Genomic DNA, 112,891 nt, shown 5'->3' on the forward strand with positions numbered 1-112,891 from the left:
CTTTTATCCCGAGCCGATCTCCTTCGCATTTCCGCTGGCCTTCATGAAGGAAGCACGTCTGCGCATCGCAGCGGAGTGGACACCTGATGACCTGGCTGCCACGCGAAATTTGATTGAGGGCGGTCTGCTGAGTCTTTCCGGCCTGATTACGCATCGCCGTCCGGCTCATGCGGCGAAAGAAGGTTACGAAACAGCATTTTACGATTCTTCGTGCCTCAAAATGATCCTCGACTGGGAAGGCGACGCATGACCTTAGACGTTCCAAATCTGCGCGACGATGCCATGGAAACGCACCACGACCGCCTTCGCGCGGAAGCGGCGGAGCCGACGCTGGAAGTGCCTCAGGCAGAGCCGACGTCGAAGACCCAGATCATCGCGATCTACGGCAAAGGTGGCATCGGTAAGTCTTTCACGCTCGCCAATCTTAGCCACATGATGGCCGAGCAGGGAAAGCGCGTGCTTCTGATTGGATGTGACCCGAAGTCGGACACGACCTCGCTGCTCTTCGGGGGGAAGGCGTGCCCGACGATCATCGAGACATCGACCCGCAAGAAGCTTGCCGGTGAAGAGGTCCAGATCGGCGACGTTTGTTTCAAGCGCGGCGGCGTCTATGCGATGGAGCTGGGTGGCCCTGAAGTGGGTCGCGGCTGTGGCGGGCGCGGGATCATTCACGGGTTCGAGCTGCTGGAAAAACTCGGCTTCCACGACTGGGATTTCGACTACGTCCTGCTCGATTTTCTGGGCGACGTGGTCTGCGGTGGCTTCGGCCTGCCAATCGCGCGGGACATGGCGCAGAAGGTGATCCTCGTCGCGTCAAACGATCTTCAGTCGCTCTACGTGGCCAACAATGTCTGCTCTGCCGTGGAGTATTTCCGCAAGATGGGTGGCAATGTGGGCGTCGCGGGCCTCGTCATCAACAAAGATGATGGTACGGGCGAGGCTGCAGCTTTTGCCGAAGCGGTCGATATTCCGATCCTTGCAGCCATTCCGCAGGATGACGATCTGCGCAAGAAATCAGCGAACTACCAGATCGTCGGCTCTATGGAGAGCCAGTGGGGCCCGCTCTTCGCCGAGTTGGGTGTGCAGGTCGCCGATGCGCCGCCGATGCGCCCGGAGCCGCTCGATCAGGACGGCCTGCTGGGCCTCTTCGACAGTAAGGATACCGGCGGCGATGTCGTGTTGGTGCCGGCCACCGATGAAGACATGCGCGGTAAGAACGCCGCACCAAAGCAGAGCCTTGAGGTCGTTTATGACAACGTCTGACGGGCATACGGATCGGGGGCGCGAAACCCCGGATCAGGTACAGACCACTTCGGCAGTGGATGCCGAAGGGATGGGCTGTGCGTCCACATCAGAGATGGAACGCGCAGCGCGGGAGGCCGGGCAGTCCGAGCTTCTCGACCAATATGCCGCCGACTATCCGACGGGCCCCCATGATAAACCGCAGAGCATGTGCCCGGCCTTTGGCAGCCTGCGCGTGGGCTTGCGGATGCGCCGTGTTGCGACCGTGCTGAGCGGGTCGGCGTGCTGCGTTTATGGCCTGACCTTCGTGAGCCATTTCTACGGGGCGCGCCGCTCGGTCGGCTATGTGCCGTTCAACTCTGAGACGCTTGTGACCGGCAAGCTGTTCGAGGATATCCGCGATGCGGTGCACGCGCAGGCGGATCCGGAGAAATACGACGCTATCGTTGTGACCAACCTGTGCGTGCCCACAGCCAGCGGGGTGCCGCTGCGCCTGTTGCCCGATGAGATCAACGGTGTGCGCATCGTCGGCATCGACGTGCCGGGCTTTGGCATTCCGACCCATGCGGAAGCCAAGGACGTGCTTGCGGGTGCCATGCTCAATTATGCACGGCAGGAGATTGAGGCTGGACCCGTCGCTGCTCCCGAAGCGGGGATGAGTGACCGTCCCACAGTCAGTTTGTTGGGTGAGATGTTCCCGGCTGATCCGGTGATGATCGGCGCGATGTTGGCCCCGATGGGTCTTGCTGCGGGGCCGGTCGTTCCGTGCCGTGAATGGCGCGAACTCTATTCCGCGCTCGATTGTGGCGCGGTAGCGGCCATCCATCCTTTCTATACTGCGGCAGTGCGAGAGTTTCAGGCCGCCGGACGACCCGTTATCGGTTCGGCGCCTGTCGGTCTGGACGGCACGGCAGACTGGCTTGCGGCGATCGGTGACGCGTTTGCATCGTCTGCGGATGCCGTTGCCGCCTCACAAAACGCCTTTCTGCCAGCGATCAAGGGCGCGCTGGCAGGTGCGCGGATTGAGGGGACGATCACGTTGTCGGGTTATGAGGGATCGGAGCTTCTCGTGGCACGCTTGCTCATCGAGAGTGGTGCGCAGGTCCCTTATGTCGGTACGGCCTGTGCCGCGTCACCCTGGTCCGCTGCCGATCGGGAGTGGCTTGAGGCGCGTGGCGTGAAGGTGAAATTCCGTGCGTCGCTGGAGGATGATCTCGCGGCGATGGAAGGCGTGAAGCCGGACCTGGCCATCGGCACAACACCGGTTGTGCAAAAGGCCAAGGAGTTGGGTGTTCCCTCGCTCTATTTTACCAACCTCATCTCCGCACGGCCATTGATGGGGCCGGCTGGTGCAGGCTCCCTTCAACAGGTCGTCAATGCGGCGATGGGCAATCGGGACCGCATGGCGTCGATGAAGGCTTTCTTCGAGGGCGTGGGCACCGGGGATACTGCGGGCGTCTGGGAAGGCGCTCCAAACCTGCGCCCCGATTTCCGTGCGGCGCATCAAAAGAAACTCGACAAACAGGCGAGGGCGGCAAAGGCCGCCGAGATGATATGAACATCGCAGGATCTCATATCTCGCCGCTTGGCGGAAAAGCGACTGGCGCAAGCCATATGCGGACGCCTGGTCGGGCATGTTCACGACCGGGGGCTTCGCGCCCCCAGACCCCCGCGAGGTATTTTCCGAGCAAAGTGGCGGGGGTGTGTCCATGCTGATCCAGGATCACGATCGCGCAGGCGGATATTGGGGCGCGGTCTACGCGTTCTGCGCAGCGAAGGGCCTGCAGGTTGTTGTCGATGGTCCGGTCGGCTGTGAGAACCTGCCTGTCACGTCCGTTCTGCATTACACTGATGGCCTTCCACCCCATGAGCTGCCCATCGTTGTCACCGGATTGGGTGAGGAAGAGTTGGGGCGCGACGGGACCGAAGGTGCGATGAAGCGCGCCTGGGATACACTTGATCCGGCGTTGCCTGCCGTTGTCGTCACCGGTTCGATTGCAGAAATGATCGGCGGCGGCGTCACGCCGATGGGTACGAACATCCAGCGCTTCCTGCCCCGGACAATCGACGAGGATCAGTGGGAAGCCGCTGACCGTGCGATGACCTGGATCTTCACCGAATTCGGAATGACCAAGGGCCGGATGCCGCGTGAGAAGAAGCGCGAAGAGGGGGCAAAGCCCCGGGTCAACATCCTCGGGCCCATGTATGGCACGTTCAACATGCCCTCCGATCTTGCAGAGATCCGTCGATTGGTCGAGGGGATCGGCGCCGAGATCAACATGGTCATGCCGCTGGGCGCCCATGTTGCGGAAATGCGCGACCTGGTGAATGCCGATGTGAATGTCGTGATGTATCGCGAGTTCGGACGTGGTCTGTGCGAGGTGCTGAACAAGCCCTATCTGCAAGCGCCCATCGGCGTGGACAGCACTACGCGGTTCCTGCGCACTTTGGGGTCGCTGCTCGACCTTGATCCTGAGCCCTTCATTGAGCGCGAAAAGCATTCGACGCTGAAGCCCGTCTGGGATCTTTGGCGATCGGTCACGCAGGACTTCTTTGCGACGGCGTCTTTCGCGGTGGTTGCGAACGAGACCTATACGCGGGGCATTCGCGCCTATCTCGAAGATGAACTGGGCCTGCCCTGTGCGATCGCCACACCACGTGTCGCCGGTCGGAAGACCGACAATGATGCCGTGCGGTCCTTGATTCACGCAAAGCGGCCGCTGGTCGTGCTCGGGTCGATAAACGAAAAGATGTATCTGGCCGAGATGGGCGGCGGCCACGGCCCCCAGCCCACCTACATCCCCGCAAGCTTCCCCGGGGCTGCGATCCGGCGCGCCACGGGCACGCCCTTCATGGGGTATGCGGGGGCGACCTATCTGCTTCAGGAAGTGTGTAACGGCCTGTTCGACGCTCTGTTCCACATTCTGCCGCTTGCATCCGAAATGGACAGCGCTGCGGCGACCCCCACCACATTGCGCCGCGACCTACCCTGGGACGCTGACGCACAGGCGCTGCTCGACCGGATCGTGGCTGAGCACCCCGTCCTTACCCGAATTTCTGCGGCGAAGAGCCTGCGTGACGCTGCCGAGCGTGCCGCACTCGAAGCCGGAGAGGCGCGCGTTGATCGCGCGACCGTCGCCGCCCTGCGCCCTGCCGGGGCCGTTTCAACCGAAGGAGAAACCCCATGACCATCGAGAGCACTGGTTCCCCGCAGGACTTTGCCCGCCGCCGCCGAGCGCGCGGTCTGGAATACTCCATCTACTTTTCGCTGATCCTGGCACTTGCCCTGCCGGTGGCGCTTTTGCAGTGGGCATCGGCCCTCGTAAGGCCAGCACCGCTGGTCGCAGAGCGGGGCGTTCTGCGCCACGCCTGGTGCACCGCGGCAGAGATCACGCCCAGAATTTTCTCTGCATGAGCAGGGAACCCGTCATTCGCACTGTCTTCGGACAGTCGGATACCCGATGCGGGGGTTCAGCCCGCATTCGGTACCGCCGTGGGTCGCACGGCAACAGTCTAACTGTCCGGAGGAAAGTTTATGGCTGATTCAACTGACCTGTCCTTCACGGGTCTCACCGACGAGCAGGCGCAAGAACTGCACGACGTGTACATGAGCGGCTTGATCCTGTTTTCAGGCATCGCAGTCGTCGCTCATCTCGCCGTGTTTATCTGGCGTCCGTGGTTCTGAGGAGGATTGAAGCATGAGCAAGTTCTACAAGATCTGGCTGATCTTTGATCCGCGTCGCGTTTTCGTGGCGCAGGGGGTCTTCCTCTTCCTGCTGGCAGCGATGATTCACCTCGTCCTGCTCAGCACCGACCACTACAACTGGTTCGAACTCGCCGCGATGGCCGAGTGATCGCGCCCGGTCTTCGGGCCGGACCACGATCTCCTACCAGTTTCAAAGAACCGCTGCGGGCGGGCGACAGGAACAGTCCTGCCGCCCGCGGCAATCCAACAAGACGATGACGGCGAGCCTCGCGTCGCCGCGCGCGCCGTCAAACGTGGAGAAAACGCTATGGCCATGCTCAGTTTCGAAAAGAAATATCGCGTCCGGGGCGGGACGCTGATTGGCGGCGACCTGTTCGATTTCTGGGTCGGTCCGTTTTATGTAGGCTTTTTCGGAGTAACGACGGCATTCTTTGCCGCGCTCGGAACGATCCTCATTTTCTGGGGCGCTGCCCTGCAGGGAACGTTCAATCCCTGGCTCATCAATATTGCGCCACCCGATATTTCATACGGGCTGGGTCTCGCGCCGCTGGCCGAAGGTGGGTTGTGGCAGATCATTACGATCTGTGCACTCGGCGCCTTCATCAGCTGGGCGCTGCGCGAGGTTGAGATCAGCCGCAAGCTCGGCATCGGATATCATGTCCCTGTCGCCTTCAGCTTTGCGATCTTCGCCTATGCGACGCTTGTTGTGTTCCGTCCGATGCTGCTGGGGGCTTGGGGGCACGCGTTCCCATACGGGATCTTCAGTCACCTCGATTGGGTGTCGAACACGGGGTATGCCTATCTGCACTTCCACTACAATCCCGCACATATGCTCGCTGTGACGTTCTTCTTCACGACGACCTTCGCGCTGGCTTTGCATGGAGCGCTGATCCTGTCTGCTGCCAACCCTGAGAAGGGTGAGGAAGCCAAGACGCCGGATCATGAAGATACATTCTTCCGGGATTACATCGGCTACTCCGTCGGCACCTTGGGCATTCACCGCGTGGGGCTGCTGCTCGCGCTCAATGCCGGGTTCTGGTCGGCAATCTGCATCATCATCTCAGGCCCTGTGTGGACCAAGGGCTGGCCCGAGTGGTGGAACTGGTGGCTTGAGCTGCCGATCTGGCCCGGTCAGGGAGGACTTTGAGCCATGGCTGAGTATCAAAATATCTTCAATCAGATCCAGGTTCAGGGTCCAGTCGAATGGGGCATGGACAATGACGAAGGACTCGCCAGCGAGCGTGGAGGGCCGACCGGTTTCTCCCGGCTGCTGGGGGCCATTGGCAACGCACAGCTCGGTCCAATCCATTTGGGCTGGTTCGGGATCATCTCGCTGATCACCGGAACGCTTGCCATCAACATTATCGGGTTTTCGATGCTGGCGCAGGTCGGTTGGTCGATCCCGGAATTCCTGCGGCAAGGCTTCTGGCTGGCGCTTGAGCCTCCGGGACCTGAATATGGGCTGACCGTGATGCCGCCGCTCAATGAAGGGGGCGCCTATCTGATCTGTTCGTTCCTGTTGCTCGTCTCTGTCATGGCTTTCTGGGCCCGGGCGTGGGAACTGGCGGCGAAACAAAAGATGGGCAAGCACGTCTTCTGGGCTTTTGGTGCGGCGATCTGGCTGTTTCTTGTGCTGGGCCTGTTCCGCCCCATCCTGATGGGCTCCTGGGCGGAGGCTGTGCCCTATGGCATCTTCCCGCACCTCGATTGGACCACTGCGTTCTCCATTCGATACGGTAATCTCTACTACAACCCGTTCCACGCGCTTTCGATCGTGTTCCTTTATGGATCGGTTCTGCTGTTTGCCATGCACGGCGCGACGATCCTCGCCGTCACGCGCCTCGGCGGTGATCGCGAGCTGGAGCAGATCTACGATCGCGGCACGGCGACCGAGCGTGCGGCACTCTTCTGGCGCTGGACCATGGGCTTCAACGCCACGATGGAGGGCATTCACCGCTGGGCGTGGTGGTTTGCGGTGCTCACCCCGATCACGGGCGGCATTGGCATCCTTCTGACAGGAACCGTCGTCGACAACTGGTATCTGTGGGCCATCGAGCACCATTTCGCTCCGGCCTATGACGGTGCCTATGGCTACGAAGCCTACCAGGCGGGAGGGAACTGAGATGTTCAACTTCAAATGGTATAACAAGTGGGTCGAAGATAATCCGACCAACGTGTTTGGACCTGCGATTGTGATCGGTGTGGTTGGGGCAGGGGTCTTTGCGGCCGCCCTGATCGTAACCTGGGGCAATCCGATCCCGACCGAAACCCAGCAAACCGGGCCGCGTGGCACGGGGATGGGCGTGGTCGAATTTGTCTCTGACATCGAAGCTGGAGAGGCGACGCCTGAAATGGTCGCCTACTTCTCGGAAGAACCCTATGAGGTATTCGAGGATGAGCCGCTGGCTGGCGATATCTATGAGAATGTCCAGGTGCTCGGCAACGTGCCGGACGGCAACTTCAACCGTCTGATGGCAGCAATGACCGAGTGGGTCAGCCCAGAGCAAGGCTGCGCCTACTGCCACGGAGAGGAAGGCAACTTCGCCTCTGACGAGTACTATCCCAAGGTCGTTGCCCGTCGCATGATCCAGATGACCCAGTCTATTAACGAGAACTGGAACATCCATGTCGGGGAAGAGGTGGGCGTCAACTGCTACACCTGCCACCGTGGACAGAATGTGCCTGAGGGGATCTGGTTCGACCTCACCCCTATCAATGAGGTTGTCGAAGGCTGGGCTGCTGTCCAGAACCGCGCAACGTCGTTGAGTGGTTCGACCTCTCTGCCCTCAGACGCTTTGAGCGTGTTCCTCGCAGACTATGGCGTAATCGCCGTGCATGATCTGGAGCCGCGCGTGTCCGGCACGCCTGGGGTCGAGGTCGCGTCCATTCAGGATACGGAGCGGACCTATAGCCTGATGAACTATTTCTCGAATTCGTTGGGTGTGAACTGCACGTTCTGTCACAACACCAATGCGTTCTATGACTACGATCAGGTGACGCCGCAGCATGGCACGGCGCAGCTGGGGATAGCGATGGTTCAGGAGTTGAACCTCGACTATCTCATCCCGTTGGCGGACGTGTATCCGGCTGAACGGCTCGGACCGGTTCACGCCGATGCGCCGAAGGCGGCATGTCGGACATGCCACCTTGGTCAACAGCAACCACTTGGTGGGATGGACATGGTCTCCGACTGGCCAGAGCTCGCGTCAAGCGAGGCCCCTGTCTACGAATAAGGGATCGGGCCGGGGCGGAAACGCTCCGGCCCTTTTTCGTCCAGTCCTGTAGCGTGCGGGACTGGTAGGTCTGTCGGTCTTTTCTACTCCCCTTTTCCACCGACAGATCGTTGCGCCGGGTTCCGCTGCCGCGGGCCCGGCGCTTTTTGTCGCCTCCGGCCGGAGTGCGTTCCTTCGCATCACTTTGGCGGCAACGCTGGTTGAGAGGGGGGAAGGCGAAGAAGTGCCAGCACTAAGCAACGCAAGTGCCCCGTGCGCTCTGTTGGATTGCGCAGCGACAGCCTTTACCGCATTGCAAAGGGGGATCAGACCGGGCCAAAGATCCCGGCGACATGCTCTTCGAGGTAAATGCGAAGCCATGGTGTGTAGCTCATCGGAGACGCCGTAATATCGGCCCGCAGCTCGTCCAGCGTCATCCAGCGCACCTCTGCAACTTCGTCTGGATTCAAATCCATCGGAAGCGAGGCGTCGGTCTCGGCCACGAAAATGTCCACGACTTCATGTTCCGTCAGACCGCCGCCGACATCTGCGCGGTATTCGACAGTCTTACGATAGTCCGGCGTCAGCCCCCGGATGCCCAATTCGTCATCGAGCCGTCGGATCGCGCAGGTCAGCGGATCCTCTTCCCAATGTGGATGGGTACAACAGGTGTTCGCCCACTGTCCGGGCGTGTGATATTTGTGCAGGGCGCGCCGTTGCATAAGAATGCGTCCGTCCGCGACCACGAAGACGGAGACCGCCGGGTGGCGCAGGCCGCGTTGGTGCACGTCGAGCTTTCCCCGGGCGACCAGCGTGCCATTCTCCCAAGCGGGTATCCGAATTTCCGTGTTCATGATGTCGCCCTGAGGATGCCAGTCAGATGCCCGATATTCTTGAGCATGATCTTCAGATGCGCCATGGGACGGGCACGAACAAGCTTCTTGTTCATATAGGCCTCGAAGGTGAGGCGCTGAACGTCCAGGTCATGACACAGAGACACGAAGCGTTCGCGCCGTTCGTCTGACTTGTAATAGGCGTCCTGCATTGCGCCGAGCACTTTGAACACTGTCTTGTGCTCTCGCATGAACAGTTTGCGGGCGATGGCGAGTTTCGCGGGATTTTCGCTTGCCAAACAGGCCATTGCAGCCTCAGCCGCGCAATCGCCGCCAACCATAGCGTAGTAAATGCCTTCACCAGACGACGGGGCCACGACCCCTGCCGCGTCACCAGCCAGCACCACGTCGCGCCCATTGTCCCATCGGTCGAGGGGTTTGAGCGGGATCGGCGCGCCCTCGCGACGTATTGTCTCACAGCTTTCTAACCCGGCGGCGCGACGCAGATCGGCTGTCGCGGCCTTCAAGTCGACGCCGGGCACCTGAGTGCCCATGCCGACGCTGGCCTGCGGCCCATGGGGAAAAACCCAGCCATAAAAATCGGGTGAGATTTGCCCGTCATAGATCACGTCACATCGGGCCGGATCGTAATCTTCGGATTGAGGGGAGGCGATGATTTCATGATAGGCAATCACGTAGGGGATCGTGTCGCCGCCTGGAACCTCGCTGCGCGCTACGTTTGAGCGGGCGCCATCTGCGCCGATAACGATTTTGCCGCTGATCCGCTTTTCCTGACCGCTGGCCTTTTCACGATAGACAACGCTGGGGCCGGCTGCGTCCCTTTCAATTCGAAGATAGGTGCCGGTCAGACGCTCCGCGCCATGGGTCTCGGCCCGCACTCGCAGGAATTCATCGAAATGCTCGCGGTCCACCATTCCGACATATCCGTTCTCGATCGCGATATCGACCTTGCGCGCCGTGGGTGAAATCATGCGCGCGGTATTGATCCGTGCGACCAGCTGGTGATCGGGGATGTCAAAATCCCGCACGAGCCGCGGTGGAATTGCGCCACCACATGGCTTGATGCGGCCGTCCCGGTCCAAGAGCGCCACGGTGCGTCCCTCGCGTGCCAGCCGGGACGCTGCTGTGGCCCCGGACGGTCCTCCCCCAACGACGATCACATCATATTGCATGCTCACTCTCCCGGTACGAGTTGTGGGGCCGTTGGTCGGCTTGGGGCATCAATGACACGCCAGGCCATGATGGCGGCGGCCAGGAACAAGAAGGCTTCGACAATGAAGACAGTCGCAAAGGCTGTACCCGGTGCGGGCAACAGGGCGCGCATCACGTCGACGGCGAGCGCCCCGGCCAAACCGCCGAACCCTGCCGCAAGGGCTTGCGCAGCACCCCACAGACCCATCCGCGTACCTTCCCGCGCGCTGCGGCCCTCACTGGCGAGTTGCATCATCGTGCCAATCGCTGCCACGGCGAACGCGCCGTTGGCAGCGCCCAAAAGGACCGTCAAGGGAAGGAGAGGTGCGCCGGGCCCCATGGGCGCGATGGCTGCAATCGCGAGAAGGGCAGCAGCGGAGGCGATGCAGCCCCCTGTCACCCATGTGCGCAATGCGCCAATGCGAAGCCCACTTGCGGCAATCCCAACCAGCAACATGCCGACAAAGACACCGCCATTCTGTGCGCCAGAAAGGGTGGTCGATTGGCCGGGTGTGAATGCAAAGACCAACCCGGCATAGGGCTCAAGGATCAGCTCCTGCATGAAATAGGCGGTCATCGACAGAAAAACGAAAAGGGTGAAGCGCCGTGCGCGCGGTTCGGCCCAAATCTCTGCCAGGCCTTGGCGGAACGGGACATCCGCTCTGTCGCTGACAGGCTTTGCCAATCCGCGTTCGATTCCCATGATTGCGAGGACGGTCAGGACAAGCGCAGCACCCGCGACACCTGCGGAGATCACGAAGAGGCGCATTGGCGTATATGGATCGATCAAACTGCCGACCACACCCGCCGTCACAGCGATGCCGGCGATCATCATCAGCCAGGTGACCATTGCGGCAGCGGCCCGCCGTCGTGGTGCCGTGGAACTCGCCAAAAGGGCAAGAACAGACGTTCCCGACGCGCCGACACCCAGCCCGATCATGGCATAGGCGAGAACCGAAATGCCCAGCCCCAGCACAAAGCTGTTTGCGAAAAGTGCTACGGCCGCACTGGCGAGCGCTGCGCCCAGTCCAAGAATGGCGATGCCGCCGATGATCCACGGGGTGCGCCGTCCACCCATGTCCGAGAAAAAGCCCATGGTCGGGCGGCTGATCTGAATGCCGTAATGCAGCGCCACCAGAAAGCCCGGCAAGACGGCGGGTAACGCCAACTCAACGACCATCAACCTATTCAGTGTGGAGGTGGTCAGGACAACGATTGATCCCAGAGCCATCTGGATCAATCCCAGCCGAATGATGGACAGCCAGGTCAGCATCAGAGCGCCTCCATCCCGCGCAGGGCGAACGCTGCGACCATCATGCCGGATACGTAAAGGCTTACACCTGTTGCATTATACCAAGGCGCCAACGCCTTGGGATCGCCCAGCATCCTGCGCATCGCAAGCAGTTGCAAAAGCAGCGCGATCGCGATGGCGACGGCAAAGATCGGTGCGCCCCATGCAAAAAGCAGCACGAGCACGACAGCCTGAGGGACCGCCATGATGCAGCAAGCAACCCTCGCCGCGCGCTCAGGGCCGAGGCGAACGGGCAGAGAATTCACGCCCATCTGGCGGTCCCCTTCCAACGCTTTGAAATCGTTCAGGGTCATGATGCCATGTGCGCCGATGGCGTAGAGTGCTGCGATGATCAGGATCGGTGTCGAGGGCAACGTCGCGCTCAATACCGCTGCCCCTGTGAACCAGGGCAGGCCCTCATAGCACAAACCGACCAATCCTGGGCCAAGCCACCCGGACCGCTTTAGCCGAACCGGCTCCGCCGAATAGGCCCACGCGCACAGAACTGCGACAATCGTCGCGACGAAACCCCATGTGCCAAGGAACCATCCCACGATCAGCGAAAGGGCAGACATGGCAAGCGCGACCCAAAGACCCCAGTGGCCGGGAACGCGTCCTGAGGGGATCGGGCGATCCGGCTCGTTGATCGCATCAACGTGACGATCGCACCAATCATTGGCCGCCTGACTCATCCCGCAGACAATGGGCCCTGCCAGGGCGATCCCCAGCACGAGCTGCGGCCAATGGCCTGAAAAAGCAACGCCGGACGACACCGCACCGCACAAAAATGCCCACATCGGCGGAAACCATGTGATCGGTTTGATCAGGGTCAGCAAAGCCGCGGGATCCGGCCAGCGCCGAACATATCTCTCAGACGTGACACTCATGGTGTCAGTCTAGCCTTACAGGTAGATTGGGAACAAGCTGAAACTCAGCTCTCGTCGGCGCGTTTCAGTAAATCGAACTTACGCAATTTGACATAAAGGCTCTGACGCGAGAGGCCCAGCATCTCTGCCGCTGCGACACGGTTGTCGTTGGTCAGGTCCAGCGCCGTTTCGATGCACAGACGCTCAATCACATCGGTCGTTTCCGCCACGATGTCGCGCAGAGGGGATGACCCGACAAGCTCCATGACACCGCGATCCCCTTCGGGGGAGGGCTGCGCCTCTCGCAGAGTTTCCGTGCGGGCCGTCGGGCGGATCACGAAGCCAAAGCCGCTCGGCGTTCCCCGCTCAAGAGCGACCGCGGCGACATCGACAGGCGTTTCCTTGCCAAACTTACCGCTAAGACGCATCGTATAGACGCGCATCTTGCCTTGTCGTTCGGCGTGTTCAAGCAGCACTTTTTGATCAATGCCACCTCGGGCGAGGTAGTCCGCAATGAATAGCCCTCGCACATCACCGATCTGGGTCTCGTCCACCAAGCTGAGGAAGGCCTCATTCGCCAGGCGAATAACACCGCGCGGATCGGTGAAGATTACGGCGTCGCTACCAAGTGTAAACAATTGCCGCAGCGAGGTGTCGAGCTGTTCGGCCACCCCGGATTCCGGCGCAATCTCACGGATCGAGACTTTCAGCATCCTGTCGGATCCTGCACGGAACATTACGGCGCCCAACAAGACATCTTCTGAACCGCGGCGAATGGTTGCGCGCACCCAATCCGCTGGAGCACTTGCGCCCGACCGGCTTTGCAGCTGACCCAGCAGCGCATTGCGACCCGACGTGTTGAAAACCTGATCGAATGCCGCGTTTTGCAGTGACTTCTTATCCGTGTGCAGCGCGTGCGCCGCCGCCCCATTCAGATCTACGATCCGCCCGGTTTCAAGATTGACGAATATCACCGCCTGTTCAGTCATTTCGAGCAGAACGCGGTAGCGAGTTTCGGTTTGCTGGAACGTCTCGAACTCACGTTCCAACGACATCTGCGCCGTGATCAGCTGTTGTTGCACTTCGGCCAGTGCGCGCAAGTCTCGGCCCAGCAGCAATAGCTCATCATTCACGCCACTATCGGTGATGGCGTAGCGAACCGGGAATTCCCAAGACGCGTTGTCGGCGTGGTTCAGTTCGATAGGGCGATAGCCCTGCCGGTCGCCAGCTTCGATCTGCGGCATCCGACGGTCAAACTTGTCGATACTTTCTGGTGTCAGGAACTCACGCAAATTCCGATCAACCCAATGGTCGAGCAGGCCGAGGGAGCGTGCATGTGGGCCAACCGCGATCCCCGTGATCTTGCCCGCGCGATCCACCGACATGCAGATGTCGCAGGCAGAGGCGACAATGCTCTGCACCGCATTCGGGTCGATGGACGGGCCGCGCCCGTCATTCCAACGCATCTCTTCCGTGACTGTCAAAGATCAGGTCCCCGCTTCACGGCGCTTCTCCAACATCGCGTTCATCGTTCCGTTCCATCTGCGACCGGAACCCGCAGAATTTCATAACTTCCCGCGGATTGGAACTGACCAAGTCCACGCCTGTACTGTCCGCGACATCGAGGTTCTGGCGCGTAATCGCACCCCCAAGTATGACAGGTCCTATGTCCCTATTCCATTCTCGCATCAATTCAACAAGTTTTTGGATGGGATCAACGAGTTTGTGACTTCCTGCGGAAATGCCAATCATGGAATAGCGTTCTTCGTCGATTAGCGCCGAGACTTCCTCTGCCGAATGGGCGATGGACATATGGACCCGAAGGCCATGTTTGCGGAATTGATTGGCTGCAATGAAGGCGCCGAGACTGTGTTGCTCCTCGGCCGGTACGATCATCAGCGCGCGGTGGCCGAGCGGGATCGCGGTGCCGCGATAGTCATAGTCGGTGAGCGCTGCTGAACGAATGATATCGTTTAGACGTGAGGAGCCGACGCTGACTTCGGCAAACCCCAGATAGTCATCCGCCCAATCCGCGCCCAGCATCTCCGCCGCGAAGGGGACGTAAACATCCATAAGTTCCCGCTGTCCAACACCGCTGGCACCGATTTTGGCAAGGATCTGGGTGTAGGCACTTTCGTCAGGCGAGATCAGCGCAGCGCAAAATGCCGATACGTGTTCTGCCTTTGTCGTCCCGATTGAAAGATCATCACGCCGGGCGACTTTGGACAGCGCCTGACGGGCGAGCGCGATCACATCGCGCCGCCTGCCGCCGGGGGAACCCCCGTTGCCGCTAAATCCGGGTCCGTCCAATGCCGTCTCCCAATCTCGGGCGGTTGGTCCGCCCTGCATGTTGATCCTACACCATACCGTCGCGGAGTGTGAGTCCTTTTGACGGCAATGTCAGTTCAGTTTGACAGTAATTTTTGTCCTGAAAGTCTGACAGAAATCTCGGATGTAGGCCAATATTCATTAGGGTCCAGGGCCAATTCCCTGGTCGCGCGCCAGCGTAAATACAATACTGTAAGTCAAGGTTGACACATTTGTCAGGCGACGGGTACGGTTTCAGAACGCTTGAGTGAAAGGACAGTTTATGCGGTCCACGCAGCCGCGCTCGCCTCAGATCGCACCGCTTTATACGCCCGAACAGCGGGCGCGCCGTGATGAAACGGTCTGGACGCTGGTGCAGGGTGTGCTGGCGCCATTGCAGTTTGTAGCCTTCGCCGTGTCACTTGTTTTGGTCTGCCGCTACCTGATGACCGGGGAGGGGTACCAGATCGCGACGGTCTCGATCCTGATCAAGACGGGCTTTCTCTACATCATCATGATCACCGGCGCGATTTGGGAGAAAGTCGTGTTCGGGCAATACCTTCTGGCAGAGCCCTTCTTCTGGGAGGACATGGTCAGCTTTGCCGTGATTGCGCTGCATACGGCCTACATCGTGGCTTTGCTGGGTGGTTTGCTCCCGCCATCTGCTCTGATGTGGTTGGCCGTCGCGGCTTATGCGCTCTACGTGCTCAACGCGGCGCAGTTCGTTTTGAAACTTCGGGCCGCGCGGCTGGGATCGGCGGTGCCAGCGTGAACCGCCCTCTAAGGGAAATCCCAGCGCAATCCTGTCGCGATACACCGATTCTAAAGGAACGCGGTCAGCGTGAGGTTTTTTGTGGCTTAACCTCAATCATCTGGCTGCACCGAAAGATGCAGGATGCATTCTTCCTTGTGGTGGGGTCGCGCACCTGTGCCCATCTGCTGCAATCCGCGGCCGGGGTGATGATCTTTGCCGAGCCGCGCTTTGGCACGGCCGTCCTTGAGGAAAAGGATCTGGCGGGGCTGGCCGACGCGCATGATGAGCTTGATGCACAGGTCGCACAGTTGCTGGAGCGTCGTCCCGACATCCGGCAGCTCTTTCTGGTTGGCTCCTGTCCGTCCGAGGTGATCAAGCTAGATCTCAGCCGGGCGGCGGAACGTTTGACCAAGCGCCACGCGCCGCATGTGCGTGTATTGAACTACTCCGGCTCTGGTATCGAGACGACGTTCACGCAAGGCGAAGACGCGTGCCTTGAGGCAATGGTGCCGGGCATGCCGGCGACCGATGCAGCGGAACTTGTCCTCGTTGGCGCTTTGCCGGATGTCGTTGAGGATCAACTGACAGATCTGATCCGCGCACTCGGGATCGAGACGGTTCATGTGCTGCCGTCACGTCGCGCAGATGAAATGGCGCGCATTGGACCCAATACGCGCTTTGTGCTGGCCCAGCCGTTTCTGGGTGACACGGCTGCCGCTCTCTCGCGACGTGGGGCACAGATGATCGAGGCTCCATTCCCATTTGGGGCGGAAGGCACGACGGCATGGCTGCGTGCCATCGCGGATACCTATGGCGTGTCCGACGAGCTGTTTGAGAGGGTGACGGCTGCTCCGCATGCCCGCGCGGTGAAGGCCGTGGCGGCAGCGCGCGCGACGTTGCAGGACAAGTCGATCTTCTTTTTCCCCGACAGCCAGCTTGAAATTCCGTTGGCCCGGTTCCTGACGCGTGAGTGCGGCATGACCGCGATCGAAATCGGTGCGCCCTTCATTCACAAGGGGGTCGTCGGTGCAGATCTTGATTTGATCCCGGCTGGTCCGATGCTGAGCGAAGGGCAGGACGTCGATAAACAACTCGACCGGTGCCGCGCCGCACGCCCGGATTTGACGGTTTGTGGCCTTGGGCTCGCAAATCCGCTGGAGTCAGAAGGGCTTGCCACGAAATGGGCCATCGAACTCGTCTTCACCCCGGTGCATGGATATGAGCAGGCCGGTGATCTTGCGAGCCTCTTTGCGCGTCCTCTCAGGCGGCGGGAGGCTCTGGTATGAAGCTGACGATCTGGACATATGAAGGTCCACCCCATGTCGGCGCGATGCGTGTCGCCACAGGGATGGAGAACGTTCACTACGTGCTTCATGCGCCACAGGGCGACACCTATGCCGATCTGCTGTTCACCATGATCGAGCGCAGGGGCCAGCGCCCTCCGGTGACCTACACGACGTTCCAGGCCCGGGATTTGGGTGAAGATACGGCCGAGTTGTTCAAGACGGCCTGCCGCGACGCTTATGAGCGGTTCAAGCCGGATGCACTGATCGTCGGGGCCTCCTGCACTGCTGAGCTGATTCAGGACGATCCTGGCGGCCTGTCGGAAAGCATGGGTCTGCCCGTACCTGTCATCCCGTTGGAGTTGCCGAGCTATCAGCGCAAGGAAAATTTCGGCACGTCCGAAACGTTCTTCCAGATTGCCCGCGCGTTGGTGCGAAAGGTTGATCGGACGCCAGAGATTTCGTGCAACATCCTTGGCCCCACTGGCCTTGGTTTTCGCCATCGTGACGACGTCGCAGAGCTTGAAAAGATGCTGGCAGAGATCGGGATCAGCGTGAACGCGGTGGCCCCGATGGGCTCCTCCCCTGCGGACATCGCGCGGCTGGGCGCTGCACATTTCAACGTCTTGCTCTACCCCGAATGTGGTGAGGAAGCTGCGCGTTGGCTTGAGCGTGAGCATGGCCAGCCCTACACGAAAACGGTGCCGATCGGCGTTGGCGCCACCCGCGATTTTCTGTCTGAGCTGGCTGAGATCACTGGCCTTGCCTGCGCACCTGATGAAAGCAATTTGCGCGCACCTTGGTATGCGGCCAGTGTCGACAGCACCTATCTGACCGGCAAGCGTGTCTTCATCTTTGGGGATGCAACCCATGCCGCCGCCGCTGCGCGCGTTGCGCGCGATGAAATGGGCTTCGAGGTTGTCGGGTTGGGGTGTTTCAATCGCGAATTCGCCCGTCCGATCCGCGCCCTTGCTCGCGACTATGGCGTCGAGGCGTTGATCACAGATGACTATCTTGAGGTCGAAAAAGCCATTGAGGCCGCGCAACCCGAGATGATTCTCGGCACCCAGATGGAGCGCCATATCGGCAAGCGATTGGGCATCCCCTGTGCCGTCATCTCAGCCCCTGTTCACGTCCAGGATTTCCCCGCGCGCTATTCCCCGCAAGTTGGGTGGGAGGGGGCCAATGTCCTGTTCGACACGTGGGTGCACCCGCTCGTCATGGGGCTGGAAGAACACCTGCTGCATATGTTCCGCGATGATTTCGAGTTCAATGACGCAGCAGGGCCGAGCCACCATGCAGGGCATGCGGCACAAAAGGAGGTCGCTCAAAGCTCGGGCGACAACGTGATTTGGCTGGACGATGCCGAACGCGAATTGCGCAAAGTACCTTTCTTTGTCCGGGGCAAAGCCCGGCGCAACACAGAGAAATTTGCGGCCGAGCAGGGGATCGCCTCGATCTCGGTCGATACGCTTTATGAAGCGAAAGCACATTTTGCGCGATGATACCGGCATAAATGCGGGGTACCGCGTGGTGATCATCACCCTCGACGCGCATGCGGCGGGCCCAGCTGCGCGGGCGCAGGACGCGCTGGCGCGGGATTTTCCGGGCGTCTCGGTTTCTGTCCACGCGGCTGCGGAATGGGGTGAAAGCGGTGGCGCGCTTGACCGGGCGCGTGAGGCGGTCGCCACAGCTGATATCGTGATTGCAAATCTGCTCTTCCTCGAAGAGCACGTGAAGGCGATTGCCCCGGCGATCGCTGCGCGACGCGAAGATGCAGATGCCGTCGTTGGGTGCATCGCCGCGGGCGAGATTGTGAATCTGACCAAGCTGGGTGGGCTCGACATGAGCCAACCGGCAAGTGGTGTGATGGCACTGCTCAAGCGGTTGCGCGGCTCAAAGAAGCCATCCGGGGCCAGCGGCGAAAAGCAGATGGCGATGTTGCGCCGCCTGCCGCGTATCCTGAAGTTCATTCCGGGAAAGGCGCAGGACCTTCGCGCCTATTTCCTGGCCATGCAGTACTGGCTTGGCGGGTCGGACGACAATGTCGAAGCCTTGGTTCGCTTTCTGATCTCACGCTATGCGACGCCGGACGACTGGCGGGGCGGTACGGTACCTGCGCCTGTCGAATATCCCGATACCGGTCTCTACCATCCTGCGTTGTCAGAGCGCATTGTGACCGATGCGGCTGCGTTGCCACGCACGGGCACCAAGGGGACCGTCGGCCTTCTGTTGATGCGGTCCTATGTGCTGGCCGGTGACACCGCGCACTATGATGCGGTGATCGAGGCCCTTGAGGCACGGGGGCTGAACGTCATTCCGGCCTTCGCTGCCGGGCTGGACGGGCGGCCTGCGATCAGTGCCTATCATCAGGACAAGGTGGACACTCTCGTTTCGCTGACCGGGTTCAGTCTGGTCGGCGGGCCAGCCTATAATGACAGTGCGGCGGCGCAGGACACGCTGGCCACGCTGGATGTTCCCTACATTGCGGCGCATCCGCTTGAGTTTCAAACGCTGCGCCAGTGGTCCGAAAGCGCCTCCGGCCTCGGTCCGGTTGAGACGACGATGCTGATTGCGCTGCCTGAGATTGACGGGGCGACGAACCCGATTGTGTTCGGTGGTCGTCACGGGCAATTGGGCTGCGATGGGTGTGCCCATCGCTGCACAGCCCGCGGCCTGCTGAAAGAAATGGCCCCGTGTCACGAGCGGATCGACCTGCTGGCGCGCAAGGTTGAAAAGCAGGTTCATCGGCGTCGGGCGGAACTGGCGACGCGCAAGGTCGGCATCGTGCTTTACGGGTTCCCGCCGAATGCCGGTGCGATCGGAACGGCGGCTTATCTGGGCGTGTTTGAGAGCCTTCACAACGTGCTGCTCGCCATGAAGGCGGATGGCTACACACTGAATGTGCCAGACACTGTCGACGATTTGCGCGCGGCGGTCCTTGCTGGCAATTCGGCCCAATACGGGCAGGAGGCCAATGTCGCAGCATGCGTGCCAGCCTCCGACATCGTAAGCGCTGAGCCACACTTGGCTGAGATTGAGGCGCAGTGGGGCCCGGCACCTGGCAAGATTCAAAGCAATGGGCGCGAGGTTTTCGTGCTGGGCGTGGATCTCGGCAATGTCTTTGTCGGGGTGCAGCCTGCGTTTGGATATGAGGGCGATCCGATGCGGTTGCTCTTTGAAAGCGGGTTCGCACCCACCCACGCGTTTTCCACTTTTTATCGCTGGCTGCGCGACAGCTATCGTGCCGACACCTTGCTGCATTTCGGGATGCACGGCGCGTTGGAATTCATGCCGGGCAAACAGGCCGGTACGGGCGCGGCCTGCTGGCCGGACCGTCTGATCGGCGACATGCCGAATGTATATCTCTATGCCGCCAACAACCCCTCCGAGGCGACATTGGCCAAGCGGCGGTCAGGGGCTGTCATTGTCAGCCACCTGACCCCGCCGCTTGCGAAGGCAGGCCTTTACAAGGGACTGCTCGAATTACGGGAGAGCCTGGACCGGTGGCGCGGGCTGGAGCCCGGGGCGGCAGAGGCAGTTGAACTTGAAGAGCTGATCGCAACTCAGGCCGAGGCCGTTGATATGAGCGGCGCGCCAGAAACCCTGTGGCTTCAATTGCTTGAAGTCGAAGACGCACTGATGACCGATGGTCTGCATGTCGTCGGACGACCGATGACCACGGATCAACGCGCAGCACATCTGGACGTTGTGGCCGACCAGGATGACGACACGCTGGCGCGGATCGATCTCGAACTACAGCACGACAGCGAGACGCCTGCGTTGCTGCGCGCGTTGCGGGGACAGTTCATTCGACCTGTCGCCGGTGGTGACTTGATCCGAAATCCCGACATTCTGCCTACAGGGCGAAACATGCATGCGTTTGATCCATTCCGCATGCCAACGGCCTTTGCGATGGCCGATGGCGCCCGGCAAATGGAAAAGCTGCTGGCCACGCATCCGGTCTTGCCTCGGTCCATCGCCCTCGTGCTTTGGGGGTCGGACAACATCAAATCAGACGGTGGTCCGATTGCGCAGGCGCTCGCGCTGATGGGGGCGCAACCGCGCTTTGACAGTTTCGGACGACTGGCTGGAGCGGATTTGATCCCGCTCGCTGAACTGGGCCGCCCGCGCATCGATGTGGTCATGACCCTCTCGGGCATTTTTCGTGACCTGCTTCCATTGCAGACGAAGCTGCTGGCGGAAGCCGCATGGCTCGCTGCAAGTGCCGATGAACCACTCGAGATGAATTTCATTCGGGCGCATGCGCTGGCCTACGCTGAGAAGATGGACGTCGATCTAAAGACAGCGGCCCTTCGCGTGTTTTCGAATGCGGAAGGGGCTTATGGCTCGAACGTGAACCAGTTGGTCGATGCCGGTGCGTGGGAGGCAGAGGATGAGCTTGCCGACGCCTATGAGGCGCGGAAGTGCTTTGCTTACGGAACAGATGGGAAACCAGCACGGCAATCTGAATTGCTCAAAACGGCGCTGACGGATGTGGACGTTGCCTATCAGAACCTCGAAAGCGTCGAACTGGGCGTCACGTCCGTTGATCACTACTTCGACACGCTCGGCGGTATTTCGCGTGCGGTTAAGCGCGCGAAGGGGGCCGAAGCGGAGGTCTATATCGGCGACCAGACGCGCGGCGACGGCAAGGTGCGCAAGTTGTCCGACCAGATTGCTCTGGAAAGCCGCGCCCGCACGTTGAACCCGAAATTCTACGAAGGCCTGCTGAAACATGGGCATGAAGGCGTTCGCCAGATTGAGGCGCATGTGACCAACACGCTGGGTTGGTCTGCGACGACAGGACAGGTCGATCCGAGCATCTATGCGCGGTTGAGCGAAACATTTGTCTTGGATGAGGAGATGCGCCGCCGATTGGCTGATCTCAATCCGGCCGCCTCTGCACGGATGGCAAATCGTCTGCTCGAAGCACATGAGCGGGAGTACTGGCAGCCCGATGCTGAGACGCTGGAAGCTTTGCAGCAAGGGGCTGACGAGCTTGAGGATCACCTCGAAGGCATAGGAGTGGCAGCGCAATGAGTATGCGTGAATTTGAAGAAGCCTGGCATCGAAATGCGCAACTTGCAGCGCGTGTGAAGGCGCAACGCGTCCATGCCATGCGATTACGCGAAAACGCGAAAATGCTGCGCGAACGCGCGCGCTTGATCGAGCTTCGCATTCAGAAAGGAAAGACCCATGAGCCCGCTTGATAAAGGTATTCCGAACCTGCGCGGTCAGGATGGTGAGGGGTCGGTGCAGGTCCATCAGGATCCTTCGACCAAGATTGAGGGCGCAAAGGTGTTCGCCGTTTACGGCAAGGGCGGGATCGGTAAATCCACCACATCTTCGAACCTCTCCGTCGCCTTCTCAAAGCTTGGCCACCGCGTTCTGCAAATTGGGTGCGACCCAAAGCATGACAGCACGTTCACGCTGACAGGCAGGCTCGTCCCGACGGTCATCGACATTCTGAAAGACGTGGATTTCCACCCTGAAGAATTGCGGCCCGAGGACTACGTTTACGAGGGGTTCAACGGCGTGCGCTGTGTAGAGGCGGGTGGCCCGCCTGCCGGAACCGGGTGCGGTGGCTACGTGGTCGGCCAGACGGTGAAGCTGCTGAAACAGCACCATCTGCTCGATGACACCGACGTGGTGATCTTCGATGTGTTGGGCGATGTCGTTTGCGGCGGATTTGCGGCCCCGCTTCAACACGCGGACCGTGCTGTCATCGTCACCGCGAATGACTTCGACAGCATTTACGCAATGAACCGTATCATCGCGGCGGTTCAGGCAAAGGCGAAGAACTACAACGTGCGTCTTGCAGGATGCATCGCAAATCGCTCGCGCGAGACTGATGAGGTGGACCGCTACTGCGAAACGGTCGGCTTCAACCGGCTCGCACACCTTCCTGATCTCGATGCGATCCGTCGGTCGCGGCTGAAAAAGAAGACGCTGTTCGAGATGGATCTCGACGACGATATCGCCGCTGTCCAAGCGGAATATGTCCGGCTGGCCAAGCTGCTTTGGGATGGGACGGAGCCAATGGCGCCGTCTCCGCTGCCCGACCGTGATATCTTTGAATTGCTGGGATTTGATTGATGTCTGACCAATCGTCCCACAACTATCTGGACACGCGCGCGCGGCTTGAGACGTATTTCGACAAGACCGCAAGTCAGACCTGGGCTGCGCTGACCTCCGATGCGCCGGTTAGCAAGATTCGTGCAACGGTGCGCGCCGGGCGTGATGAAATGCGCGCGATGCTGCTCGATGCATTGCCCGCCGATCTGAGCGGTGCGCGGGTGCTCGATGCTGGCGCAGGGGCAGGGCAGATGAGTTTTGAGCTGGCCGCACGGGGTGCGGAGGTTGTGGCCGTCGATATCTCCCCATCGCTGCTTGAGGTTGCGCGCAAGCGGATGCCTGCCGAGTTTGCGGACAAGATCAGTTTTCATGCGGGCGACATGTTGGATCCCGTGCATGGCCGCTTTGACTATGCGATCGCGATGGACAGTGTGATCCACTACCGCGCACCCGACATGGCGCGGATGCTGGGGGAGCTGGCCCCACGCGTCTGGCAGAAAATCGCATTCACGATTGCACCGCAGACACCGATGCTCAGCGCGATGCATGTGGCGGGCAAGGCGTTCCCCCGGTCCGACAGGTCGCCCGCGATCATCCCGATATCTGAAAACCGGCTGCGCCTGGAGCTCGCCAAAATCACAGAGCGCGAGTTGCGTAAGATCGGCCGTGTGCACACGGGCTTCTACATCTCTCAGGCGATGGAGGTGTGTGCGTGAGCAAAGAGCGTCATCCGTTGACCCAATTCGGAATGAACCTGCTTCCCTTCGCGGATGCGGCATCCGAAGGGTTGCCGATGACGCGTCTTCTGCGCCTGTCTCTGTTTCAGGTGAGCGTCGGCATGGCGAGTGTCATGCTGCTTGGCACATTGAACCGGGTGATGATCGTGGAGCTTGGCGTCATGGCGTGGCTCGTCGCGATCATGGTGGCGCTGCCAGTGCTTGTGGCACCGTTCCGCGCGTTGCTCGGGTTCCGCTCCGATACCCACCGCTCCGCAATCGGTTGGCGGCGCGTGCCCTTTATCTGGTTTGGCACGCTCTGGCAGTTTGGCGGACTTGCGATCATGCCCTTTGCATTGATTGTACTTTCCGGAGACCAGACACTTGGCCCGGCCTGGGCGGGCGAGGCATTGGCCGCGCTTTGTTTCTTGATGACCGGGCTTGGCTTGCACATGACACAAACCGCCGGATTGGCGCTGGCGGCCGATCAGGCGGATGATGCCACGCGCGCACGCGTCGTTTCACTGCTCTATGTGATGTTCCTTGTCGGGATGGGTGTCTCGGCCCTGATCGTTGGTGGCCTGCTCGCTGACTTTTCGAAACTGCGGCTCATCCAGGTTGTGCAGGGCACTGCGGTTGTCACCATTGTTCTCAACCTTCTGGCCCTTTGGAAGCAGGAGCGGATGCGCCCGACAACTGCGGCAGAGCGGGCACAGCCGCGGCCCGGATTTGCGGACGCGTGGCGTGACTATGCCGCGGGTGGTCAGGCGGGTCGGCTTCTCGCGGTCGTGGCCTTGGGAACACTCGCCTTTTCAATGCAGGACGTGCTGCTGGAGCCTTATGGCGGAGAAATCCTGGGCCTAAGCGTTGCCGCGACAACAGTTTTGACTGCGATGTGGGCCTTTGGCGCGCTGATCGGCTTTGGCCTTGCCGCACGGTGGCTCACCGCAGGTTTGCCGCCCGAACGGATGGCAGCCCGCGGGGTCATGATTGGGATTGCGGCGTTCTCTTTGGTTATCTTTGCTGAGCCGATGCAGATCGCGGCGCTCTATTTTGCCGGTGCTGCGGGCATCGGTTTGGGTGCGGGCCTGTTTGCAGTTGCCACGCTCACCGCTGCTATGAACATGCCGGTCCAGGGCCTGGCCGGTCGCGGCTTGGCACTTGGCGCCTGGGGTGCGGCACAGGCAACGGCTGCGGGCCTTGGCATCGCGCTGGGTGGTGGCTTACGCGACATTGTTGATCAGGCGGCGAGGGCCGGCGCTCTGGGCGATGTACTCAACACGCCCGCGACTGGGTACTCCTTTGTTTATCATGCGGAAATCGGACTTCTGTTCATAACGCTTATCGCTATCGGGCCGCTGGTTGCGCGTCCGACTCTTTCAACCACCACAGGGGAGCGTGGCCGCATCGGCCTCGCGGAATTCCCCAGCTAACCCTTCATGGGAGGACTGACCAATGACTGATACAATCGTTGGAAACATAGATTTCGCGCAGGTTGCTCTCTACCTGTTCTGGATCTTCTTCGCCGGTCTCGTGATCTATCTTCAGCGCGAAAATCAGCGCGAAGGCTATCCGCTGGTCAATGATGATGAGCAAGAAAGCGCGGCTGTCGCGTTGCTTCCGCCACTGCCAGAGAAGACTTTCAAGCTGCCCCATGGGCGTGGTGAATCCATCCCCGAGCGTCAGCCCGAGCGGGATGATATGGACAAGGTTCTGGCCCGCACCGGTCACGCTGAGGGCATGCCCTTCGAGCCGACAGGCGATCCGATGGCTGATGGTGTTGGTCCGGCAAGCTGGGCTCCGCGCCGCGATGTGCCGGAGCTGGATGGCAAAGGTCACCCCAAGATCATTCCCATGCGCTTGGCCGAGGCGTTTTCGATCTCCTTTGGCCGCGATCCGCGTGGTTTGCCTGTGCAGGCCGCAGATGGTGCTGTCGTCGGCACCGTGACCGATATGTGGATTGATGAGCCTGAGCAGCTGGTCCGGTATCTGGAAGCAGAGCTTGAGACCGGTGGCAAAGTGCTGGTGCCAATGCCGTTGGCACGCATTCGATCCAACCGGGTCAGCATCCATTCGCTCTACGGTGCTCAGTTCGCAGGTATCCCGCGCACGGCAGCGGATGCTCAGGTCACCATGCTCGAGGAAGAGAAGATCTGTGCCTACTACTGTGGCGGCAAGCTCTACGCTGATCCGGCACGCCAGGCCCCGCAACTCTGACCGAAAGGCGCGCCCATGCCCCATGATGATTTCGAGATCGAGCCGGTAAACGGCCTGCCCGAAACGCCCCCAGAGGGGGAGCGCATCCTGTGGCAGGGCGCACCGAATGCGTGGGCGTTGGCCCGTGATGCGCTCAACCTCTACTGGGTTATGGGGTATTTTGTGGTCCTGTGCCTTTGGCGCGCCGTGGTGGTCGCGCCAGAGCTGGGATGGGGCGGGGCGCTTGCCTCTGGTTCATCCTTTCTCATTCTCGGTGCAATCGCCTGCGCCATTTTGCTGGTCATCGCCATCGTTCAGGCGCGGGCCACGGTCTATACGATCACGAATAAGCGTGTCGCGATGCGGATCGGGGCGGCGCTGAACGTAACGCTGAACCTGCCATACCGCTGGATCGGTTCGGCGGATCTGTCGCAAAAGCGTGACGGCACCGGGACAATCGCGTTGAGCACGATGGGGCAAACGCGGTTGAGCTATCTGGTGTGCTGGCCCCATGTGCGGCCTTGGCGGTTCGCGCCAACACAGCCAGCGCTGAGATCTATTCCAAACGCTCAAATGGTTGCGGAATTGCTGGCTGATGCGGCTCAGACACAGCTGATTCAGCAGACGCAGCCGCAGGGCGACAATGCCCTCGTCGCGGCGGAGTGAAGACGATGGCAATGACATCTCAACAGATGCGCGAAGACCGGGAAATGGTGCCCCGCATTTTGATCCGGGCGGTCGGCCTGCTGCTCGCGGCCTGTCTTGGCATCGCAGTTTACGCGCGGGTCACCGATCAGCCGCTCGTGTCTCAATGGCCCGAAATCGAAGTGGTTGAGGAACAGACCGTGCGCATCTTCGCAGAGATGAGTGGCGCGGCGCGGGTCTTCAACACGAACGGCGAATTGGTGGCCGACCTCAGCGCGGAGGAGGGCGGCTTCATTGCCGGTGTGACCCGTGCGATGGCCCGCGAGCGTTTGAAATTCGACGTCGCCTCGGATGCGCCGGTGCGCATCGTCCGCTTTGCGGATGGGCGTCTTGGGCTGCGCGATGACCTCTCTGGGTGGCGCGTGGAACTGTTGGGCTTCGGTGTGGACAACACTGCAGCTTTCGACCGGTTGCTGCGTGCGGCAACGGCATTGGAACAAGGCTAGGGAAGGAGACTGAAAATGGGAGTTTTCACCAGACGTAGGGAAGACGCGCCCTGCACCGTCGTGGTGTCGCACCGCTTTGAGGAACTGTCGGCACATGTTCGGTTCAACAACGGTGCAGTCGTCTATCCGGGCGATGAGGTTCAGGTGCTCGGCCCAGAGATCATGGCGCCCTATGGCGAGGTTGTAAGCGAGGATCGGACTGCGGTCATAATCCGTGCCAGTGCAATCGAACGCCTCTGGACGCGCCTGACAGGCGATTTCGAGTTCATGGAGCTGTGCGAGTTCAGCTTCTCTGACGAGGTGCTGACATGAACATCCAGACGACACATTCCGCCGATGCCAGCACGGTTGAGGAAGCGCTGGCCGCCGACAATCAGGGCGCCGTGGTCGACAGCGAGGGCGCAACCGCGCTCGCGATGCAGAACACGTTGCTGACGCCGCGCTTTTACACCACCGATTTTGACGAGATGGATGCCATCGACGTGTCCCCCGTCCGGGAGGATTGGGACAAGCTGATCGGTCAGATGAAGGCGGATCCGAACAAGGGCCACTTCAAAAAGAACGAAGACTGGGACCACGTGGATTGGGAGGGTATGGAGCCCGCGCTGAAACGCGAGTTCATCGACTTCCTGGTTTCCTCCTGCACGGCTGAATTTTCGGGCTGTGTGCTTTACAAGGAGATGAAGCGGCGCGGTTCAAATGATGACATCGTGACGCTGTTCCAGCTGATGGCGCGGGACGAGGCACGGCATGCGGGCTTCATCAACGATGCGCTGCGCGAGGCCGGGGTTTCGGTCAATTTGGGCTTTCTGACCCAGAAGAAGAAGTACACTTATTTCCGGCCGAAATTCATCTACTACGCCACCTATCTATCGGAAAAGATTGGATATGCACGCTATATAACCATCTTCCGTCATCTGGAGGAAAATCCGCAGCACCGCTTCCACCCGATTTTCAAATGGTTCCGGGAATGGTGCAATGACGAGTTTTCTCATGGTGAGGCCTTTGCGCTGTTGATGAAGACCGATCCAAAGCTGACATCGGGTCGGAATGTGTGGTGGATCAAGTTTTTCCTCACCGCGGTCTACGGCACGATGTATGTGCGTGATCATCAGCGTCCCGAATTCCACAAAGCGCTTGGCGTCGATCCCGATTGGTACGCCTATGAGGTGTTCAAGAAGACCTCCGATATCTCAAAGCAGGTCTTCCCGATCACGCTCGACATTGATCATCCCCGGTGGCAGCCAACGTTGGAGCGTCTGCAACGGGCCAATGTTGACCTTGCCGCAGCAGAGAAAAAGACCGGTTTGGCGCGTATCTGGGGCAAGGCGGGCGGCTCGGCCCGCGCGGCACTGGCGTTCATCGGACTGTTCACCATCCCTGTCAAAAGACACACGGTTCCCGTGCAAACCCGGCTGGAGCCTGCCTATTGATGCTGGGCCCTGTCGGCATAGCCGCCCTTGTGGCCATTTTCGCGTGGTGGTTTTCCACCGGCGCGATTTTGGTGCTCGTGCGGCTGGCCGACCGTCTGGGCGGGCGCGCGCATTTGCGGGCGACGTTGTTGTGCTTGCCTTTTCTGGCCGGTGGGTGGTGGGCGCTGATCGCGGGTTCAGGTGGAACCAGCGTTGCGCACGTCTATGCCGGGTTCCTTGGCGCGTTGGCGGTTTGGGGATGGTTTGAACTCGCTTTTTTAACCGGGATTATCACCGGACCACATATGCGGCCGTGCCCTCCAAACGTACCAGAATGGGAGCGTTTTATCCGAGCATGGGGCACGATCGCTTATTCGGAGATTGCTCTGCTCGGCTCTCTCCTGCTGCTGGGCGTTCTGGTTTGGAATGAACCGAACAGTTTTGGGCTTTGGACGTTTGCGGTGCTGTTTTTCGCCCGGATCAGCGCAAAGCTGAACGTCTATCTGGGAGTCCCCAACATCAACTTCGAATTTTTGCCCGCGCCAATGCGGCACCTTGGAAGCCATTTCCGCGTGGCTCCGATGAACGCACTCTTCCCCGTCGCGATCACAGTTATGACGCTGGCGACAGGATGTTTCATTGAGCGCGTGATAGCGCTCGAGGGTGCTCATGAGATAGGGTTCACGCTTTTGGCAGCGCTCACCGCGCTGGCTGCTCTCGAACACTGGGCGATGGTTCTGCCGCTGCAGGACGCAAAACTTTGGCGCTGGATGCTGGCGCTGATGGAAACAACCGGGCGTCAGGACGCCCCCACGACAAGAACACGACCAAGCGAGGACCGACATGGATTTTGAAGCGCTTTTCCAAGACCAGCTCGATGCGTTGAAGCAAGAGGGCAACTATCGCGTCTTCGCCGACCTCGAACGCCATTGCGGCAGTTTCCCCAGGGCGACCAACCGAAATGAGGGAGAGACGAGGGACGTCACTGTCTGGTGCTCGAACGATTATCTTGGCATGGGGCAGAATGATAAGGTCCTATCAGCGATGGAGCAGACCTTGCGCGAGTGTGGCGCAGGGGCAGGTGGAACCCGCAACATCTCCGGCACAAATCACCATCATCTGTTGCTGGAGCAGGAGCTTGCTGACTTGCACGGCAAGGATGATGCGTTGCTTTTCACCTCTGGCTACGTTTCCAACTGGGCAGCCCTTTCAACACTGGGTGCGCGCCTGCCAGGCGCGGTGATCCTCTCAGATGCGCTGAACCACGCCTCCATGATCGAAGGCATGCGGCATTCGCGGGCTAACAAGAAGATCTGGACCCACAATGATCCCGAAGATCTGCGACGGAAGTTGGCGGAATGTGATCCGGATGCACCCAAGATTGTCGCCTTTGAGAGCGTCTATTCCATGGATGGCGATATCGCACCGATTGCGGAGATTTGCGACGTCGCGGATGAGTTCGGGGCGATGACTTATCTCGATGAGGTCCATGCGGTTGGGCTCTACGGTCCGCGTGGCGGCGGTGTGGCGGAGCAGGAGGGGTTGATGGACCGTATCACCCTGATCGAAGGCACATTGGGCAAGGCGTTTGGCGTGATGGGCGGCTATATCACGGGCTCGACCGCGCTCTGCGATTTCATTCGGTCTTTTGCGTCGGGCTTTATCTTCACAACAGCCCTGCCGCCTGCGGTCGCGGCCGGTGCCACAGCGTCGATCCGCCATCTGAAGGTCAGCCGGTTCGAGCGGGCGCAACAGGCCCGTCGCGTGGCGCAACTGCGGGCGCAACTGGATGCGGTTGGCATTCCCCACCTGCCCAACCCCTCGCACATCATCCCGGTGATGGTGAAGGACCCGGTGAAGTGCAAGATGATCTCGGACATGCTGATGGATGAATGGGGCATCTATGTGCAGCCCATAAACTATCCCACAGTGCCCAAAGGGACGGAGCGTTTGCGTATCACACCATCCCCATTGCACACCGACGCCGATCTGGAACATTTGGTACGCGCATTGACGGATTTGTGGTCACATTGTGCGCTGTCGCGCGCGGTCGCCTGAGGTCGGTAGGGTTCAGGCATGGGGGTCGATCAAAGTGATCTCCCCATCCTGCGCCAGCTTTTGAATCGCGGCGATGACGATGGCCTGCGCCTGTTCGCCGGCCTTTTGAGGCACCTCCTCCAACTGTTCGATCTGTTCTGCAAACCGTTCTGCCAGCCGCTTCGAAATATTGCCCAGGATGAACGGTGTCGTGGCAAGTCGCATGTCGTCGGATGTTTTCAGTGCGGTTAGCAACGTGTCCTCATCCACACTGCGCACAATCTGGCTGACGTCACGCTCTGCCACGCGTTTGGCGATATCGGCGAAGGTAAACATGACCTTTTGAACTTCCGCGGACAGATCCGGAGTCTCATCGGACAGGCGTTCCAGCATCAAGGCGCGGACATTGCTCGAGAGATTGTTCATCATCCCCGCAATCATATCTGCCGGTTTGGCCACGGATAGCTTGTCTCGCATGTCAGCGAGCAGGTTTTCCTCAAGCGTTTTCGATAATATTGCCGACACGTCGGGTGAGAGGCGTGGTGGACGCGACAGCCGCAATACAGCGCGCTGACCGATTTCAGGTTCGATATATTCGAGCACGGCAGCTGCTTCCGACGCGCGCAATTCGCTCAGAATAACTGCAATCGTCTGAGGGTGTTCGACCTGCAAAATCCGGGCCAGATTGGGCGGTGGCATAGCGCCGAGTTGGTCCCAGACCATTCGCTCGGTCGGCGCGCTCAGACGATCGAGCAGACGCGACACCTCCGCGTCATCCATTACCTGCCCCAGAAGCTGCCGCGCAATCTCTGTACCGGTGGTGAGGTCGCGTTTGCCGGCCAGTTCCTCCAGAAACTCGGTGATTACATCTTCGAGAACGGCGTTGGGCACCTGTCGCAGACCGGTGATGGCCAAGGCAAACCGCTGCAGTTGCGCTGCCGTCAGTTCCTTCAGAATGGGTGCTGCGGCATCCGGGCCCAGAACGGCCAGTACAATTGATGCTTTTTGCGTGCGCGAAAGCTCAGCCTGCACTGCAGGCGGTCGTGCTCCCAACCGGGTTTCCTGAGGGGGCGGGGCAATTTGGCGGTCAGTTTGCATAACCACCGACCAAAGCACCCGCCAATAAAGCCCAGCCATCCGCCAGGACAAAGAAGGCGAGTTTGAAAGGCATGGAGACGATTGCAGGGGGGACCATCATCATGCCCATCGACATCAGGATCGCGGCAATCACCAGATCAATCACCAGAAACGGGATGAAGATCAGAAACCCAATCTCGAACCCTCGCTGCACCTCGCCCAACAGGAATGATGGAACCAGCAGATCGAGCGGCGGATTTGCCAGGTCAGCTATCCCGGCCTCTCCCCTAGCGTCGGCTAAAATACTTAGTGTTCCGGGGTCTACGCGCCCGGACATGAAAACACGGAACGGATCCAGCGTTGCGGTGAACGCCTCATCAATCTCGATCTGACCTTCGCTGAAGGGTTGCAGGCCGTTTGCCCAAGCTTTGGCAAAGACAGGTTCCATGACAAACCACGTAAGGAACAACGCCAAGCTGACCAGCAACATATTTGGAGGGGCCTGCTGGACCCCAATTGCTTGCCGAAGCATAGACAATACTATGATCATAAAGGGAAAACATGTGAGCATGATTGCAAGACCCGGCGCCAGGCTGAGCACTGTCACGATCAGGAAAAGCTGGATCGTCCGCATGCTGACGGAACCGCCTTCTCCCAGATCGAGTGAAAGGCTCTGCGCGTGAGCAGGCGCGGCCATCGAAATTGCCATCAGGCATACGCAAACTGTAAGGACCCGCCGCAGGTCAACCGCCATCGCGCATCTCCGCCACTTCAGTAAGGCGCACTGCCAGTCGGCCGGTGCCGTCCTCGCTCTCTTGCAATTCGCCGCGTGCGATGAGCCTGTCCCCGATATAGAGCTCGACGGGATCGTTCAGACCAGCATCTAGTGCGAGTACCGCGTCCCGGCGCAGCTTTACGAGATCTGAGATCATCGGTCGTGCCTTGCCGACACTGACGATGACTTCGATTGGCACACCCTGAAAGGCGCGGGGTGTCCTGTTGGGGGTCGATGCCGTCACATGATCGGATGTATCGTCAAGCGCTGTCATATATGTGCCGCCATTCTGTCATTTGTTGCTGCGGGCGCGAGAACGGCGCTGCGCAATTCGGTCATCAGTTCATCCGTATTGATCTGGAAACAACGCTTGTCCGCCGTGATGCGTACCTCCGCCGGACCAAGTGTATTGTCGGGTGTTGCCGCAATCCCTTCAGGCAGATGCGCGGCGAGACCTTTGAGCTGCTTTGCGTTTGCATGGACGGTGATGGAATCGTTGTGGCAGCGCGTCAAAATTTGCTGCGTGGTGGCGCCGATCACTTCCCCATAGTGACGGGCCAGCAAAGGAGGAAATAACGTGTCCAGCATCGCTTCGAGCAGTTCGAGCATCTGGTTTATATTTTCGGTGCGCTGCGCTGCCAGCAGCAGCGCGTGATCCTGTAAAGCCTCGCTCACACCGGCCAGGATCTGCTGGGATTGCTGATTTGCGCCCTCGGTTGCGCGGGCGACGCCGTCGCGAAAACCCTCCTCATAGGATTTTTCGGCCACAGTCGTCTTGTTCGGACTGGGTTCGGGCCTTTGCGCGTCATCAGTGGCTTCAAAGTCGACGAGATGCAGAGTGCGCAAGTTCATGTCTTCAACTCCGCAATCATGTCAGAGTCGATCCATGACTTGACCAGCGCGGTTGCGTCACCGCCCCGTTCCGCAACTTGTTTTTTCAGGGTATCTGTTGGCTGCTCGACCTGTTGATCTTCGGTGGAGAGCGATGCTGGCGCCGGTTCCGGTGTCGGAAGTACGTTCGGGCCGAGGGTTTCGAGAACATTCACGTCGGCATTGCGCGGCGTAAGGAGGGGGCGCAGAACAAAGACCCCTAATGCGATGGCCACCAGACCCAGCACGCCAAGCTGTGCGAGAAGCGCGACCGGTAGGGTCGACAAGTAGTCAGGGCTGGTGATTTCAGTCCCAACATCAGGCGGTTCGGGGAACTGCAGGCTTTGAAGGGTGATGACATCGCCCCGCTCCTCGCTAAAGCCGATTGCAGATTTCACAAGATCTGCCAGCACTTGAAGCTCTTGCGGGCTTCTGGCCTCCCATACGGAATTGCCGTCGGCCCCAATGCCGCGCACGCCATCGACGAGGACCGCAACTGTCAGCCTGCGGATATCCCCCGGTGGTCGGACGCGCTCGCGCAGCACCTCGGACACGTCGTAACTCGTCCGTTCGCGGGTACGGGTGAGCTCTCGCCTGTTCTCGCCAGTCTGCCCGGCTGCGTCTCCATCGGGAAGGTTGCTTGCGACGGTGACCGCCCCCGCGGCACCGCCAGCGCTGTTTTCGAGATCCTCTTCAATATCTGACGAAATCGCAACGCGGCTATCGGGATCAATCACACGCTCTGTGATTGTTTCGGCTTCGGTGATGGCCTCTAGTGAAACCTCAACAATTGCGCGTCCCTGGCCAACGCGCGCCTCAAGAAGGCGCTCGACATTTTGGCGCATCGCGGATGCACGATGATCCACCATAAAGGTGTCGACCTCGGCATCCCGGGCGACAAGTTGCCCGGCCTCTGCATCGATGACAGCCACGTTTTCCGGTTCCACACCCGCGATCGCGGAGGCAATCAAATGCCGCACTGCATCCGCATAGCTTCCAGTAACCCTTCCACTTGCCATGGTGAGTGTAACGGAGGCGCTAGATGTCGCCGCCCGATCAAACGGTCCCTCGGCAAGCTGCGAAATATGCACCCTTGCCGCCCGCACGTCGGGTGATGACGCGATGGTCCGGGCCAGCTCGCCTTCTTGCGCACGCGCATAAGCTGCATTGAACATTTGCGATGTCGTCCCGAATCCCGAGAGCGAATCGAGCAGCTCATAGCCAGCGTTTCCCGATGCTGGCAGGCCTTGCCCCGCCAGATTCATGCGCACACGATCCCGTGCTGATGCTGGAACATAGATTGCGCTGCCACGGACCTCTAACGGTACGCCCTCGACCTCTAGCGCAGTGACGACGCCAGATGCAGCCATTGGGTCAAGGCCCGCATACAAAAGCTCCATCTGCGGTGAGGATGCGACGCGAAGCATCGTCAAAATCAGTGCAAAAATTGCGACAGCAGCCAGACCACTGGCGATCTGACGATTCCGGTTCAAAGAGGCAAATGAGTTGATAAGGCTTTGCACCGGGATTCTCCTAAGCGTAACTGCGCGACATTTTTCTGCGCTGAGGCGAGAGATAGATCGTCCGACTTAACAATTGGTTAGTCTGCAGTCGGTTAGCTGATCGGTATGAGCGATACTGATTCTGAGAATGGCCAAGGTGTCAAAAAGCGTCCAATGCGGGCGATGGTCCCATTGCTGTTTGGGCTCATCGGTGGCGTGGGCATAGGGTTCGCGGCAGTCTTCTTCGACCCGTTGGAGTTGTTGGCTGACCCGCCAGAATCGCCGGTGGAAACCGATGTCGAAAGTACCGAAGCGGATACTTCCGCTCCGATGACGACTGCAGCATTTCTTCCGATTCCGCCGGTTGTCGTGTCACTGGGGCCAGATGCGCCAAAACCCCATCTAAGGTTCGCAGCAACGCTCGACATACATCCAGATCGGCTTGCGGAGGCGGAGTATTTGCTGCCGCGCATCAGTGACGTGCTGATCACCTATCTGCGCGCGGTGCGGCCGACCGACCTTGAAGATCCATCCGCAATGTTCCGCTTACGCGCGCAGATGATGCGCCGGGTTGAGCTGATCTTGGGGCCCGAAAGCGTACGCGACCTGCTGATAACCGAATTCATCCTCGCATAGTGGAGTACAGATTGATGGAGCTTATATTGAATGGTGCAACCGTTCTCGCAGCAACGATTGCTGCAATCTATTGCTGTGTCTTGTCCCGAAAATTGTCACGCTTGCAGCGATTGGATGACGGCATGGGCGCATCAATCGCGACCCTGGCCAAACAATGCGGTGCGCTGCAGGACACAGTGCGCCAAGCAAAAACCTCTGGCGCGCAGATGCAGGAGGAGCTTGTGGCGCAAACCGCAAGAGCGGAACGTGCGGCAGGCCGCTTGGAACTGCTTCTGGCCACTGTGCATGACAGCAAATCGGGTGAAAGCCGCCCGGTTGCGGCCAGGCCGCAGGCAGGATCGGACTTGCGAGACATCTATAAGGCGATGCGGTGATGGCACAGTCTCGTGCACTCTTGCTCATCGCACTTGTTCTTGCGGTACCTGCCGGCGCCCGTCTCCCCGATCTTGCGAACAGCCTGTTGCCATTGGCACGCGACTGGGTGGCACCTGCGCAGGCCAATGTCAGTGTGGTGGAGGATGGTGAAGAGAGCTCGGCCTTGCTCGAAGCGATCCGCGTGCGCCAGACGGAGCTGTCGGGTTGGCAGGAGGCTCTCTCCGAGCGGGAGCAGGCGGTTGAATCGGCGCAGGCCCAACTCGAAGCCCGACTGTCAGAACTCGCGGCAGCTGAGGAGCGGCTTGCGCAGACATTGGCCCGTGTTGACGTCGGCGCTGAGGACGATATTGCCCGGCTGACAGCCGTTTTTGAGAACATGAAGGCGGACACCAGTGCGGCGCTGTTCGAACAAATGGAGCCACGGTTCGCAGCTGGTTTCTTAGGACGGATGCAACCAGAGGCGGCTGCAGATATTTTGTCAGCCTTGCCGACGGAGAGCGCGTACGCGATCTCGGTTGTCTTGGCGGGCCGCAATGCAGGAGCAGGCCAATGACAGGCGTCATCGGCATTGTCGTCGTGCTTGTCATGGTATTCGGTGGATACCTGTGGAGCGGGGGCAAATTCGGCGTAATTCTAGGGTCGCTTCACTACGAATTGATGATCATCGGTGGGTCCGCGGTTGGCGCGTTCATCATTGCCAATAGCAGCCAGCTCATCAAGCAGACACTCAGTGATCTTGGGCGCGTTTTCCGTGGCAGTCGCTGGCGGGAGGAGGACTATGCCGACCTGCTCATCTTGCTCTTTGCTCTTTTGCGGGTGGCCAAGAAAAACCCGGCCGAGCTAGAGGAGCATATCGAGCAACCGCAGGAGAGTTCGATTTTCAACGCCTATCCCCGCCTGCTGGCAGATGGCGAATTGGTCGAAATTATTTGCGACACGCTCCGCGCCCAGACTCTGAACTACGATGATCCGCATCAGGTGGAAGAAGTTCTGGAAAAGCGGCTTGAGGCGCGGCTCCATCACTCCTTGGAAAGTGCGCATGCCCTTCAGGTCATGGCGGACGGGCTTCCCGCCCTCGGAATCGTCGCGGCTGTCTTGGGCGTGATCAAAACGATGTCGTCCATTGATCAACCGCCTGAGGTCCTTGGGAAAATGATCGGTGGAGCGCTTGTCGGGACATTTCTGGGAGTCTTCCTGTCCTACGCATTTGTCGGTCCGTTTGCGGCAAAGGTGCGAGCAGTGAAGGAGCAGGAAAATTCCCTCTACCTTCTCGTGAAGGAGGTGCTTGTTGCAGCGCTTCACGGTCACGCACCCAACATCTGCGTGGAAATCGGCCGGCAGAACACCCCGCGAGATCTGCGTCCGTTGTTCGATGAACTCGATGAAGCACTTCGCAATGCGCCTGGCAAAGCGGCATGAAATTCCTATGGATCTTCATGCTGCTATGTGGTTTCGCGTCTGATGCCGCCGCGCAAATCACGCTGGAGGCAGGTGAACATGACAGCTTCACTCGGTTGGTCGCAACCGGTCAGACTGCGGGAACGCTTCAAATCGAAAGACGCAATGACGTCGTTTCGATCAGCCCGGTTAATCTGACGCAAGCTGACATCGCGAACCTTGTGCGCCGTCTCAATGGTGGACGGGTGGCGGAAATCCGCAGTGTTGGGCGGGAAATAACTTTCCAGGTTGCTTGCGACTGTTCGATCTGGACGTCGGATCTAACGAATGCCGTCGTGATCGATATCCTTGACGTTGGAACATCCCCTCCGAGGGTTGCTCTGGCTGTTCCACCATCTCAGCTTTCTGAGGCTGTTGGGGCATTGGCAGACCCCGGCAACGCCAATGATGGGATGACATTGCAGGAGAGAACGGATCTCTCAAATGCATTGCTCAGTGAACTCTCAATTGCGGATCGTGCTGGGCGGATAACCCTCCGTGAGCCCGCCACCGCAAGCACAGATGTGACGTTTGACGATGCGCCGCTACGCGTCTTGCCGCGAACGGATCTGCATTTGCATCAGGAATGTGCCGATCCTGTAGCGATCCCTGAAGAGGTATCCCCCGATCTCCGACTTCTAGATGCTCGTGCCGGGCTCGCGCAGATCGTTAGGGAATTTGATCGCGTTGATACATCGCGTTTGGTGATGCTTGGGTACGACCTGCTCTACCTCGGCCTGACGGACGAAGTTCGCTTGCTGCTGGCTAGCTTCGGAGAGCGAGCGGAACAGTTATTGTATCTCGCTGATGTGCTTGATGGCACGACAGTCCGTGGCGACATTGAGGTCAATATTTGCGGCGACGGCGCACTCCTCTGGCGCCTCGCGGCTGGAGATATGCTGTCCGATACAGAGGTTGATCTGGCAATTGGGTCACTTGGCCAAACGGATCCCTACTTCAGACGTCTCATTGGCCCAAGGGTGCTTGAGACGTTGCTTGAGCGACGTGAATTTGAGCGATTTGACCGCGTTGCCGCTCAGCTGCAGCGATCAGGCGTGCAGCAAGCGCCGCTTGCGAAATTGCTAGTTGCTGAGGGGCTTATCCAGCGCGGGGCGGTCGATCAGGCGCTCCCGCTCTTGCATGATCTTGCTGCCGGCCGATCCGCTGTGATGCCCGATGCACTTGCCCGTTTGCTGGAAGTCATTTTGCAGATAGGCGCGGTTACTGAGGATCGACTGCTGATCGATGCCCAGGCGGCGATGCGGCTTTTGGCAGGATCAGCTGCTGGGAACCGATTGCTGAGACTGGTCATTCATTCCCTCGCGAAGAGCGGCAGAATTGCGCTGGCCTTTGAAACCATGGAAGACGCGTTCGAGCAGGGTCATCTGGTCGAAGCCGACCGAGGGGAGATCATCGCGGCCACCCTCACAACCGGCATTGTGAGCGATCCCGACTACGTTCCGATTGCGCTGAGCTACGCAGCCGAACTCGGCCGGGATGCCAGTGGGGCCGATGCCAGGCTCCATGTTGCGGAAATCCTGTTGCAGGCCGGCCTTCCAACACCGGCTATCGTGTTGGTTGAGCCGCTGGCAGATAATCCGCGAAGGGCCGCATTCCTTCAGAGCGCAGCGTCCTTCGGCTTAATTCGTGATCAAACGAACGACTTCGATCTGGTGGAGGCGTCCACTCTGCCTGAACCAGAACCAGCACGGGCCACTGTTGCGCCCACCACGCAGAACTCCTCCGGTGCAGCCGTGGAGCGGGACCTGCTTGCCGCGACCGAAGCGCTGCGCCAGCAGTTGCAGGGGCTAATCTCTGATCAGCGGGAGGTGTCGAGGTCGTTGCGGACAGCTCAATAGGGAGCGTCCACATCACCCATCTCGACATATATCGCCTTCTCCTGAGTGTAGAACTGGACCGCAGCGGCGCTGTTTTCACGACCGATACCAGACTGACGCACACCTCCAAACGGCATCTCAACCGGTGTTAGGTTGTAATTGTTGATCCACAATGTGCCAGCCTTCAATGCGGCAGCGACGCGGTGCCCTCGGGCAAGATCTTTGGTGAAGACACCAGCGGCCAAGCCGAATTGGGTGTCGTTTGCTCTTGCCACGACCTCGTCCTCTGTCTCGAAAGTTAGAACAGACATCACCGGGCCAAAGATCTCTTCACGCGCGATGCGCATGTCGTCGGTCACTCCGCTGAACACTGTTGGGGCCACGAACATGCCGTGTTTAAAACCAGCCACAATTGTGCGCGCACCGCCGGTGATGCAATGCGCACCTTCGGCCCGCGCGATGTCCAGATAGTCCAACACTTTTTCTGCGTGAGCCGTTGAGACGAGGGGGCCCATCTGCGTGTTTTCGTCGAGTGGGTCGCCCAGCTTGATAGCCTCTGTCCGCTCTTTGAGGCGCTTGAGGAACTGATCCTGAATGGAAGAGTGCACAAAGACCCGCGTGCCATTTGAGCAGATCTGACCAGACGAATAGAAGTTACCAACCATCGCAGCCCCGATCGCATTCTCGATGTCGGCGTCTTCAAAGACGATGAGCGGCGACTTTCCGCCAAGCTCGAGCGTGACATGCTTGATCGTCTCGGCTGCCGTCGCCATCACGCGCTTGCCTGTAGGAACCGAGCCGGTGAGCGAAACTTTGTCGACATCATCATGGTTCGTTAAGGCGGCGCCAGTCTCCCCGAACCCTTGCACCACGTTGAAAACGCCGTCCGGCAATCCTGCTTCCTGCAGAATTTCCGCAAATTTCAGTGCTGTCAGGGGGGTCGTTTCCGAGGGTTTGAACACCATCGTATTGCCTGTCGCGAGGGCAGGCGCTGCTTTCCAGCAGGCAATTTGAATCGGGTAGTTCCATGCCCCGATCCCCGCGCAAACGCCCAGCGGTTCGCGACGCGTGTAAGCAAACGAACCGCCCAATTCGATCATTTGCCCTGTCACAGCGGCAGCCAAACCACCGAAATACTCAAGGCTATCCGCGCCGGACGCGGCATCCGCAACCAGTGTTTCCTGAAGAGGTTTGCCGGTGTCGAGGGTCTCCAGTTCGCTGAGTTCCCTGTTTCGTTCTCGGATCAGTGCAGCGGCCCGCTGCAGAATTCGTCCCCGTTCCACCGGCAACAGTGCAGCCCAAGCGGGCTGTGCGGCCTTTGCTGCTTGCACAGCGAGGTCCACGGTTTTTACTGTCGCACCCGTCAAAGAGGCGATTGCCTCTCCCGTCGCCGGATAAACGCTCTCAAAGCGATTTCCGGCGTCGTCCTCCACAAAGTTTCCGTTGATGAAGTGAGAGCCTCTGGGTTGCGCGCGCATGATATGAACCTCTTGAAATCTATTGTTCATTTGCACATCCGGTTGGCTGAAGGTCAATCGGGAATACGTCGTCTAGACTTCGTTTTGAATTGGTTTCAGCTTCCGAAAAATAAATTCACACGCTGGATTTAATGGCGCGCGATTCGCCTAAAATATACGCATCAGAGCGAGATAAGGCGCGCCGACAGCTATATTCAAACCGATTTGGGTGCAATCAGAGTCATTTTAATTTTGACTCGCAAACTTATTGATGTCTTACATTGCGAGCCGCTCCGATCCGTTCGAAGAGCGGATCAAAGGGAGATCGTCGTGTCAGCAAAACTTGTCTTCGGAGTTACAACCGCCCTCTGTCTCGCCCTTCCCGCCGCAGCGGAGGAGCTCATCGTGGGGGTGAGCTGGTCGAATTTCCAAGAGGAGCGCTGGCGCACGGACGAGGCGGCCATCATCGAAGGATTGATGGCCGCCGGTGCTCAATACATCTCGGCAGATGCCCAATCGTCAGCGTCAAAGCAGCTTTCCGATGTGGAATCCCTGATCGCTCAAGGTGCTGATGCGCTGATCATTCTTGCACAAGATGCATCCTCGATTGGACCTGCCGTTCAACTGGCCGTTGATGAGGGGATACCTGTCGTCGCATATGACCGTTTGATCGAAGATCCACGCGCTTTCTATTTAACGTTCGACAATATCGAGGTCGGGCGCATGCAGGCCCGCGCGATACTGGAAGCCCAGCCTGAGGGCAATTACGTCATGATCAAAGGATCTCCGACAGATCCGAACGCTGACTTCTTGCGGACCGGTCAGCAAGAAGTTCTTCAGGAGGCGATCAGTTCAGGCGACGTTAACATAATCGCAGAGGCCTATACTGATGGTTGGCTTCCCGCGAATGCGCAGCGCAACATGGAGCAGATCCTAACAGCAGAGGACAATGCGGTGGATGCCGTCGTCGCCTCAAATGACGGTACCGCTGGTGGCGTTGTGGCCGCCCTTGCGGCGCAGGGATTGGACGGCTTGCCGGTCTCTGGTCAGGATGGGGACCATGCTGCACTAAACCGCGTTGCCCTGGGCACGCAGACGGTGTCCGTGTGGAAGGACAGCCGGGATCTGGGCGATGCGGCAGCCAAGATCGCGGTGATCCTGGCGGATGGGGTCTCCTTGGAAAATATCATCTATGCCGATGACTGGACGTCCCCGTCCGGCACGGTGATGAGTGCGATGTTCCTTGAGCCTGTGCCGATCACGCGCGACAACCTCGATCGGGTCGTGCGCGCAGGCTGGATCACGCAAGAGGCGCTCTGCCAAAATGTCCCCGCCAACGAGGTGGAGATCTGCGGTTAGTCCGTGTGCACCTCTTGATGCACTTCGACGACGTTGCCTTCGGGGTCTTGAAAGAACACTTGATGCCAGTTCTTGGCAAAGGCCGTTCCATAGTCTGAATATGGGATCGAGTGGGCGTCCAGCAGCGCGAGGAAGGCCTGAATGTCATCCGTGCGAAAAGCGATATGCCCACGATCCACTGGATTGATGACCTGACCATTGTCGAATGCGACGGTCAGGTTGCGCTCTGCAAGATGCATTTGCATTCCACCGTCTGTTGCAAAGCGGATCTTGCCCTCATATCCCGAATTGCCGCTCTTCTCCGTTCTGGGAAACTCGCTCATGGGGATGTCTTCGAGGCCCAGCACCCCTGTATAGAAGGTGTGCAACCGCTCCACATCCTCGGAAACGAAATTGATGTGGTGAAATTCAAGTTTCATTCGCAGCCTCCTCGATTGGCGCAACCTCGCACGCTCACCCGACGGGGATCAATGGCGTGGTTGAGGTGCCGACATATGTGAACGTTCGATGCGCTTTCGTCTTTTGCCTCGTGGAAAAACATGAGGGTTGTTCAGAATCCGCTGGGCACCGGACCCATCTTCGGGTCAGGTGGGCAAAGGGATGGACATCAGGACCGCACGCAGATGCAGGCCAGAATTGCTATTGTCGATGATCACGCGCTGTTCTTGGACGGTGTCGTCGGGCTGTTGCAGGATGTGCCCGAATTGGGCGAGGTCGTCCCCTTCCTCTCGGGACTGGATCTGCTCACCGCACTTTCACAAGGCGCGCCATTTGACTTGATTGTCACAGATCTGACGATGAAGGACCTGAACGGCTTGGCTTTGATTTCTGCACTGCGATCAAAGGCGCCTGGTGTGCCTGTGCTGGTCTTATCGGCCTCGGCGGATACCGCAATGCGTGCGAATGCAGAAAGCGTGGGCGCCGTAGGGTTCCTTCATAAGTCAGTTGGCAAGGCTGAGCTGGTCGAAGCTTTGCAATTGCATCTGACTGAAGGGCAGGCCGACAAGAAATCGCGCCCCGATGATGCGGTGCTGGCTCAGCCCCAATTGGGTCCAAGACAGCTATCTGTTTTGGCCTTGCTCGCAGAAGGTGCGAGCAATCGTGAGATCGCTGATCGCCTTTTCATCAGTGAGAACACCGTCAAAACCCATTTGAAAGCAATCTTTCGGGAGCTTGACGCCCACACCCGAACCGCGGTCGTCCAGCGGGCGCGCGAGTTGGCGCTGATCTAACGCAAGGCGCGAACAAGCGTCTGTCGGATGGCCTCAGGGTTCAAAGGGGGCAGGAGCCCAGCATCGTCTCCGATTTGCAGGACCTTAAATTTTTGAATGCGAGCGTCGGTCGGCAGGTCTTCGTCCAGAATGACAATGTCCGGCGTGAGGCCCGTTTGTTCCACGAGAGCCAGAGCTTCATCAAGCGACCCGGCGCAAAGAAATTGCCACATCCAGCCCGAAATCAGTTCTGACCAAGACCCGATATCCGGACGATGTACCGGTCCAATGATGAGTATCAGTGGCGTCGTGCCTGGCATGGCAGAAGGGGCGGCGCGCATCGGAAGGCCAATACGAATTGTTACGCCGTCGCCAGGCGTACTGCTCATCTCGATACTACCGTCCATCGCGTCTGCCAGTCGCTGGCTGATGGCGAGGCCAAGACCCAAGCCGGGTTCATCCCCCTTGGACAATCGAACATATTCATCAAAGGCTCGCGCGGTGTCTGCTGCTGCGATTCCAAGACCGGTATCGCTCACCTCGATCTGAAGTTGATCTTCATTCTGAATGGCGCTCAGCCGGATCGCCGCATCTGGTCCAGCGTATTTATTCGCATTGGTGATCAAATTTCGAAGGATGCGATGCAGGAAATGGCGATCCGCGAACAACGAAATATCAGTCGGCTCGAATGTAAGGCTTTGCTGCGCCTGTGCGGTTGGCCTCGCAAACTCCGCGTCCACCTGTTCGAACAGCGCTGATATTTCGAATAGGACCGGGCTGACGGACAGGGATTTTTGCGACAGGTGGCTGAACCCGATCAAGTCTTGCAGCAAACGCTCTTGCGAGCTTTGCACTGTCTCGATCCGTTCCAACAGGATGTGCTGTTCGGGTGCGATCCCCGCGTCGCGCAACTGGCGCAGGAAATGTCGTTGGGCAATGATCGGCTGCGCCATGTCATGAGAGATTGAGGCCATGAATCGGGCGCGCTGTTCGTTCAGCCGGTCAATCTCTGCTGCTTGTTCGATGATCTGTTCGGCGGCGTCTCGGCCCAGGCTTGATACGATTGTCTCCCGCGTGCGGCGGCTAGCTTGCTCATTGGTGATATAGCAGAATGCAATATAGGCCAGCATGAAGCAGCCATAGACTTTTGTGATGACGTCCGGCTGCACCAGCAGCGCAATCGTAAATGGCCCGATGGAGCAGAAGAGCAGCGCCAGATATGCTGGGCGATACACGGTTCCCGCCATCGCGCCACCGGTGGTGAGGCCCGTTAGAAACAAGCCTGCGATAAAGGCGCCCAATAGGCCTTCGGTCATCGCAATGAAAATAGCAAACGAGGACCAGACCAATCCGGTGCATGCCGTCACCAGCGCATGACCATTCAAATACCGGTCTGCACTTTCCTGTGTGATGCCTTCGGGTTGCACGAAACGGGCATAGAGAAGTGTCACGCCGACCATGGCGCTGGTTCCGGAGAGCCATAGGACGGCCAAGCTGAACCGTCCGCTCAACAGCAACAACAGCGCAGCGAGCAGAACAACAACCATCAGCATGCGGGCCGACCCACCGGCCCGCGCCTTCAACAGCCGTGCTTCTTCGGCGCGGATTTCACGCAAACCGACATCATCGAAGGGATTGGCGACGTCGAGCACCTCAACCCGATCCTGTCAGATGCTGTGTGCTGAGCGGTGCCCGCCAAACGACAAATGCGGTCAGCAGTCGGATTGCGACAGGAACACCCGCAAAGAAGATCGTTAGAACGCTCAGCGCCATTGGCGTGTTTTCGCCAGCTTCCTGGAAACCGACCAGATCGAGCAGGGGAAAGGCAATTGCCATTGGGACCACGAAGGTGAGTTTCGAGACTGCGTTTTTGACGGCCAGGGCTGTCGCGCCGGTCCGTGAGCTGCCGTCGGTCTTGCCAATGATGTCAGCCAGCATAGACGTCGGCATGATGGCATCGCATCCAAACACTCCGCCAAGGATCACGCAAAACATCGCAAATCCTGCAATGCCGGTCGCCCCGACAAATGGCACCACCGCCAAAGCGGCGCTACAGACGATGAGGGACGTGATCCATGCGGCGCGCTTCGATTGCCGCCGGGCAATCCACAACCAAACAGGCAGGCATAGGGCCGTGGACGTGAAGATGATCAGGAAGAACGCGCCAATCAGTTCAGGCGCGCCAATCACATGTGTGACATAGAGCACGGTCAGCCCGGCGGTCAGCGCATTCGCCGATTGAACCATGAAGAACGCGCCGATCAGGCTGCGATATTGCGGACGCGTCCAAAGCCATCTCAAACCGCTCCAAAGTGAAAGGCGGGGCTCCGCATTCGGTTCTCGTATCGCCGGGACGAAGCGGAACAGGGTGAATAGTCCGACGGCGAGCAACACGATGACGGTGGCCGCGATGACTTTGAGCGACAGGCCCATTGCTGCTCCCAACACCAGTGGAATAAGCGATGCCGCCAATGCACCGGCAATCTGAAACAGGGATTTAGAGCTGGCCAACAGCGAGCGTTCATGTGGATCGGGCGAGATTTCCAATCCAATCGATGAGTAGGGGACATCGACAATCGTGTAGGTCAAAAAGAACAGACCCGAGACGGCGATGAGGTATATCAATCCCGCGCCTTCGGGTGGTGCAAGGAACAGCCAGACTGCCAGCGCGAATATCGGTGCACCCAGTAAGATCCAGGGTGCGCGAGGGCCGGTGCGTCCGCGGGTCTGGTCGCTAAAATGTCCAATCAATGGATCTGTTATGACGTCAAAGACCCGCCCAAGGGCCAGTACCAACCCCACGGCCGTCAGCCCCAGTCCCATCTCCAGCGCATAGAAATTGGGCAGATAGAAAACCAGAGTGAACCCGGCAAGGGCGAGGGGCGTGGTCAGCACGCCAAAGCTCAGAAGCTGCCAGCGCGTGAAAATGGATGTGGTGTCTTTCGTCGTCATTTCGCCACCCTAGCGATCAATCGGTTCCCTGCGGTAGCAAAGAATTCCCACTCTGCGGTTGCCGGGTCCGTTCTGTTTCTCGGCAGCCAAACGCACAATCACCCGTTCGGGTGATTGCGATAGAAAACCTAAAGATTTACCGATTGTGACAGGTCACCTGCCACACTACCTCAGCCCCCGTTTGGTGGACGACCTCTTGGAGCACGGTTTCGGTCAAGTCCCTGATGACCGCAGAATACCGCGCGTCCAGGCGCACATGTCGGGCCGATATCGCCGAGCAAACATAGGCGCGGTCCCGTCAGGGAAGTTAATGCGCCACTGCGCAAGCCCGGTATCCCTCAATGTCATGTCCCGACACTTGAACGGATACCGGCACGCGTCAGTCACCAGATTGAATGTCGTGAAGTTGGCGATAGAGACCATCGCGCGACAGCAATTCTTCATGCGTGCCACTTTCGCGCCGCTGGCCGCTTTCGATCACGTGGATCAGATCGGCATTTCGGATGGTCGACAATCGATGCGCAATGACAACGACCGTTCTGCCTTGCATCAGGCGGTCAATCGCCTCCATCACCTTTTGCTCCGAGGCGGTGTCGAGCGCGGACGTCGCCTCATCCAACAGCAGGATTGGTGCATCACTGAGCATTGCGCGGGCGATTGCGATGCGCTGGCGTTGACCTCCTGACAGTCGCCCGCCGCCTTCACCCACCCGTGCATCATAGCCGCCGGGCAGGGCCATGATGAAATCGTGAGCGTTGGCGTCACGTGCGGCCTGCTCAATCTCTGCCTGCGTCGCTCCCGCTCGCCCCATTGCGATGTTTTCGCTGACGGTCAGATCGAAGAGAAAGGCATCCTGCCCGACGACCGCGATTTCGGAGCGAAGCTCTGACGCGCTGACCGTGGAAATGTCGGCACCGTCAATTCGAACCGTACCCTCATCGGGGCGATACAGACGGTCGATCATGGCAAGTACGGTCGATTTTCCACCACCGGACGGACCAACCAGGGCCGTAACCCGTTGCGCTGGCATCTCAAGGGTGAGCGTATCCAGGACCCGCGTTTCACCATAGGAGAATGAAACGCTGTCGAATGTGATTGCTCCCTCACCCAATGGCAGCGCGCCATTGCCCCGCTCGCTTTCATCCGGGATCTGGTCGAGCACTTCATACAGCATGGCCACGCCAACCATCTGCCTGCGGTAGTCTACGTTGAACTTGCCCAATCGTTTGCCCGGTTCATAAGCCAGCAGGAAAGCGGTCAGGAAGGAGAAGAGCGAACCGGCATCCAGCGTGCCGTTCGAAATGCGGTAGCCGCCATAGAGGATTACGGCAGCGAAAACGAAGCCACCCAGCATATCCATCACCGGCGAAGTGATATTGGACAAGCGCGCGATCTTGTCGTTGAGCCGCCGGACCGTTCGCACGCTCTCATCGGCCCGGTCCTGAAGGCTGTCCTGCAGATTGAAGGATCGCACGATGCGGGCGCCCAGATAGCTTTCTTTCACCAGGCCCGTGAGGTGCGAGACGCTCTCGAACTCGCTCTGCGCCACGCGGGTCATGCGCTTCATGACAGCCATAATGCCCAAGACAACGGGCGGGGCCACGAAAAGCGCGAAGAACGACATAAGCGGATCTTGCAGAAACATCACCACGACGAGCGCGATGAGTGAGAGAATATCGCGCCCCGCTGCCATGATCAGTAATTGCAGCGCAGTTCGCGCAGACAACACCCCCTGCTGGAAGCGGACCATCAGGTCGCCCATCTCCTGCTTGTCGATCCATGCGAGCGATTGCGCCTGGACCTGCGCAAACATCCGCGTTTGCAAGCTGGCGACGATCCTGTTGCCGATCCGTGCGAGCACGACTTGGGCCGCATAGGTTGTGACGCCACGTACAAAGAAGATGGCCGCAACTGTTGCGGACACGGTGAATACGAGGCCCGGAACCGGATCAACGAAGACTTCGTTGATCACATCTTCCATGACCCAGGCCGACGCGGCCGTCATCGCGGAGGCGATTGTCAGCAACACGAAACCCAGCAGGTAGCCACGCCAATACTCGCGCGCATTCTCGGCAAGCAGGCGGCGCGTCAGCGACGGGGTCTGAGATGGATCCGGTGTGGTCATTGGCGCTCCGCTATCAGCCCAACCGATTTAGTCGGTCAGGCCAGACAATCCAAGCGGCGTCACTCCCACTCAATCGTTCCGGGAGGTTTGGACGTGATGTCATAGGTGACACGGTTGATGCCCGGAACCTCGTTGATGATCCGGGTCGCCGTCTCCCCGAGGAAGTCATGGCTGAACGGGTAGTAGTCGGCCGTCATCCCGTCTACGCTGGTTACCGCGCGCAGCGCGCAGGCGAAATCATAGGTGCGCCCGTCGCCCATGACGCCCACCGTGCGGACCGGCAGGATGGCAACGAAAGCCTGCCAGATCTCATCGTAAAGACCGTGGCGGCGAATCTGGTCGATGTAAACTGCGTCTGCCTTGCGCAGAATGTCGAGCTTTTCGCGGGTAATCTCTCCGGGACAGCGAATGGCGAGGCCGGGTCCGGGGAAGGGGTGACGCCCGATGAAACTGTCGGGCAGGCCCAACTCACGCCCCAGCGCGCGAACCTCGTCCTTGAACAGCTCGCGCAGCGGCTCCACCAGTTTCAGGCCCATCTTCTCAGGCAAGCCGCCGACATTGTGGTGGGACTTGATCGTGACGGACGGGCCGCCGGAGAATGACACACTCTCGATCACGTCAGGGTACAGCGTGCCTTGCGCAAGGAATTTCGCCCCGCCAACCTCGCCCGCATGCTTTTGGAACACGTCAATGAAGAGTTTGCCGATGGTTTTACGCTTCGTTTCGGGGTCACTCTCGCCCTCAAGCGCGCCAAGGAACAATTCCTGCTCATCTGCATGGATCAGCGGCATATTGTAGTGATCGCGGAACATGGTCACGACTTCTTCCGCCTCGCCCTGCCGCAACAGGCCATGGTCGACGAAGACGCAGGTCAGCTGATCGCCGATTGCTTCATGGATCAGAACCGCCGCAACGGAGCTGTCGACACCGCCTGAAAGGCCGCAGATCACCTTGGCATCGCCCACCTGCGCGCGGATCTTGCGGATCGCCTCTTCGCGGTAGGCGCCCATTGTCCAGTCACCGGTGAAGCCCGCCAGCTCAACAAAGTTCTGATACAGCGTCTTGCCATTCGGCGTGTGATGCACCTCCGGATGGAACTGGACCGCAAAAAAGTTCCGGTCGAGATCGGCCGTGATCGCAAATGGTGCGTTGGGCGAGGTTCCATAGACCTCAAAACCCGGCGCGATGGCAGAGACATGGTCGCCATGGCTCATCCAGACCTGCTCACGCTCTTCCAGGAACCAGCCCTTCAGCAGATCGATGCGCTGCTCCTCTGGTGTGACGTAGGCGCGCCCGAACTCTGCTGTGCCGTGGCCACGCTCCACCTTGCCACCCAGCATGTGCATCATGACCTGCTGGCCGTAGCAAATGCCCAGAACGGGAACCCCTAACTCGAACACCTCTGACGGAGGGCGCGGTGACCCTTCATCGATGACGCTGGCCGGGCCGCCCGACAGGATCACGGCTTTCGGAGCAAATTCTTGCAGAAAGGCCGAGGTCACATTCTGAAAGGGATGAATTTCGCAATAGACATCGAGCTCTCGCAGGCGGCGCGCAATCAGCTGAGTGACCTGGCTGCCGAAGTCGATGATGAGGAGGCGGGCATGGAGCGTGTCTGTCATGCGCACGCGATAGGCCAAGCCCCGGATTCGGGCAAGCCCTGCTCAGATGGCAGATGCGTCTTTTACCTGACGGCGATGCACGCGCATCATCAACCAGCCACCGGCGGCCACGCAAAACAACGCGAAGGGCAGACCTATAGCGAGGGGACCGGTCCACAGGACAAAGCTGCCCGCAAAGCAGTAGGAGATCATTGTCAGCAGTGCAGCGAAGTAAGCCATGTTCAGCCCCAAACTGTTTTAGACAGGCGGACAATCTCACGGCTTTGATACTTTTGCAGTGCCCATGGACACATTCCCGCCATTTTTTTTGATTGGCCCGGAAAAAATTGATGTCCGGGCTTCTCTTCAGCGTCGCTGAAACAAACGTTTTAGCAGTGGAATGCGCGCCTCGCGTTGCAATCTTGCAAAGTACTCCCGTTCTTCTTCAATGCCTGTTCGACCCGGCGGCACAATTCCAGTCTTTCTTCGAATATATTCGTCCATGGCTCAACTCCTTGTAATATTGTGGTCTGCTTAGCAATATGAGGGCTGAGCATGAATCTCGCTACAGCCAGAAACGTGAGGCGGTTTGCAAAAATGAAAAGCGATCTTGGTTGGGATGATATCGGTCTGTTTGCCGTGGTCGGACGCCATGCAAGCCTTACTCAAGCGGCGGCTGAGACAGGGATCAGTGTCGCAACCCTCAGCAGGCGACTTCGCGCATTTGAGGCAAAGACGGGTCGCCGATTGTTTCAGCATGGAGCTGCCGGGTACGCATTAACTGCCGAGGGCCGGTCGCTGTTCGCTAAGGCGGCTGATATGGAGCGGGCCGCCGCAGAAATTGAGGCCTGGCGAAAGGCCGGGCAGGGACCAATACCGGTGCGGATTTCCGCTGGTATGTGGACCGGCGCCGATCTGGCCGCGAATCTCAGGCGGTACTGGTCGCCTGATGCAATCTGGCTGCCTGAATTCATCAACACGAACCAAAAGCTCGATATCGCGCGAAGAGAGGTTGATATTGGGGTGCGAAACCGAAGGCCCGAGCAGCCTTGGCTTGCCGCACGAAAAATCGGCACGGTGAACTATGCGATCTTTGCCCGCGATCACGATGTCGAGGGGTGGATCGGCAGTTCTGGGGATGCGGCAGCAACGCGTACTTCGGCCTGGGTTCAGCGACATCATGGCGCAGAAATTGTGACGCGGGCAAATCACACGCAACTCGGCCTCTCTCTCGCGCAGGCCGGCCTTGGTCGCATCGTTTTGCCGCTTTCGGTCGTGCGGGATAAGGAAAATCTGGTTCAGATCGGGCCGGTAATCGATGAATTGCAGACCGAGGAATGGTTGGTCACCCATCATGAAGCCCGACACGAACCCGCAATCAGAGCCGCGTTGGAGGCCCTTGCAGGATATCTGACGGCGCGTGGGGGTTGAGCCGCCCAGATCAACACCTTATCTTTCCACTCAGGTATTGTGAGGAGTAGTCCGATGTTCGCCATCCCCGGCAAACAGGCCGTTACCATGACAGACAGCGCCGCCGCGCAGATTCGCCGCCTGATGGAAAGTGGCGACAAATCTGGTCTGCGCATCGGCGTGAAAAAGGGCGGCTGCGCCGGCATGGAATACACGATGGACTATGTCAGCGAGATCGATCCCCTCGATGAGATCGTCGAACAGGACGGTGCCCGGGTCATGATCGCGCCGATGGCACAGATGTTTCTCTTCGGGACAGAGATTGACTATGTCACATCCCTTCTCGAGTCTGGGTTCGAGTTCCGGAATCCGAATGTGACCGAAGCCTGTGGATGTGGAGAGTCGATCAAGTTCGCGGGAATGTAACGCCCGCTCACGATCTACTGTGCGAACGTTATTCGCGCCATTTCATGGTCTTGCATAGGGTCGGCTCATCTTAGGAATGGAGCCCGACATGACCTCTTTTAAAACCAGTTTGTCCCCTTTGATGCTTGGCCTGATGGTCAGCGTTGCCCTTCCCGCATATGCTCAGGAAAGTACGGACGCGTCGACCGACGCAGCCGCGGATCCAGTCTTTGAAGAAGTTGTCAGCGAAACCGTTGAAGCTGCCGAGGAGGTCGCGGACGTGACCGAAGTGGCCGTTGAGGAGGTTGAGGCGGCGGCGGATGACGCCCCGACCCTCGAAGAAATTGCGGCATCCGACGACAATCTTGAAATGCGTGATGATGAAGAGGGCGAGCCTGACACGATGGTCATGCTCTCGGACGTTCTGTTTGGATTTGGGGATGCGACCTTGCAGCCGGAAGCGATTGCGACCTTGTCCTCCATCGCGCCGAGCCTCGCAGAACTTGGGGCGTTTACGCTGAACGGTCATACGGACAGCGTGGGCGATGAAGCGTTCAATGTCGCATTGGGAGAGCGTCGCGCGGCGGCTGTTCGCGATTGGCTCGTCTCTGAGGGGGGGCTTTCTGCGGACGGGATTACGGTGAATGGTGTTGGCGAAGCCGACCCAATCGTTCCAAACCGCGCGGAAGATGGAACGGACCTGCCGGAAAATCGGGCTCAGAATCGCCGCGTCGAATTCGTCGTTCCCGACGAGGGCTGACGCTTCGGGCGCAAGGGGGTGTGAAATGCACGAGGGTGCGGTATGTGTGCGCAAACACCATACCAGAAGGACTGCTCCATGTCGGATATCCGCCCCCTGATCGCCGGAAACTGGAAGATGAATGGCTCACGCGCCGCGATGGCAGAGGTTTCCGCGCTGGCGGCAGCCCACCCGGCGCCGGGCTGCGACGTGATGCTTTGCCCGCCCGCGCCCTTGCTGCCGATCATGGTTGAAGCTGCGAGTGGCACGAAGATCGCCGTTGGCGCACAGGATTGCCACGCGAATGTGTCCGGGGCGCATACTGGTGATACCTCTGCAACACTGATTGCAGAGCTTGGCGCAACAGCCGTCATCGTTGGCCATAGCGAGCGTCGCGCGGATCACGGGGAAACCGACGCCGCCATCGCAGCAAAAGCGGCAGCAGCCCATCAGGCTGGTCTGATTGCGATCATTTGCATTGGAGAGACTGAGGCGGAACGTGATGCGGGTCGCGCCCTTGAGGTGGCGCGCAGCCAGCTTGCAGGCTCACTTCCGGCGGGGGCGACTGCTGCAAACACGGTGATCGCATATGAACCGGTATGGGCCATCGGGACGGGAAAAGTCGCGTCCGTTGCGGACATCGATGAAGTGCACAGCGCGCTGCGCACGGCGCTTGCCGATTTGATGAGCGCGGAAGACGCTGCCGCGACGCGCCTCCTTTATGGTGGCTCGGTTAAGCCCGGGAATGCCGCCGAAATCTTCGCAGTGACCGACGTGAACGGGGCTCTGGTCGGGGGAGCGTCGCTGAAGGCGGCCGATTTCGGCGGCATCATCGCTGCCGCCGAATAGCCGACAAGTAGGGTCAGGCCAGACCCATCAGAGCCTTGGCCTGACCAACCCAATCGTCGCGCACGGGCCGATCGCGAAACGCGGACAACTGCGCACTCAGCTCATCAATCTGGCGTTCGCCCATCTCGGCAATTTCACGCAGGGTGGTGATGCCCAGTTCGTTGAGCTCATTGGCCATTTTTGGGCCAACGCCCTTAATCTGCGTCAGATCGTCGATCACGTGTTCAGCGATTTCACTGGCGGCTTTGCTGGTTTTTGCAGCGGACATGGCTGCATCTTCCATGGCGTCGCCCATCTTGGCGCTGGCTTCTGCCATCACAGGCGTATGTCCGTCCGTTCCGGACATCAGCGAGGCAAAGCGCCACTCAACGCCGAAAAACGGCGCCATCGGGGAAAAACTCATCCAATAGTCGGTAATCGCCTCGCCAGCGCGAGGACGGATCATCTCTGGCAGGGTCTGAAACATTCTACGCTTCCCATAATGTTGCGGTGCAACAATATCAGGAATTGCGCTGCACCGCAATATCAGCGTCTCGCGCGCAGCGCAGTGACGTCCGCAGACCATTCCAATGTCCCCTGGACGGCGGGCAGATCATTGAAAAGGTAGGTGAAGCGCACGTCGCGCAACTGACCTGGCGGGATGCGTTGCACGGTCGTGCCACGCTCCTGCCCTATGATGACACATCCGGCATCGGTGCAATCTGAAAGCGTAAGCTCCATCTCAAGTTCATAGATGCTTTGATCGTCTGACAGGTTGAATGCACGCCCGGTCAACGTCGTCGTACGGACGCCGGGGGTCAGTTCAAGGTCTGTAATCTCGACCTGGCCGGGCTCAAGTGGTGGCGGCGTGCTGGGATAAAGTAAGTCTCGCCCGGCCAGCGCGATCAACACCACCAGACCGAAGGCTCCGACGATTGCGATGCCAATGCGCACCTCGCGCCGTTTTATCACGAGATAGAGCAGGCCAAGTGCGACAAATGGCAGAAGGTAAAGCATGGGTCCCCTCATTCAGCCTCCAGAATCGGGAGGGCGGTGGTGTTCTTGATCTCCTCCATCGAAAGTGTGGAGGTTACGTTGTAAATCGATACTTCCGAGATCAGTGCGCGGTAGAAATCATCATATGCGCGCGCCGAAGCGACGCGCACCTTCAGGATATAGTCAATGTCTCCCGCAAGGCGATGGGCCTCCATCACTTCGGCACGACTTTTCACCGCATTCAAGAAACGGTCCAGCCATCCTGCATCATGCTCACTGGTGCGAATAAGTACAAAAAAGCAAGCTTCTAGGCCAAGTGCTTCCGGGTCGAGCAAAGTGGTCTGACCTTTGATGATCCCGGCCTCGCGCATTTTGCGGATCCGGTTCCAGACCGGGGTTTTCGACGCGCCGACCCGACGGGCAATTTCATCCAGCGATGTCGATGCATCGGCCTGCAATTCGGCAAGGATGTTCCGGTCAATCGCATCAAGACGGATGTTCATTCCGCTTCTCCTCGTCTTTCGGGAACGATGGCGTTCCAAGCAGCGCTACACAGTCATAACGTTCTTATTTTTGGCCGTCTATTCCCCAAATCTTGGAATAATGTTCTAAACGACCCAAGTGTTTGAGACCCCGCAACGGGGCAGGAGTCAAGCGATGCGCCATTTTCCGATCTTCGTGAACCTCGCCGGTCGGCGTGTTGTGGTTTCGGGTGCGGGCGAGTGTGCGCTGGCCAAACTGCGCCTCATCCTCAAGACGGAGGCGAACATCGCGGTCTACGGTGCGGAGCCACATGAGAAACTGCGCGAGTTGGCTCGCGACGGAAAGATCACGCTGGTCGAGCGCCCTATTGAAGAGGGGGACGCGATTTGTGCCGCTCTGCTTTATGGCGCGAATGAAGATGCCCTCGAAGATGCACGGGCGGCTGCGATCGGGCGTCGTGCAGGGGCAATGACGAATATTGTCGACAATCTTGCGGACAGCCAGTTCATCACACCGGCCATCGTCGACCGTGATCCGGTCACGATCGCCATCGGCACGGAAGGGGCGGCCCCGGTTCTTGCCCGCGACATCAAGCGCCGCGTTGAAGAGATGCTTCCCACGTCTCTGGGCGCCCTTGCTCGGATCGGTCAGGCCTTCCGCCCGGTTGCCGATATTCTTCCCATGGGCCGCATCCGTCGCGCATTCTGGTCGAAATTCTACTTCGAGCGTGGTCCCCGCGCCTTGGCTGAGGGGGAAGACGTGGCGCGCGAAAGCCTCGACACGCTTCTGAACGAAACGTTGAGCGCCGAGGTTGAGGCAGGCCATGTCGCGTTGATCGGCGCAGGGCCGGGGGATCCTGAACTGTTGACCCTCAAGGCACGTCGCCTGCTGCATGAGGCCGATGTTGTCATTACGGACCGTCTGGTCGGGGCAGGGGTGTTGGAGCTTGCCCGTCGTGAGGCTGAGATCATCGAGGTTGGTAAGATAGGTTTCGGCCCATCCTGGAAGCAGGACGACATAAACGCTCTTATTGTGGAGAAGGCGGCTGAGGGACAGAAGGTCGCCCGCCTGAAAGGCGGCGACGTGGCGATCTTCGCGCGCTTGGATGAAGAAATTGAAGTATTGGAGCAGGCTGGAATTTCTTGGGAGATCGTCCCAGGGATCACCACCGCGTCTGCTGCTGCGGCGTCCTTGGGGCAGAGCCTGACCAAGCGGGGTCGCAACAAGTCGTTCCGCATGGTCACGGGCCATGACGTAGACGGTTTTGCCGAGCAGGACTGGCGTGATCTGGCAAAGCCCGGCGCCACAGCCGCAATCTATATGGGTAAGAAGGCGAGCACCTTCCTGCGTGGCCGGCTGATGATGCATGGCGCGCTCGATAACACGCCCGTCACCGCGATCGAGAATGTGAGCCGCGCGGATCAGCGCATCCTGCCAACGACATTGATCGATCTGCCCGACATGCTGGAGCGTGAAGACGTGACCGGCCCCGTGATCCTGATGCTCGGCCTCGCACCACGTGCGGCGGTCGCAGCCCTTCCCGAATTGCAAGCAGCGGAGGCTCTTTAACATGCCCAAGCCGTTCAAATCCCAAATCGTCACTGCCAACGACCTGATGATGGGTGATGTCATCTATCTGACGCCAGAGGGCGGCTGGTCGCGCGACCACGCCGACGCGATTGTGGCCACCTCGCAGGACGAGGCGGATGAGCTTCTGGCCCAGGCGCAGGCCCAGCAACTGAAGATTGTTGGACCCTACCTCGCTGAAGCCGTGCTCGATGATGCGGGCCGTCCCGGTCCCGTTCACTTCCGTGAGGCATTCCGCACGCGCGGCCCCAGCAACTATCACCACGGCAAGCAGGAAACTGCGGCTGTTTAACGCCACTCCCCGGCCTTGAGCCGGGGCCCCGCAGACACAGCGCGCAACGACCGCAGCTAGAGAGATCCCGGCGCAAGGCTGGGAAGAGGACCGAAAAGATGTACGACTACACAGATTTCGACCGAGAGTTCGTTTATGGCCGCGTCGCGGAGTTCCGTGAGCAGGTCAAACGCCGTGTGGACGGCTCCATGACGGAGGACGAGTTCAAGCCACTGCGCCTGATGAACGGCCTCTACCTGCAACTCCACGCCTACATGCTGCGCGTCGCGATCCCCTACGGCACACTCAACAGCCGTCAGATGGACCAGCTCGCCTATATCGCGGACACGTGGGACAAGGGTTATGGCCATTTCACCACGCGCCAGAACATTCAATATAACTGGCCGAAGCTCGCGGATGTGCCCGAGATGCTGGAGGCGCTGGCCGATGTCGGGATGCACGCCATCCAGACCTCCGGCAACACGATCCGCAACGTGACCGCAGACCACTTCGCGGGCGCTGCTGCCGATGAGATCGAGGATCCGCGCCCCACGGCCGAGTTGATCCGCCAGTGGTCCACCGATCACCCGGAATTCCAGTTTCTGCCGCGCAAGTTCAAGGTCGCTGTCACCGGCTCCCCGAATGACCGCGCCGTGACGAAGGCCCACGACATCGGCCTGCGCATGGTCCGCAATGAAGCGGGCGAGCCGGGCTATGAGGTTATAGTCGGTGGCGGTCTGGGCCGCACCCCGATGATCGGCAAGGTGCTCAAGGACTTCCTGCCCAAGGCGGATCTGCTGCCTTATCTCGAAGCCGTCATGCAGGTCTACAACCTGCACGGCCGCCGCGATAACAAGTACAAGGCCCGCATCAAGATCCTCGTCCATGAGGAGAGCCTTGAGACCATGCAAGCGCGTGTCGCCGAGGTGTTCGAGCGCATCCGCGACGATTTCGAGGTGCCGCAGGACCTGATCGATCATATCGAAAGCGGTTTCCAGCAACCTGCCTACAAGTCCGCTGATATTGCTCCGGTTTTCGACGGCGCATTGCGGTCGTTCATCGACACGAATACGCAGCCGCATAAGAATCCCGACTACGCCATTGTCACGATTTCGATCAAAGCGATCGGCCAGACGCCGGGGGATGCGACGTCGGACCAGATGCGCGTAATGGCACAAATTGCGCGCGACTATGGCCATGATGAGTTGCGGATCAGCCATGAGCAGAACGTTATCCTGCCCCATGTCCACCGCGCAGACCTGCCTGCAGTCTTTGCCGCGCTGAAGGATGCGGGTCTGGCAACGGCAAATGTTGGCCTCGTCTCGGACATCATCGCATGCCCGGGGATGGATTACTGCGCGCTCGCCACAGCCCGCTCAATTCCGGTTGCACAGCAGATATCTGAGGCTTTCGCCGATCTCGATGCGCAGCGCGATATCGGCCCGCTCAAGATCAAGATCTCCGGCTGCATCAACGCCTGCGGCCACCACCATGTCGGGCATATCGGCATCCTCGGCCTCGACCGGGCAGGGGTGGAGAACTACCAGATCACCCTTGGCGGCGACGGCACTGAGACGGCGACGGTCGGTGAGCGGGCCGGGCCGGGCTTTGCCTATGATGAGATCGTGCCAGCGGTTCAGCGTCTGATCACCGCCTATCTCGACCTGCGCACCAGTCCGGAGGAAGAGTTCCTGGCGGCCTATCGCCGCGTCGGCATGGCCCCGTTCAAAGCGGCCCTCTATCCCGAACAGGCGGAGAAGGCCAATGCGGCCTGAGGCGACTTTTGCCACAGTGGATGAGCGTGTCGCGGCCCTGAACGGCCGCTACCGCCACCATGCCGCGCGCGCCGTTTTCAAAGAGGCGCTGAATGCGCGGGAGACGGGACGCGTGGCCCTCGTCTCCTCCTTCGGGGCTGAGAGCGTTGTGCTGCTGCATATGGTCTCCGTAGATCGGCCCAGTCTGCCGGTTATCTTTGTGGACACAGAAATGCTGTTCCCTGAAACCCTGCAATATCAGATCGATGTGGCATCCCAATTGGGATTGACCAATGTGCAGGTTGTCAAGGCCAGCCGCACGCAACTCGCACTTCATGACCCGAAAAGCGATTTGCACAAACGTGATACGGATGCGTGCTGCAACCTTCGCAAGACCGAACCTCTGGAAGCAGCGCTGACGCCTTATGATGCCTGGATCACCGGGCGCAAACGGTTCCAGTCGGGGACCCGCGCAAAGCTCGACTTTTTCGAGGCGGAGGGCGACCGGCGCATCAAGATCAATCCGCTGGCCCACTGGGCGCCTGCCGATGTGCAGGATTACATGTGGAACAACAAGCTGCCCCGGCACCCTTTGGTGGCGCAGGGGTATCCCTCTATCGGATGTGCGCCCTGCACAACCAAGGTGGCAGAGGGCGAAGATCCAAGGTCGGGCCGCTGGCGCGATCAGGACAAGGAAGAATGCGGCATTCATTTCGTGGACGGCAAGATCGTGCGCGGCCCGCTGAACAAGGAGGACGCAGCATGAGCGTCATCGTGACCGATGCGGGCTTCGGCCCGGACAGCTTCAACGCAGGTTTTGCGCCTCTTGGTGAGGCGCGGGCCGAGCAGGGGATCGACCTGCCGAACACGGCGGATGTTGTCGCCATCTGGGACAGTGTAAAGGCGGCCCCGGCGATCCGCATCCCGTTCCCGTCGAGTGCGGATGGGCGGGGTTATTCCATTGCCTCGCGTCTGCGGGATCTTGGCTATCAGGGACGCCTGCGCGCCGAAGGCCATGTCATCGCGGATCAGTACCGCAAAGCCCGCGGATCCGGGTTTGACGAGGTCGAAATTTCTGAAGAGCTTGCGGCCCGCCAGCCAGAGCCGCAGTGGGATCCGGTCCAGAAGATCAGCTACCAGTCGAAGTTCCGCCGTTCGGCGTGACGGAAACCCTGGCCTTGAGCCGAGGCGCACTCAACACCCGCCGCTCCCCGGGCTTGACCCGGGGCCTCTCTCTGCAGCGCGAGACCCCGGCTTGAAGCCGGGGCGTACTGCCCGGAATTGACCGAAAGTTCGCAAGATGACCGTTCAACAACCCATCAAAACACCTGTTCTGCCCGACGCGCAGACTGTCACTGAAGTCAAACACTGGACCGACACGCTGTTTTCGTTCCGCGTGACGCGGCCCGCGAGCCTGCGCTTTCGCTCGGGGGAATTCGTGATGATCGGGCTCCTGAAAGATGACGGCAAGCCGCTTCTGCGCGCCTATTCCATCGCGTCGCCCTCTTGGGATGAGACGCTGGAATTCTATTCGATCAAGGTACCGGACGGCCCGCTGACCTCTCGTCTCCAGAAGATCGAAGTGGGGGATCAGGTGATCGTGCGCCCCAAGCCCGTCGGCACGCTGGTGACGGACGCGCTCTTGCCCGGCAAGCGTCTGTGGATGATTGCGACAGGAACCGGCATCGCACCCTTCGCCTCGCTGATGCGCGACCCGGATGTCTATGCGCGCTACGATCAGGTGATCCTGACACATACCTGCCGCACGGTGGATGAGCTGGCTTTCGGTCAGGACCTTGTGGATCACATTCCGGAAGACCCGCTGGTGGGCGAGGAGGCGGCAGAAAAGCTGCACTACTTCCCGACGGTCACGCAGGAAGACTTCGTCAATCGCGGTCGCATCACGGATCTGATGCGCTCGGGCGCGCTTTATGACGCGTTGGGCACCGACCCGCTGGATCCAGCTCATGACCGCGTCATGATCTGTGGATCCATGGGCCTCAACACCGATGTGAAAGCCATTCTGGAGGAGCGCGGCTTCAAGGAAGGCTCGAACAGCGCGCCTGCGGATTTCGTGCTGGAAAAAGCCTTCGTGGGGTGATCCCGAAACTCTTCTTGGCTCAAATATCCCCGCCGGAGGCGCGCTCGCTTTCAAGCACGCGCCTCGGGCGGGGACTGTGTTTGATCAATCGAAATTAGCCTGCGCGCAATCGGCCGATCATTTCACTTGTATCCTTTGAAAGGGTTGGCGCGCTTGCAATCCGCTCCAGCTGAGTTGCGATCAAGGCTTGCCGGTCCTCGGTCACAGTGCGCCAACTGTCAAAGGCCGTACTGGTTCTGGCCGCGACCATCGGATTAAGCGCATCCATGCGCAACAGCCAATCCGCGAGCAATTGATAGCCCGCCCCATCCTTGCGATGGAATTCGGTTGGGTTTCCGAAAGCAAAGCTGGCGATCAGGGCACGGAACCGGTTTGGCGTGCGCCACGTGAACTCCGTGTGATCCAGCAGCGCCTCGATATCCGCAATGCTTCCGAAACGGGCTTGAACCCCGAACCATTTGTCGATGACCAGGCTGACCCCGGACCATCTGTGATGAAAATGCGCAAGAGCATTTTTCCCGGCACCATGCGCGGTTAGGATGGTGAGGGCCGCCAGACTGTCCGTCATATTGTCAGCCCGGTCGAATGCGGCTTGTGCGAGGTTTAGGCCGTCGCTCTGCAAGGCGATCAGCCCGAGCAATCCGTTTGCAAGCGCGCGCTTTCCGGGCGCGCTGCCGTCTGGGGAATAGGGGCCGTCGATCTGCTGGGCGTCCCGCAATGGCGCAAGCCTGTCAGAAAGATGATGGGCGAGGTTCTGGCGCACCTGCTTGCGACGTGCATGGATCACATCCGGGTCGACGACCCGCCCGGCAAGCGCAGTGGCTTGGGCGATCTCGCCTTCGCCGGGCACGGACAGGACCATCGCACGAAAAGCGGGGTCCAGCGCTTCATCTTCCAGCACGCGGCCAACGCCGTCGCACCAGTCCTGTGTATCGCCACCGTCGAGCAGGGCCTCCATCGCAAGGGCGCGCCCGGCATCCCAGCGATTGAACGGGTCGGTGTCGTGGGCCAGCCGATGGGCGCGATCTCCAACCTGTTCGGCCTGCTTAAGGTGAACAGGCGCGGAAAAGCCGCGCAACAATGACATCACCGGGCGAGCGCTGCAGGGAATGTCCAGCGTCGTGACCGCGGCATCGGCAATATGCAGACCGTTCGCAAATTCATGACCCGACGCATCCAATGCACCCCACCGCACCGGGATCGGCATCGGCTGCTTATTGGGCTGCCCCGGGGTCGCGGGCACGTTTTGCCGGAAGGTCAGGCGATGAACCGTCCCGTCAAATTGTTCTTCAACATCGAGCTGCGGCGTACCTGCTTGCCTGTACCACAGTTTGAATTGCGATAGGTCGCGTCCCGTGGCGTCTTCAAAAACTTGTAGCCAATCCTCAATCGTACAAGCCTGTCCGTCGTGGCGCTCGAAATAGAGGTTGAGTGCCGTTTCATACGCTTCGGCGCCCACAATCTCCCGCAACATACGGATGACTTCGGCCCCTTTCTCGTAAACCGTCGCAGTGTAGAAGTTGTTGATCTCGACATATTCTTCAGGCCGGACAGGATGAGCAAGGGGGCCTGCATCCTCGCGAAACTGAGCGGCCCGCAGTCCCTGCACGTCTTGGATGCGTTTCACCGGGGCAGAGCGCATGTCTGCTGTGAAGCACTGATCCCGAAAGACGGTCAGCCCTTCCTTCAGGCTCAACTGGAACCAGTCGCGACAAGTGATGCGGTTACCAGTCCAATTGTGGAAATACTCATGCGCGATGACGCTCTCAATCCCTTCGAAATCGCCATCTGTCGCCGTTTCAGGGGAGGCGAGCACATATTTGGAGTTGAAGATGTTGAGGCCCTTATTCTCCATGGCCCCCGCGTTGAAATCATCGACAGCGACGATCTGGAAGAGATCGAGGTCATATTCTCGGCCATAGACCTCTTCATCCCAGCGCATCGAGCGTTTCAGGCTGTCCATGGCATAGGCACAGCGATCCTGATCCCCATCGCGGACCCATATGGCCAGATCAACCTTGCGCCCCGACCGGGTGGTGAAGCTGTCGGTGACACTCTTCAGATCTCCGGCTACGAGGGCGAACAGATAGGCGGGCTTTGGCCACGGATCATGCCACTCGGCCCAACCGGGACCAGAGCCGATCCTGTTTCCGTTGGACAGCAATACGGGCAGGTCGCTTTCGATCCTGACGGTGTAGATTGCCATCACATCAGGGCGGTCCGGGAAGTAGGTGATGCGCCGGAACCCCTCCGCCTCACATTGCGTGCAATACATGCCCTGACTGAGATAGAGCCCCTCAAGGCTGGTATTGCCCTCAGGATCAATCCGCGTCGTGCAGGTCCATTCGAAGCCATCCTTAGGTAAGTCAGCCGCTGGAACGCTTAGCCCCTGCTTGCCAACTGCCGGTGCAACCGGCTTGCCGTCAATTGCGGCCTCCAACAGGTCGAGCGCTTGGCCGTCGAGCCACAGATCGCCGCCGCGCCCCGGTTTGAAACGGATCCGCGCGCGCACCTCCGTGGCGTCCGGAGAAAGGCGAAACGTCAGATGAACCGTGTCCACCTCCCAGGCCGGGCGTGTGTAGTCAGCTAAGCGAATGGTCGGGTCGGTCATGGCTCGTCCTTTTGGTGTTGCGCCTTACATGGCTCAGCAACACAGCTGCGTCACCCCCATCAACGTCATTCCATAGAGTGGAATCTTATCTCAAAAGTGTTTCGACTGGACGCATTGCCGACTATCTCGGAACCAACAACAGCTTCGGGAGAGCATGAAATGACCACTTATGTTGAGCAAAGCGGCCTGAAGGTTGCGGCAGAACTCCATGATTTCATTTCCGAAAAGGCATTGCCGGGCACCGGTGTGGCCGCCGAAGCATTCTGGTCGGGGCTGGCTGAACTGATTCACGGCAAAGGTCCGCGCAATCGCGAACTGCTGTCCATTCGCGAAGATATCCAAGCCAAAATTGACAGCTGGCATCGCGATCATCGCGGTCAAAGCCATGATGCGGACGCCTATACCGCATTCCTGCGCGAGATCGGTTATCTGGTGCCGGAAGGTGAGCCTTTCGAGATTGAAACGGAAAACGTCGATCCGGAAATCGCATCGACACCCGGCCCCCAACTGGTGGTGCCTGTGATGAATGCGCGCTATGCGCTCAATGCAGTGAACGCGCGCTGGGGCAGTCTTTATGACGCGCTCTATGGCACGGACGCGATGGGCGATCTTCCTGCGGGTAGAGAATATGATGCCGCCCGTGGCGCGCGCGTCATTGACTGGGCGAAGGGTTTCCTTGACGAAGCGGCGCCGCTTTTCTCTGGCTCGCACCGCGATGTCGTTGGGTATCGTATCGTGCAGGGTGGCCTCGAAGCTGAGATCCTGAACGATCAGGACTTCCGCGCAGCAGATGCGACGCGAAAGGCCACGGACGAGGCGCCGTCCGGCGAGGCTCCGATCGCGACCCATTCCATCGCGCTGGCTGATCCGACACAGCTTCTGGGTTGGCAGGGGGATGCAGATGCGCCAACGGCGATCCTTCTGCAGAACAATGGGTTGAAGATCGAACTGCGCATTGATCGCAATCACCAGATCGGCAGCAGCGACAAAGCCGGCGTTGCAGATGTTGTTCTGGAAAGTGCGGTCTCGACGATCATGGATTGCGAGGACAGCGTCGCCGCCGTGGATGCGGAGGATAAGGTGCTCGCTTACTCTAACTGGCTGGGCTTGATGCGCGGCGATCTGGAGGAGAGTGTCACAAAGAACGGCAAGACCTTCACCCGGGCCATGAACCCGGATCGGGTTTACAACGCCCCGCAGGGGGATGTGACGGTCAAGGGTCGCTCGCTGATGTTGGTGCGCAATGTCGGGCATTTGATGACAAACCCGGCCGTGCTTGATCGGGATGGTAATGAAGCGGGTGAAGGCCTGCTCGATGCGATGATCACCACGCTCTGCGCGATGCACGATCTTCAGCGCGAGGGTGGCAACTCGGTCCATGGTTCAGTCTATGTCGTAAAGCCGAAAATGCACGGACCCGATGAGGTCGCCTTTGCCTCGGAAATCTTCGATCACGTCGAGGATGCGCTGGGCCTGCCACGCCACACGGTGAAGCTCGGCATCATGGATGAAGAGCGGCGGACCTCGGCCAATCTGATGGAGTGTATCCGGGCGGCGAAACACCGTGTGGCCTTTATCAATACCGGCTTCCTTGACCGGACCGGTGACGAGATGCACACCTCGATGGAGGCGGGGCCAATGTTGCGCAAGGGCGCGATGAAGTCGACGCTTTGGATCAAGTCCTACGAGGATCGCAACGTCGATATCGGGCTGGCATGTGGTCTGAAGGGGACAGCGCAGATCGGCAAGGGGATGTGGGCCATGCCCGACCTTATGGCCGATATGCTGGACCAGAAGATCGGGCATCTGGAACAGGGTGCAACCTGCGCATGGGTGCCCTCGCCAACAGCGGCAACCTTGCACGCGACGCATTATCACAAACTCAACGTTCTCGACCGACAGGCGGAGTTGGCCGCAGGAGGTGCTCGCGGCAAGTTAGGCGACCTGCTGACGATCCCCGTCCATAACGGGGAGAATTGGTCAGACGCAGAGATCACCGCAGAGCTTGAGAATAACGCCCAGGGCATCCTTGGCTATGTTGTGCGTTGGGTCGATCAGGGCGTTGGATGCTCCAAGGTTCCTGACATCCACGATGTGGGCTTGATGGAAGATCGCGCGACCTGTCGCATCTCCTCCCAGCATATGGCCAACTGGCTGCACCACGGCGTCGTGACCCGTGATCAGGTCGAGCAGGTCTTGCAGCGCATGGCGATCAAAGTGGATGAGCAAAATGCCAACGATCCAGAGTATATCCCGATGGCGCCGGGCTATGACACAATCGCTTATAAGGCCGCGCAGGAACTCGTCTACGAGGGAACCGCCCAGCCGTCAGGCTACACAGAGCCCGTACTGCACAAGCGTCGGCTTGAGCTGAAAGCCGTCAGCTAGGCAATTCGGGGTGGCGCAATCCGCCCCGTTTCACTTCCTGTAAATATCCCCGCCGGAGGCCGCTACGGTCGCAAGGCATGACAACCGATCGGACCCACCACATGGCTGAAATTTCACATCGCAAAGCACGCACTATCATTGCAAAGACCCTCGCAAAGGGGCGGGAGATGGAGCTGAAGCCGCTCTCCGTCGTCGTTCTCGACAGCGGCGGCCACGTTAAGGCGTTCGAGCGTGAAGACGGCGCGGCACCGGGTCGTTTCGACATCGCGCGGGCAAAGGCCTATGGCGCGATCATGCTGGGCATGGGCGGGCAGGCGCAGATGGCGCGGGCCGAGGCGCAGGCTTACTTCATGAATGCAGTCAACGGTGTCTACGATGGGAAGGTCATTCCGGTGCCCGGCGGCATTCTGGTGCAGGACAAGCGCGGCAACACCATCGGTGCGGTTGGCGTGACCGGCGACACATCCGACAATGATGCTGAAGCGGGTATGGCAGGGATCGAGGCGGCAGGGCTTGCAGGTCAGCCATGAGCCGCCAGTTCCACAGCCAGGGGTCTGAGTTCGAAAAGACCATCGGCTATTCCCGCGCTGTGCGGGATGGCCGATGGGTCATGGTCGCGGGCACAACGGGGTTCGACTATGCGACCATGTCGATCAGTGAGGATCCGGCAGATCAGGCAGAGCAGACGATGCGCAATATTGACGAGGCTTTGCGCGCCGTCGGCGCATCCATGCGAGATGTCATTCGAGTGACCTATATTCTGCCGGATGCGGCGGATTTCGAGCCGTGCTGGCCCGCTTTGCGAAAGTGGCTCGGACAGGCAGCCCCCGCCGCGACAATGATGGTGGCCGGTCTCTATGATCCAAGGATGAAGATTGAGATCGAGGTGACGGCCCTGATCCGCGAGGATTGATCGGAGTGACGCGTGCTCGTGCGCGCCATCGTTGACGCAACGATGCGCCTGCACCTCTCGACGCCCAGAGGTGACCGCATTATGCTCTATCCGGCATCCTGTAGTTCGGAGTTCGTGCATGTCTCGCCCCGTGATTGGTATTGTTGGCAACAGCTATCTCATCAACGATGAGTATCCCGCGCAGGCCTGCGGCACCTTCAATCTGGATGCGGTGCGCTACGTCTGTGACGCAATTCCAGTTATTCTTCCCGCCGATCCGGCTCTGATCTCGGTCGCGGAGGCCCTCGAGACCTGTGCCGGATTCATCTTTCCGGGGGCCCGACCGAATGTTCATCCCAGCGAATATGGGCATGATGAGACCGAAGCGCATGGCGCCTTTGATCGTGCTCGTGACGGCTTGGCCCTGCCGCTGATCCGCGAGGCGGTTGCGCGCGGCGTCCCAGTACTGGGGTTGTGCCGAGGTTTTCAGGAACTGGCGGTGGCCTTTGGCTCAACCCTGCATCCAGAAATTCGTGACCTTCCGGGTCGCATGAACCATCGCATGCCGCCGGATGGGACATTGGAAGAGAAATTCGAACTGCGTCACGATGTGACGCTCACGCCGGGCGGGCGATTTGCACAGATTTTTGGCGGTACCACCGTGCGCACCAATACCCTGCACGGACAGGGGATTGATGAGCCGGGCGCACGTGTCGTGATCGAGGGATATGCACCGGACGGCACGCCAGAGGCGATCCATATTGCCGACGCACCCGGTTTCGCCATGGGCGTGCAATGGCATCCAGAGTGGAATGCCGGTGCTGATCCGGTGTCTCGTCCATTGTTCGAGGCGTTCGCCCGCGCGGCCCATGGGCTTGCCCGCGCGGCCTGACCCGACTTCCAGATCTGGAGAACACGATGGCGCGACGCGCTTCCAAGGCGACGCCGCCCTATGGGCTGCTCGCGATCATTGCCGTTGCGGCGATCCTGTTGCCGTTTGCTGGTTTGTGGCAGGAGGCGGTTCCGCTTTCCGTTGACGAGGCGCTGTTATGGGACAGCGCGCGGTCAGAGCTCTATCGCTATTACTGGACCGAACCGCTCGCCACGTTCGCGACCCGCGGTGCGCAGGCCGTCTTTGGTGACACGGTGCTCGCGCTGCGCATCTGCGGCCCAATCGCGACATGCGTGATCCTCGCAGCTATGATCTTCTCCGCGCCGGTAAAGATGCGACGCGCTGCAATCATATCGGGCACTCTCGTGATCGGTTCACCGATTGTGTTGTGGCATCTGCTGCGTGACAGCGCCGATATCGCCGGGATGGCGGCAATGACGGGCGCTTTGCTCATCGGACTGGAGGCTGCAAAGCCACCCAAACGCAAGAAAGATCCTGAACGCTGGTCTTTCTGGGCGCTCTCAGGACTGTTCGGCGCGGTTGCTGTCATGACCTCGATCTGGAGCGCTGGGCCACTGGTTGGGGGGATCGTGGGCTTTCTCTTGAGCGCTGGGCGCAAACGCTGGCGGGCAGGCGCGCTCAGCCTTGGGGTCGCCGGGTTGATAGTCACGCCCTGGGTGCTGTGGCTGGTGGCGACAGGTTTTGTCCCTGTTGCATTGTTTATAGGCGACATGGCGGCACCGGTTGAACTGTTGTGGGTACTGGCCCTCGGCCCGCTGCTGCTGGGTGTCCTGACCGTTGGCAGCGCGGGGACGGCAGGTGCGATGATCGGCGGTGTGCTGGGCGCTGGCATCGCCTACGCGACCGGCGGAGACTTCGCGGCATGCGTGCTGATGCTCGCACCGGTGCTTGCGCTTTCCATTCCGCGTGAACTGTCGACGTCCAAGGCCGCGCCATTGCGCGCGCTGGCATTGATCGGTCCGTGTCTTTTGGCCGGTGTCATGGCGCTCGCCTCAGTTCACGCTCGATATGCGGGCGGTTTACCCGCCTATGCTGATCCTTTCGCACAAGATCGCTTCGAAGCTGCGCGATGCGAAACGGCGCTGATCGCGATGGAGGATTTGGGTGGCAGCGGGTTCGCATCTGCCAGGCTCGAAGACCAGATCCTATGCCGCTGGCTGGGGGTGCTGACCGCTGCGCCGGTGATCCTGACCGAATTGCCTGCGGGCAGTGCCCCACCGTTGCGCCAACGGCTGGGCCCACTCGCGCTTGAGGGGGGGGACGCATTGCTGATCAGCTTTCCTCCGCGAACACCCGAGCAGGTGGCAGGCCCGCTCCTGATGGTGGTAGAACAGGAGAGGGTTGAGCTGCCTTTGCATCTGGACCGCGTCCAAGAGGTTGATCTGAGCCTTGTGAGATCGCTGCGTTAGTGCGGCAGTTGCACCTGCACCTGCCACGCGCCTAACCTGAGCACATGTTCCGCTTGCGCCATCTCAAACGCAATCTTCCCCTGACACTTGGGCTGCTCACCCTTGTCGCAGTGCTCTCAATCGCGACGTTCAAGGCGGCGGAACGCTATTTCTTCGAACGCTTGGCAGAGCGGGCGGAGACATCCATCGCGCTACAACGGGAAAACCTGAACGGCTGGCTGGGCCGGTTCCGTGCGTTGCCATCCGTTTTCGCACGCCATCCCGATCTGTCCCGTGCGTTGCGTTATCCCGACGATTTCGAGTTGCGCGACCGGGTGAGTTTGCTGCTGGAGCGTTGGAGCTTTGCGACGGGTGCGCAAGAGAGCTTTTTGGTCAATCTCGACGGGCAGGTCATCGCGTCGTCGGACTGGTCGGACAGGGATACTCTTCTCAACCGCAATGTCAGTGGTACGCCTCAGCATATGGAGGCGCTACAGGGGCGTCTCGGTCGTCAGTTCGACTATGGCGATGCTGACGGTCAGGGTGAGCGGGCCTACCAGTTCAGTTTCCCCGTACGTATTGGAACCGGCGTTGCAGGCGTCATCGTCGTGCGTGCCGACATTGATCGCCTGGAAGAGGAGATGCGGCTCAGCCCCGATGAGGTCTTCGTCACAGATCGCGACGGGGTGGTCGTGCTGTCCGGGCAGCCCGCCTTGCGCCTGACCAGCCTCGCGGACGATGCACGTTTTCCTGTGACACCGGTGGCGAACCTCTCGGATGGCCCGTTATCCGCGTGGGAGCTGGTGACCGGGCCGGCAGATCGCTCTGACAGCGCGCCACGGGAATTCATGCATGTCGCGGTGCCCATCGCGACCGAAGGGTGGCGGCTGCATCTTTTGGCCCAGACTGGAACCGCCCGCACACAAGCTGTGCTTGCCATGATCGGTGCGGTGCTTGTGATGCTTGTGCTGGGCTTGGTCGTGGCTCTGATCCTGATGCGGCGTCGGACCTTGCTGCAGAGGCTCACCGCGCGGGAGCGTGAAGGCAGGCTGCTCGAACAGAAGGTATCGGCCCGTACGGCGGCGCTGAAAACAGCAAATCAACGGCTGGAACAGGAGGTGCGTGACAGAACCGCAGCGGAGGCGGAACTGCGCCGAACCCAAGCCGAGATGGTTCAGGTCGGCAAGATGGCAGTCTTGGGACAGATGAGCACCGCGCTGAGCCATGAGTTCAACCAGCCCCTCACCGCGATCCGCTCCTACGCAGAAAACGCCGACGCGTTTATCGAGCGGGACCTGCCCGTAAAAGCGCGGGAAAACCTGTCCAGGATCCAGCGACTGACCGCGCGCATGGCGCAGCTTTCGCGCAGCCTTGCAAATTTCGCGCGCAAACCCGGCGAAGGGTTGGAGGATACCAGCGTCGCGAAGGTGGTTGAGGAGGCGCTCGGTCTTCTCGAAGCGCGTCTGGATCGGGCGGGGGTCACGGTCGAGTTGGGGGGCGATTTTGCAAATGCTGTTGCGCGCGCCGGGGACATTCGATTGCAGCACGTGCTGATGAACCTGATCGGAAACGCACTGGACGCGACAGAGGGGCAAGACGGTGCACGGATCTGGCTCGATGTTGAGCAGACCGCCCAATCGGTGATCCTGCGCGTAAGCGACAATGGCCCCGGTGTGCCCGAGCAATTGCGCGCACAGGTCTTTGATCCCTTTTACACCACGAAAGATGTTGGCCGTGGGATTGGGCTGGGCCTTTCGATTACATTCAACATTGTGACGGATTTCGGGGGCACGATCCGCGTCGATGATGGCCCCGAAGGTGGGGCGATGTTTGTCGTCACTCTTGATCGCGCTCGGCCGCTCGCCGATGTTGCCGCGCAGTGAGTGGCGCAGGATGAAGGAGCAGGGCGCATCATGACGGAACGGGTGATTCTGGTCGATGATGAGGCCGAAGTGCGCGAGGCCGTTTCGCAATCGCTGGAGCTTGCCGGTTTCAGCGTAGAGCCGGTGGCCGGTGCGGCACGTGCTCTGGAACTTGTTGGTCCCGATTTTGCAGGTGTGATTGTCAGTGACATCCGCATGCCGCGCATGGACGGGATGGAGTTTCTGTCCCGCTTGCAAGAGCGTGATCCCGATTTGCCGGTGATCCTGATCACGGGTCACGGGGACGTCCCGCTTGCGGTTGAGGCGATGCGGGCAGGGGCGCTCGATTTCGTTGAGAAACCCTTTGAGACTGCGCGACTTGTCGAGGCCGTGGAGCGGGGCCTTCACCACCGGCGTCTGGTGCTGGAAAACCGCGAAATGCGCAGGACACTCGAAAATCGTGACCGGCTCGAAAGCCTGATGGTGGGACGCGCACCCTCGATTGTCAGTTTGCGCCAGCAGATCAGGACGATTGCGGGCAGCCCCGCAGATGTGCTGATCACCGGGCAGACCGGGACAGGGAAAGAGATCGCGGCGCGCGGCCTGCATATGCTGTCAGAACGCGGGGATCGCCCGCTTGTTGCCATCAACATGGCAGCACTTCCCGCGTCTCTGATTGAAAGCGAGCTTTTTGGACATGAGGCGGGTGCGTTTCCCGGTGCGCTCAAGCAACGCTTTGGCAAGTTTGAACATGCGCGTGGCGGCACGGTATTCCTCGATGAGATCGACGCGCTGCCCCTCGATCTGCAAGCGAAGCTGTTGCGCGTGATTGAGGAGCGTTCGGTTGTGCGCGTCGGTTCGAATGATCCGATCCGCCTTGACGTCCGGTTTATCGCGGCGTCGAAAGCTGATCTTGCCGCACGGGTGGCCGAGGGCACGTTCCGCGCGGATCTCTACTACCGACTGGCCGTGGTGTCCCTGACCATCCCGCCCTTGGCGGAGCGCATTGAAGATGTGCCGCGCCTGTTTCAGCATCTCGTCAATCAGGCGGCGCTGCGGCACCGGCGACCCGTTGCGGAGGTTCCGACGGCTCTGTTCGCTGAGCTTGCGGGGCGGGATTGGCCGGGCAATGTCCGCGAATTGCGAAATGCCGCGGATCGTTTCGTCCTGGGTCTTGCCCCATCGGATCCTGCGACAGAACAACCAGCGACAGAGCTGCCCCGCCGCGTGGAACGGTTCGAGCGTGCTGCGATCGCGGCTGAGCTGGCCGGGCAGGGCGGCAATGTAAAGGCGACCTACGAGGCGTTGGGGATCAGCCGCAAGACGCTCTATGAAAAGATGGTGAAATACGAACTGGACCGCGCGCGTTTCGCGCGGGATGGATAGGAGTTGTGATCGGATGACTGGGTTTCGCTACGCACTGGTGCTTGTACCCACCGTCCTGTTCGCATCGTCTGCCTTGGCCGACTGTGATCCGGGTGAGATGGTCATCAAGTTCAGCCATGTCACAAATGCGGACAATCACCCCAAGGGCATCGCGGCCGATCTGCTGATGCAGCGCGTCAATGACGAGATGGACGGGCAGGCCTGTATGGAGGTCTATCCGGCCAGCGCGCTTTACACCGACGATCAGGTGTTTGAGGCGATGTTGCAGGGCGATGTCCAGCTCGCGGCCCCGTCGCTATCGAAATTCGAGCCATTCACCCGGGTGTTTCGCATCTTCGATCTGCCGTTTCTGTTCGAGGATATAGCCGCCGTAGACGCTTTTCAGATGTCAGAGACTGGTCAGGCCATGATGACCTCAATGACTGGCCGCGGTCTGCGCGGGCTGGCGTTCTGGCACAATGGGATGAAGCAGATGTCTGCCAATGTCCCTCTGATCACGCCGGCGGATGCTGAAGGTTTGAAATTTCGCATTCAGGCCTCCGACGTGTTGACCGCGCAGATCGATGCGATGGGCGCGACGTCCCAGCCGACCGCGTTTTCAGAAGTCTATGGCGCGCTGCAGACCGGCATCGTGGACGGGCAGGAAAACACATGGTCCAATATATACGGGCAGGACATTCTGCAGTTTCAGGATGGCGTCACCGAAACCAATCACGGCATCATCGACTATCTCGTGGTCACGTCAGAGGAGTGGTGGCAGGGCCTTGATCCTGAGATGCGCACGCAGTTGGCGACGATCATCCAAGAGGTAACGGAAACGCGCAACGCGGAGGCATTCGCCGTCAATGAGGAGGCCCGGCAGGCGATCCTCGCGTCAGGCGAGACGATCCGTCAACTCACTCCGGCTCAGCGTCAAGCTTGGGTCGATACAATGCTGCCGGTCTGGGATCAGTTCGTGGATGACATCGGGCAAGAGAACATCGACGCGGCACAAGCGATCAATGCGGGGCGATAGCGTCGCTGGAGCCATTACTCCGCAACTCCAAGCGTCGCGATGTCGTCGTCACTGATTTCGTCGAGCGCCGCGCGCACATTGGCCTGAATATCCTCTGCCCCCTCCGCAATCCGGGCAAGGCTCTGCCTGAGCCGCGTGGCGAGATCTGCCGGAATATCGTCCCGCAACACTGCCCAAACGGGATAGGGAAAGACGGGTGCATCCGGGACAAGATGCAAGTCGCCCGCTGCAACACGCCGCTCGACACTGCGCGCGGGAAGATAAGCCGCCAGTCCCCGTCCAAGAATGTAGTCCGCCGCAAGCGCGCCGAGGGACAAAACGATACCTGAACCCGAAAGCCGCGGCAGATGCAGTGCATGGGCGTGCACGAACTCGGCCCCCCAATCGACCAATACGTAGTTCGTAACCTCCCCCATATCGACGACCGGGAGGTCCGAGACCATGACCAGATCTTCCTCTATCACCTTTTCGACTGAAAGACCTGGCCGCAGTTGTGGAGTGTACATCAGGGCCGCTTGCACCGTTCCCTCAATCAGAAACCGCGTCAGCCTGTCCGGCATGCCGAGTTCCGCCCGGATCATAAGGTCGCTGCGATCAGAGCGAAGCGCGTCCATCCAGGCAAATCCCAGTCGTGGCCAGAGCGAGTATTGAGCGCCCAGCGTCACGGATTGTGTGAAGCTTTCGGGAATGCCGATTTGTTGCTGCGCTTCCGCCCAGATCTTTGTCAACGACAGCGCGTAGGTTTCAAAGCGTAGACCGGCCGGCGTCAACTCCGCCCCAGCCCGAGAGCGGATGAACAAAGGCTGGCCAAGGCTTGCCTCGAGGCGTTGCACACGCAGGCTTACAGCCGATTGTGTCACAAACAGACGATCTGCCGCGGCAATGAAGGAACCTGTTGCAGCAACCTCCAGAAAGGTGCGGATCAGTGCATTATCCATGAGAAAAACTCGCTTTAAACATATTTCTTATTTGTTTTTCTTGACTAAAGGAAGCGGCTATCTGTCTCCACATCGAAAGGCGGATCGGTTCCGCCTCCGCCGCTGAGGCGGTTCAAAGTGAAGGACTGCTAGGATGATCAAATTTGCCTCTATGAAGGGTGCCGCACTCGCACTTGTCTTGGCTCTGGGCGCTTGCAGCGCAGAACAGGTCGTGGACAACACGGTCGATGGTACGCTTTTCGTCGGTGAAACCGCCGTGCGTGGCGCGGTCGGTGTTGGCAAACTGGCAGTGCGTGGAACCGGTGCAGCAATCGGCGCACTGACCGACTAAGAGATCAGACGACGATGGAGGGACAGGACAGCGGCGAAGGGAACTTCGCCGCTGTTTTCGTGTTGTAGCTTCATGTCAGAAATTGCCACCAAAGCCCTGCACTGGACCCGCCATCTCACCGATGAAGGGACCGGTCGGCGCAAGCTGGCGCTGGCCTCGTTCCTCGAAAGCACGATTGTTCCCATCCCGCTGGAAATCTTGGTGGCGCCTTTGATGGTCGCAAACCCAAAGCGGGCATGGTCTATTGCGGTCGTCATCTGGCTGGGATGCCTCGTCGGAGCAACCCTGTTCTACGCACTGGGTGCTCTGCTCTACGAGCCATTCATTGCGCCGCTGCTCACGTGGCTAGGGCTGGCCGAGGCACTTGCAGGTATGGAAGCACGGTTGAGCGAGCGGGGGGCCTTCGTGGCGCTGTTTCTTGTCTCGGTCACGCCCGTGCCATTTCAGATCGCAACACTCGGAGCCGGGGCCTTTGGGGTCAATTTCTTCATATTCATTGCCGCAATCGCGAGCTCACGCGGCTTGCGCTATTTCGGTCTCGCCCTGCTGGCGCGCCTGCTCGGCGACAGGTTGACTGAAGCACTGTCCAAACCGCTCTGGAAGGTGAGCGCGGCAATTGGTGGCCTCGCCGTTCTTTGGGCGGCGTGGTATTTCGCCTCTTAACTCTAACTGTCCTCGGTCAATCCTCGGATCGCCGACATCCGCGCATTCAACCGGTCCTGGATCGGTCCACGCACCTCGCGAACCCGCTCGACATAGGCTGTGTTTTCTGTGGCCGGAATGTCGGGGTCATAGACGTCGGCCACCGAAATCATCACCTCGCGATCATGCTCGGTAAAGGCATCGGCCATCTGTTGTGCGTGATGCGGGTCGATGCCCAATGCCTCGAACGCAGAGCGCCCCATGCGGACAGAGCTGTCGTAGGTCTCGCGAATAATGTCCCGGCAGCCAGCAGCCCAAAGCTCGTAGACGTGATGCCGGTTCACGGCACGTGCCATCACATGAACATGCGGGTGGTTTGCTTTGACATAGCGCACCAGCTCTGTGATCTGCTCCTGCCCATCAATTGCGATCACCAGCAGTTTGGCGTTGTCGATGCCAGCCGCATGCAGAAGGTCCGGACGGGTTGCATCTCCGAAATAGGCCTGCACCCCAAAGACCCGCATATTGTCGAGTTGGCGTGACGAATAATCGATCACCGTTGTGGAATATCCCGCGGCAGACAGCATGCGATCAACGATGCCGCCGATCCGGCCCATCCCGGCAATGATGATCTTGCTGTCTTCGGGCATTTCATCGGCTTCACGCTCTTCGCCCTGATCGAACCGGGGCGCAATGACCCGGTCATAGAGGATGAAGAGTGCGGGTGTGAGCAGCATGGACAGAGCCACCACGAGCAACAGCCGATCTGCGATCTCCGTCGGCAACACCGCATTGGCGGTGGCGAATGACAAAAGCACGAAGCCAAATTCACCAGCCTGTGCCAGTCCCAACGCCATCAACCAGCGATCACTGCCACGCGGCCCGAACACGATCGAGAGCGCAAAAAGGACGCCTGCCTTCAGCGCGATCAGCCCCAATGTTAGACCGACAATCAACGCGAGGTTCTCGAACAGGAGCGCAAAGTTGATGCCTGCGCCAACTGTCATGAAGAACAATCCAAGCAGCAGCCCCTTGAACGGATCAATGTCCGATTCCAGTTCGTGGCGATATTCGCTGTTGGCCAGGACGACCCCGGCCAGGAACGTGCCCAGTGCCGGCGACAGCCCGACCAGTGTCATCAAAAGTGCGATGCCGATGACCATCAGAAGGGCCGCAGCAGTGAAGAGTTCGCGCAGCTGCGCCCCTGCGATGAAGCGGAACATGGGCCGCGTCAGATAGATCCCGCCCAGCACGACGGCGGCGATTGCAAAGACGTTCACAAGCGCCACCTGCCAGGTTGCCAGACCTGCGACGAGGCTCATCCCACTTCCGTGGTCGCCTCCACCATGCCCGTCATCATGATGCTCGGCATCACCATGGGCGGCCTCGCCGTGACCTCCGGCGCCATGTCCCGCGTCCGCGCCATGGCCGGCTAGATCGGCCAGTTCCGGCATCGCAAGCAGGGGCAGCAGGGCAAGCATCGGAATGACGGCGATATCCTGTGACAGAAGCACCGAAAAGCTCGACTGCCCCCCATCGCTTTTCATCAGACCCTTTTCATTGAGTGTCTGCAAAACGATGGCAGTCGAGGACATGGCCAGCACCAGTCCAATGGCCAACGCGACAGTCCACGGTTGGCCAAATATCATTGCCACACCCATGACGGCGAGCGTTGTCAGGCCGATCTGTCCGCCCCCTAACCCCATCAGCCGCGCGCGCATTTGCCAAAGCACCTTCGGCTCTAGCTCCAGCCCGACGAGAAACAGCATCATTACCACGCCAAATTCGGCAAAATGCTGGATCGAGATCACGTCGACGCCCAACAATGACAGGGCAGGGCTGATGACGATCCCGGCAATCAGATACCCCAGAACTGACCCCAGCCCCAGCCGCGTGGCGATGGGAACTGCGATCACCCCGGCCACGAGGAAGATGAAGGCAAGCAATAGAAAGTCGGTCATGGATCGGTCCTGAAGCGTGGTGCTTTGCCACCATTGCCTGATCCGGGAAGGGGGGAAAGCGAAACTTTAGGACATCTCCCTGCAATGGCTAAGGGGTCCACGCTCACGTCCACCTGCTGTAACAGTTCCATTGCAACTCAATTAGGGGTGGAGCAGATCGGCTTTCCCTGCATACTGACAAGCTATTAACCAATCTGCATCGTGCTTCGTGGGGGAGCTTCATGCCAACCATTCTGATCGCCGACGACCATGACCTGGTCCGCGATACACTGGCTGCCTATCTCGCGAACACAGATGGGTTCGAGGTTCTGTCGGTTGCCTCCATGGGGGCTGCGAGCGATCATTTGCGCAGGGATGGCTCAATCGATTTGGTGCTTCTCGACTATAATATGCCGGGCATGGACGGCCTAAACGGCTTGCGTGATGCCTGTCGTGCGCATCGGGACACGAAATTTGCAATAATGTCCGGTGCGGCCTCTCCGAAAGTCGCCTCGGATGCGATCAAGATCGGCGCACAGGGCTTTTTCCCGAAGTCAGCAGGGGCCGTCGCCTTGCTTGGCGCGATCCGGCAGATGTTAGACGGTGAAACGTTCTTGCCAGATGACTATCGTGTGGCAGAGCAGGGCGGAACCGCATCCTACAGGGGGCTATCGCCCCGCGAGATGGAAACGCTGGGGCATCTGGCGCAGGGCTTGTCAAACAAGGAGATCGCGCGGGAGATGGACCTGCGCGAGGTTACCGTCAAGCTTCACGTTAAGAACATTCTCGCAAAGCTCGACTGTGGCAACCGCACACAGGCCGCGCTGTTGGCGAAGGAAGAAGGCGCGATTTAGCCGTCTTCGCTGAGGCACTCGACCAGAGCGTTGGCAAGGTCATTCAACATTCCGAGATAGAGCGCACCACCCTCAGCCTGAGCAGACCCGATTGGATCGAGCACCGCCGTACGCACCTCTGTGCCTTCAATCACTGTATCAACCATCCGCGAGCTGAACTGAGGCTCCGCAAAGGCGCAGACGATGTTTTCGGCGCGTACGACGTTCTGGATTTCGTTGATCTGGGCAGGGCCCGGCGGGGTCGCATCACCAATCGCTAGAACCGCACGGGCGCTGATGCCAAACGTGTCTTCGAAGTACTGGTACGCGTCGTGGAACACGAGATAATCCTGCTCACTGACAGTGGCCACTTGTGAGCGAATGGAAGCTGTTGCGGCCTCAATCTCAGTTATCGCAGCAGTAGCGTTCGCTTGGTAGAGCGCGGCATTATCCGGGTCGAGCTCTGACAATTCTGCAGCGATCGCACCAAGCCAATAAACCGCATTGTCGGGCGCAAGCCACGCATGCGGATCATTTGGCCCGTGGTCGTGACCCTCATGACCTGCATGGTCATCGTCATGATCATCATGATCGTCGTGACCATGCGCGTCGTGGTCATCGTGGCCGTGATTGTCGTGCGCATCGTCTTCATGGGCATGCTCTTCATGATCGTCGTGCCCGTGCCCATCATGCCCGTGCTCATCATGAGCATGCTCGTCATGACCGTGTTCCTCGGTCTCGTCGTGACCCGCCTCCGCGAAGTCCTCAAGATCCCGCGCTTCAAGCACACGGGTGCCCGCAAGATCGAGTAACGCGACATGATGCGCATTGCCCGCCAGTGCTTCCAAGGGATCCGCAAGCCAAGGTGTCAGACCTTCACCGATCCAAAGGACCAAGTCGGCTTCCTGCAGCGCCACCGCCTGCGACGGACGCAGTGAGAACGAATGTGGAGAGGCTTCCCCATCAACCAGAACGGCGGGCGCACCGACCCCCTCCATGACCTGCGATACGAGGCTGTGGACGGGCAGAATGTCCGTAACCACGTTCGGAACATCGGCAGCAGCGGGCAGGGCAGTCAGCGTCATGACGGGCAAATAGCGGAACATCGGGCAAGTATACTTGGGGTTAGGTTCGGACGGCTTGATAGATGTTATATAATATCATATCAACCCACATTCAGACACAGAGGTTGAGTTCTGATGATCGGATTTGAGAGCCACGACCACCATCACTGCCGGGCAGATTGCGTTGCGCGGGCCGAGGCGCATTGCGCCAGCAAGGGTGTGAACTTTACACCTATTCGGCGTCGTGTCCTTGAGATCCTGCTGGATGGGCACCGTGCAATGGGCGCCTATGACATCCTGGACGTCTTGAGGACAGAGGGCCAACGCGCCCAACCCCCCGTCGCCTATCGTGCGCTCGAGTTTCTGGTGGCGCATGGGCTGGCGCATAAGATCGAGAAGATGAACGCCTTTGTCGCCTGCAGCCATCCGGGCATCGACCACGATCCTGCCTTCCTGATCTGCCGGAAATGCGACTCTGTTGCTGAGGCGACGACGACCCCGGCACAAGGAGAGCTTGACGAGGTGGCGCGAAAGGCGGGGTTCACGATTGAACGAGCTGTGTTAGAGGCAGAGGGCGTGTGTCCGAATTGCACGGAAGGGACAACTGAATGAGCCTGATCTCCGTTCGCGATCTGTCAGTGACGCTGGGACATTCCCGTATTTTGCACGACATCAACCTGACCCTCGATCCCGGAGAGATCGTGACGCTGGTCGGGCCAAATGGCTCGGGTAAGTCCACTTTGGTGCGTGCTGTTATCGGCGCAGTTCAGTCGACACGCGGCCAGATCATTCGGCGGCCGGGGCTGCGCATCGGTTATGTTCCGCAAAAACTGCATATCGATCCGACATTGCCGTTGACTGTCATGCGGTTTCTGAACCTTCCCAAACGGGTGTCCACAGTCCGTGCGGAACAGGCCCTTGCACAAGCAGGTGTCGAAGCGGTCGCCAGGCGACAGATGGCCGACTTGTCGGGCGGGCAGCTGCAACGGGTTCTTTTGGCGCGTGCGCTGCTTGATGAGCCTGAGCTGTTGATTCTTGATGAGGCGACGCAAGGGCTCGATCAACCGGGCTCTGCAGCGTTCTATCAACAGATCGAGACGGTGCGCTCCGAGCTTGGCTGCGGCGTGTTGATGGTCAGCCATGAGCTGCATGTTGTGATGGCCGCATCTGACCGTGTGATCTGCCTCAACGGTCATGTGTGTTGCGAGGGCGCGCCAGAGCATGTCGCCTCTGCACCAGCTTACCGCGCGCTTTTCGGCACCGGAACGCAGGGCGCGCTCGCCCTTTATCGCCACCAGCATGACCATGCCCACGATGACGAGTGCGAACATGACCACGCACATGAGGCGGCCGAATGAGCTTTCTTGACGACTTTCTCGTACGGACGGTGCTGGCCTCTGTCGGGGTGGCGTTGGCCGCGGCGCCGTTGGGATGCTTTGTGGTCTGGCGCCGCATGGCCTACTTTTCGGACGCGACGGCCCATGCTGCCATTCTTGGCGTGGCGATCGCCCTTGCCTTTGACCTGTCGATCTTTGCGGGGGTGCTTGCCGTTTCCCTCGCGATGGCTCTCTCGGTCTCAAGCCTGACGGGGCGTGGACAGGCGGTGGATACAGTGCTCGGTGTTGCTGCACATTCCGCCCTGGCACTTGGTCTCGTCGCAGCCTCGCTACTGACGGACAATCGGTTTGATCTGACCACATATCTCTTTGGCGATGTCCTCGCCGTCTCGAAAGGAGAACTGGGCTGGATCTGGGGCGGAGCAGTGCTCGTTTCACTCCTGTTGCTGTGGCGATGGAATGCGCTGCTACTGTCGACGCTGAACCCCGATTTGGCCCATGCGAGTGGAGTCGACCCCAGACGCGAGCAAATGATCCTGACGCTGGCTCTGGCCGTGACGGTCGCCGTGGCGATCAAGGTCATCGGCGCGCTTTTGATCGGCGCCATGTTGATCATCCCCGCAGCAACAGCGCGCCCACTTGCCAGAACACCGGAAAGCATGATGGTTATCGCCGCCCTGTTTGGCGTCGCCGCCGCCATCGGAGGATTCTCGCTGTCATTCGAGCTCGACACTCAAACAGGCCCGACGATCGTATCCGTCGCTGCAATCCTCTTCGCAGCCGTCAGCGTCACAGCGCTCATAGGTCGCCGTGTGAAGCGCTGACAATGCCATTTTCTCGGATTGAATTGGTTGGGAAGGTTGGAGGCGAGTACCGGAATCGAACCGGTGTACACGGATTTGCAATCCGCTGCGTCACCACTCCGCCAACTCGCCGCCGGTGGTGGTGAGGTGTCGATACCTAAACTCGGCGGGGGCGTCCAGACGTATTCGCAATCTGTTGCCTGTCCCAATCCCCTGTGGCAATACCAGCGAAAGACAAGGGTGCCCCGCGCACCCTCTTGCGCCAGGAGTAGACCATGACCGATTTCGCCGCTGCCCGCACTGCGATGGTGGATTGTCAGATCAGGCCGTCGGACGTGACGCGCTTTCCCATCATCAAAGCGATGCTCAGCATTCCGCGTGAGGAATATTTGCCGTCATCCGCCCGCGACGTCGCCTATATGGGCGAGCATGTGGAGATTGCGCGCGGTCGCGTCTGCCTTGACCCACGGGTTTTGGCCAAGATGATTGACGCGCTGGCGATCCAGTCCACGGATCTGGTGCTCGATATCGGGGCAGGCCTTGGCTACTCGACGGCCGTGCTTGCCGATATTGCACAAGTCGCGATCGGGCTGGAACAGGATGAGGCGCTGGCCAATGAAGCCTCCGCGACGCTCGCGGCGCAAGGGGTCGACAACGCCGTGATCGAGACCGCCACGATGACGGACGGTGCGCCGGCCCACGGGCCATATGACTGCATCATCGTGCAAGGCGCAGTCGAAGAGATGCCCGACACCATCGGAGGTCAGTTGCGCGCCGATGGACGCATCGTCGCGATCTTTATGGACGGCGCCCTCGGGACCGTGAAAATCGGCACGAAAGGGGCGGCGGGCATCAGCTGGCGGCGTATTTTTGATGCAACGGCACCGATTTTACCGGGTTTCGCAAAAGAAAAAGCGTTTGTGTTCTGATTATTGATGGGGTTCTCTCCTATATGAGAACGCGGATCACGTAAACTTTGCATCGAGGCTTCCCATGCGCGCCCTGAAAGGCCACCTGAAAACGACACTCTCCGCGATTGCTTTGACGATCGGGCTCGGGGGGGCGGCATCCGCTGAAACGCTGACCGATACGCTGGTTATGGCCTATAACAACAGCCCGGCGCTCGACGTGGCGCGCGCGGCATTGCGGGCAATTGATGAGGGCGTGCCGCAGGCGCGGTCGGGGTTGCGCCCAAACCTCAGCGCGTCGGCTTCCGCCACGCTGACCACCTCGAACGACCGTTTTTTTGCCGGATCGCGGGATATTGGTGATCAGGAATCGTTGGGCATTTCGGGCAGCTGGACAATTTTTGACGGTGGGGCGACGGATGCGTCGGTGAACGCAGCGCTGGCAAACGTAAATGCGCAGCGGGCTCAGCTGCTCGCATCCGAGCAGACGGTATTGCTCGATGCGGTGACCGCCTATCTCGACGTGCGGCGGGACCTTCGCTTTGTGTCGCTGGGTGCGAACAACGTCCGCGTGATCAATCGACAGCTCGACGCGGCTGAAGATCGCTTCGAAGTGGGTGAGGTGACACGGACCGACGTGGCGCAAGCCCGCGCCCGTCTTGCAGCAGCGCGATCCAGCCTCGTAGCGAACCAGGGTGCACTGGATCGCTCGCGTGAGGCTTATCTGGCTGCCGTCGGCGTGGCGCCGTCTGATCTTGCACCTCCACCGCCTTTGCCGGAATTGCCGGAGAGTCAGGCCGCGGCAGAGGCGATGGCGATGAGCACCCATCCGCTGCTGGCGACACGTCAGGCACAGGTGCGCGCCGCGGAATATGCTGTGGATCGTGCACGGGCTGCGTTCCGCCCGTCAGTTGCCCTGAACGGCGGGGCGACCTTGGGCAACACGTTTGATTCGCGTCAGGGGCAGGGCCAGGTGTCCACCCGTCAGACGCAGGTTGGGGCGAGTGTCAGCCTGCCGCTCTATCGCGGTGGCGCGCTGAGCAGCGCGGTCCGTCAGGCCGTCGCACAGCAGGAGCAGGCGCAAGCCTCTTTGCAGGATGCCGGGCGGCAGATTCGTCAGTCGGTTGGTCTGGCCTGGGCAAACTTGCGGGTCGCGCGGGCCTCGATTACGTCCAGCCGTCAGCAGATTACGGCCGCGCGCGTCGCCTTTGAAGGCATTGTGGAAGAAGCACGATTGGGCGCCAGAACGACGCTCGACGTCCTGGACACGGAACAGGAACTGCTGAATGCGCAATCGAGCCTGGTCGCCGCGCAGCGTGACGAGGCGGTCGCAGCCTATTCATTGCTTTCGGCGATGGGGCTGCTGACGGTTGATCATTTGGGACTTCCCGTGGATCAATATGATCCAGCCGCATATTTCGATGCGGTTGAAGATGGGCCTTTCGCCCGCGACAGGCAGGAAGTGCTCAATCGCATTCTCGGCCGCTACTAGGGAAAACCGATGCCGAATGACGATCCACGCAGCGTCGAAGATGTTCTGGCCGCCATTCGTGCACGCGTAAAGGCGGAGGAGGCGGGGCTTGCCGCCACTCCGGCAGACGAGGAAGCGCCGCTCGAACTCGACGGTTCGATGCGGGTCGCTGAGGATGACCCGGCGCCCGCCCCCTTGCAGGTCGATCCCGAGCCGGCGCCCGTTGATGAGGAGCCGCTGGACCTGACCTCTGACCTGCGTGTTGAGACGGATGCCCCGCTGGAACTTGGTGCGTCCATGCGGGTGCCAACGGAAGAACCGCTCGAACTTGGGGAGGCGCTGCGGGTGCGCGATGACGCGTCCCCTGAGATGGAGGAGGTGCCCGAGGCGCCCTTCAGCCAGGTTGAGACACCGCCTGCGGAACCGACAGTGACCCAGCTCTTTGCGTCCGCTGAAGAGGCGGGCGAGACCGGGGAAGACGTCTTGGCCGATACATCCTTGCTTGCAGGGGTAGATGAGATGCCTGAGCCTGAGCCTGAGCCTGAGCCTGAGCCTGAGCCTGAGCCTGAGCCTGAGCCTGACTTGGCCGAAGTTTCACTCGCGGATGACCCGTTGCCGATGCCGGACCCTTCCGACGCTGCGCGCTATGACGTTTGGTCGGGTGCGGAACCGGTTGATCCCGCGATCCAGGGCTATGATGTTTGGGGCGGAAACAGTGATGGTTTGGGTGAGGAGCCGGAAGCGGTGGATTACACGCTTCCCGATCCCCAGCCGGAACCTCTTGTTGAGGCGACATCCCCACCGGCTGATATTAGTCTGATCCGTGCGCTTATTCAGGAAGAGCTGGCAAATGAGCCCGCAATCCCTGCCGCACCGGGGCTGACGACCGCGACCACGGACGACCTGCGGGAAATCGTGCGCGATGTTCTGGTTGAAGAGCTGGATGGAGAGTTGGGCCGTGCCTATGCCAAGCAGATCCGCGACCAGCTGCGCAAGGACATCAAGCGCGCCTTCAAGGATCGCGGCCTGAACTGAGCCTTTCCCTTCGCCCAAAGGCCCGCTAAACCCCTTTTCGTTACCGGATAGGGAATAAAGCCATGGCCATGGAAAAGAACTTCGACGCTGCCACCTCCGAAGCTGCGATTGCCCGCGCGTGGGAGGCTGTAGGGGCGTTTCGGGCCGGGGCCAATGCCAAGGATGGGGCCGAGAGCTTCGCCATCATGATCCCGCCACCCAATGTGACGGGCTCGCTCCATATGGGGCACGCCTTCAACAACACGTTGCAGGATATTCTGGTGCGTTGGCACCGGATGCGCGGCTTCGATACACTCTGGCAGCCGGGGCAGGACCATGCGGGCATTGCCACGCAGATGGTTGTTGAGCGCCGTCTGGCCGAGGCTGGGGAGCCGGGCCGCCGCGAACTGGGCCGCGAGAAGTTTCTTGAGAAGGTTTGGGAGTGGAAAGCCGAGTCCGGCGGCACCATCATCGAACAGCTCAAGCGCCTTGGCGCCTCCTGCGATTGGGAGCGCAATGCCTTCACCATGTCCGGCGCGCCGGGTGCGCCGGAAGGGGAGGAGGGGAATTTCCACGACGCGGTCATCAAGACCTTCGTGAAGCTCTACGAGGATGGCCTGATCTATCGCGGCAAGCGCCTCACCAATTGGGACCCGCATTTCGAGACGGCGATCTCTGACCTCGAAGTCGAGAACCGCGAAGTGCCCGGCCACATGTGGCACTTCAAATACCCGCTCGCAGGTGGTGCGACCTATGAATATGTCGAGAAGGATGAGGACGGAAACGTCACCCTGCGCGAGACGCGCGACTACATCTCCATCGCCACGACCCGGCCCGAAACGATGCTGGGCGATGGTGCGGTCGCGGTCCATCCCGATGACGCCCGCTATGCGCCCATCGTTGGCAAGCTCTGCGAAATCCCGGTCGGCCCGAAGGAAACGCGCCGCCTGATCCGGATCATCACCGACGAATACCCGGACATGAATTTCGGCTCCGGTGCGGTGAAGATCACCGGTGCCCACGACTTCAACGATTACGGCGTCGCCAAGCGCAACAACATCCCGCTCTACCGCCTGATGGATCTGAAGGCCGCGATGCGCGCCGATGGCCTGAGCTATGCCGACAGTGCGGCCAAGGCGCAGGCGATCCTCGATGGCGAGACCTTCAGCGAGGCGGAGATCGATCAGATCAACCTCGTGCCCGACGAATATCGCGGGCTGGACCGGTTCGACGCGCGCAAGAAGATCGTCGCCGCGATCACCGATGAGGGGTTGGCGGTGATGGTGACCTCCCCGGCCCCCGCGCCGGGGCCTCTGGAGGATGGCGAGATCCCGGATCAAGTCCGGGAAGAGCCCGCTCTCATCCCCCTCGTCGAAAACAAACCGATCATGCAGCCCTTCGGCGACCGCTCCGGCGTCGTGATCGAACCGATGCTGACCGATCAGTGGTTCGTGAAGGCTGATGAACTCGCCAAACCGGCCATCGAGGCCGTCCGCTCCGGCGAGACCCAAATCCTGCCCGAGCGCGACGCCAAGGTCTATTTCAACTGGATGGAAAACATCGAGCCCTGGTGCATCTCCCGCCAGCTCTGGTGGGGCCACCGCATTCCGGTTTGGTATGGGCCGAGGCTTCCAAAGGATGGGGTCATATCGTCGGACTACGATGTAAGCGAGTTCGAGCACTTCTGTGCTGCTTCGGAAGCTGAAGCTATCGCTCTTGCCCAGAAGCACTATGGGTCCGACGTTCGTGTGACGGCTGACGATGGTGAGCCACTTGGTCGGCAGAGTTCTTGGTATGGTATTAGCGCAGCCACCGAGAGTGGCGGTGGAAGGGTCGATAGCGTGACCATCCATCGAGATGGCGACGTCCTAGACACCTGGTTCTCCTCTGGCCTCTGGCCGATGGGCACGCTCGGCTGGCCGGACGAGACCGAGGAACTCGCAAAATACTACCCCACCTCCGTCCTCGTGACGGGCTTCGACATCATCTTCTTCTGGGTCGCCCGGATGATGATGATGCAAAAGCAGATGGACCCGGCAGGCCGCGCGCCCTTCCACACCGTCTATGTCCACGCGCTCGTCCGTGACGAGAAGGGGCAGAAGATGTCGAAGTCGAAGGGCAACGTGCTCGACCCGCTCGAACTGATCGACCAGTTCGGTGCGGACGCGGTGCGCTTCACGCTGACCTCCATGGCCGCCATGGGGCGGGACTTGAAACTTTCCGTCCCGCGGATCGAGGGCTACCGCAATTTCGGCACGAAGCTGTGGAACGCCACCCGCTTCGCCGAGATGAACGAGTGCAAGCCCGTGGGCCTGCCGGACGCGAAGGCCAAGGTGAACCGCTGGATCATCGCAGAGACCGCCCGCGCCAAGCTTGCGACCGACGAAGCGCTCGCCGCCTACCGCTTCAACGATGCGGCGAACGGCCTCTACGCCCATGTCTGGGGCACGGTCTGCGACTGGTATGTCGAGTTCGCAAAGCCCCTGTTGCAAGGCGATGACGAAGCGCTGAAGGCGGAGACGCAGGCGACCATGGCCTGGGCGCTCGACCAATGCCTGATCCTGCTGCACCCGATCATGCCGTTCATTACTGAAGAGCTGTGGAAGGGCATTACCGACCGCTCCGAAATGCTCGTCACCACCGATTGGCCGACCTACGGCGCGGAGCTGATCGACGCAGAGGCCGACGCCGAAATCGGCTGGATCCGCAAACTGATCGAGGAAATCCGCTCCGTCCGGGCGGAGATGAACGTGGCGGGCGGCGCCAAGACCGGCCTCGTGCTCGTGAACGCGGACGCCACCACCCGCCAACGCTTCGAGGACAACCGTGCGCTGGTCGAACGCCTCGCCCGCGTCGAAACGGTGGACTATGCCGATGCGGTGCCGCAGGGCGCTGTCACCCTCTCCATCGAAGGGGCCACGATCTGCCTGCCGCTCGCGGGCCACGTGGACGTAGCCGCTGAGGGCAAACGCCTCGAAAAAGCGCTCGCCAAACTGGAGAAGGAGGTTAAGGGCCTCACCTCCAAACTTGGCAACGAGAAGTTCCTTGCCAAAGCTCCGGCAGAGGTGATTGAGGAGCAACGCACCCGCCTCGCCGCTGCGGGCGAAGAGGCCGACAAGCTGCGTGCAGCGCAAGAGCGCGTCAAATCGCTCGGCTGACGCGGACCGCTTGAACGCAGGCCGGTGGCAGGGTAGCCGAAGGACAAACAGTCCTTCGGAGAGACCCCATGACCACTGGCCCGCGCTTTACCGATCTTGCCGCCTCGCTTCCCGCAACCGTGCCGTTTGTCGGCCCCGAAACGCAGGAGCGGGCGCGGGGGGCAGAGTTCGTGGCGCGACTGGGGGCCAACGAAAACGGCTTTGGCCCGTCACCCCGTGCCATCGCCGCGATGGAAAAAGCAGCGACAGAGATCTGGAAATACGCCGATCCCGAAAGCTATGACCTGCGCCACGCCCTCGCCGCCCATCATGGCATTTCGGCCGAGAACATCGTTGTCGGTGAAGGGATTGACGGCCTTCTTGGCTATCTTGTGCGGCTTCTGGTCGCTCCGGGCGATGCTGTCGTGACCAGCGCGGGGGCCTATCCGACCTTCAACTACCATGTGGCAGGCTTTGGTGGCGTGATCCATGCGGTACCCTACCGCGATGACGCGGAGGATCCCGATGCCCTGATCGCAAAAGCGCGGGAGGTTGATGCAAAGCTGATCTACTTTGCCAATCCCGACAATCCGATGGGCAGCTGGCACAGCGCAGATCGGGTGCAGGCCATGATTGATGCCCTGCCGGACGGCTGTGTTTTATGCCTGGACGAAGCTTATGGGGAGTTCGCCCCCGTGGGGACGCTGCCTGCGCTGAATGTCAGCCATCCGCGTGTGATCCGGATGCGCACCTTCTCAAAGGCCTATGGCATGGCGGGGGCCCGCGTGGGCTATGCGCTCGCCCAGGAAGGGTTTGCGACGGCCTTTAACAAGGTCAGGAACCACTTCGGGATGAACCGTGCCGCGCAGGTCGGTGCGCTGGCGGCACTCGAAGATCAGGCGTGGCTTGGTGAGGTCGTCGCGCGGGTTGAGCGGGGGCGGGAACGTATCGCCGCGATTGTCTCTCAGGCCGGTTTCACGGCGCTGCCTTCGGCCACGAATTTTGTCACGGTGGATTGCGGGGCAGAGGTTGAGCGGGCGAAAGCCGTGCTCGATTCGCTCGTCGCCCGTGGAATTTTCATCCGCATGCCATTCGTAGCACCGCAAAACCGCTGTGTGCGCATTTCGGTCGGTACTAAAGGTGAACTGGATCAACTGGAAGCTGAAATTCAAAACCTGTCGTCAACCTTTACTAATCGTTCGTAAACGTTTCGGACGGCTATCAATCTCTCGTTAACCAATATTGCCGAGGCTGAACGCATTGATTGATACCAATGCATTTTGTCAAAGATCTGTTTTACATTATATTTTTCAAATCGTTGGGGCGCACGCATCTTTGTGTGCGCCCCTTTTTGAGGTGTTCGGGTGCAAAGTCTCAAATTCTATGCGCGCCTGCTGACAGAGGGATCCGAGTTAACGCTCAAGGTTCGAATTGCAGCTATAAGTTGAGAATAACATGCCGAAAATGCGTCGAAAATCTGAATTGCCTCGCAAGATCTGTGCACAGTGCGGTCTTCCATTCACATGGCGAAAGAAGTGGGAGCGCGATTGGGACAATGTGAAATTCTGTTCTGAACGCTGCAGGCGTTCGGCCCGGTCGCAGGATCGCTTGAACTGACCGGTACGATCCGATACCCGATGCGCAACCTGAGCATCGGAGAGCATTGATGAGCGCGCCCAAAAAAGTCGTCCTGGCCTATTCCGGCGGTCTGGATACCTCGATCATCCTGAAATGGCTTCAGACGGAATATGGTTGTGAGGTCGTGACCTTTACCGCCGATCTGGGGCAGGGCGAAGAGCTGGAGCCGGCCCGCAAAAAGGCAGAGCTTTTGGGCATCAAGCCCGAAAACATCTTCATCGAGGATGTGCGCGAAGAATTCGTCAGGGATTTCGTTTTCCCGATGTTCCGCGCGAATGCGGTCTATGAGGGGCTTTATCTGCTTGGCACCTCCATCGCGCGGCCCCTGATCTCGAAGCGCCTGGTTGAGATTGCTCAGGAGACCGGTGCCGATGCGGTTGCCCATGGGGCCACTGGCAAGGGCAACGATCAGGTTCGCTTTGAGCTGAGCGCCTATGCGCTGAACCCTGAAATCCAGGTGATTGCACCGTGGCGCGAGTGGGATTTGTCGAGCCGCACGAAGCTGCTTCAATTCGCGGAAGAACATCAGATCCCAATCGCGAAGGATAAGCGCGGTGAGGCCCCGTTCTCGGTCGATGCGAACCTTCTCCACACCTCGTCTGAGGGTAAGGTGCTCGAAGATCCGGCAGAGGCGGCACCGGACTATGTCTATCAGCGCACGGTGCATCCGGAAGACGCACCTGATACGCCAGAATTTGTGGAAATCACCTTCGCGAAGGGCGATCCGGTTGCCATCAATGGTGAGGCGATGTCGCCCGCTGCGATCCTGACCAAGCTCAATGAGCTTGGCGGAAAACACGGCGTTGGGCGTCTCGATCTGGTCGAAGGGCGCTATGTCGGCATGAAGTCGCGCGGCATTTACGAGACACCCGGCGGCACCCTGCTTTTGGAAGCACATCGTGGGATTGAGAGTATCACGCTCGACCGTGGTGCGGCGCATCTGAAAGATGAGTTGATGCCGCGCTATGCGGAGCTGATCTATAACGGATATTGGTTCAGCCCGGAGCGTGAAATGCTTCAGGCTGCAATTGACCATTCCCAGACACGTGTGAACGGCACCGTTCGGCTGAAGCTCTATAAAGGGTTGGCGCAAACGGTCGGGCGTTGGTCTGAGGACAGCCTCTATTCCGAGCAACACGTGACCTTTGAGGATGATGCAGGCGCATATGATCAGAAAGATGCCGCAGGCTTCATCAAGATCAACGCATTGCGCCTGAAGCTATTGGCCGCGCGCGATCGCCGCGGCTGATCCAGATTCGCCCATTAAAGCTTTGGCCTCCACGGTTTCGTGGGGGCCTTTGTGTTTGGCGTCCAGATCGACCCTTTTCGACAAGATGCCGCGCGATGTCGCGGCGGGCGTGTTCATAGCTGTGTCGAGGCGAGTAACGGCTTCCGCAGAATCCTCGGCAAGTTTTGCTGTTTTGGTGACGCTGGCCTTCATCGCAAGGATGGATTGCTCGATCTCGCAAACGGATGCGCTTTGCGATTCCCCGCTTTGCGCGACGGCGGTGATCTGTTCGGCAACTTTCGCGATCTGAACGGTCACGTCGGATAGCAGCGTTCCAGCTTCCTTTACCATGTCCACCCCGCGCGTCGTGTTATCGTGGCTTGCCGCGATCAGAGCACCGATGTCGCGGGCGGCGTCGCCGGATTTCCTGGCGAGGGAGCGCACCTCTGCTGCCACAACAGCGAACCCGCGGCCAGCTTCCCCGGCGCGCGCCGCCTCGACGGCCGCATTCAAAGCGAGCAGGTTGGTTTGAAAAGCGATCGAGTCGATCACCTTCAGGATGTCGGTCATCTGGGCCGTGCTGCGCGCAATTTCCGCAACGGCGTCGATCGCTTCCTTCGTTACGTTCTGGCCGTCACGGGCACGTTTGGCCATTGCGTCCGAACTTTTTGCAGTCGCCTCAAGCCGTTTCCGATTGTCTTCGACGGATTCAGAAAATGCCTTGGTCGCGGTTGAGATCTGTTCGACGGCCGCCGCCTGATTGAGGGCGCTGCCACTCACCGCCTCCACCTGTTCGCGCAGCGAATCGACATAGAGTCTCAGATCATCGGGCAGGGGGGATGGCTGAAGTGTCGGCTGCATGGTGTCTATATGCGAAAGGATCTGGTCTATTGGCGGGCGCTCATCCGGCGCGATGCCCAGTTCTTTCAGCAGCGCTCTTTGAGCCAGCTCCGGGGCCGATTGCAGACGGTCCAGCTCCGCGGCCACGGGGCGTAAGATATCTGGCGGTGTGCCACGCATACCGCCCGTGATCCAATGCTCTATCATCTTGAATTCAGAAGAAAGTTCCGCGATCTGGCGGCGAACTTCACCAATTTCATCCTCGGCCCTCTGCACGGTTTGATCCAGGTGGTGCGATTGTTCTTGAACCGGGCGCAGCGGCCAAATCAGTGCGAGGCACAAACCTGCGACAGGTGCCACCTGCCACGGCCCGATCAGAAGGGAGATGATGCAAATGACCGCCACGCAACTTAGCGCGGCAATCCATATCAGGGATTTCGGGTGGTCGGGCACGGGTGGCATCCTCAGTCTGTCTGTCGCAGGCCTACCGGAAAAGCTGTTAACAACGCGTTTGCACGCCGTGCACACGGCGCCTCACAATGCAGTCAGGCCATCTTTTGCCCTCGGCCAATCCCGTTAGATTGGAGACAAGCAAATCACATACGGAGAACCCAAATGCGCCTGAAGACCCTTGCCCTTGCGGCCCTCACCCTCGGATCGGCCCATGCCGCGCAGGCCGAGGACTTGCAGCGTGCGGTTTTTGCAGGCGGCTGTTTTTGGTGCGTGGAATCGGATTTTGATGCCGTTGAGGGCGTCGTGTCGACAATTTCCGGCTATGCGGGCGGCACGGTTGAGAACCCGACCTATCGGCAGGTTGTGGCCGGAGGAACCGGGCATCGCGAGGTTGTCGAAGTGACCTACGATGCCGACATCATCGGCTTTACTGAGCTGGTCGATAAGTTCTATCGCTCCGTTGATGTCACCGACCCTGATGGCCAATTCTGTGACCGGGGGTTCAGCTACTCCACCGCAGTCTATGCGCAGACCAGCGAACAGTTGGAGATCGCCGCAGAGGTTCGCGATCGGCTGGAGCCGACCATCGACGGCGACATCGTGACGGAGTTGGTGGACGGCGGAACCTTCTATCCCGCCGAGGAATACCACCAGAATTACTACCAGAAAAACCCGCTGCGCTATCGCTTCTACCGGTCCCGTTGCGGGCGGGACAATCAGGTGGAGCGCATCTGGGGTGATCGTGCGCTGACGCACTGATCCGCATCAGGCCAACGGTATGTCGTTGCCTGATTTGCTCGCCTGATATGTCGCCGAAACACTGCCATAGGCCGCCGCGATGGCGGCCTTTCGCATTTCGAGGGCGGACCGCACGTCCTTCGTCGCTTTATTGATCAGGTCATCAACACTGGCAGAACTCCAGAATGCGTTCTTTCGTCGATAGCCGCCGGGTTCGAGGCCGAAAACTTCCTTCAGGATGCGTAGGTCATGGGGGATGGCGAAGGCGTCACGGCTGTCTTCATGGCTGAAGAAATAATAGAAATTGTCGAAGCCAGCCCATGTGATTGCGCTCATGCACATGGTGCAGGGTTCATGCGTGCTGAAGAAGATCAGTTCGGAAGTTGGCGGTCGCTCCACCAGTTCGTGGAAGCGTTTGAGGCAATGGACCTCACCATGCCAAAGCGGGTTCTCCGTCTCGTTATTCGTTTCGGCGAGTACGAGGCTGAGATCGGATTTTCGCAGGATTGCAGCGCCAAAGACTTTATTGCCTGCGGCGACACCCTTTTGGGTCAGCGGCAGGATGTCATGCTCGATTACGTCGAGCAGGCGGGCGGCGAGTGCATCATCGTTCATCTGTAAAGCCTAGCTCCGCTGAGATGCGCAGGCCAGACTAGATCAGTCCTAGTCCCCATAGTCCGATTCCGGTCCCCATCCCTGTCACAATCAGCGGAAGGACACCGGGCGCGCGCCACCAGCTCCAGATCGCGAACAGGCCAAGCAGCCCCACCTTGAGCCACGCGATCTCTCCACCGGGCAACAGGGCAGCAACACCCAGATAGAGCGCGAGATTCAAGACCACGCCCACGACCGCCGCGCTGACGCCGGCCAAGGCTTGCCTGATCCAGCGCTGGCGTTGCATCGCCTCCACATGGGGTGCGGCGGCGAGGATCAGCATGAAACTGGGCGCGAAGGTGTAAAAACAGGCCAGCAGCGCCGTCGCGACCGATGCGCCGCCGCCCGCACCTGCAAAATACCCTGCATATACATTGACGAGGATCAGCGGACCGGGCGTCGCCTCAGCTATGGCCAGACCGTTCAGCATCTGCTCCGGGCTCAGCCATCCATAGGTCTCCACAGCCCGGTCGGCGACATAGGGGAGCAGGGCATAGGCCCCGCCAAAGCTGACGAACGCAGCCGAAAGGAACAATTCCGCAACCTCGTCAAATGGCTCGGGGCCGAAGAGCCATCGCACTACCAAAAAGACGGCTAAGACCAGCACCGTGAACCCAGCAATGATCTTCAGTGTCCCACCCCAGCGCATCGGCTGAGGTGGCAAATCTGGTGCAGGCACGCTGGGCAGCATGAAGCCCGCCAGCGCAGCACCTGCTACCACCAACGGGAAAGGAAGTCCCAAAACGGTGAGCGCGATGAATGCAAGCAGGGCGATCAGCAACGGGCGCACACCATTGAGCGCCCTTTGACCCAGCGCGATGACAGCGCGGCCCACAATCACCAGAACGGCAGGCTGGATCCCATAGAATATCGCGGCGACAATCCCCTCATCCCCGCGCGTGGCTGCCAATGCCGCAAGGGCGATCATCAGTGCTGTGCCGGGCAGGATAAAGGCCAGTCCGGCTGCAAGCCCCCCGGCCAGCCCATGCAAACGCCAGCCAAGCCAGGTTGCCAATTGTTGCGCCTCCGGTCCCGGCAGCAGCATCGCGACGTTCAAGCCACGCTGGAACGTCGCATCCTCCATAAGCTGTCTTTGCGCGACGATTTCCTGCTGCATCAGCGCGATCTGTCCGGCGGGGCCACCAAAGGACAGCAATCCGATCTTCAGATAGACCGGCAAGAGGGCGCGAAGGGAGGTCACGCCCCAACCGCAGCTGCTGGAACTTGCGTCGCAATCATGTCAGCCTCCCGGATGCGCATCTTTCCGTACGGGCATAGCGCATGCCGTGCGACAGAACCATGACGGAGCATTCATGCAGATCGATCACCTCGTATTCGCGGCCCGGGATTTGGACGAAGGCGTGGCCTGGATGACAGAACGGCTTGGCGTGGACCCTGCGGCCCGGGGAGAACACGCGCTGATGGGCACGCATAACGCGCTCTGGTCGCTTGGCACGTGCTACATGGAGGTGATCGCGATCAAGCCGGGTGCCCGCTCGACCCATCCACGATGGTTCGGATTGGACACACCAGAGGTACAAGCGCGCCTTTTGCGTGGCGTCCAGTTCGTAACCTGGCAGGTGCGGGTGGCGGATGTTCGTGCCGCTGTTGCAGCTGCGGATCATGATCTGGGACGGCCACTGCGCGTGACCCGTGACGACCTGCATTGGCAGCTGACCGTGCGGGCGGACGGCACCATGCCGGGCGATGGGATGATCCCCGTCCATATTGAATGGGGAAAGGGTGTGACAACGCCGGAAAAGGCGCTGCGTGACGATGGTCTCAGACTGCGCGAACTGTGCGTTGGAACAGCCCGGATCGGGTCTGCTCTTCAGGATTTGGGCGTCGCAGATTTGGTCACGACCGATCCTGCTCGCGATGATCTGCGTGCGTGCATATCAACGGCGAATGGAGAGGTCTGGCTGGCCTGTTAGAACTGACCGCGCAGCATATTCGTGAAGATGATTTCAAGCGCATAAAGGCCGAAAATCAGCACCAGAGGCGCGAAGTCGAGCCCGCCTGCAGAGGGCAGGAAAGACCGGATCCGGCTGTAGATCGGCTCCAACAGCCGGTTCAAACCCGACCAGATCTGGTAGACCAGCGGTTGCTGCAGATTGAGTACGTTGAAGTTGATCAGCCAGGACATGATGATGTGCGCAAGCACGATCCAGAACGCGATGTCGATCGCCAGCAGAAGTATCATCAGGATCGAAGTCATATCAGGCCCTTTGGTGCGGATCAGTCTTGCGCCCCAGAGGTAGTCTTCCGGCCCGACCCGTGCAAGGCCCGCAAGGTGCGGTGACCTGACCTGCGGTCATCATCGTAACACTGGCAGCGCGATGTTACGCGCAATGGGACAGAAATCAGGAGAGGCGCATGTATCCGTTTGGTCGGTTGATCTGGCAGATGTTTCTGGCGCGCAACCAGTCGAAGCTCGGCATGGGGGAGGCGCATATCTCGCACCACTATTGCATGCCTTGGGACATCGACATGTTCGGAGAAATGAACAACGGGCGGGTTTTGACCTTCACCGATTTGGGACGTTTTCCGCTCGCCCTGCGAGGCGGGTTGATCGGCGTGATCTGGCGCAAGAAATGGGCGCTCACCATGGCCGGTGCGACTGTACGATGGCAACGGCGCATTCTGCCCTTCCAACGCTACACCATGCGCTCCCGCGCTGTGGGCCATGACGGACGGTTCATCTACCTTCACCACACGATCTGGCGAAAAGGTGTATGTCATGCCAGCGTGCTCTATCGCTCATGCGCCCGAGACGGGGCCAAACGCGTGCCGATCGAGGAGTTTTTTGCTGCGCTGGGTGAGCCGGTCGAACAACCACCGCTTCCCGAATGGGTCGAACATTGGCGGCAGAGCGAAGATGCCCGGATCTGGCCACCCGAACCGCCACATAAGAAACCAAACTGATCCCCACGCTGCGTCAGAGACCCAGTTGCTGTGGTCATGATGCTTGCCAAGACGGGGGCGGGCGGTGTCCTATTGGACAAAACACCGGACCCCGACAGGACAGCCCATGACCCAAGTGAATAAACGAGGCGTGCGCGCCTGGATGCTGGCCGATTGGGCCGGGCAGCCCTTTCACACCTTGTGCATCACGTTCGTATTCGCACCCTATTTTGTGGAGTTTGGCCTGGGCGGTGGCGCTCAGGCGCAGGCGACATGGGGCTATATGACCGGCGCAGCCGCCCTGGTTATTGCCTTGCTTGCGCCGGTCCTGGGCGCAATGGCCGATGTATCAGGTCCGCGAAAGCCATGGATCGCCGGGCTGTCCGCGTTGCACATCATCGCTGTCGCGGCCCTCTGGCTGGGCGTGCCGGCGATGGAGGATCCGTGGATCATCCTTCTCGCATTCGCCCTTGCCCTGATCGGGACGGAGCTGGCCTTCATCTTCCTGAACGCGATGCTGCCTGATCTGGGGTCCGAGGACGAGATCGGGCGCATTTCCGGCTCTGCGTGGGCAATGGGCTATTTGGGGGGATTGGTCTCTTTGATCATTGTTCTGGGCCTGATGGTCGGAGATCCCGAAACGGAAAAGACCATGTTGGGCACCGACCCCATCCTTGGTCTGGATCCAACGCTAGGGGAGGGCAGCCGGGCTGCGGGCCCATTCTCTGCCATCTGGTATGCGGTTTTCATCATCCCGCTGTTTCTGTTCACCCCTGACACGAAGCGAAAGCCGGTCGCTGTCTCGGCGCGTCTGGGTCTTCAGCAGCTCTGGGCCATGATCCGTGATCTGCCAAATCGCCCATCCCTGATGAATTTCCTGCTGTCCTCGATGTTCTATCGTGATGCCCTGGCTGCTCTTTATTCCTTCGCCGGGATCTACGCGGCGGGTGTTTTGGGCATTGGGATCATAGAGCTGGGCATATTCGGCATTTTGGCCAACATCACCGGCGCGGTCGGCGCATGGATCGGGGGCAAGGTGGACAGCCGGAAAGGGCCAAAACCGGTCGTTGTGTTCAACGTGATCGTGCTGGCTGCAGCCTCCCTCACGCTGACACTGACCACGGCGACCAGTTTTGTGGGCATCTCGTTCGCGGAGGGCAGCAATGCCGCAACACTCATTTTCTTCGCCCTTGGCGGCGTGATCGGTGCGGCGGGCGGTTCGCTTCAGGCCGCGTCGCGCTCCTTGATGGTACGTCAGGCAACCGATCCCGAGGTCATGACGCAGAGCTTTGGTCTCTATGGCCTTGCAGGAAAGGCGACAGCCTTTCTTGGCCTGTTCCTGATCGGGATCGTGACCGACATCACCCAAAGCCAGCAACTTGGCGTCACACCGGTGATCGGGCTTTTCTTGCTGGGCCTGGTTCTGCTTTACTGGGTGAAACCCAAAGGAGACATTCGTGCTTAAGTCCGCCCTGATTGCCCTAAGCGTGAGTAGCATAGTGGCGTTGCCCGCGCTCGCCCAGACGGAGGCGCGACAGCTCTTCGGCTCGATCCCCGTGCCGTCACAGCAACCTGCCGAGCCAATTGGAAGCTACACACTCGGCTGCATGGCCGGTGCAGTGGAACTGCCTGAGACCGGTCCAAGCTGGCAGGCCATGCGGCTGAGCCGGGGCCGCAATTTCGGGCAGCCGGAACTGATCTCATTTATCGAGCGCCTGGGTGCTGCGGCCCAACAGGCCGGTTGGGCAGGGATTTATGTGGGGGATATCAGCCAGCCGCGCGGCGGCCCGATGCTGACCGGGCATCGTTCGCACCAGATCGGTCTGGACGCGGACATCTGGATGTTGCCGCCCGACCGCCTGAACCTGACGCGGGCAGAGCGTGAGAATATCTCGTCAATCTCCATCCGGTCCGAAGACCAGCGCGACATCAACAGCAATTGGACCGAGGCTCATTTCGAGGTGATGCGCGCTGCGGCCTCTGATCCTGCGGTTGCCCGGATCTTTGTCACTGCCGCCGTGAAGCAGCATATGTGCGAGGTCGCAACCGGTGACCGGTCTTGGCTGCGCACGATCCGACCCTGGTGGGGGCATCACTATCATTTCCACGTCCGGTTGGCCTGTCCGGCAGGTGCTACGAACTGCCAGGACCAGGCCCCGCCACCGCCCGGTGATGGCTGTGACGAGACGTTGGCATGGTGGACATCCGATGAGGCCTTGAACCCGCCGCCACCTGATCCAAACGCACCACCGGCGCCCCCACGGCAGGAATACGTGATGGCCGACCTGCCGCAGCAATGCACCGGCGTTCTGTACAGCCAGTGAAACAGCGTCTTTCTGCCTTTTTCGGGGCCATGCTCTGCATGGTCCCGCTCAGCTCTGTCCATGCGCAGCAATCGGGGACAGAAGCGCAGTTGCTGTCCCAATTTGCATGGTCCGAGCCGGTCGAGGGTTGGGGCGGGTTCTCTGCCATCGCGATTGGCGAGGATGGGCAACAGATCACGTTGATCTCTGATCGCGGGACCTACGTGCAGGGCACCGTGCAGCGCGACGCGCAGGGAGAGATTTTTGACGTCGAACTCACCACGCAGGGTGCGTTGCGCGCGTCTACGGGCGACGTGCCCACCAATTTGCGTTTCATTGATGCGGAGGGGATAGCTGTCCGGCCGGACGGACGTATTGCCGTTTCATTCGAACGCACGCATCGCGTTATGCTCTTTGACCGGCTGGATGGGGTCCCAAACCATCTGAACCGCGATCCTTTTCGCGCCCTTCAGAACAATTCCGGGCTGGAGGCGCTGGCCGTTGATTTAGAGGGCCGCCTGCTCGCCATTCCCGAGCGGTCAGGCACGTTGGAGCGGCCCTTTCCGGTCTGGCGGCTTGAAGGCACTGAATGGGTCCACCGCTTCGACGTGCCGCGACTGCCACCTTATCTTGTCAGCGGAGCAGAGGTTGGGCCGGATGGGCGGCTCTATATTCTGGAGCGTCACTTCACCGGATTCAGCTTTGGTACCCGTGTCCGAAGCTTTGCGATGGGCAATGGGTTGAGCGATGAACGTCTCGTTATTCCCGCACAATTCGGATTGGCAGACAACGCCGAAGGGATCGACCTGTGGCGCGACGGGGATGGGCGCCTGCGCCTGATCCTGATCGCAGATGACAACTTCAACTTCTTTCAGCGCAGCCTGATATCGGAGTTTGTGCTCGACTGATTGAACCTGATGGCCACCTTCGCGTATAGGGCTGCAAACCCCTTCGCTTGAGGAGCGCCACCAATGACCGCACAACTCGAATCCGCCATCGAAGCCGCATGGGATGCGCGCGACACGATCTCCTCTTCCACCACCGGTGAGACGCGCGAGGCTGTGGAGGAAACGCTTCTGGCCCTCGACAGCGGCGCGTTGCGCGTGGCCGAGCCGACTGAAAGCGGCGCATGGCATGTCAACCAGTGGGCCAAAAAGGCTGTGCTGCTCTCGTTCCGTCTGAACGATATGGAGGTACAGCCGGGCGGGCCGAACGGGTCAACATGGTGGGATAAAGTGCCCTCTAAATTTGAAGGCTGGGGCGACAATCAGTGGCGCGAGGCCGGTTTCCGTGCCGTTCCCAACTGCGTCGTGCGCCGTTCAGCCCATATCGGCAAGAACGTTGTCCTGATGCCGTCCTTCGTGAATCTCGGCGCCTATGTCGACGAGGGCACGATGGTCGACACCTGGGCCACGGTTGGGTCGTGCGCGCAGATCGGAAAGAACGTGCACCTGTCTGGGGGCGTTGGGATCGGTGGCGTTCTGGAGCCCATGCAGGCCGGCCCCACCATCATTGAGGACAACTGCTTCATCGGTGCCCGTTCCGAGGTTGTGGAAGGCTGTATCGTGCGCGAAGGGTCTGTGCTGGGCATGGGAGTCTATATCGGCCAGTCCACCAAGATTGTGGATCGCGAGACCGGTGACGTGATGTATGGTGAGGTCCCGCCCTATTCCGTCGTCGTGTCCGGTTCGATGCCGTCCAAAAATGGTGTCCACCTCTATTGCGCGGTCATTGTAAAGCGTGTGGACGAAAGGACGCGCTCCAAGACCTCAGTGAACGACCTGCTGCGCGACTGACCCGCGTTCTCTCACATCGCTGACAAGAAAACCCGGTGCGATGCTCGCGCCGGGTTTTTCGGTTTTATGCGGAAGCGTTTGACAGAGGCTTTGTCGCCCCCGAACACTTTCACACGGCCGTCTGGATGTCCCACGGCCCATATCGTGCAAAGGATGGGGCGATGCGAGTTGGATTTATCGGGCTGGGAAATGTCGGCGGAAAGCTTTCTGGCAGCCTGTTGCGCAATGGGGTGGATCTGACCGTCCATGACCTGAACTCTGACCTGGTTGCGAAGGCCGTGACGAAGGGTGCACGTGCCGCGACAGGCCCCGCCCAGATGATGCGGGAGTGTGATGCCGTCATCACCTGTCTTCCTTCTCCAGCAGCGTCTGACGCAGTGCTCCAGCAAATGTTGCCTGAAATCGGCCCCGGCAAAATCTGGATGGAGATGTCCACGACCGATCAGGCAGAGGCGCAGCGCCTTGGCGGGCTGGTGATCGATGCGGGCGGGGCAGCCGTGGATTGTCCGGTTTCGGGCGGATGCCACCGTGCAGATACTGGCAATATCTCAATCTTTGCTGGCTGCGATCGGGCGACTTTCGAACGGATCTTGCCGTTGCTCAAAACGATGGGCCGGCGCATTTTGCACACGGGCGATCTGGGCAGCGCGTCTATGCTGAAGGTGCTGACCAATTATCTGGCGACAGTTCACCTCGTCGCAAATGCTGAGGCGCTGACGACGGCAAAGGCTGCGGGCATGGACCTCAACATTGCTTATGAGGCGATCCGCATTTCCTCTGGTAACAGCTTCTCGCACGAGACGGAAAGCCAGGTGATCCTCAACGGGTCCCGCGACATTTCGTTCACGATGGACCTTGTTAAAAAGGATGTTGGCCTTTTTCAGAGCATAGCAGAGCGCGAGGACGTGCCCCTTGAACTCTCACCTCTGATTTGCCGGATATTCGACAATGGGATCGCGCGATATGGAGAGCGTGAACTCTCTCCCAACATCATCCGGCGCCTTGAAGACGCAACCGGGCTTTCGATCCTGGCACCGGGCTTTCCGGCAGAGATGACCGATGGGGAGGCGGAGGAGCCAGGATATGAGGTGCGCCCTGGCGTTGCGGGATAGACAGTTCCGCTCCGCCATGCGATCCCAAATGCAAAAGGGCACACCGTGTGCCGCCGTATGGAAGGGAAGACCCGATGCCCAAACCCGGAAGCCGACAGCAGGTCTATACTCTCGTGGTCGAGGTCGGACGCTCGGACGGGGATGACCTTCCCGCAAAGGCGACGGGTGGCGGCTTGATGCTGTTTTCCACCGGCGTGGATGAGGCAGAGGCGGTGCGGGAGGCGGTGAACGTGCTCAAGCAGGCGGGTCTGGCCCCGCTCGATGTCACTGGCTACGGCACCTTGGCCGAGCGAGAGGCCGAGGGACATGAGATCGGGCAGGACGAGCGTAACCTTATGGACCGTGCGTTGGCTGAGAATGCTGTCATTATTGCTCAGATGACGCCCTATTATGACTAAGCGTATTTTCTTCACCGGTGGCACAGGTAAGGCCGGGCGTCACGTGGTTCCATGGTTGCGCGATCAGGGTCATCACGTCGTCAACGCCGATCTCAAGCCCTTGGGGTGCGACGGGGTCGATGACCTCAGCATCGATATCACGGATAGCGGGCAGGTCTTTGGGGCCCTGACCCAGCATGCGAATATGGGTGAGTTCGCGGATGGTCCGGCAAAACCATATGACGCAGTCGTCCATTTCGCTGCTGTCGCACGCGTATTGCTGACCAGTGATGCAGAGTGTTTCCGGGTCAACACGGTGGGCACGTATAACGTCATAGAGGCCGCCGTGAAATTGGGCGTGAAGAAGATCATCATCGCCTCGTCCGAGACCGTTTACGGCACCTGCTTCGCGCATGGGGACCTCGATCCGCCGGGCCTGCCGCTGACCGAGGATATGGCGACGGTTCCCGAAGACAGCTATGCAATGTCCAAGCTGTGCAATGAGGTCACAGCGCGGTCGTTCCAGGCCCGGTCCGGGATCGACATCTATGTGCTTCGCATCGGCAATGTGTTCGAACCTCATGAATATGCTGAGCATTTCCCGGACTTCTTTGCGGATCCCGCAACGCGGAAGCGGAACATCTTCAACTATATCGACGCCCGCGATCTGGCGCAGATCGTTCATCGTGGCGTCCTGACGGATGGGCTTGGATTTCAGATTTTTAACGCCGCCAATGATACCAATTCCGTCAATCGCCCGGCAGAAGAGCTGGCCCGTACCTATTTTCCCAATGTCCCAAAGGGGCCCTTGCCCGGCAATACCGGCCTCTATTCCAATGAGAAGGTACGCCGGATGCTCGGCTTCGTTGAACAACATGACTGGCGGCGTTATGTCGAAGGCTGACCCGTTCGATCCGAAAGCGTTTCCATGAAATATAATCGCCTTGGCCAAAGTGACCTTATGGCCTCCGAAATCTGTCTTGGTTCCATGACATGGGGCACCCAGAATACAGAGGCGGAGGGTCACGCGCAGATGGACATGGCGCGGGAGCGCGGCGTCAACTTCATCGACACTGCAGAGATGTATCCGACGACCCCCTTGCTGGCGGAAACCTGCGGCCGCACCGAAGAGATCATGGGCACGTGGATCGAAGGGCGGCAGGATCGTGAAGACCTGATCATTGCGACCAAGGTTGTTGGCAATGGCTTTGGCATGATCCGCGACGGGGGGCCGATCACACCGTCGGCCATCCACACCGCGCTTGAAGGATCGCTCAAGCGACTGCGGTGCGATTATGTGGACCTCTATCAGATGCACTGGCCCAATCAGGGGCATTTCCACTTCCGCCGCCAATGGTCCTACGACCCGTCGGACCTTGATACACAAGCGATCCTCGATGACACCCGCCGAAATCTTGAGGCGTTGGCCAAAGAGGTGGATGCGGGTCGCATTCGCTATGTCGGTCTGTCGAACGACACCACCTGGGGCACGCTGCAATGGCTGCGTCTGGCCAAGGAGTTTGATCTGCCGCGCGTTGCCTGCGTCCAGAATGAATACTCGCTGATGTATCGACAGGCCGATCTCGATTTCGCCGAGATGGCCCATCATGAGCAGGTCTCGCTCATCTCCTATTCGTCCCTGGCCTGTGGTCTGCTGACCGGAAAGTATTCCGGCGGCGCGGTGCCGTCTGGCAGCCGGATGGACGTCTCTGGTCCGACGCTCGGGGATCGCACGACCGCGCAGGGCATGGAAGCAGCTGATGCCTATGCAGCGTTGGCACGGGACAATGATCTTGATCCAGCAACGATGGCCATCGCCTTCTGCCTGACACGCCCGTTCCTCGCCTCTGTCATCATCGGGGCGACGACGCTCGATCAACTGGAGAGCGTTCTGGCTGCAAGTGAGATCGAGCTTAGCCAAGATGTGATGGACGGTATCGGTGACCTGCACCGTCAATATCCATTCCCGTTCTGAGGTTCCGCGATGACGCTTCAAGCCGTAATGCTCGATTTGGATGGCACGCTCGCTGATCCGTCAGAGGGATGGTTCGCGGCCCTGACGCTGGCGCTTAAGTCCCAGAATGTCGAGGTGCCGCCTCGTGCCGAGTTGGGCTGGACGATCGGCCCGCCGATCTGGGAAGTGTTCGAAGTGCTCCTGGGCGAGGGCGCAGATATTGGCGAGGCAGTTACTGATTTTTATGCCGCCTACATGGTGGGCGGTGTTGAAGATGCCGAGCTGCATGATGATGCCGGCGAAATCATCGAGGCGTTCCGCGATCTTGAGGCTGCCGTCTACATCACCTCGGTCCTGCCAACCCCGGTGGCGGAGCGGCAGGCAGAGGCGCTGGGCCTCGATGTCCATGTCGACCGGATTTTCGGTTCGGAAATCTCAGGGGAAAATGCGGACAAGACCGCTCTTTTCGCCCATGTGTTGAGTGAGACAGGTCACGATCCGGCACGCTGTATCGTGATCGCAGACCGGCGCCACGATATGGACGGCGCCCGCAACAACGATATTCCTACAATCGGGGCGCTCTGGGGCTTTGCGGATGAGGAAGAGCTGCACATGGCCGAGGCGGACGGGCTGGCCGGTTCACCAGAAGATGTGATCGAGATCGCCGCCGATCTGATGGGCATTGATCTGTGATCAACCGGATCGCGTCCCGCGAGGAAATCGCGCTGATGCTCGAGTGGGCGGCAGCCGAGGGGTGGAACCCCGGCCTTGATGACGTGGATGCATTTTCTCAGGCTGACCCGCGGGGGTTCTTTGTGCGTGAGGTGGATGGCGCCCCCATCGCTGCGATCAGCGTGGTCAATCATGGCGACGACCTTGCCTTTCTCGGCCTCTATCTGTGCCAGCCGGAATTTCGGGGGCAGGGGCATGGCTATGCACTCTGGCACCATGCGCTGGCCCACGCCGGCGGACGGACGATTGGACTGGATGGCGTTCCGGCACAGGAAGCGAACTATGCCCGCTCGGGCTTTCAGCGTACTGGGGCAAGCATTCGGTACATGCTGGACCTTTCAGGACCGCCTGTCGCCGCGCTGGACCCTGTTGTTGATCTGGGCGCGGCCATCGCGCTTGATAGGGCGGTAAATTGCGCTGACCGGGAACCGTTTATGAAGGCTTGGCTGACGGATACGCCGACGCGCCGCAGCTTTAGCCTCGGCCGAGAAACTCTGATCACACTGCGTCAGTGCCGTGAGGGGGCCAAGATCGGTCCGCTGATCGCATCCAATCTGGACGATGCCGAGGTATTGGTGCGCGGGGCCGCTGCCCATGCCACTGGACCAGTGTTTCTTGACATCCCGGACGCCAATCCGGCGGCGGCAGCGCTCGCCGCACGTCTTGGTGGCGTTGAGACCTTTCGCACGGCACGCATGTATCGCGGTACGCCGCCTGCGACCAATCACACACGCTTGTTTGGCATTGCGACAATGGAATTGGGATGATCCGCGTGTCTCGAAACAGGAGCGCCAGAATGAAACAGGTCCTCACCTTGATTGCTGCCCTGGCGGCTGGTCCCGTTACAGCCCAAGGGATCGAGCGCAGCGTGGTCGGCACCTGTGATCGTGAGCAAATCCCATGGGACGGCGCGCTTGAGGCGCTGACGAGCTTCTGGCAGGCGGAGTCGACCTTCGATCTGCCCGGCGTTGATGCCATGCTTGATGATGAACTCCGCGCGGCGCTGATCGAAACAGGCGGTGTCCAAAGGCTTTTGCGCCTGACGCCTGTGCGACCAGAGAACAGGTACCCGGTGCGCGCGACATGGTATTGCAACGTGCCCAACAGGCTCGACGGTGGTGTCGTATTTGATTGGATCTCAACCGGAACCGCAGATGTGACGGCGACGGGTTATGTCGCGATACTGGAGGGTGACCCAAACTGGGCCGTCCTGCGCTTTGACAGCACTATTGTTGCAGAGGATACCGAGGCTGATGAGTAAGACCGCCACCGATCCCGTCGCCTTGACGCAAGAGTTGATCCGCTGTGCCTCCGTCACACCAGCGGAGGGCGGCGCAATCGTGCTGTTGGACGATCTGCTGAGCGCGGCTGGATTTGTGACGACCCGGACGGATCGCAATGGGATCGCCAATCTTTTCGCGCGTTGGGGGCAGGGCCGGAATGGGCGTACCTTCGGGTTCAACGGACACACCGATGTCGTGCCAATCGGCAACCGCAATGACTGGACCCATGATCCGTTCGGGGCAGAGATTGTGGGCGGCATCCTCTATGGGCGCGGTGCGTGCGATATGAAGTCCGGCGTGGCCGCCTTCGCGGCAGCAGCGATTGATTTCGTGAAAGACACGCCACCCGATGGCTCAATCGTTCTGGCCATCACCGGCGATGAGGAAGGGGACGGCGTGGACGGCACCGACGCGATTCTCGACTGGATGAATGCGAATGGCGAGCGGATGGATCACTGCCTCGTGGGGGAGCCGACTTGCCCCAACACGATGGGCGAGATGATGAAGATCGGGCGCCGCGGTTCCATGACAGCCTGGATCACCGCAACCGGGCGGCAGGGCCATTCCGCCTATCCGCACCGGGCGCTTAATCCCCTTCCTGCACTGGTGCGCTATCTCGACACGTTGGCCAGTCACACGCTGGACGACGGCACGGAGCATTTTGACGCCTCAACGCTCGCCATCACCTCCATCGATGTCGGCAATCCGGCCAATAATGTAATCCCGCGTCAGGGGACCGCGGTTGCCAATATCCGTTTCAACGATGCGCACAGCTCTGCGGCGCTGACAGAATGGCTGCAATCGGAGGCAGCAAAGGTTCAGGCGGAGACGGGTGTTGAAATCACCATGACGATCAAAGTGAGCGGAGAGAGCTTCATCACCCCTCCCGGCGAGCTATCCGATCTGATTGGTCGCGCCGTGACGGCTGAAACCGGGCAAATCCCTGAGCTATCGACCACCGGCGGCACGTCTGATGCGCGCTACGTCAAGAACCACTGTCCGGTGGTTGAGTTCGGCTTGGTCGGTCAGTCCATGCATCAGGTGGATGAGCATGTGGCCGTGGATCACATCCACCAACTCAAGTCGATCTACACGCGCATTTTGTCCGGTTATTTTACGACCTGACGGCCCGGCCGAGTTTATGCCAGAGGGCCTTTTGCGGCGGGCCCGACGCTCCGTCTCGAAAATGTGAGCAGGACAGCGCGACATTCGTGCCGTCTGCGTCATATCTCCGTTCAACAAACAGGAGGCCCGCATGGCACAGAAACTCGACGCAGGCAGCGCATTTCCGAAGATGACCGTCCCGATGCTGGGCGGTGGCGAATTGGCACTGGGCACACCGACCGGAGACCATGACTGGCAGATGGTCGTGGTCTATCGCGGCAAGCACTGCCCGCTTTGCACGAAATATCTCAAGGAACTGACGGAGCTTTTGCCGGAATTTGAGGCACAGGGCGTGGACGTTGTTGCCGTTTCCGCCGACAGCGAGGCGCAGGCGAGCGCGCAACGCGATGAGGTCGCCCCGACCTTCCCAATCGGCTATGGCCTTACGATTGCCCAGATGACGGAGCTGGGCGTCTACATCTCTGATCCGCGCTCAGACAAGGAGACGGATCATCCTTTCCCGGAACCGGGTCTGTTCATCATCAATGGCGAGGGAAATATCCAGATCCTCGACATATCGAACGCGCCATTCTCCCGCCCGGATCTTGGCGCGCTTGCGCGTGGTATCAGGTTCATCCGTGCCAATGACTATCCGGTCCGGGGCACGCATTCGGTCTGATGTGATTGCGACCATCACAAGTTTTCATGGGCGTGCCACTGGACAGCCGGGGGCACGCCCTTTTTCATCGCGCCGACAGGAGACTTGTCCATGACCCAAAAATTCGGCCCCGCAACGCTCGCTATTCCCGGCCCTTCGACCGCGCCCGAACGGGTGTTGCGCGCCATGCATCGTGCCTCCCCCAACATCTACGAGGGAGAGCTGGTCGATATGATGCCGGGCATTGTGGCTGATCTGAAGGCAGTCGCCCGGACAGCGCATGATGTTTCGATCTACATCTGCAATGGGCACGGCACGTGGGAGGCGGCGCTCAGCAACACGCTGTCGCGCGGAGATCAGGTTCTCGTGCTGGCGACAGGGCGATTTGCCCAAGGGTGGAAGGAAATGGGCGAGAGCCTGCATCTGAAGGCCCGGATGATCGATTTTGGCACAGATGCCGCCGTCGAGTTAGAGCAGGTGGCCGCGGCTCTTGCAGCCGACACGGACCATCAGATCAAAGCGGTGCTGTGCTGTCACACGGACACCGCCTCATCCGTGCGCAATGACATCGCCGGGCTTGGGCAGCTCCTCTCCGACACGGGGCATCCCGCCCTGTTCATGGTCGACTGCATCGCCTCACTGGCCTGCGAACCGTTTGAGATGGATCGCTGGGGGGTCGATGTCATGATCACCGGCTGTCAGAAGGGTCTGATGACACCGGCTGGGATGGGGTTTGTCTTTCATGGCCCACGCGCGTGGGCCGCGCACGAGACTGCCGATCTGCGCTCTGGCTATTGGGATTGGGAAAGCCGCGCGCGTCCGAAGATGTTCTACCAGCGTTTCTGTGGCACCGCGCCAACCCACCACCTCTATGGTCTGCGCGAGGCGCTGAACATGCTTGTGCATGAAGAGGGGATCGAACAGGTCTGGGCGCGCCACGAGCGCAACGCACGCGCCGTCTGGGCGGCGGTTGATCATTGGGCGGAGCAAGGCGTCGTTCAACCCAATGTCGCGGACCGGGCGAACCGTTCGACGGCGGTAACGACCCTCCGTCTGACCGAAGGCAGCGTCGTGCCCCTGCGGCGTTGGGCCGAGGAAGAGGCGGGCGTCACTCTGGGCGTTGGGCTGGGCCTCGATATCAATGTTCCGCGCGGGGATAACCTGTTCCGCATCGGACATATGGGTCATCTGAACGCGCATTCGCTGTTGGGAACCTTGGCCGCCACCGAGGCTGCGATGTTGGCCACCAACACGCCCTTTCATCCCGGAGGCGTGGCCGAGGCAATCAAGGTTTACGCCGCCGTCTGATCGAGGGAGAGGGGACCGATCGTCACCTCCCATTCCTCCCAGCCGTCGGCGGTCGTCGCCAGATGCCGCGCGTTGGTTGGACGATCTGTCGTAAGTGTCGGTCCTGTGCGCAACAGCACTGTCACCGGGCGTGCACAGGTCATCTGCCAGGATGCTGGCGGCAGGCTGACGACGGCATGGTCTTCCAGATAATGCTCTACGGCGTCAGAAAGGCCGCAAAGATCGGACAACAACACCTCTGCCGTGTCCAACATGTTGAAACCACCGCCACCGCTGGCCCGGAAGCTGCTGGTCAGGACGGCGAGATCCTCGGCATCATCCAAAGCACGTCCGGCGCGGGTCAGCTTCTGCACCCGCTGCCCGAGTGGCTGTGTTGGGTCAATCTCGTAGGTCAGGCCAAGCGCGCTGTCGAAATTATAGCCTGGCATTGCGTCATTGGTCAGCCACTGTCCTGACAGTCCTGCGTCAAGCACGTTGAGATGTGCGCAGGACCGTTCAAGCCATTCTCGCATCATCGCACCAGACACCTTGATCAGGCTCAGCCGGTTGGGGAAGGGGCAGAGCTCCCCCACGGCCTGACGCGTCAGGATGCCGTCGCAGATCGAGATATACCCAGATGGGCCAGAGCGCCCGCCCATCTTGCCCGGTGCCGCCACCACAACGAGCGGTAGATCCGTGGAATGGTCAGAGCATTCGAATGCGTGCAGCATTGCGGACTGCGTCAGACGGACAGCAGAACAATCCATGACACTGCCAAAATGTGTTGTCAGCGGCTCCGCACATCTGCTCAGTTCAGCCTTCTCCCACGCTGCATGTCGCGCGCGTAGCGCCGCGCTGGGTGCGAGCAGAGACTGCACCGGCGCATCTGGTTTCCTGAACGCCGCGCTGTGATCTGCCACCGTCCAGCCGGTGGACGCGGTGTGGGCACAGTTCAGATCAAGGATGCCGAGCGATTGGCCTGCCCAGCCCGGCATGATTGCGGGTGTACCGGCCAGAGTGCCGGCAGAGGGGTCGATATCCGGCGCCGGCGCCAGCTCGGGTCCGGGAAAGGTGAGGTGTTGGTGTCCGCAAAGCAGCGCATCCACACCGTCGATGCGCCCAATGCGAAGGGCGGCTTGCTCGTCCTCATCCTCGTGCCCATCAGGGACAATGCCGGTATGGGCCAGAACGACGATGATGTCAGCACCAGCGGCACGCATCTGCGGAATAAGCTCTGCCACTGCTGCCGCCGGGTCGCGCACGTCCACGCGGCCATCAAGATGATGGCGGTTCCAGCGCATTACCCGCGACGGGATGACACCCGTGAACCCCACCGTCAGCAGTGGCGCGTCTGGTCCAGTCTCGACAGGATAAAGGGCAAAGCGATCTGGCGGGGGCACCCCATCCAACCTGTCCAGATTGGCGCACACCAGCTGGGCATGAAGCCCCGATACGGACCGCGCCATATGATCCAGCCCGAAATCGAGATCGTGATTGCCCAAGGTCGCCACATCAAACGAGAGGGTGTTCATCATCTGATAGATGGGATGCACGTCCCAATCCGACGCGCCACCCGTCGCAAGCCATTCCCCGAACGGGGTGCCCTGCAATGCGTCACCGACATCGCACAGAATGGCGCCCGGATGCTCAGCCCGCGCGGCTTCGATGGCCGGGGCAAGCTCTGCCAGGCCCCCGGTCCGCTGGCCGCCCAACGCCATGTGCAGGTCAGTGGTATAGATCAGTCGGATTACGCGCGATGTCGAATGTCCGACCCCGTCCTCTTGCATCTCTTGTCCCCTTGGATGCCGGGCGCAGGGTGGCAACGCCCATCAATTCCAGATACCACTCAACCACGCAAACACGCTGTGCGATAGGATACAAAGATGGCTAATTTGAACGATATACGCCACGTCAATCAAGCCGCCTCTGCGCGTGACGCAGGGGGAACCCCCTTGGTCATCGCGCACGGTCTATTCGGTTCAGCGCGCAACTGGGGTGCGATCGCCAAACGCCTATCCGATGATCGCGACGTCATCGCCGTCGATATGCGCAACCATGGCGACAGCCCGCACGCCGCGCCCCATGACTATCCGGCGATGGCGCAGGATTTGGCCGAGGTTGCCCAGAGACATGGCGGCAAGATTGATCTGCTGGGACATTCGATGGGCGGCAAGGCCGCGATGTATCTTGCGCTGACGCAACCCGAGCTGATCAATTCCCTGATCGTCGCGGACATTGCCCCGGTCGCTTATGACCACAGCCATGCCGGACATATTGATGTTATGCGCAAGCTGGACTTGACCGGTGTGACCCGACGGTCCGAGGCGGATAAACGGCTTGCCGTCCATCTCGACGATCCGGCGCTGCGGGCGTTTTTGCTGCAATCTCTTGCCCTTGATGCGGACGGGCCACGCTGGAAATTGGCCCTTGCGACGCTCGATCAAAATATGCCTGCCATCGTGGGATGGCCACAGGTTGAGGGCTTGTTCAACGGGCCGGCTCTATTCATTGCAGGTGGCGCGTCCGACTATCAGCCTCCGTCCAGCGAGGCAGATATCCTGTCGCTGTTCCCGGCCGCGCGGTTCGAGCGTATCGGGGGGGCTGGGCATTGGGTCCACGCCGAACAACCCCGCGCCTTTGTTGACGTGGTGCAGCGCTTTCTCGCAGAATAGGTGAAAAAACACGCCGTTCGGGGAATATGATGGGCAAACTACTCAAATGGCTCGCACTTTTTGTGCTCGCGATCATTCTCGTCGCGATGGTTGCTGTCGCGCTGAATTGGGAACGGTTCAATCGTTTGCTGCGGGTGAACTCGCTTTTCACCGAAGAACTGATCGTCTCGAATTTTTCTGCGATGGATACGATGTTCGAGACGACCACCATGCCACGCGGGGATGTCGCGGCGACGCCGCTTACCGGGACACGGCAACCCCTGCCAGAACGGTTTGCCCATGACGGCGAGATCCGCGGTCTTGCCGATTGGATGGATCAAAACGCGGCGACCGCCATCGTGGTTCTGAAGGACGGTGAACTGGTCCATGAGGACTACTTCCGCGACACTGGTGAAGATGATCTGAGGATCAGCTGGTCAGTGGCGAAATCCTTCGTTTCTGTCCTGCTGGGAACGGTCGTGGAGGCCGGTGAGATCGCTTCCCTCGACGATCCGGTTGAGCTCTATGTGCCGGAGTTGACGGGGTCTGCCTATGAGGGTGTCACGGTCCGACAGGTTGCCAATATGGCCTCTGGCGTGACATTTGATGAGGACTACCTCGACTTCAATTCTGATATCAATCGCATGGGTCGGGTCCTGGCGCTTGGCGGCTCTATGGATGCGTTTGCCGCTGATCTCACCCTGCGCGACAGGCCCGCCGGGCGGGCCTGGCAATATGTCTCTATCGACACGCATGTTTTGGCGATGGTGATCCGTGGGGCAACGGGGCGCAGTCTGCCGGAACTGATGGGAGAGCGTGTGATGCAACCGCTCGGCCTTGAAGCGGATCCCTATTTCGTGACCGACGGATACGGCGTGGCGTTCGCCCTTGGTGGCTTGAACCTGCGCACGCGCGACTATGCCCGCTTTGGCCTGATGGTGGAGCAGGGCGGTATCATTGAGGGCCGCCGGATCGTGAGTGAGGCCTGGATTCGCGAGAGTACCACGCCCTCAGCGCCACAAGCGCCGCCGGGCGGGCGAGAGATGCATGGCTACGGTCTGCAATGGTGGATCCCGCAAGCGGCGGAAGCGGGCGAAACATACGCGGTCGGCATCTATGACCAGTATATCTTCATCGATCCCGAACGCGATGTCGTCATCGCGCTGAACTCAGCCAACCGCGCCTTCCGTGAACCCGGCGTGCGTGACGGTCAGATCGCCATGATGCGCGCCATTGCCCGGCATTATGATGAATAAAGCGGCTCGATGAAGCTGGTTCTGCTGCACCGGGCAGACTCGATCTACGATGATCGTCCCGACACCCGCTATGACTTTCCGCGTCAGTATCTCAAGGCGATGGAGGAGGGCGTCGGGGACCGGGTCATCTATTATGAACCGGTCAAGGCGGGCAATCGCGGCTATTTCGCTGCTGCGAAACTGCAAGATATCATTAGGCATCCCACCTTGCCTGACCGCTATATGGCTCTTGTCGAACCGGGAAGTTACCAATCCTTCGTGCAGTATGTCGCGCGATTGCAGAATGGAACCCCGCTTGAGTCCGCCCTGGCAGATCCATACGGATTTCCAAAGAAGGGCGGGGCACAGCAACTGGCCGTGCGCAGGCTCCCGGAGGAAGAGTTCAACCGCATTGTTGATCTGGGACTTCCGCCCGCGCTCGAAACCTTTGAGGAGCATCGCTACGATCCGCCCGGCGCGGCAGAGCCGGTTGTTCCGTTCGAGAGACCGGTGATCGAGCGATTGACCAAGCGACGATACCGCGACATCGCCTTTCGGCGGGCCGTGCGGACAGCCTACGACGAACGATGCGCGATTTCGGGATTGCGCCTGCGCAATGGCGGAGGACGACCGGAGGTGCAGGCCGCGCATATCCGACCCGTCGCCGCGGGCGGCAATGACAGTATCCGCAACGGACTTGCGCTGTCGGGGACCGTGCACTGGATGTTTGATCGCGGTCTGATCGGCGTTGCAGAGGATCACTCCATCCTGATTTCACACAACAAAGTGCCCCGTGATGTCGCGGACCGGCTTCTGGGCCCGTCAGGCAGGCTCTATCTTCCGCGTGAGGCCTGTAACCATCCCCACCCTGACAACCTCAAATGGCATCGGGAGCACGTCTTCGGGCAAGTGATCGCCGACGAACCACCCCCTTGGGGCTAGTTCAAGGTCAGTTTGTTTCCATTTGAGCCGGTAGTGTGCGGGCG

Annotated in this window: 114 protein-coding genes and 1 tRNA gene (1 of these 115 only partly in view); 83 read left to right on the plus strand and 32 right to left on the minus strand. The window is 60.0% G+C overall.

Annotation, left to right across the window (positions count from 1 at the left end; translation table 11 throughout):
* From bchC to pufC, 10 genes are all read left to right on the plus strand, one after another.
* Positions 1-250 carry the final stretch of a chlorophyll synthesis pathway protein BchC gene (gene bchC / locus POI8812_RS06425; RefSeq protein ID WP_108782496.1) on the plus strand. Its footprint begins 689 nt before the window's first position, so 250 of the gene's 939 nt are visible here — the last part of the coding sequence; the start codon falls outside the window, past its left edge; the stop codon is at positions 248-250.
* Positions 247-1,263: a chlorophyllide a reductase iron protein subunit X gene (locus POI8812_RS06430; RefSeq protein ID WP_108781736.1), complete on the plus strand. Its 1,017-nt coding sequence runs from the start codon at positions 247-249 to the stop codon at positions 1,261-1,263. Before bchC ends, POI8812_RS06430 begins: the two co-directional genes overlap by 4 nt.
* Before the next feature lie 70 nt (positions 1,264-1,333).
* Positions 1,334-2,800, plus strand: a complete 1,467-nt coding sequence (gene bchY, locus POI8812_RS06435; RefSeq protein ID WP_245895348.1) for a chlorophyllide a reductase subunit Y — start codon at positions 1,334-1,336, stop codon at positions 2,798-2,800.
* A gap of 151 nt (positions 2,801-2,951) precedes the next feature.
* Positions 2,952-4,430 (plus strand): chlorophyllide a reductase subunit Z, encoded by a 1,479-nt coding sequence (gene bchZ / locus POI8812_RS06440; RefSeq protein WP_108782497.1) that lies wholly within the window; start codon positions 2,952-2,954, stop codon positions 4,428-4,430.
* On the plus strand, positions 4,427-4,657 hold the full coding sequence (pufQ, locus tag POI8812_RS06445; RefSeq protein WP_108781738.1) for a cytochrome PufQ: 231 nt from the start codon (positions 4,427-4,429) through the stop codon (positions 4,655-4,657). Before bchZ ends, pufQ begins: the two co-directional genes overlap by 4 nt.
* Positions 4,658-4,777: 120 nt before the next feature.
* The gene (gene pufB, locus POI8812_RS06450) at positions 4,778-4,927 is read left to right on the plus strand and encodes a light-harvesting antenna LH1, beta subunit (RefSeq protein WP_108781739.1); all 150 of its coding nucleotides are present in this window, start codon (positions 4,778-4,780) and stop codon (positions 4,925-4,927) included.
* Positions 4,928-4,940: 13 nt separating this feature from the next.
* Positions 4,941-5,096 (plus strand): light-harvesting antenna LH1, alpha subunit, encoded by a 156-nt coding sequence (gene pufA, locus POI8812_RS06455; protein ID WP_108781740.1) that lies wholly within the window; start codon positions 4,941-4,943, stop codon positions 5,094-5,096.
* Positions 5,097-5,255: 159 nt separating this feature from the next.
* Positions 5,256-6,095 carry a photosynthetic reaction center subunit L gene (gene pufL, locus POI8812_RS06460; protein ID WP_108781741.1) on the plus strand — a complete coding sequence of 280 codons (840 nt, stop codon included), beginning with the start codon at positions 5,256-5,258 and terminating at the stop codon, positions 6,093-6,095.
* Between the two features lie 3 nt (positions 6,096-6,098).
* Complete coding sequence (gene pufM, locus POI8812_RS06465; protein ID WP_108781742.1) at positions 6,099-7,070, plus strand: photosynthetic reaction center subunit M; 972 nt, start codon at positions 6,099-6,101, stop codon at positions 7,068-7,070.
* A gap of 1 nt (position 7,071) precedes the next feature.
* Positions 7,072-8,181 (plus strand): photosynthetic reaction center cytochrome PufC, encoded by a 1,110-nt coding sequence (gene pufC, locus POI8812_RS06470; RefSeq protein ID WP_108781743.1) that lies wholly within the window; start codon positions 7,072-7,074, stop codon positions 8,179-8,181.
* Between the two features lie 305 nt (positions 8,182-8,486).
* Here pufC and idi read toward each other — a convergent pair whose 3' ends face one another.
* The 6 genes from idi to POI8812_RS06500 are packed head-to-tail and all read right to left on the minus strand — an operon-like array spanning position 8,487 to position 14,615.
* Positions 8,487-9,014, minus strand: coding sequence for an isopentenyl-diphosphate Delta-isomerase (gene idi / locus POI8812_RS06475; RefSeq protein WP_108781744.1), 528 nt, complete (start codon positions 9,012-9,014; stop codon positions 8,487-8,489).
* Positions 9,011-10,186 carry a geranylgeranyl diphosphate reductase gene (locus tag POI8812_RS06480; RefSeq protein ID WP_108781745.1) on the minus strand — a complete coding sequence of 392 codons (1,176 nt, stop codon included), beginning with the start codon at positions 10,184-10,186 and terminating at the stop codon, positions 9,011-9,013. The genes idi and POI8812_RS06480 overlap by 4 nt, the downstream gene beginning before the upstream one ends.
* Before the next feature lie 2 nt (positions 10,187-10,188).
* Positions 10,189-11,481: a BCD family MFS transporter gene (locus tag POI8812_RS06485; RefSeq protein WP_108781746.1), complete on the minus strand. Its 1,293-nt coding sequence runs from the start codon at positions 11,479-11,481 to the stop codon at positions 10,189-10,191.
* The gene (gene chlG, locus POI8812_RS06490; protein ID WP_108781747.1) at positions 11,478-12,383 is read right to left on the minus strand and encodes a chlorophyll synthase ChlG; all 906 of its coding nucleotides are present in this window, start codon (positions 12,381-12,383) and stop codon (positions 11,478-11,480) included. Before chlG ends, POI8812_RS06485 begins: the two co-directional genes overlap by 4 nt.
* 44 nt (positions 12,384-12,427) lie before the next feature.
* Positions 12,428-13,846 carry a transcriptional regulator PpsR gene (ppsR, locus tag POI8812_RS06495; protein ID WP_108781748.1) on the minus strand — a complete coding sequence of 473 codons (1,419 nt, stop codon included), beginning with the start codon at positions 13,844-13,846 and terminating at the stop codon, positions 12,428-12,430.
* 16 nt (positions 13,847-13,862) lie between these two features.
* Positions 13,863-14,615: a cobalamin B12-binding domain-containing protein gene (locus POI8812_RS06500; protein ID WP_162844933.1), complete on the minus strand. Its 753-nt coding sequence runs from the start codon at positions 14,613-14,615 to the stop codon at positions 13,863-13,865.
* Between the two features lie 337 nt (positions 14,616-14,952).
* Between POI8812_RS06500 and bchF the strand changes: the two genes are divergently transcribed.
* From bchF to hemA, 15 genes are read left to right on the plus strand one after another with little or no spacing between them, the layout of a single operon-like run.
* The gene (gene bchF / locus POI8812_RS06505) at positions 14,953-15,441 is read left to right on the plus strand and encodes a 2-vinyl bacteriochlorophyllide hydratase (RefSeq protein WP_108781750.1); all 489 of its coding nucleotides are present in this window, start codon (positions 14,953-14,955) and stop codon (positions 15,439-15,441) included.
* Positions 15,438-16,709 carry a ferredoxin:protochlorophyllide reductase (ATP-dependent) subunit N gene (locus POI8812_RS06510; protein ID WP_108781751.1) on the plus strand — a complete coding sequence of 424 codons (1,272 nt, stop codon included), beginning with the start codon at positions 15,438-15,440 and terminating at the stop codon, positions 16,707-16,709. The genes bchF and POI8812_RS06510 overlap by 4 nt, the downstream gene beginning before the upstream one ends.
* On the plus strand, positions 16,706-18,211 hold the full coding sequence (gene bchB, locus POI8812_RS06515) for a ferredoxin:protochlorophyllide reductase (ATP-dependent) subunit B (RefSeq protein WP_108781752.1): 1,506 nt from the start codon (positions 16,706-16,708) through the stop codon (positions 18,209-18,211). The genes POI8812_RS06510 and bchB overlap by 4 nt, the downstream gene beginning before the upstream one ends.
* Positions 18,183-21,749 carry a magnesium chelatase subunit H gene (locus POI8812_RS06520; RefSeq protein WP_108781753.1) on the plus strand — a complete coding sequence of 1,189 codons (3,567 nt, stop codon included), beginning with the start codon at positions 18,183-18,185 and terminating at the stop codon, positions 21,747-21,749. Before bchB ends, POI8812_RS06520 begins: the two co-directional genes overlap by 29 nt.
* Positions 21,746-21,919: a hypothetical protein gene (locus POI8812_RS17635; protein ID WP_162844934.1), complete on the plus strand. Its 174-nt coding sequence runs from the start codon at positions 21,746-21,748 to the stop codon at positions 21,917-21,919. Before POI8812_RS06520 ends, POI8812_RS17635 begins: the two co-directional genes overlap by 4 nt.
* Positions 21,906-22,805: a ferredoxin:protochlorophyllide reductase (ATP-dependent) iron-sulfur ATP-binding protein gene (gene bchL / locus POI8812_RS06525; RefSeq protein ID WP_108781754.1), complete on the plus strand. Its 900-nt coding sequence runs from the start codon at positions 21,906-21,908 to the stop codon at positions 22,803-22,805. The genes POI8812_RS17635 and bchL overlap by 14 nt, the downstream gene beginning before the upstream one ends.
* Positions 22,805-23,500, plus strand: coding sequence for a magnesium protoporphyrin IX methyltransferase (gene bchM / locus POI8812_RS06530; RefSeq protein ID WP_108781755.1), 696 nt, complete (start codon positions 22,805-22,807; stop codon positions 23,498-23,500). The genes bchL and bchM overlap by 1 nt, the downstream gene beginning before the upstream one ends.
* 32 nt (positions 23,501-23,532) lie before the next feature.
* On the plus strand, positions 23,533-24,933 hold the full coding sequence (locus POI8812_RS06535) for an MFS transporter (RefSeq protein ID WP_108782498.1): 1,401 nt from the start codon (positions 23,533-23,535) through the stop codon (positions 24,931-24,933).
* Positions 24,934-24,955: 22 nt separating this feature from the next.
* A complete protein-coding gene (gene puhA / locus POI8812_RS06540) occupies positions 24,956-25,717 on the plus strand; it encodes a photosynthetic reaction center subunit H (RefSeq protein WP_108781756.1) in 762 nt (253 codons plus the stop codon).
* Positions 25,718-25,732: 15 nt separating this feature from the next.
* The gene (gene puhB, locus POI8812_RS06545; protein ID WP_108781757.1) at positions 25,733-26,362 is read left to right on the plus strand and encodes a photosynthetic complex putative assembly protein PuhB; all 630 of its coding nucleotides are present in this window, start codon (positions 25,733-25,735) and stop codon (positions 26,360-26,362) included.
* Between the two features lie 5 nt (positions 26,363-26,367).
* On the plus strand, positions 26,368-26,847 hold the full coding sequence (gene puhC / locus POI8812_RS06550; RefSeq protein ID WP_108781758.1) for a photosynthetic complex assembly protein PuhC: 480 nt from the start codon (positions 26,368-26,370) through the stop codon (positions 26,845-26,847).
* 15 nt (positions 26,848-26,862) lie between these two features.
* Positions 26,863-27,159, plus strand: coding sequence for an O2-dependent cyclase accessory protein (locus POI8812_RS06555; RefSeq protein WP_108781759.1), 297 nt, complete (start codon positions 26,863-26,865; stop codon positions 27,157-27,159).
* A complete protein-coding gene (acsF, locus tag POI8812_RS06560; protein ID WP_108781760.1) occupies positions 27,156-28,280 on the plus strand; it encodes a magnesium-protoporphyrin IX monomethyl ester (oxidative) cyclase in 1,125 nt (374 codons plus the stop codon). Before POI8812_RS06555 ends, acsF begins: the two co-directional genes overlap by 4 nt.
* Positions 28,280-29,113: a putative photosynthetic complex assembly protein PuhE gene (puhE, locus tag POI8812_RS06565; protein WP_108781761.1), complete on the plus strand. Its 834-nt coding sequence runs from the start codon at positions 28,280-28,282 to the stop codon at positions 29,111-29,113. Before acsF ends, puhE begins: the two co-directional genes overlap by 1 nt.
* Entirely contained in the window at positions 29,103-30,317 is a 1,215-nt protein-coding gene (hemA, locus tag POI8812_RS06570) for a 5-aminolevulinate synthase (protein WP_108781762.1), read from the plus strand. The genes puhE and hemA overlap by 11 nt, the downstream gene beginning before the upstream one ends.
* Positions 30,318-30,329: 12 nt before the next feature.
* Here the strand turns inward: hemA and POI8812_RS06575 are convergent, their stop codons facing one another.
* The 5 genes from POI8812_RS06575 to fliF all read right to left on the minus strand — a co-directional run bounded on the left by POI8812_RS06575 (position 30,330) and on the right by fliF (position 34,541).
* Positions 30,330-31,349, minus strand: a complete 1,020-nt coding sequence (locus POI8812_RS06575; protein WP_162844935.1) for a flagellar motor switch protein FliG — start codon at positions 31,347-31,349, stop codon at positions 30,330-30,332.
* Between the two features lie 34 nt (positions 31,350-31,383).
* Positions 31,384-32,127, minus strand: coding sequence for a flagellar type III secretion system pore protein FliP (gene fliP / locus POI8812_RS06580; protein ID WP_108781764.1), 744 nt, complete (start codon positions 32,125-32,127; stop codon positions 31,384-31,386).
* Positions 32,117-32,422, minus strand: coding sequence for a FliM/FliN family flagellar motor switch protein (locus POI8812_RS06585; RefSeq protein ID WP_108781765.1), 306 nt, complete (start codon positions 32,420-32,422; stop codon positions 32,117-32,119). The genes fliP and POI8812_RS06585 overlap by 11 nt, the downstream gene beginning before the upstream one ends.
* Entirely contained in the window at positions 32,419-32,916 is a 498-nt protein-coding gene (locus tag POI8812_RS06590; protein WP_146186132.1) for a FliH/SctL family protein, read from the minus strand. The genes POI8812_RS06585 and POI8812_RS06590 overlap by 4 nt, the downstream gene beginning before the upstream one ends.
* 80 nt (positions 32,917-32,996) lie before the next feature.
* A complete protein-coding gene (fliF, locus tag POI8812_RS06595) occupies positions 32,997-34,541 on the minus strand; it encodes a flagellar basal-body MS-ring/collar protein FliF (RefSeq protein ID WP_162844936.1) in 1,545 nt (514 codons plus the stop codon).
* A gap of 105 nt (positions 34,542-34,646) precedes the next feature.
* Here fliF and POI8812_RS06600 point away from each other — a divergent pair, with 105 nt between their 5' ends.
* From POI8812_RS06600 to POI8812_RS06620, 5 genes are read left to right on the plus strand one after another with little or no spacing between them, the layout of a single operon-like run.
* Positions 34,647-35,156, plus strand: coding sequence for a flagellar basal body-associated FliL family protein (locus tag POI8812_RS06600; protein ID WP_108781768.1), 510 nt, complete (start codon positions 34,647-34,649; stop codon positions 35,154-35,156).
* A gap of 14 nt (positions 35,157-35,170) precedes the next feature.
* Positions 35,171-35,530, plus strand: coding sequence for a hypothetical protein (locus tag POI8812_RS06605; RefSeq protein ID WP_108781769.1), 360 nt, complete (start codon positions 35,171-35,173; stop codon positions 35,528-35,530).
* A complete protein-coding gene (locus tag POI8812_RS06610; RefSeq protein ID WP_108781770.1) occupies positions 35,530-36,084 on the plus strand; it encodes a MotE family protein in 555 nt (184 codons plus the stop codon). Before POI8812_RS06605 ends, POI8812_RS06610 begins: the two co-directional genes overlap by 1 nt.
* On the plus strand, positions 36,081-36,950 hold the full coding sequence (gene motA, locus POI8812_RS06615; RefSeq protein WP_108781771.1) for a flagellar motor stator protein MotA: 870 nt from the start codon (positions 36,081-36,083) through the stop codon (positions 36,948-36,950). The genes POI8812_RS06610 and motA overlap by 4 nt, the downstream gene beginning before the upstream one ends.
* A complete protein-coding gene (locus POI8812_RS06620) occupies positions 36,947-38,827 on the plus strand; it encodes a hypothetical protein (RefSeq protein ID WP_108781772.1) in 1,881 nt (626 codons plus the stop codon). The genes motA and POI8812_RS06620 overlap by 4 nt, the downstream gene beginning before the upstream one ends.
* Here POI8812_RS06620 and betB read toward each other — a convergent pair.
* Positions 38,821-40,284 (minus strand): betaine-aldehyde dehydrogenase, encoded by a 1,464-nt coding sequence (gene betB, locus POI8812_RS06625; protein ID WP_108782499.1) that lies wholly within the window; start codon positions 40,282-40,284, stop codon positions 38,821-38,823. The two genes, POI8812_RS06620 and betB, sit on opposite strands and share 7 nt — an antisense overlap.
* Before the next feature lie 309 nt (positions 40,285-40,593).
* On the opposite strand from betB, the gene xylF reads away from it, so the two are divergent.
* Positions 40,594-41,622, plus strand: coding sequence for a D-xylose ABC transporter substrate-binding protein (xylF, locus tag POI8812_RS06630; RefSeq protein ID WP_108781773.1), 1,029 nt, complete (start codon positions 40,594-40,596; stop codon positions 41,620-41,622).
* Here xylF and POI8812_RS06635 read toward each other — a convergent pair.
* Positions 41,619-42,041 carry a VOC family protein gene (locus POI8812_RS06635; protein ID WP_108781774.1) on the minus strand — a complete coding sequence of 141 codons (423 nt, stop codon included), beginning with the start codon at positions 42,039-42,041 and terminating at the stop codon, positions 41,619-41,621. The genes xylF and POI8812_RS06635 overlap by 4 nt on opposite strands.
* A gap of 120 nt (positions 42,042-42,161) precedes the next feature.
* Here POI8812_RS06635 and POI8812_RS06640 point away from each other — a divergent pair, with 120 nt between their 5' ends.
* Positions 42,162-42,854 (plus strand): response regulator, encoded by a 693-nt coding sequence (locus POI8812_RS06640; protein ID WP_108781775.1) that lies wholly within the window; start codon positions 42,162-42,164, stop codon positions 42,852-42,854.
* Here the strand turns inward: POI8812_RS06640 and POI8812_RS06645 are convergent.
* From POI8812_RS06645 to POI8812_RS17645, 6 genes are all read right to left on the minus strand, one after another.
* Positions 42,851-44,485, minus strand: a complete 1,635-nt coding sequence (locus POI8812_RS06645; protein ID WP_108781776.1) for a sensor histidine kinase — start codon at positions 44,483-44,485, stop codon at positions 42,851-42,853. The genes POI8812_RS06640 and POI8812_RS06645 overlap by 4 nt on opposite strands.
* A 1-nt stretch (position 44,486) precedes the next feature.
* Positions 44,487-45,785: an MFS transporter gene (locus POI8812_RS06650; protein WP_108781777.1), complete on the minus strand. Its 1,299-nt coding sequence runs from the start codon at positions 45,783-45,785 to the stop codon at positions 44,487-44,489.
* A gap of 379 nt (positions 45,786-46,164) precedes the next feature.
* A complete protein-coding gene (locus POI8812_RS06655) occupies positions 46,165-47,910 on the minus strand; it encodes an ABC transporter ATP-binding protein (protein ID WP_108781778.1) in 1,746 nt (581 codons plus the stop codon).
* Positions 47,911-47,969: 59 nt separating this feature from the next.
* Positions 47,970-49,532, minus strand: coding sequence for a glutamine-hydrolyzing GMP synthase (gene guaA / locus POI8812_RS06660; protein WP_108782500.1), 1,563 nt, complete (start codon positions 49,530-49,532; stop codon positions 47,970-47,972).
* Between the two features lie 42 nt (positions 49,533-49,574).
* Positions 49,575-49,751 (minus strand): hypothetical protein, encoded by a 177-nt coding sequence (locus POI8812_RS17640; RefSeq protein WP_162844937.1) that lies wholly within the window; start codon positions 49,749-49,751, stop codon positions 49,575-49,577.
* Positions 49,752-49,877: 126 nt separating this feature from the next.
* Positions 49,878-50,015: a hypothetical protein gene (locus POI8812_RS17645; RefSeq protein WP_162844938.1), complete on the minus strand. Its 138-nt coding sequence runs from the start codon at positions 50,013-50,015 to the stop codon at positions 49,878-49,880.
* A 93-nt stretch (positions 50,016-50,108) separates the two neighbouring features.
* On the opposite strand from POI8812_RS17645, the gene POI8812_RS06665 reads away from it, so the two are divergent.
* The 4 genes from POI8812_RS06665 (at position 50,109) to tpiA (ending at position 52,914) form a co-directional block, all read left to right on the plus strand.
* The gene (locus POI8812_RS06665) at positions 50,109-50,942 is read left to right on the plus strand and encodes a LysR family transcriptional regulator (protein WP_162844939.1); all 834 of its coding nucleotides are present in this window, start codon (positions 50,109-50,111) and stop codon (positions 50,940-50,942) included.
* Between the two features lie 54 nt (positions 50,943-50,996).
* The gene (locus tag POI8812_RS06670) at positions 50,997-51,347 is read left to right on the plus strand and encodes a HesB/IscA family protein (RefSeq protein WP_108781780.1); all 351 of its coding nucleotides are present in this window, start codon (positions 50,997-50,999) and stop codon (positions 51,345-51,347) included.
* An 88-nt stretch (positions 51,348-51,435) separates the two neighbouring features.
* A complete protein-coding gene (locus POI8812_RS06675) occupies positions 51,436-52,086 on the plus strand; it encodes an OmpA family protein (protein WP_162844940.1) in 651 nt (216 codons plus the stop codon).
* 87 nt (positions 52,087-52,173) lie between these two features.
* Entirely contained in the window at positions 52,174-52,914 is a 741-nt protein-coding gene (gene tpiA, locus POI8812_RS06680; RefSeq protein ID WP_181377195.1) for a triose-phosphate isomerase, read from the plus strand.
* 13 nt (positions 52,915-52,927) lie between these two features.
* Here the strand turns inward: tpiA and POI8812_RS06685 are convergent, their stop codons facing one another.
* From POI8812_RS06685 to POI8812_RS06695, 3 genes are read right to left on the minus strand one after another with little or no spacing between them, the layout of a single operon-like run.
* The gene (locus POI8812_RS06685) at positions 52,928-53,380 is read right to left on the minus strand and encodes a helix-hairpin-helix domain-containing protein (protein ID WP_162844941.1); all 453 of its coding nucleotides are present in this window, start codon (positions 53,378-53,380) and stop codon (positions 52,928-52,930) included.
* A 59-nt stretch (positions 53,381-53,439) separates the two neighbouring features.
* Positions 53,440-53,910, minus strand: coding sequence for a hypothetical protein (locus POI8812_RS06690; RefSeq protein ID WP_108781784.1), 471 nt, complete (start codon positions 53,908-53,910; stop codon positions 53,440-53,442).
* 8 nt (positions 53,911-53,918) lie between these two features.
* Positions 53,919-54,392, minus strand: a complete 474-nt coding sequence (locus POI8812_RS06695) for an Lrp/AsnC family transcriptional regulator (RefSeq protein ID WP_108781785.1) — start codon at positions 54,390-54,392, stop codon at positions 53,919-53,921.
* Positions 54,393-54,546: 154 nt separating this feature from the next.
* Here POI8812_RS06695 and cysG point away from each other — a divergent pair, with 154 nt between their 5' ends.
* From cysG to POI8812_RS06725, 6 genes are all read left to right on the plus strand, one after another.
* Entirely contained in the window at positions 54,547-55,941 is a 1,395-nt protein-coding gene (gene cysG / locus POI8812_RS06700) for a siroheme synthase CysG (RefSeq protein WP_108781786.1), read from the plus strand.
* A gap of 1 nt (position 55,942) precedes the next feature.
* Complete coding sequence (locus POI8812_RS06705; RefSeq protein ID WP_108781787.1) at positions 55,943-56,251, plus strand: DUF2849 domain-containing protein; 309 nt, start codon at positions 55,943-55,945, stop codon at positions 56,249-56,251.
* A gap of 98 nt (positions 56,252-56,349) precedes the next feature.
* Positions 56,350-58,005, plus strand: a complete 1,656-nt coding sequence (locus POI8812_RS06710) for a nitrite/sulfite reductase (protein ID WP_108781788.1) — start codon at positions 56,350-56,352, stop codon at positions 58,003-58,005.
* Positions 57,995-58,750, plus strand: a complete 756-nt coding sequence (locus POI8812_RS06715) for a phosphoadenylyl-sulfate reductase (RefSeq protein ID WP_108781789.1) — start codon at positions 57,995-57,997, stop codon at positions 58,748-58,750. The genes POI8812_RS06710 and POI8812_RS06715 overlap by 11 nt, the downstream gene beginning before the upstream one ends.
* Positions 58,747-59,148: a DUF934 domain-containing protein gene (locus POI8812_RS06720; protein ID WP_108781790.1), complete on the plus strand. Its 402-nt coding sequence runs from the start codon at positions 58,747-58,749 to the stop codon at positions 59,146-59,148. The genes POI8812_RS06715 and POI8812_RS06720 overlap by 4 nt, the downstream gene beginning before the upstream one ends.
* Before the next feature lie 136 nt (positions 59,149-59,284).
* A complete protein-coding gene (locus POI8812_RS06725) occupies positions 59,285-60,085 on the plus strand; it encodes a ferredoxin--NADP reductase (RefSeq protein ID WP_108781791.1) in 801 nt (266 codons plus the stop codon).
* Between the two features lie 94 nt (positions 60,086-60,179).
* Here the strand turns inward: POI8812_RS06725 and pepN are convergent, their stop codons facing one another.
* Positions 60,180-62,696, minus strand: a complete 2,517-nt coding sequence (gene pepN / locus POI8812_RS06730) for an aminopeptidase N (protein ID WP_108781792.1) — start codon at positions 62,694-62,696, stop codon at positions 60,180-60,182.
* Between the two features lie 159 nt (positions 62,697-62,855).
* Here pepN and POI8812_RS06735 point away from each other — a divergent pair, with 159 nt between their 5' ends.
* From POI8812_RS06735 to POI8812_RS06770, 8 genes are all read left to right on the plus strand, one after another.
* A complete protein-coding gene (locus POI8812_RS06735; RefSeq protein ID WP_108781793.1) occupies positions 62,856-65,084 on the plus strand; it encodes a malate synthase G in 2,229 nt (742 codons plus the stop codon).
* Positions 65,085-65,185: 101 nt separating this feature from the next.
* The gene (locus POI8812_RS06740; RefSeq protein WP_108782501.1) at positions 65,186-65,614 is read left to right on the plus strand and encodes a GlcG/HbpS family heme-binding protein; all 429 of its coding nucleotides are present in this window, start codon (positions 65,186-65,188) and stop codon (positions 65,612-65,614) included.
* A complete protein-coding gene (locus POI8812_RS06745) occupies positions 65,611-65,997 on the plus strand; it encodes a RidA family protein (protein WP_108781794.1) in 387 nt (128 codons plus the stop codon). Before POI8812_RS06740 ends, POI8812_RS06745 begins: the two co-directional genes overlap by 4 nt.
* 118 nt (positions 65,998-66,115) lie before the next feature.
* Positions 66,116-66,868, plus strand: a complete 753-nt coding sequence (locus tag POI8812_RS06750) for a gamma-glutamyl-gamma-aminobutyrate hydrolase family protein (protein WP_108781795.1) — start codon at positions 66,116-66,118, stop codon at positions 66,866-66,868.
* Between the two features lie 26 nt (positions 66,869-66,894).
* Complete coding sequence (locus POI8812_RS06755; RefSeq protein WP_108781796.1) at positions 66,895-68,298, plus strand: ArnT family glycosyltransferase; 1,404 nt, start codon at positions 66,895-66,897, stop codon at positions 68,296-68,298.
* A gap of 53 nt (positions 68,299-68,351) precedes the next feature.
* Positions 68,352-70,160, plus strand: coding sequence for a sensor histidine kinase (locus POI8812_RS06760; protein WP_162844942.1), 1,809 nt, complete (start codon positions 68,352-68,354; stop codon positions 70,158-70,160).
* Positions 70,161-70,190: 30 nt separating this feature from the next.
* Positions 70,191-71,525, plus strand: a complete 1,335-nt coding sequence (locus POI8812_RS06765) for a sigma-54-dependent transcriptional regulator (protein WP_211310400.1) — start codon at positions 70,191-70,193, stop codon at positions 71,523-71,525.
* A gap of 13 nt (positions 71,526-71,538) precedes the next feature.
* Complete coding sequence (locus tag POI8812_RS06770) at positions 71,539-72,540, plus strand: DctP family TRAP transporter solute-binding subunit (protein WP_108781798.1); 1,002 nt, start codon at positions 71,539-71,541, stop codon at positions 72,538-72,540.
* Between the two features lie 14 nt (positions 72,541-72,554).
* On the opposite strand, the gene POI8812_RS06775 is transcribed toward POI8812_RS06770, so the two are convergent.
* Positions 72,555-73,478 (minus strand): LysR family transcriptional regulator, encoded by a 924-nt coding sequence (locus POI8812_RS06775; RefSeq protein ID WP_108781799.1) that lies wholly within the window; start codon positions 73,476-73,478, stop codon positions 72,555-72,557.
* Positions 73,479-73,611: 133 nt separating this feature from the next.
* Here POI8812_RS06775 and POI8812_RS06780 point away from each other — a divergent pair, with 133 nt between their 5' ends.
* Together POI8812_RS06780 and POI8812_RS06785 are read left to right on the plus strand one after the other, a co-directional pair.
* The gene (locus POI8812_RS06780) at positions 73,612-73,809 is read left to right on the plus strand and encodes a hypothetical protein (protein ID WP_108781800.1); all 198 of its coding nucleotides are present in this window, start codon (positions 73,612-73,614) and stop codon (positions 73,807-73,809) included.
* Between the two features lie 72 nt (positions 73,810-73,881).
* Entirely contained in the window at positions 73,882-74,472 is a 591-nt protein-coding gene (locus tag POI8812_RS06785; protein ID WP_108781801.1) for a YqaA family protein, read from the plus strand.
* Between the two features lie 2 nt (positions 74,473-74,474).
* Here POI8812_RS06785 and POI8812_RS06790 read toward each other — a convergent pair whose 3' ends face one another.
* The gene (locus POI8812_RS06790) at positions 74,475-76,412 is read right to left on the minus strand and encodes a cation:proton antiporter domain-containing protein (protein WP_108781802.1); all 1,938 of its coding nucleotides are present in this window, start codon (positions 76,410-76,412) and stop codon (positions 74,475-74,477) included.
* Positions 76,413-76,633: 221 nt separating this feature from the next.
* On the opposite strand from POI8812_RS06790, the gene POI8812_RS06795 reads away from it, so the two are divergent.
* Positions 76,634-77,245, plus strand: coding sequence for a response regulator transcription factor (locus tag POI8812_RS06795; RefSeq protein WP_108781803.1), 612 nt, complete (start codon positions 76,634-76,636; stop codon positions 77,243-77,245).
* On the opposite strand, the gene POI8812_RS06800 is transcribed toward POI8812_RS06795, so the two are convergent.
* The gene (locus POI8812_RS06800; RefSeq protein ID WP_108781804.1) at positions 77,242-78,330 is read right to left on the minus strand and encodes a zinc ABC transporter substrate-binding protein; all 1,089 of its coding nucleotides are present in this window, start codon (positions 78,328-78,330) and stop codon (positions 77,242-77,244) included. The two genes, POI8812_RS06795 and POI8812_RS06800, sit on opposite strands and share 4 nt — an antisense overlap.
* Before the next feature lie 93 nt (positions 78,331-78,423).
* On the opposite strand from POI8812_RS06800, the gene POI8812_RS06805 reads away from it, so the two are divergent.
* The 3 genes from POI8812_RS06805 to POI8812_RS06815 are packed head-to-tail and all read left to right on the plus strand — an operon-like array spanning position 78,424 to position 80,449.
* Entirely contained in the window at positions 78,424-78,900 is a 477-nt protein-coding gene (locus POI8812_RS06805) for a transcriptional repressor (RefSeq protein WP_108781805.1), read from the plus strand.
* Positions 78,897-79,646 (plus strand): ATP-binding cassette domain-containing protein, encoded by a 750-nt coding sequence (locus POI8812_RS06810; protein WP_108781806.1) that lies wholly within the window; start codon positions 78,897-78,899, stop codon positions 79,644-79,646. The genes POI8812_RS06805 and POI8812_RS06810 overlap by 4 nt, the downstream gene beginning before the upstream one ends.
* The gene (locus tag POI8812_RS06815; RefSeq protein WP_108781807.1) at positions 79,643-80,449 is read left to right on the plus strand and encodes a metal ABC transporter permease; all 807 of its coding nucleotides are present in this window, start codon (positions 79,643-79,645) and stop codon (positions 80,447-80,449) included. Before POI8812_RS06810 ends, POI8812_RS06815 begins: the two co-directional genes overlap by 4 nt.
* A gap of 37 nt (positions 80,450-80,486) precedes the next feature.
* Here POI8812_RS06815 and POI8812_RS06820 read toward each other — a convergent pair.
* Positions 80,487-80,560, minus strand: a tRNA-Cys gene (locus POI8812_RS06820).
* A gap of 143 nt (positions 80,561-80,703) precedes the next feature.
* On the opposite strand from POI8812_RS06820, the gene POI8812_RS06825 reads away from it, so the two are divergent.
* The 7 genes from POI8812_RS06825 (at position 80,704) to POI8812_RS06860 (ending at position 89,845) form a co-directional block, all read left to right on the plus strand.
* Positions 80,704-81,357: a protein-L-isoaspartate O-methyltransferase family protein gene (locus POI8812_RS06825; protein ID WP_108781808.1), complete on the plus strand. Its 654-nt coding sequence runs from the start codon at positions 80,704-80,706 to the stop codon at positions 81,355-81,357.
* A 64-nt stretch (positions 81,358-81,421) separates the two neighbouring features.
* Positions 81,422-82,828, plus strand: coding sequence for a TolC family outer membrane protein (locus POI8812_RS06830; protein WP_108781809.1), 1,407 nt, complete (start codon positions 81,422-81,424; stop codon positions 82,826-82,828).
* A gap of 9 nt (positions 82,829-82,837) precedes the next feature.
* The gene (locus tag POI8812_RS17650) at positions 82,838-83,842 is read left to right on the plus strand and encodes a hypothetical protein (protein ID WP_162844943.1); all 1,005 of its coding nucleotides are present in this window, start codon (positions 82,838-82,840) and stop codon (positions 83,840-83,842) included.
* Positions 83,843-83,904: 62 nt separating this feature from the next.
* Positions 83,905-86,979 carry a valine--tRNA ligase gene (locus POI8812_RS06845; protein ID WP_108781812.1) on the plus strand — a complete coding sequence of 1,025 codons (3,075 nt, stop codon included), beginning with the start codon at positions 83,905-83,907 and terminating at the stop codon, positions 86,977-86,979.
* A 68-nt stretch (positions 86,980-87,047) separates the two neighbouring features.
* The gene (locus tag POI8812_RS06850) at positions 87,048-88,163 is read left to right on the plus strand and encodes a pyridoxal phosphate-dependent aminotransferase (RefSeq protein WP_108781813.1); all 1,116 of its coding nucleotides are present in this window, start codon (positions 87,048-87,050) and stop codon (positions 88,161-88,163) included.
* 259 nt (positions 88,164-88,422) lie between these two features.
* On the plus strand, positions 88,423-88,575 hold the full coding sequence (locus POI8812_RS06855; protein WP_370739584.1) for a DUF2256 domain-containing protein: 153 nt from the start codon (positions 88,423-88,425) through the stop codon (positions 88,573-88,575).
* 49 nt (positions 88,576-88,624) lie between these two features.
* Positions 88,625-89,845: an argininosuccinate synthase gene (locus POI8812_RS06860; protein WP_108781815.1), complete on the plus strand. Its 1,221-nt coding sequence runs from the start codon at positions 88,625-88,627 to the stop codon at positions 89,843-89,845.
* On the opposite strand, the gene POI8812_RS17865 is transcribed toward POI8812_RS06860, so the two are convergent.
* Positions 89,816-91,126: a methyl-accepting chemotaxis protein gene (locus tag POI8812_RS17865; RefSeq protein WP_108781816.1), complete on the minus strand. Its 1,311-nt coding sequence runs from the start codon at positions 91,124-91,126 to the stop codon at positions 89,816-89,818. The genes POI8812_RS06860 and POI8812_RS17865 overlap by 30 nt on opposite strands.
* Before the next feature lie 153 nt (positions 91,127-91,279).
* Here POI8812_RS17865 and msrA point away from each other — a divergent pair, with 153 nt between their 5' ends.
* Positions 91,280-91,876 (plus strand): peptide-methionine (S)-S-oxide reductase MsrA, encoded by a 597-nt coding sequence (gene msrA / locus POI8812_RS06870; RefSeq protein ID WP_108781817.1) that lies wholly within the window; start codon positions 91,280-91,282, stop codon positions 91,874-91,876.
* A 6-nt stretch (positions 91,877-91,882) separates the two neighbouring features.
* Here the strand turns inward: msrA and POI8812_RS06875 are convergent, their stop codons facing one another.
* Together POI8812_RS06875 and chrA are read right to left on the minus strand one after the other, a co-directional pair.
* Positions 91,883-92,470: a deaminase gene (locus POI8812_RS06875; protein WP_108781818.1), complete on the minus strand. Its 588-nt coding sequence runs from the start codon at positions 92,468-92,470 to the stop codon at positions 91,883-91,885.
* 37 nt (positions 92,471-92,507) lie between these two features.
* Positions 92,508-93,710 (minus strand): chromate efflux transporter, encoded by a 1,203-nt coding sequence (gene chrA / locus POI8812_RS06880; protein ID WP_108781819.1) that lies wholly within the window; start codon positions 93,708-93,710, stop codon positions 92,508-92,510.
* A gap of 112 nt (positions 93,711-93,822) precedes the next feature.
* Between chrA and POI8812_RS06885 the strand changes: the two genes are divergently transcribed.
* Positions 93,823-94,443, plus strand: coding sequence for a VOC family protein (locus tag POI8812_RS06885; RefSeq protein WP_108781820.1), 621 nt, complete (start codon positions 93,823-93,825; stop codon positions 94,441-94,443).
* On the opposite strand, the gene POI8812_RS06890 is transcribed toward POI8812_RS06885, so the two are convergent.
* On the minus strand, positions 94,440-94,727 hold the full coding sequence (locus tag POI8812_RS06890) for a YggT family protein (protein ID WP_108781821.1): 288 nt from the start codon (positions 94,725-94,727) through the stop codon (positions 94,440-94,442). The two genes, POI8812_RS06885 and POI8812_RS06890, sit on opposite strands and share 4 nt — an antisense overlap.
* Before the next feature lie 158 nt (positions 94,728-94,885).
* Between POI8812_RS06890 and POI8812_RS06895 the strand changes: the two genes are divergently transcribed.
* From POI8812_RS06895 to POI8812_RS06965, 15 genes are all read left to right on the plus strand, one after another.
* Complete coding sequence (locus tag POI8812_RS06895; protein WP_108781822.1) at positions 94,886-95,434, plus strand: acyl-CoA thioesterase; 549 nt, start codon at positions 94,886-94,888, stop codon at positions 95,432-95,434.
* 106 nt (positions 95,435-95,540) lie between these two features.
* Positions 95,541-96,878, plus strand: a complete 1,338-nt coding sequence (locus POI8812_RS06900) for an MFS transporter (RefSeq protein WP_108781823.1) — start codon at positions 95,541-95,543, stop codon at positions 96,876-96,878.
* On the plus strand, positions 96,871-97,737 hold the full coding sequence (gene mepA, locus POI8812_RS06905) for a penicillin-insensitive murein endopeptidase (RefSeq protein WP_108781824.1): 867 nt from the start codon (positions 96,871-96,873) through the stop codon (positions 97,735-97,737). Before POI8812_RS06900 ends, mepA begins: the two co-directional genes overlap by 8 nt.
* Complete coding sequence (locus tag POI8812_RS06910) at positions 97,734-98,624, plus strand: esterase-like activity of phytase family protein (protein WP_162844944.1); 891 nt, start codon at positions 97,734-97,736, stop codon at positions 98,622-98,624. The genes mepA and POI8812_RS06910 overlap by 4 nt, the downstream gene beginning before the upstream one ends.
* 63 nt (positions 98,625-98,687) lie before the next feature.
* The gene (gene dapD, locus POI8812_RS06915; protein ID WP_108781826.1) at positions 98,688-99,512 is read left to right on the plus strand and encodes a 2,3,4,5-tetrahydropyridine-2,6-dicarboxylate N-succinyltransferase; all 825 of its coding nucleotides are present in this window, start codon (positions 98,688-98,690) and stop codon (positions 99,510-99,512) included.
* Between the two features lie 161 nt (positions 99,513-99,673).
* Positions 99,674-100,624 (plus strand): NAD(P)-dependent oxidoreductase, encoded by a 951-nt coding sequence (locus POI8812_RS06920; RefSeq protein WP_108781827.1) that lies wholly within the window; start codon positions 99,674-99,676, stop codon positions 100,622-100,624.
* Positions 100,625-100,698: 74 nt separating this feature from the next.
* Positions 100,699-101,022, plus strand: a complete 324-nt coding sequence (locus POI8812_RS06925; protein WP_108781828.1) for a DUF8846 family protein — start codon at positions 100,699-100,701, stop codon at positions 101,020-101,022.
* The gene (locus POI8812_RS06930) at positions 101,015-101,905 is read left to right on the plus strand and encodes an NAD-dependent epimerase/dehydratase family protein (RefSeq protein WP_181377191.1); all 891 of its coding nucleotides are present in this window, start codon (positions 101,015-101,017) and stop codon (positions 101,903-101,905) included. Before POI8812_RS06925 ends, POI8812_RS06930 begins: the two co-directional genes overlap by 8 nt.
* Before the next feature lie 24 nt (positions 101,906-101,929).
* Positions 101,930-102,976: an aldo/keto reductase gene (locus POI8812_RS06935; protein WP_108781830.1), complete on the plus strand. Its 1,047-nt coding sequence runs from the start codon at positions 101,930-101,932 to the stop codon at positions 102,974-102,976.
* Between the two features lie 9 nt (positions 102,977-102,985).
* Positions 102,986-103,648: an HAD hydrolase-like protein gene (locus tag POI8812_RS06940; RefSeq protein ID WP_108781831.1), complete on the plus strand. Its 663-nt coding sequence runs from the start codon at positions 102,986-102,988 to the stop codon at positions 103,646-103,648.
* The gene (locus POI8812_RS06945; RefSeq protein ID WP_306438843.1) at positions 103,645-104,454 is read left to right on the plus strand and encodes a GNAT family N-acetyltransferase; all 810 of its coding nucleotides are present in this window, start codon (positions 103,645-103,647) and stop codon (positions 104,452-104,454) included. Before POI8812_RS06940 ends, POI8812_RS06945 begins: the two co-directional genes overlap by 4 nt.
* A 29-nt stretch (positions 104,455-104,483) precedes the next feature.
* Complete coding sequence (locus POI8812_RS06950; protein ID WP_108781832.1) at positions 104,484-104,948, plus strand: hypothetical protein; 465 nt, start codon at positions 104,484-104,486, stop codon at positions 104,946-104,948.
* Positions 104,941-106,095 carry a succinyl-diaminopimelate desuccinylase gene (dapE, locus tag POI8812_RS06955; protein WP_108781833.1) on the plus strand — a complete coding sequence of 385 codons (1,155 nt, stop codon included), beginning with the start codon at positions 104,941-104,943 and terminating at the stop codon, positions 106,093-106,095. Before POI8812_RS06950 ends, dapE begins: the two co-directional genes overlap by 8 nt.
* Positions 106,096-106,225: 130 nt before the next feature.
* Complete coding sequence (locus tag POI8812_RS06960; protein ID WP_108781834.1) at positions 106,226-106,753, plus strand: peroxiredoxin-like family protein; 528 nt, start codon at positions 106,226-106,228, stop codon at positions 106,751-106,753.
* Between the two features lie 90 nt (positions 106,754-106,843).
* A complete protein-coding gene (locus tag POI8812_RS06965; RefSeq protein WP_108781835.1) occupies positions 106,844-108,040 on the plus strand; it encodes a pyridoxal-phosphate-dependent aminotransferase family protein in 1,197 nt (398 codons plus the stop codon).
* On the opposite strand, the gene POI8812_RS06970 is transcribed toward POI8812_RS06965, so the two are convergent.
* Complete coding sequence (locus tag POI8812_RS06970) at positions 108,025-109,806, minus strand: 5'-nucleotidase C-terminal domain-containing protein (protein ID WP_108781836.1); 1,782 nt, start codon at positions 109,804-109,806, stop codon at positions 108,025-108,027. The genes POI8812_RS06965 and POI8812_RS06970 overlap by 16 nt on opposite strands.
* 96 nt (positions 109,807-109,902) lie before the next feature.
* Between POI8812_RS06970 and POI8812_RS06975 the strand changes: the two genes are divergently transcribed.
* The 3 genes from POI8812_RS06975 to POI8812_RS06985 are packed head-to-tail and all read left to right on the plus strand — an operon-like array spanning position 109,903 to position 112,847.
* Positions 109,903-110,691 carry an alpha/beta fold hydrolase gene (locus POI8812_RS06975; protein ID WP_108781837.1) on the plus strand — a complete coding sequence of 263 codons (789 nt, stop codon included), beginning with the start codon at positions 109,903-109,905 and terminating at the stop codon, positions 110,689-110,691.
* 29 nt (positions 110,692-110,720) lie between these two features.
* Positions 110,721-111,926: a serine hydrolase domain-containing protein gene (locus POI8812_RS06980; RefSeq protein WP_108782504.1), complete on the plus strand. Its 1,206-nt coding sequence runs from the start codon at positions 110,721-110,723 to the stop codon at positions 111,924-111,926.
* A 9-nt stretch (positions 111,927-111,935) separates the two neighbouring features.
* Positions 111,936-112,847 (plus strand): HNH endonuclease, encoded by a 912-nt coding sequence (locus tag POI8812_RS06985; RefSeq protein WP_108781838.1) that lies wholly within the window; start codon positions 111,936-111,938, stop codon positions 112,845-112,847.
* Positions 112,848-112,891 lie beyond the last annotated feature (44 nt).

Origin of the sequence: Pontivivens insulae (assembly GCF_900302495.1) — a bacterium.
In the GTDB taxonomy this organism is placed as follows: Bacteria; Pseudomonadota; Alphaproteobacteria; order Rhodobacterales; family Rhodobacteraceae; genus Pontivivens; species Pontivivens insulae.

Coding starts and splice junctions, on each gene's coding strand:
- POI8812_RS06430 (WP_108781736.1), top strand. CDS start 247: ATGACCTTAGACGTTCCAAATCTGCGCGACGATGCCATGGAAACGCAC.
- bchY (WP_245895348.1), top strand. CDS start 1,334: ATGGGCTGTGCGTCCACATCAGAGATGGAACGCGCAGCGCGGGAGGCC.
- bchZ (WP_108782497.1), top strand. CDS start 2,952: ATGCTGATCCAGGATCACGATCGCGCAGGCGGATATTGGGGCGCGGTC.
- pufQ (WP_108781738.1), top strand. CDS start 4,427: ATGACCATCGAGAGCACTGGTTCCCCGCAGGACTTTGCCCGCCGCCGC.
- pufB (WP_108781739.1), top strand. CDS start 4,778: ATGGCTGATTCAACTGACCTGTCCTTCACGGGTCTCACCGACGAGCAG.
- pufA (WP_108781740.1), top strand. CDS start 4,941: ATGAGCAAGTTCTACAAGATCTGGCTGATCTTTGATCCGCGTCGCGTT.
- pufL (WP_108781741.1), top strand. CDS start 5,256: ATGGCCATGCTCAGTTTCGAAAAGAAATATCGCGTCCGGGGCGGGACG.
- pufM (WP_108781742.1), top strand. CDS start 6,099: ATGGCTGAGTATCAAAATATCTTCAATCAGATCCAGGTTCAGGGTCCA.
- pufC (WP_108781743.1), top strand. CDS start 7,072: ATGTTCAACTTCAAATGGTATAACAAGTGGGTCGAAGATAATCCGACC.
- idi (WP_108781744.1), bottom strand. CDS start 9,014: ATGAACACGGAAATTCGGATACCCGCTTGGGAGAATGGCACGCTGGTC.
- POI8812_RS06480 (WP_108781745.1), bottom strand. CDS start 10,186: ATGCAATATGATGTGATCGTCGTTGGGGGAGGACCGTCCGGGGCCACA.
- chlG (WP_108781747.1), bottom strand. CDS start 12,383: ATGAGTGTCACGTCTGAGAGATATGTTCGGCGCTGGCCGGATCCCGCG.
- bchF (WP_108781750.1), top strand. CDS start 14,953: ATGCGGTCCACGCAGCCGCGCTCGCCTCAGATCGCACCGCTTTATACG.
- bchB (WP_108781752.1), top strand. CDS start 16,706: ATGAAGCTGACGATCTGGACATATGAAGGTCCACCCCATGTCGGCGCG.
- POI8812_RS06520 (WP_108781753.1), top strand. CDS start 18,183: ATGAAGCGAAAGCACATTTTGCGCGATGATACCGGCATAAATGCGGGG.
- POI8812_RS17635 (WP_162844934.1), top strand. CDS start 21,746: ATGAGTATGCGTGAATTTGAAGAAGCCTGGCATCGAAATGCGCAACTT.
- bchL (WP_108781754.1), top strand. CDS start 21,906: ATGAGCCCGCTTGATAAAGGTATTCCGAACCTGCGCGGTCAGGATGGT.
- bchM (WP_108781755.1), top strand. CDS start 22,805: ATGTCTGACCAATCGTCCCACAACTATCTGGACACGCGCGCGCGGCTT.
- POI8812_RS06535 (WP_108782498.1), top strand. CDS start 23,533: ATGAACCTGCTTCCCTTCGCGGATGCGGCATCCGAAGGGTTGCCGATG.
- puhA (WP_108781756.1), top strand. CDS start 24,956: ATGACTGATACAATCGTTGGAAACATAGATTTCGCGCAGGTTGCTCTC.
- puhB (WP_108781757.1), top strand. CDS start 25,733: ATGCCCCATGATGATTTCGAGATCGAGCCGGTAAACGGCCTGCCCGAA.
- puhC (WP_108781758.1), top strand. CDS start 26,368: ATGGCAATGACATCTCAACAGATGCGCGAAGACCGGGAAATGGTGCCC.
- POI8812_RS06555 (WP_108781759.1), top strand. CDS start 26,863: ATGGGAGTTTTCACCAGACGTAGGGAAGACGCGCCCTGCACCGTCGTG.
- acsF (WP_108781760.1), top strand. CDS start 27,156: ATGAACATCCAGACGACACATTCCGCCGATGCCAGCACGGTTGAGGAA.
- puhE (WP_108781761.1), top strand. CDS start 28,280: ATGCTGGGCCCTGTCGGCATAGCCGCCCTTGTGGCCATTTTCGCGTGG.
- hemA (WP_108781762.1), top strand. CDS start 29,103: ATGGATTTTGAAGCGCTTTTCCAAGACCAGCTCGATGCGTTGAAGCAA.
- fliP (WP_108781764.1), bottom strand. CDS start 32,127: ATGGCGGTTGACCTGCGGCGGGTCCTTACAGTTTGCGTATGCCTGATG.
- POI8812_RS06585 (WP_108781765.1), bottom strand. CDS start 32,422: ATGACAGCGCTTGACGATACATCCGATCATGTGACGGCATCGACCCCC.
- POI8812_RS06600 (WP_108781768.1), top strand. CDS start 34,647: ATGAGCGATACTGATTCTGAGAATGGCCAAGGTGTCAAAAAGCGTCCA.
- POI8812_RS06605 (WP_108781769.1), top strand. CDS start 35,171: ATGGAGCTTATATTGAATGGTGCAACCGTTCTCGCAGCAACGATTGCT.
- POI8812_RS06610 (WP_108781770.1), top strand. CDS start 35,530: ATGGCACAGTCTCGTGCACTCTTGCTCATCGCACTTGTTCTTGCGGTA.
- motA (WP_108781771.1), top strand. CDS start 36,081: ATGACAGGCGTCATCGGCATTGTCGTCGTGCTTGTCATGGTATTCGGT.
- POI8812_RS06620 (WP_108781772.1), top strand. CDS start 36,947: ATGAAATTCCTATGGATCTTCATGCTGCTATGTGGTTTCGCGTCTGAT.
- betB (WP_108782499.1), bottom strand. CDS start 40,284: ATGCGCGCGCAACCCAGAGGCTCTCACTTCATCAACGGAAACTTTGTG.
- POI8812_RS06635 (WP_108781774.1), bottom strand. CDS start 42,041: ATGAAACTTGAATTTCACCACATCAATTTCGTTTCCGAGGATGTGGAG.
- POI8812_RS06640 (WP_108781775.1), top strand. CDS start 42,162: ATGAGGGTTGTTCAGAATCCGCTGGGCACCGGACCCATCTTCGGGTCA.
- POI8812_RS06650 (WP_108781777.1), bottom strand. CDS start 45,785: ATGACGACGAAAGACACCACATCCATTTTCACGCGCTGGCAGCTTCTG.
- POI8812_RS06655 (WP_108781778.1), bottom strand. CDS start 47,910: ATGACCACACCGGATCCATCTCAGACCCCGTCGCTGACGCGCCGCCTG.
- guaA (WP_108782500.1), bottom strand. CDS start 49,532: ATGACAGACACGCTCCATGCCCGCCTCCTCATCATCGACTTCGGCAGC.
- POI8812_RS17640 (WP_162844937.1), bottom strand. CDS start 49,751: ATGGCTTACTTCGCTGCACTGCTGACAATGATCTCCTACTGCTTTGCG.
- POI8812_RS17645 (WP_162844938.1), bottom strand. CDS start 50,015: ATGGACGAATATATTCGAAGAAAGACTGGAATTGTGCCGCCGGGTCGA.
- POI8812_RS06665 (WP_162844939.1), top strand. CDS start 50,109: ATGAAAAGCGATCTTGGTTGGGATGATATCGGTCTGTTTGCCGTGGTC.
- POI8812_RS06670 (WP_108781780.1), top strand. CDS start 50,997: ATGTTCGCCATCCCCGGCAAACAGGCCGTTACCATGACAGACAGCGCC.
- POI8812_RS06675 (WP_162844940.1), top strand. CDS start 51,436: ATGACCTCTTTTAAAACCAGTTTGTCCCCTTTGATGCTTGGCCTGATG.
- POI8812_RS06685 (WP_162844941.1), bottom strand. CDS start 53,380: ATGTTTCAGACCCTGCCAGAGATGATCCGTCCTCGCGCTGGCGAGGCG.
- POI8812_RS06690 (WP_108781784.1), bottom strand. CDS start 53,910: ATGCTTTACCTTCTGCCATTTGTCGCACTTGGCCTGCTCTATCTCGTG.
- POI8812_RS06695 (WP_108781785.1), bottom strand. CDS start 54,392: ATGAACATCCGTCTTGATGCGATTGACCGGAACATCCTTGCCGAATTG.
- cysG (WP_108781786.1), top strand. CDS start 54,547: ATGCGCCATTTTCCGATCTTCGTGAACCTCGCCGGTCGGCGTGTTGTG.
- POI8812_RS06705 (WP_108781787.1), top strand. CDS start 55,943: ATGCCCAAGCCGTTCAAATCCCAAATCGTCACTGCCAACGACCTGATG.
- POI8812_RS06710 (WP_108781788.1), top strand. CDS start 56,350: ATGTACGACTACACAGATTTCGACCGAGAGTTCGTTTATGGCCGCGTC.
- POI8812_RS06715 (WP_108781789.1), top strand. CDS start 57,995: ATGCGGCCTGAGGCGACTTTTGCCACAGTGGATGAGCGTGTCGCGGCC.
- POI8812_RS06720 (WP_108781790.1), top strand. CDS start 58,747: ATGAGCGTCATCGTGACCGATGCGGGCTTCGGCCCGGACAGCTTCAAC.
- POI8812_RS06725 (WP_108781791.1), top strand. CDS start 59,285: ATGACCGTTCAACAACCCATCAAAACACCTGTTCTGCCCGACGCGCAG.
- pepN (WP_108781792.1), bottom strand. CDS start 62,696: ATGACCGACCCGACCATTCGCTTAGCTGACTACACACGCCCGGCCTGG.
- POI8812_RS06735 (WP_108781793.1), top strand. CDS start 62,856: ATGACCACTTATGTTGAGCAAAGCGGCCTGAAGGTTGCGGCAGAACTC.
- POI8812_RS06740 (WP_108782501.1), top strand. CDS start 65,186: ATGGCTGAAATTTCACATCGCAAAGCACGCACTATCATTGCAAAGACC.
- POI8812_RS06745 (WP_108781794.1), top strand. CDS start 65,611: ATGAGCCGCCAGTTCCACAGCCAGGGGTCTGAGTTCGAAAAGACCATC.
- POI8812_RS06750 (WP_108781795.1), top strand. CDS start 66,116: ATGTCTCGCCCCGTGATTGGTATTGTTGGCAACAGCTATCTCATCAAC.
- POI8812_RS06755 (WP_108781796.1), top strand. CDS start 66,895: ATGGCGCGACGCGCTTCCAAGGCGACGCCGCCCTATGGGCTGCTCGCG.
- POI8812_RS06765 (WP_211310400.1), top strand. CDS start 70,191: ATGACGGAACGGGTGATTCTGGTCGATGATGAGGCCGAAGTGCGCGAG.
- POI8812_RS06770 (WP_108781798.1), top strand. CDS start 71,539: ATGACTGGGTTTCGCTACGCACTGGTGCTTGTACCCACCGTCCTGTTC.
- POI8812_RS06775 (WP_108781799.1), bottom strand. CDS start 73,478: ATGGATAATGCACTGATCCGCACCTTTCTGGAGGTTGCTGCAACAGGT.
- POI8812_RS06780 (WP_108781800.1), top strand. CDS start 73,612: ATGATCAAATTTGCCTCTATGAAGGGTGCCGCACTCGCACTTGTCTTG.
- POI8812_RS06785 (WP_108781801.1), top strand. CDS start 73,882: ATGTCAGAAATTGCCACCAAAGCCCTGCACTGGACCCGCCATCTCACC.
- POI8812_RS06790 (WP_108781802.1), bottom strand. CDS start 76,412: ATGACCGACTTTCTATTGCTTGCCTTCATCTTCCTCGTGGCCGGGGTG.
- POI8812_RS06795 (WP_108781803.1), top strand. CDS start 76,634: ATGCCAACCATTCTGATCGCCGACGACCATGACCTGGTCCGCGATACA.
- POI8812_RS06800 (WP_108781804.1), bottom strand. CDS start 78,330: ATGTTCCGCTATTTGCCCGTCATGACGCTGACTGCCCTGCCCGCTGCT.
- POI8812_RS06805 (WP_108781805.1), top strand. CDS start 78,424: ATGATCGGATTTGAGAGCCACGACCACCATCACTGCCGGGCAGATTGC.
- POI8812_RS06810 (WP_108781806.1), top strand. CDS start 78,897: ATGAGCCTGATCTCCGTTCGCGATCTGTCAGTGACGCTGGGACATTCC.
- POI8812_RS06815 (WP_108781807.1), top strand. CDS start 79,643: ATGAGCTTTCTTGACGACTTTCTCGTACGGACGGTGCTGGCCTCTGTC.
- POI8812_RS06825 (WP_108781808.1), top strand. CDS start 80,704: ATGACCGATTTCGCCGCTGCCCGCACTGCGATGGTGGATTGTCAGATC.
- POI8812_RS06830 (WP_108781809.1), top strand. CDS start 81,422: ATGCGCGCCCTGAAAGGCCACCTGAAAACGACACTCTCCGCGATTGCT.
- POI8812_RS17650 (WP_162844943.1), top strand. CDS start 82,838: ATGCCGAATGACGATCCACGCAGCGTCGAAGATGTTCTGGCCGCCATT.
- POI8812_RS06845 (WP_108781812.1), top strand. CDS start 83,905: ATGGCCATGGAAAAGAACTTCGACGCTGCCACCTCCGAAGCTGCGATT.
- POI8812_RS06850 (WP_108781813.1), top strand. CDS start 87,048: ATGACCACTGGCCCGCGCTTTACCGATCTTGCCGCCTCGCTTCCCGCA.
- POI8812_RS06855 (WP_370739584.1), top strand. CDS start 88,423: ATGCGTCGAAAATCTGAATTGCCTCGCAAGATCTGTGCACAGTGCGGT.
- POI8812_RS06860 (WP_108781815.1), top strand. CDS start 88,625: ATGAGCGCGCCCAAAAAAGTCGTCCTGGCCTATTCCGGCGGTCTGGAT.
- POI8812_RS17865 (WP_108781816.1), bottom strand. CDS start 91,126: ATGCCACCCGTGCCCGACCACCCGAAATCCCTGATATGGATTGCCGCG.
- msrA (WP_108781817.1), top strand. CDS start 91,280: ATGCGCCTGAAGACCCTTGCCCTTGCGGCCCTCACCCTCGGATCGGCC.
- POI8812_RS06875 (WP_108781818.1), bottom strand. CDS start 92,470: ATGAACGATGATGCACTCGCCGCCCGCCTGCTCGACGTAATCGAGCAT.
- POI8812_RS06885 (WP_108781820.1), top strand. CDS start 93,823: ATGCAGATCGATCACCTCGTATTCGCGGCCCGGGATTTGGACGAAGGC.
- POI8812_RS06890 (WP_108781821.1), bottom strand. CDS start 94,727: ATGACTTCGATCCTGATGATACTTCTGCTGGCGATCGACATCGCGTTC.
- POI8812_RS06895 (WP_108781822.1), top strand. CDS start 94,886: ATGTATCCGTTTGGTCGGTTGATCTGGCAGATGTTTCTGGCGCGCAAC.
- POI8812_RS06900 (WP_108781823.1), top strand. CDS start 95,541: ATGACCCAAGTGAATAAACGAGGCGTGCGCGCCTGGATGCTGGCCGAT.
- dapD (WP_108781826.1), top strand. CDS start 98,688: ATGACCGCACAACTCGAATCCGCCATCGAAGCCGCATGGGATGCGCGC.
- POI8812_RS06920 (WP_108781827.1), top strand. CDS start 99,674: ATGCGAGTTGGATTTATCGGGCTGGGAAATGTCGGCGGAAAGCTTTCT.
- POI8812_RS06925 (WP_108781828.1), top strand. CDS start 100,699: ATGCCCAAACCCGGAAGCCGACAGCAGGTCTATACTCTCGTGGTCGAG.
- POI8812_RS06930 (WP_181377191.1), top strand. CDS start 101,015: ATGACTAAGCGTATTTTCTTCACCGGTGGCACAGGTAAGGCCGGGCGT.
- POI8812_RS06935 (WP_108781830.1), top strand. CDS start 101,930: ATGAAATATAATCGCCTTGGCCAAAGTGACCTTATGGCCTCCGAAATC.
- POI8812_RS06940 (WP_108781831.1), top strand. CDS start 102,986: ATGACGCTTCAAGCCGTAATGCTCGATTTGGATGGCACGCTCGCTGAT.
- POI8812_RS06950 (WP_108781832.1), top strand. CDS start 104,484: ATGAAACAGGTCCTCACCTTGATTGCTGCCCTGGCGGCTGGTCCCGTT.
- dapE (WP_108781833.1), top strand. CDS start 104,941: ATGAGTAAGACCGCCACCGATCCCGTCGCCTTGACGCAAGAGTTGATC.
- POI8812_RS06960 (WP_108781834.1), top strand. CDS start 106,226: ATGGCACAGAAACTCGACGCAGGCAGCGCATTTCCGAAGATGACCGTC.
- POI8812_RS06965 (WP_108781835.1), top strand. CDS start 106,844: ATGACCCAAAAATTCGGCCCCGCAACGCTCGCTATTCCCGGCCCTTCG.
- POI8812_RS06970 (WP_108781836.1), bottom strand. CDS start 109,806: ATGCAAGAGGACGGGGTCGGACATTCGACATCGCGCGTAATCCGACTG.
- POI8812_RS06975 (WP_108781837.1), top strand. CDS start 109,903: ATGGCTAATTTGAACGATATACGCCACGTCAATCAAGCCGCCTCTGCG.
- POI8812_RS06980 (WP_108782504.1), top strand. CDS start 110,721: ATGGGCAAACTACTCAAATGGCTCGCACTTTTTGTGCTCGCGATCATT.
- POI8812_RS06985 (WP_108781838.1), top strand. CDS start 111,936: ATGAAGCTGGTTCTGCTGCACCGGGCAGACTCGATCTACGATGATCGT.